Raw genomic sequence first — 94,530 nt, forward strand, 5'->3', positions numbered from 1 at the left:
ATCATAAAGCTTTTGCAAATCCCCATATTGCGGGGTAAGTCCACATTTACTGGCGGTATTCGCAATAACCAGCACCTTACCGGTGTAAGTATCCAGAGAAACCTCCTGATTCGCTGGTGTTACGGCATTATGTGAATAAACAGACATACAGCATCCTCCTTCGTGTCGCTTGGTTTAGGTTACATAACCTATTTTAACCAAAACGTGACGGACATGCCAACATCCGCAGATCCTTTACCGTGATGCCATCACTTCGAGTCTGCGTTCTTCACGTTCGGAAGCGGACATTTTTGGGCAAGCATAACAATACCGCTGGCCTCCACCTGTCTTGTAATATTGGCAACAGGACGGTTTCATGTAGGTATTTTCACCGGGGCGGTAAGGATTGTCCAATTCAATGAGACGAACCGTAAACGGATTTCTTTTACGTCCGAATACCTCTCCCTTCAGCTCACGTGTCACATAAATATAATCTTGTTCAAAGCGCTCCACATCCTGAGGATCAGTCAACGATGGCTGTACTCTATCCTTAAAATACAGCAATGTCAACGGAAACTGTCCCCACATTTGCCCAATAGATGCGCTTCCCACTGCAGCTATTGCCTCCATTATGGGCCGCATCTGCAAACTGTAAAAGTCACGTAACACTTGCTGAGCCTGTTCGGAAGAATGGTCATCCCCATTGTTCCGCGTATTGTCCAGCTCTGTGAGATCGATGACCTGGATGCTAATAGAGGGATATTGACCTTCATAACAAATATGAAATCTGAGATTAGATACGGACAGATCCAAACGGCGTTCACACAGTGACACCATAAAATGCTGTGCAAACACGAGACCACGCAACTGGTTCACAAAATAAACGGCTGCGGTTAAATCGTCTTCAGCACGCAGAAGATCGCCATAATACTCCATCACAGAACGGATCTTCTCTGGTTCAAGCCATTCGGCCACTGGCCCGGAATATACTGCATCCTCCGGCGTGACTCTCACTATTTTCGCTAGTTGCTCAAGCTGATCGTAATCCAGTGGTTTCATGGTATGTCCTCTTTAACCTCTTGCCGCTACTTGTGCTCTAGCATCACGTCGCTCAGCAACAGAACCCACGAGTTTCTTATCTTCCACATTCATTTCTTTTACTGCTTGGCTCACCGCAGGCTGTCCAGCCAAAGCATACGGAAGACAGAGCGGTACACCCGTACGAGGATCTGTTACAATATCCGCCTCGATCCCGAACACCTCACGCAGCACATCAGGGGACATAACCTCTGTTGGAGTTCCTACCGCCTCGGCCTTCCCCTTTTTGATTGCAATCATATGCTGAGCATACCGGGCGGCATGGTTTAAATCATGCACGACCATAACAATGGTGCGCTTCTCCGAAGTATTTAGATACTCTAGCAAATGCAGCACTTCCAGTTGATGTGCCATATCTAAAAATGTCGTCGGCTCATCTAGAAACAAAATATCCGTATCCTGCGCAAGCGCCATAGCAATCCAGGCACGCTGACGCTGACCGCCAGAAAGCTGATCAATCGGACGATCGTGGAACTCGCTCATTCCCGTTACTTGAATGGCCCACTCCACCATTTTGCGATCTTCCGCTTTCATGGAACCAAAACCTTTTTGATAGGGAAAACGTCCGTAAGATACCAGTTCCGTCACGGTTAATCCTTCCGGTGCAGTCGGATTTTGTGGCAAAATAGCCAACTGCTTAGCTACTTCCCGGGTGGATTGCTTATGAATGGATTTACCGTCAAGCAGAACACTGCCGCCCTTAGGATTCATGATGCGAGCCATCGTCTTCAGAATGGTGGACTTACCAGAACCATTTGCGCCCACCAAGGCTGTGATTTTCCCTTGCGGTATTTCTACGTTTAGATCTTCTACAATCAATCGATCTTCATAAGCAATATCCAGATTTGCCGTTTTCAGACGAAACATTTGGAATCATCCCTTTCCCTTATCCAATATATATAGTCACGGGCTTAACGCACGACTTTCATCAAAACTTCATTCTATCTTTATATAATAAAGATATTGATAATCATTATCAAGTGTTAACTGGTTTATTTCCTATATCATACAGTGCATATCATCCAATATTCCCTCAAAAAATTCAAAAAAAGATCACCGCTCCTCGAAGCTGTGATCTTTTTTAAATCCGGCGAATCGCATTATGACTGTATAGAAGACAGTCCAAATGCTTCAGCCATGAGACGTATAGATTTTATTTTGGCATCAAAGTCGTGAATAATGCTCGCAACCATGATCTCCTGTGCATTATAGTCCTTACTTAACTGCTCAATCTGACGCTTCACCTGTTCGGGCGAACCGACCACCATACGTTTGCGATTCTCACGAATCCGCATCCGGTCAAACGGCGTATACGGATACGCCAGTGCCTTTTCGACGGAAGGTGTTCCAGCGGAGCGCATTCCCTGCTCTAATAGAACAAGAGACAAGTCCATACTGGAAGCCAACCGATTCGCCTCCTCTTCGGTATCCGCACAGATCGCAAATACGGCAACAAGCGAACGTGGTTGGTCACTATGCTGGGAAGGCTGGAAGCTTTCCTGGTATTCCTTCATAGCCCCTGTGCCGCCTTCACCATTAATGAACTGCGCAAACGCAAAGCCCACGCCACGCTCGGCTGCCAAACCTGCGCTATCACCACTGGAGCCGAGCAACCACATTTCCGGTACAGTTTCTATAAGCGGCATCGCCTGTAGCGAACCGAAACGGTGATTATTGCCCGTGCTGTCATGTAAATAAGCTAACAGGTCATCCAACTGCTCAGGGTATAGATCTACACCACCTCGCATTTTGCCTTCTTGCAGGGCTCTGGTAGCAATGGGCATGCCTCCGGGCGCTCGTCCCAGGCCTAAATCAATGCGTCCCGGATACAATCCCTCCAGCACACGGAAGTTTTCCGCTACTTTATAAGCGCTGTAATGGGGCAGCATCACACCACCCGACCCCACTCGAATGGTTGAGGTACGTGCGGCCAGATGTGAAATCAGTACCTCCGGACTGGAGCCTGCGAGATTTGCGGCAGAATGATGCTCTGATACCCAAAAGCGATGATAACCCAAGCGTTCCGCCTCTATAGCAAGCTCAGCGGTCTTTTGTAATGCTTGTGCATGCGTCATGCCTTCCGATACCGGAGATTGGTCAAGAATGCTGAGTTTTATCATAAAAGTCTGACCTTTCTATTTGGGAATAAGGATAGGCATTAATTATAGCACGCGTAGCCACAGTTACCCAAGAGGGGCCCATATCAATTTTATAGTGGGAAATTTTATTTTTCGTAAAGACTTGCGTTCCCTTTATCCGCCTCATAGAGATGCGAACGTTTTTTAAAGAAACTATACAAATGTGTAACGATTACTTTCAAGACAGCATACCCCGGAACCGCCAGTACAATTCCCACCACACCAAACAAATTGCCTGCGGTCAGAATAACGAAGATAATCGTGATCGGATGTACCCGAAGAGATTTGCCCATAATTTGTGGAGAAATTAATTTACCCTCAATGAGCTGTACGACCGTCCACACGATAACCATCTTGAGCAGCATAATCGGTGAGGTGACCAAGGCTACAATTAACGCAGGTGTAATGGCAATGACGGGACCTAAGTAGGGGACAACGCTCGTAAAGGATGCAATGACTGCAAGCGTCAGAGAGTAGTCTAATCCAATGATTAGGTAACCAATATACAACAGCGCCCCAATACAGAAGCTGACAATAATCTGCCCACGAATATAGGAACTGACCTGATGATTCATCTCGGTCATAATGCGATCTGTTTCTTTACGAAACATAGGCGGGAGCATTTTCAGGATAAACTGTGGCAGCTTGTGTCCATCTTTTAGCAAGTAGAACAGAATAAATGGAACCGTGGCAATCGCAAGTACCGTTTCTGTAACCACGCCCAAAAAGCTGCCCACACCCGTCCATGCATTATTAATAAAGCTAGATAACTTTTCAGAAGCTTTGGAGGCCAGCTCAGATGGATTAATTTGAATGGTGTTCTGGAACTGGTTTACAAAATCGCTGCCGATCAGTTTCTCGAATTGTCGTTGTACTTGCTCGCTATAGTCGGGAAAATTCTGGATAAGTCCCTGTATTTGATCGCGGATTACAGGTACCACCGATGTAACCACAATCGCAATAACCCCTATAATAAGCAAAAACAGTACAACAATGGAGTATACTCGTTTCACCTTATTACGCTCCAGTACATCAACCAACGGGTTGAACAGATAGTACAACACGCCGGATAAAATGACAGGGAGAATTATCGTTTTTAACAGCACCATGACAGGTGTGAATATGTATGAAATTTTGGTAAGCACCAAGATATTCAAGCCGATCAGCAGCAGTACCAGCAGGAATAACACAAACTTGTTGTTCAGAAAAAACTTCTTGAATCGGTCTTTCCATGCCGGAGTTATTTCCACACCACATTCCCCTTCTCTTTACACAAATGAGTAGACGTTCTTCATAGATACGATATATTTTTGGAACAAAATATACAAGGTTATACCCAAATAAACACAAAAGCAAACAAAGTTGTACGTCATCGTACGAACTTCGCTTGCTTTCGAGGGTTATGGAGTATCATTTATCGTGGTTGCAGCATCCACCGTCGTGGTCACAGGTTTGTTCTCCTGTTCAAAAAGATTCTGTATGAAGCGCTTGAGCTTTCTTTCGTCTACACCCAACACCTGCGCACCCTTAATGGTTTCCCCGCGCACCAATTCATTCGGCGGGATTTGCTGCTTCGCTACTGTTGTTGCATCGATATTAAAGCCCAATGAAGCCAATTGCAGCATTTCCGTAGTGCTGAGATTCGTTTCAATATAAGGAGAAATGCTATTTAGAATACTCGGCAGTTTAATTAGAGATGAGGTTGACTGAATTTTACCGCCAAGCTCGGTAATAAATTTGCGTTGCCGCTCCGTACGCGTAAAATCGGAAGTTGCATCATGACGGAAGCGTACATATTGCAAGGCTGTTTTACCGTCCATGTGCTGCATTCCCTTTTTCAAATCAATATCAAACTGGTGTTTATCTGCCTTGGAGGTATAGTGCATATCTTTTTCGACATCCAGGTCCATACCACCCACAGAATCAACCAGCGCAATAAAGCCATTAAAATCAGTATATACATAATATTGAATCGGTATGCCCAGCAGGTCGCTCACGGTCTGTCTGGTCAAATCCGGTCCCCCGTAGGAAAAAGCAGCATTCAATCGACTTTGCCCATGACCTGGGATATTGACGTACGTATCACGAAGAATCGACATAAGTGTAGCCTTTTTCGTAACCGGATCAATAGAAGCAACCATAACGGAGTCAGAACGCCCTGAATCCTCTCCACGGGAGTCGCCGCCTAGCAGCAGAATATTCACTCTTTCTGTCCCATCCCATTCCGGTGGGAGCGATACCTCTACAGGTTGTACATTGGTTTGAGTTTGTGCCTGCGGTTTGAATTTCGAATCCTGTCCGGAAGCAACCGAAATTTGATTCGTAAAATGATATATAGAATACGTATAATAACCGCCCACTAAAAGAACCGCCGCAGTCACAGAAATGCCTAACCATTTTAAAAATTTTCGCATATTTTCGGGTAACCTCGCTTTTATTCATCATCGTTCGGCTTTTAAAAGCATACCCTTCCTGCAAGTTATCTGTCAATTCGTGTCGTCTGTTCTAGTGGTCGTCCGCATACCATGGATTCAAATGGACAAGCACCTCATAAACCCGCGGTTCCCGCTTCATAACAGCCCCCTTAATCAGTCGGATAATATCGTGTCCCTGCTGAATCGTCAAAGAGGCATCCACTGAAGCGCGGATGTCCACAATAATATAATGGCCGTGCTCACGGGCACGGATACGGTCAATACGTTGAACCTCGTCTACACTCAGTGCGGCTGCGGCGTAGCTTTCAATTTCCTCCGTTGCAATCGCTTTTTCCATAAGTACATCTATGGATTCACGGCCCATTTCCCACGCCAATTTCAGAACTAGCAATGCCACTACGAATCCCGCAATAGGGTCGCCGTAAGATAAGATTGAAATGCTCCAGTGCTCCCCAATTAGCCCTAAGCCGATACCCAGTACAGCAGCCCCAGAGGCGTACACATCAGCGAGATGATCTTTTGCCGTTGCAATAAGACCCTGACTATTGGCCGCTCTCCCGATACGAATCGTGTAAATATACAGCCACTGTTTCCAGAGCAAGGAAATAATAGCGGCTACCAATGCCAGTATATGCTCCTGTGGCATCGGTTCGAACAGTGCTGCAATGGAATGATAGCCGATAAATATGCCCGCTCCAAACAATATGACCGCCACCACGCTTGCCCCAATCACTTCTGCTTTGCCGTGACCATAAGGATGATCCTCATCCGGCGGCTGGCTGGATATGCGCATCGCTCCCAGTGCCGTTGCAGAGGCAATCACGTCTCCGGCATTATGCACACCATCGGCCACCAGCACCTTACTGTTGAACATAAGTCCTGTAATAATCTTAATGCCGGTTAATAGGATGTTGCTAATCAGGCTGATCCATGCTGAGACCATGGCGCGCTTGCCCATATCCTGTTCCTGCATGATGTATAACCCCTCCAAATTTATCTTTTGAAAAATGTAACCTAAACGCTAATCGTATATTTCAAGGTAGCTCCGCTACTCATGTCATCTTATGGTGCCGCTCCTTCAGCGGTATGGATGAAGATTACAATAGCCCCGGAAGATGAGCCTCCCCGGGGCTATTATGATAACCATAGTGGAGCATTCTATGAGAATACTCCTGTTTTAACTATCTGGACCGTCCGCGACGGCCTCCTTGTCCTTGACCACCACGCGGGCCGCCTTTGGCTTGTCCACCGCGGCCACCTTGGCCTCCGCGTGCAGAACCGCCGCTACTGCGGTCATACCCACCACGCTCGCTGCTTTGTCCTGTCGAGCGGGCTTGGCCTCCGCGTGCAGAACCGCCGCTGCTGCGGTCATATCCACCGCGCTCACTGCTTTGTCCTGCCGAGCGGCCCTGACCTCCGCGTGCGGAACCGCCGCTACTGCGGTCATATCCGCCACGCTCGCTACTGCCGCGGCTAGAGCGGCGTTCGCCGCCTGTGGCATCACGACGGCCCGCCTGTTCGCGGCCGCTGCCTCGGCGCCCACCGCCGGAGTCGTTGCCGCCGTAGGAACGGCGGTCGTTTCTGCCCGAACGGCGTTCTCGCCCCTGCCGATCAGCCGTATCGGAAGCAGGTCTACGCTGTCCGCCGCCCTCACTGCTGGTGAATGTGACACCAGCAACTCTTTGGATGTTCCGAAGCTCTGGAACATCCCTTGGCGTAGCGAGCGTCACCGCCACGCCTTTGCCTCCGGCACGGCCGGTACGCCCGATGCGGTGGATGTAGCTTTCGGCATCCTGCGGCATGTCATAGTTAAAGACATGCGTGACGCCTTCTACATCCAAGCCGCGTGCAGCTACATCAGTCGCTACGAGCAATTGGAGTTTCGCTTCCCGGAACGCCTTCATCACTTGCTCCCGCTTGTTCTGGGACAAATCTCCGTGAAGCTCACCGCTCTCGAAGCCCATCTCTTGCAGCTCTTCGTTCAGTTTGGCAGCCCGGCGCTTCGTACGGCAGAAAATAACAGCCAAGTACGGACGATCTGTATTCAGCATATCCACTAATGCCTGTTGCTTACCACGGTCTGTTGTTTGCACAACGACCTGACGGATTTGGCTCACCGGAACGGAAGAAGCGGATTTCACTTTGACATCTACGGGTTCGTTCATATATACACGAGCCAGCTTGCGAATACCGGCTGGCATCGTAGCGGAAAACAGCATCGTCTGTCTCCGATAAGGAACCTCCTGAAGAATCGTCTCCACATCGTTCAAAAAGCCCATGTGTAACATTTGGTCGGCTTCGTCCAGGACCAGCATTTTAATGCCACCCAGATCCAGCGTGCCACGTCTCAGGTGATCCAGCAGTCGCCCAGGTGTACCAATAATCAGTTGTGCGCCGCCTTTCAGTTTACGAAGCTGACGCTCTACGTCCTGTCCTCCATATACAGCCAGTAATGACAGGTTCGGCTCCGTAGCAGCCAAGCATTTTGCTTCCTCCGTAATCTGGAGCGCCAGTTCACGCGTAGGTGCAATCACGAGCGCCTGTGGGTGTCGCTTATCCAAATTCAGCTTTTGTAGAATCGGCAGTAAAAACGCAAGCGTCTTCCCGGTTCCCGTATGTGCCTCGGCGATAACATCCTGACCTTCCATCAACAGTGGAATCGACTCCTGCTGTACAGGAGTTGGGGATGAAATTCCCTGTTCTTTCAAGGCTTCTACCCAATGCTGCTCTACGCCTAATGCTGCAAAATTCTTCAAGTGGTATTCACTTCCCTTATCTGTATTCAATATGTGTCACGTAAAATAGGTTCATGTGCCATATGACATCTATCGTTCCATAGTTCAGAATTCCCATTTTTGTATCGGTTCTCATTCTACCCTTTTCAGGAAGGGAGCTTATCCGTTATCGTTGAATCTGTTCATGTAACCAACATACGGCCGCCATGCGGCTCAGGCCCGTTCCATGTATGACTTTCCTAGTATACGCGAAGTTGAACTGGTTTCCAAACGATTTTAATGAACAGTACCACAGTCGATGTAAAAGGTGAATTCGATCTTCATGTCATATATTATGGTATAAGAATTGGTAATTCATGAATAAAGGATGGATGCTTGTGGTTAACAACCTGCAAGAGCTGCTCCGCATTGTAACCGACGATGAATTGATTCCGCTGATGCTAGCTATCGAGGCTCCCAGTATCAAATCATCCTATAACAAAGGGACAACGCCGGAAGTGTACACATTCTTTTGTCCAATGACCCCCTGTGCCAATCTTCTAATCATTGCGGCATGCTCGTTTCAATCCGTCAGGACGTTTATGAAAATATCGACCAAGCAATCGTCGAAGACGTTATGATGAAGCTGAGCCAGTGGTTAAAGGCACACAAGCTGCTACACAGTCCGCGTAACTTTTATGCTGGCAGTAAAGCACGCGCTATTATGGATATTGTTCCATTTATGCTCGAACAGGATACACCGGATATGAAGTATGTTTTTCAATCGCGGGCTCCGTTCCCTTTACCACACACTTAAACAATCCGCCATACCATTAACCCTAGGAGGCTGCAATTTATGCAAATTCAAGTTCAAAAGGTTGAAAAAAAAGAGAACGAATATCTCATTCATTATCAAGCCGGGGGAGCGTTGCCGTTCGTTCCGCATGATATTGTTCTGATCCATGGCAAACAGTATTTTATAGGCACGATTTTGAAAGTAGAGCCGGAACAAGCCCTTGTACGTATCAATCCAGAATATGAAGACCAACTGGCAGGGTCCATCGGACTGGAACTGGCTTTCTCTCCAACCGTTTCTATTCAAGGTGCAGACAGCATTGTTGAAAAGCTCGGCTATTTTCCTCCCTTTCATTATGACCGAATTACGGCTGCTAATATGACGAAAGACCAGATTACACTGACGATTGAGCTATCCTACGCTAGCGTGCTTGTCCCTAGATCACCGGATCTGGAGCCTTCGGCTGAGGCACCTGTAATCCCTGAGGCTCCAGCAAAAGACGTCCCACGCTATGCAGTGACTTTTACATTTCTGGAAACCAAAGAACATGTATTAACTCCTGTAGAAACAGAAAACATCATCTTGCAGCTTGATTTCCGCTATGAAGAAGCAGACATGGTCGTTGATATCGATGCCTTGTCGGGACTGTCAGGTAGCTTTCTGTGCAGAGGTATCCGCGCAGAGATTAAGGAACTGAATGAATAAACAGGAGGCTCGCGAGCTGTTACGTTGTCATTCTTTTATTCAGGATGATCTGGATCATCCCAAAATGCAAAACGGATTTCTAGGGATGCTCCGCCCCTTCCAGGGAGAACTGATTGAGGATAATTTCCATGAGCTGATGACCATCATTGAAGTTCTGGCAGATGAGTTGGAGAAACCATCCGTAGAACGGGAGCTGTCCACATCATCGACATCCAAAGGAGAATCACTCTACTTATGCGTGTAAGAATATTTATATTCATATTGATTATCGGAATTATATGTGTGCCTGCCTATTTCATTATGAGCAGCTTTGGATTATTTCAAAATGAAAAGGTGCTTGTACATTACAAGCTTGCCATTGAGATAAAGGAAAAAAAGTATGATGCCTGGCCTTTAATCAGCAGCTATACTGCTATAGATAAAAAAGGGGACAATCGTCAGCTTTACTATCAGGCGGAGGGCTCAGGCATAGAGTATCTGTTTCAACTAGCCTACGGACAATATGAACTCCGACCCTCCAAGGAAAATCCTTTCCTCGACGGGGGAGTCCACTACACCATGGACCATCCTGAGTATGTGCGTGAGGAAAAGCAGTATGAGAATGCTAACGACTACACGGAATTAACCCATTATTACAATCAGCAGGAACAGATCATTTATACCTATAATCCCGAAGCCAAGCTCGATGAAACATACGTCCGTTCCATCATCACCGCTGGAATGACTCGCACAACCGGTAGATCAAGCCGTGCGGTAAAGGATGACTATATCAATATCAGCAAGCTGTTTAAGGATAAGCTGGGAGTGAATGTGAAGGTAGATGTGGATGAGAACAACAAAATCGTCACCTTATCTATGACATGATCTCACAAATGATGCACCGCTAGCGATTAATAATGAATTTCTGGATGAAATCAATCATGTCGAGAACGCTTTGTTGATTGGTGCAGATGCGGGCGACAATTTTTACGTTCTGATATGTAATGAATACACCCCGTATGTGTACTACTGGGACCGCACACATCTTCATGCTTATGATGACAAACTGAACTATGATATTGCAGAGCAGGACCAATGTGGACATTTGTATCTGGTGGCAACAGACTTTACAACGTTTTTTAACCAGGTAATTGAACGACTCAACGAGCAGAGAGGGAGGCCTACTGATGACAGAAATACATAATCCTAAATGTGGACCGGCTTATTTGGAAGGTTGGGTTGTACCCGAAAACCCGGAGGCATGGGTCGAGCAGGAGTGGACAGGTAAGCTCTGTTCACAGGCCGGACATACGAAATTCCACATTTTTTATTATGGAGAGCTTATGGACGAGCTAATCGCTGTAACTGAATTTGCACCCCAGCTCATTATTGCAGAAGATGCAGTCACAGGTGAACAGATCGTGATTTTTGGCGGAACCCGCCATGGTTACGATGCTCTGCTATGCGAAGTGTATACCAAGGAACAGCAGAACAATCGCACTCCCCTGCTGCCCTATCTGGACGAAGATGGTGAAGATACTTTCGAGGTAAGCTTGACCGCTTTTTATAATGTGGATTGGGATGACGAGTTTGCAGACGATGTGGATGAGAATGGACAGTTAGAGCTGATCAACGGCGAACGATGCGATTTTGAAGATGTGAAGCGGAACGGCTATGATGCGATCAGCATTACGATTACCAGCGCTAAAGGTCTAAAAACAGAGATCATTCAGGAAGAGCTGGCCTGACGATGGTGTTCAAAAGAATCAAACATCGGGAAGGCGATATTTTTGTTATTCCCACGCATGACGGCCGATTTGCGGTATGTCAGGTGATCTGCGCACTGTATGGTAGATTCAAAAAAGCGTTGTTAAAAAGGCTCGAATGTATAAGGGAATGGTGTACGATCTGTGCCCAATACCGACTTTACGCGCTCTTCATCCACCAACGCTTCGACGAGGCTATACAAATCCGAGGCTGCATACCGAAAATTGCCCCATGTGCGTAGATTCAAAGCATAGATTGGGAATTCTCCCCGTTCATCAGGCGATTGAATATCCCAAATCAGCAGGTCATTCCCTTCACTGGAAGCGAAGGGAACCGCATGCTCCAAAAGTTCTGGAAAGCCATCTGGCTCCAGCGCCGCTTCTTGTAAAACCTCTTCCGATTCGAGTAAATCATCAAACCAGGCCCGCCAGTCATGATAACGATGAAGCCATGAATCCGGGTGATCGCCAAGAGGAATATGAATGTTCCATAAGCCGCATAGTCGCCCGTAACCAAGAGTTTTGACATAATCTATATAAGAAGGCGGAAAACCCATACCATTTTCAAAACGATGTTCTATTAGAAAAGCCTCATCATAATAAGCCTGAAACTGCGGACGTTGCAGCCCTGTAAAAATGCTCATGTTCGCCCTCTCCTTTTGCACGTCCTATTCACCTTTTCACCCTTCGGTGCATTGAAAAGGCCATTTTCAAGTGTTAAAATGGGAATAAGATGTATATTCTAAAAAAAGAGTGAAGATGCGCCAACATCCTCACTCTTTGGCAACAGCCGCTTTTAAGGGCGGTAGCCGTGTCAAAGGATGATCATTGAAATAGACCGCTTGCCTTTGTCGAGGGCGGTCTATTTCTTTTTATGGAAGGAAAGAATCAGGACCGTCACCTCCTTTACAGGAGACTAGCCGACCGCCCATCTAAGCCATTCTGTTGTTGAGGAATATTATAACATATGAATCATAAAATGTACGTTTTTACGCTCTTTCCGAAAAGGAGGAACGAATATGGAGCAAAAGCGCTTCAAAGATGAACATGGATATAAATATGACTTTGCCGCCGTGATCCGGAGAGGAGAACAAGTAGCTGTTCACTGTCCCCGTTGTCAGGGCCAAGCTTTTATTTCCAGATCCAAAAAAGAATGTTATTACGTTGTTCGATGCTCTCATTGTTACTACACGTATCAGCAGCCAGAATCTTATACATTCTATGCACGCGGCGTATGCAACCATTGCGAACGGTATTTTAATATCGAAATCCATGATGACCGAACGAAACTCCATAAAAATACGAATATAAACTGTCCGCACTGTGAGACACGCAATCAGGTTCCGGTGCATCGTGTTCAATCACGCGAATGGCATACGGACGTGATCCAAAACGGAAAAGACCCTATTTTCCAGCTCCAGCTGTACTTCCTTGATTACTATCGGGGTAAACCTGTCTGGGCTCTTAACCGGATACACCTGAATTACCTGCTCTCCTATATCTCTGCCGAGTTGCGGGAAAAGCCTACATCCGGTATGATGCGTACGGCTTCCCATTCCATTCCCAAGTACATTAAGGATGCGAAGAATCGCCAGGCCATCTTAAAGATATTACAAAAGCTACAGCATAAGCCAGCAGCTAAGAGAGGAGCCTCCATACATGAGCATACTAACTTTTGACAGCCTTGAAGCACTAGTTCATGCCGTTGACCAAACAGAAATCAATGAATGGGTATTTGCCAATCTGAAACATGTCCAAAGTAATCCGCTCAATTCTACCTACTACATCATTCCCGAGGAAGAATTGTGGGAGCTGGAGGATGCCGGTCTCACCGTCACCAATCATCGTGATGAAAGTATCCCTGCATCTCTGCCAGACCATCACGTGCAATCTTGGCTGGAGGTGGCGACTGTACAGGATGTCATTGAAGTGTTACGCCACAGCGGAAGCGAGCCGGATATTGAACGCATTGCGCAGGGACTGCGATATTATCATGAATATGATGCTTTTATGGAATAAGCGTCTCCAGCAACTCTTTCACCTCAGGGACAGCCTGCTTCAGGCTGTTTTTTAGTTTCTTCGCGCCACCCCATATACGATAAACAAGCACCTCTTGTTCATAGTCCTCCAGCTTCTCAAGCTCCTCCACCAGTACCTGTGCCTGCTCTACAGTTTCGATTCCGGATGACTTCAGTGGTTTGGCAGACTCGTTGCTTGCCAGTAGAATCCTCGTCCAAACGGGGATCGTGTCAGGTGTTAGCCCATGCGCTTCGGCAAAAGCAGCCGCGTAACCGTTCTGTACGGACTGATGTTCACTGTCCACCAGCTTCATATAACGATTCACTAATGGGAAATAGTTCGTTCCTTTCAGTCCTAATCCCATTACCGCATAGGTTCCCGGCATCGCCGACTTTTCACCGGGCTCTACATCGTTATACCATTTGAATTCTTCCATCACGGTTTCGGCATATTCAGCCAGCAACGGATGCAGCGACGGATACTCAAGTGCATTGGCGAAGAAACGATGTACCGTAGATTTAGCCAACTTGGGTACAGGCAGGTAGTTTTTCACCTTGCTTTTGAACTTCATCCGATATTCCTTGGTAAAGCCCTTCTTTAAAATATCGCATAAATATACAAGTGCTTCTCTATAGCTTTCTTCTTCCTCTGAACGAATCTGAACCTCCAGCGTTTGCAAAATATCATTGGCTTGGCAGATGACTCGCTCGCTTGTATGTAGCGTTGGGATGCTTCCTGATCCGCTCTCAAGCCACACGGAAGCCTGCTCCGAGCCTAGCTGTGCAGCAATCTCCAAATATTTCTGCCGTGCATCGGCATCGGTCGAACCCACCCGCATCGCGGTAAGCAGGAACATCTCCATGGCTGGCGTGGGAATTTTCGAAGGGAGAATATCGGGCTTCACTTTATAATCCAGCCCATAGCTTTTTTCCCGATCCGCATACTTCAGCAAAAATTCATCTTCAGCCCAATGCTTTAAGCCACTGTTGAGCTGATACCTCCATGCTTCCTCACGCTTGCGGCTGACCTTCACTTTGGCATCCATTATATGGAGCAACTCATCCACCCGCTGGGCATCTATAGCGTACAAATGAGGATCAAGCAAGTGTCTCACTAAGAAGAAATCGTCCTCTTCCTTCGGGATAGCTTTACTGGAGGGGTTGAGCTTCTGCTCCACAAACTGCTGGATAGTGGCTAACAGTTGCTGCCGTTTATCTTCATTTAGGAGTGAGAATGTAAAATGATTGGCCTTATTCTCCAAGACCACTTCCAGATGAAAATCCAGCCGATAACGAAAGAACATGGAACTGAATTCTTCCGAATTAAATAGCGCCTCTATCCGTTCCCTAAACACAGGCATCCATTCGTCCTGAACCTGCTGCAGTGTTACCCCCTCCGTAAAACCAGAAATCTCCATGTCCGGTCTACGATGATCCCAATCAAACGGTTCGTAGGTATCCACCCACAGCCCATCCTTCTTACAGGTAACTTTTAAGTATTCATGAATCCCTTCGTGAAGGACACTTTTGATTTGGAATTCGGCGATGCGCTTTTGCTCAGAAGCGTACGCCTCATCAATCGCCTCAAAAATTGGATCTATGTAGGCTTGTACCCCTGATGTTGTCATAAGATGTGTTCCTCCTTCGTCCCCTCACAAATTGTAGTTCCTATGGAATTAAGATAGACTAATCTATAACTACTTTATTTCCTAATTATAGCATATCTCTCATTTACTTTTGATCTCTATCCCTATAGATAGAGTGCCGGAAAGCAGGTGTATCCTACATGTATTGGGTTTCCACACAACATACGACGGTGGCTGCCACGACACTCGGAGATCATTACTACGAAGACTTTAGATGTTCAAGTCCCATTCACAGAAACACTGGAACATATTTTACGGGATGAATTCGGAATGATGGAACCATTTCCCCGTTATTTCGAACCTGTCAGCCCAGACAAAGCCTCAACATTCCTACTGTTTAATCCCCCGGATACGACCGAGGCCTACAATCCAGCCCATCCGAACGAGCAAGCCCTGGATTTCGCTCCGGCATCCATACAAGCATTGGCTCAGCGGTTTAAACAGCATTTTTCCTCAAACCTATGGATTGAAAATGAGCATATCTGCATGGCTTTTCTTCAGACTCTAGGCGGATACGTGCGTTTTAACTATGCATATGGACGCGAAGTGGCGATCATTTATGAACCGAAAGCGATAGCACTTCGTGATGAAATTCTAGCATTCTTGCAAAAAGAGCATTATCGGGTTGTAGAGTAAGAGGAGGACGAATACGAATGACAGTACATTTTGCACAAACCTTAGAAAAACTGGAACAAGTCGTTGATCGTCTGAGACAAAGTGGGATGCCTGATGTGGTATACCAATGGACGGAGGGGATTTCTACAGGTGAACTAACTGAGCTGGAGGAACGGCTACGGATGCCTTTGCCTGCCTCCCTGTCTGAATTAATACAGCGGTGTGGCAGCTTAAATTTACTATGGTGCCTCCCCCCACACTGTATTGTAGCTGATGGACCGGAGTGTTCATATAAAAACAGCAATGATCTTGAACAAGAGCAGAGTATCCTAGACGATATCACAGGAGAGTTTGGCTGGAATCATGAGTATATTGGCTATTTTACATCCTATGGGGAAGATACCGACTCGGTAGCGGACGAGCAACGATATCTGATCCTTAATTATAATGGTGCGGGTGATCCGATACTGCTTGATATGGCGACATCCACTACAGAGCCAGCGGTGTTCTGCTATTATCACGAGTTGGACCAGTTCACGCTGCTTGCGAAAAATCTACCTGCCTATATAGACACCATGCTCACCTTGCATGGGCTATGGCTATGGGATTGGTTTAAAGTGGCCGATGAGCATGGCATTCAGCTAAACAGCCCACCACTGCAACTCTGGCTACGCTGGTTGAACATGTTTTGCACGATGAAACTGGAGGATGCGCAGTCGTTGGAGACGCTGATCCATTACACCACCATGCATGGCGTAGATCATCCTGCTGTGTTGCAGGCTTTTCAAGCCTATGATCCAAAGGATATTTTTCTTGCTTGGGAGCAGCACTGGCAGAACATTCAGCATAGCCAGGTTCCATTCTCTACTTGGGCCGTTTTAATAGGGGAGACCGCGGGGATGGGGGCTGCTGATTGGGTCCGCTCCTTGTGGGAACCAGAAACCGCGCAAGCATGGACATCTTTAGCTCAAAACAATACCCTACATGCTAAGGGTGCATTTGCGTCCACACGTGCCTATCTGAGCGCCCGTTGCCTACCCGAGCAGGAAGGCTTGGTATGTGTTTGCAATCACCTGCTACAGGATTCGGCCGCAGAAGACAAATTAGAAGGATACACCGCTAATGGGCAGCTACAGCATTTTCGTTCACCACAGATCATTAACTGGATGCGGGATAAAGTCAATCATCCGGTGGATGGCTGGGCAATACTTTTCGCTCACTCCCGTCCTACAGCTGAGCAGTTGATTGAATGGCTATCCGATAGCGAGCTTCATCAGAAAATTGCAACGGAGGCGCTGGATATCATGATTCATCGGGATCTTTTCCCGCTCTGGAAGCAGACGCTTGGGCCAATATCTCAGGTCTGCTTCTTGCTTCTTTGCAGCTCGTTATGCTCAAAAAAGATAAACGTCGCATTGAAGCCGTGCTTAAGCAGCTTTCAGACGCGGATTTGCATGTACAGTGATGCGAGGTAAAGAAAGTTAGCCGCTGCGTCAGCGGCTTAACCCTCTGAGGAAAGTATCTATAGTGAATGCGATCAATTCATCATTGGATTTTGCCATAGGAAGTTCAAAATTCAGGAGCAAAGAAGTCAATCCGTGCAGCATGCTCCATACGGATCTGGCGATCAGGCGCTCATCTCCTTGAATGATGCAGCCTTCCTCCATAGCGGCTTTGAGCCCAGCTTCAAGCAGCTCAAAGCCTTTAAAACGCCCACTGTCTATAAGGCTGACCAAGCTTACAGATTCCAGGTTGCTGATAAACAGGATGTTGTAATATTCCGGGTTAGCCGTTCCAAAACGAACATACGCATCAGATACCGTTTTCAGTGTGTCTAGCGCATTTAATCCCGCTGCCTGTGCTTCATCTACACGCTGCTGAAGAGCCTGCAGGAACAAGGTATTTCCTTCTACCAGCAGTTCACAGACCACGGCTTCCTTATTGGCAAAATAATGATAAATAGTGGTTGGTGAATATTCGATCTGATCCGCAATTTTGCGCATAGAGACTTCGGCATACCCTTGATTCAGGAACAGCGACCGGGCGGCCTCAATGATTTTCCGGCGGATCTCACTGCTTTCACGTTCTCGGCGTTTGATATGTTTCATGAGTAGATGTACTTGCCCTTTCTGCCTACCCCAATTTGGCGGCGATACGATCAGCTTCCATTATACCCGAGTTCATAGCCCCTTGAAACCCGCCCCCAGGCTGTGTCCAGGCCCCTACCAATGACAGACGATTCACAGCTGATTTGTGCTTCAGTCTTTTTATACCGGACTGCCGAACCGTTTGTGCGTAGCCATAAACGGCCCCGTCGGGATTAGCAGTATAACGTTGCATTGTGCGTGGTGTGCCCAATTCGGCCACCACTACCTTGCTGCCAAAACCCGGATACAGCTGTTCTAGGCATCCCAATATCTGCTGTGTCACGGCTTCCTTTTTGGCTTTATATTCGGGACGTGCGGCAGGCCAGTTCTCCAATCTGTCCAAAAATGTAATTGCAATGACACCCTTTCCCGGTTCATTGAGCTTAGGGTCCATGGCGTTATAATTCGTGAGCATCCAGTTGCCTTTGGTATACTGGCCGCTCATCATAGCTTCATAATCTGTTTCCGAATCCGGCTCATTGCACAGGATTAGGTCTTCTTCGGTGATGCCAAGCTCATGAGGCTCACATGATAATCCCAGATATAGCTGGGTGAGAGACGTGCCGGTCTCCAGACTGCTGACAGCTTCCAGCTCACGACGGGCAGCATCATGGTTTTCCAGTAGGCGGCCATACGTATGATGGGGACTGATACCAGACACAATCCAGTTAGCTTTATATGCATCGCCTTTTTTCAGACGAACACCAGCTGCTTTACCGCGTTCGAGCATAATCTCAGATACCTGACTGCGCAGATGAACTTCTCCTCCCGCTGACTTAATAGCGTCCACCAGTGCATTGGATAAAGCCTGTGCGCCTCCCTCAATGTAATATGTCCCCTCCAAATGATAGCCGATCCAGGGAATAAAAAAATACAAGGCCGCAAGCCGCTTTGGAGGCAATCCATAATAGGCCCACAGCGCAGTGAAAAATTCCGTGAATCGGTCAGACAACCCGAATTGTCTTATAGCTTCCCAGGTCGTCATTTGCGTCCAACGGAAGAAGGTTCCTGCTTTGAGCAGGCCAGCCGCCTTGCGCCAGGAAGTGAGGGAAGAAAAAGCAGAGAAGCCTGTTTCAAAACGACGAATGCCCGCGAATAGACTATCAATGGCTTTCACCTCAGCAGGAAACATGTTTTTGAGGAGCTGCACATACTCCTGAACATCGGACGGAATATCAATGGTCTGCCCTTCCCAACGAATGGAGTAAGGGTGCTTTTTGCGGAGAGGAACAATTCGCTGGTCCGCATTGCAGTCCTTTAACAGCCGACCGAAGCTGCCCTCCTCGAGTCCGCCGACACCGTGCAAGGAGACATCAAAGGTATATCCCTTTCTTGTAAATTCAGTTGCGAAACCGCCAGCTAAAGTATGGCTTTCAAAAACAGCTGTTCGGTAACCGAGCGCGGAAAGTCTTGCTGCACAGGACAAGCCACCCAGTCCTGCACCGATGACAATAACGTCGTATTGGTTCATGATTTCATCCCCCTTTGTTAACATCGTTATATAAGTTAACACTGTTAAGTTAAGGAGATTATATACCACAATATTACCGTTGAAAAGCCCGGTATCTTGGTTGCCCGCTATAGATGAATACCATGAGTTCGATCTATCTACTTCTAATTGCAAGCGGCTTTAAGGATTTTTGTAGAATCATCCATAACGAAAGTAAAACTTTTTTATAAAAAACACCCAAAAATGTAGCGCTTTCACTTGTCAGATTCCAATGAAGGTGCTATCCTTCAAGTGGGATTGTTACTGAAAAGGCAAAACCCGAGTGCACACGTGTACCCGGAGTTTGCCTTTTTTTGATTTGTATGAATTCCACAGCATACAGTCAACCATCCCGAACATGTAGTAAGCGCTTTAAAAAATGACACCAAAGGAGATTAATCTCATGCAAAGAAGACGTTTTGCCCTTGTTTTATTATCTTTCGTGTTCCTGCTTACGATCTTTTTCCCATCCTCCAGCTCTGCCGCAGCAGCCGATGTCCCAGCGCCACAGGCTACCCTGCTTACTCAGGTACAGCCTTTGGGTGAAGTCGTTTCTGCTGTCGTACTGAAATACAGCACCAATATTGACGGGGCATCCTTATCCACGTCCAGCTTTCAGGTTCAATCTGTACTCAATGATGTATATACAGACAGAACCGTAACCGGTGTATATACCAATGATACTGGAGCCATCACCAACCGCAGTACTTATGGTAAATATGTCGTGATTGAGCTGGATACACAAGATAAAAATGCAAGTACCCTTACTTACGATGCAACAAGCGCAGTTAACCGCATCAACACGCTGAATTATACGATTAGTCAAAAGAAAGATATTGCAACTTCAAAGAAAACAGTCATCCCAGCCTCTACACAGACTGTAAAAGCAACGGATAAAATTACACCAATCGTGGACGATTTCCAAAAAAACACCTTTGAAAATAAAGAAGGCTTCAAGCTGAACTACTTTACGTTTGAGCCTAAGGTAGAGCCTGACAAAACCTACCCGTTGGTTGTATTCCTGCACGGAAACGGCGAACGCGGTGATGGAAACGGAGTCAACCTGTTAGCGAATGCTGGTGCTGTCACTTGGGCTTCTCCTGAGCAGCAAGCCAAACACCCATCCTTCGTAATCGCTCCACAAAGCCCGATTGACCTGGAGCATAAATTCATTTGGGCGGATGAGCCACGCAACAGCGCTGTAGCCGATTTGGTACGTGATACGGCGTTAAAATACCCGATCGATACCAACCGAATCTATATTGTTGGTATTTCTCAAGGAGCCATGGGAACGTGGAGATTGTTGGAAAAAAATCTGGACTTGTTCGCCGCAGGTGTGCCGATTGCCGGTTTGACCAACTATGAAAAAGCCGTTAACATGTATGCGCCTGTTGAACCTACACACGTCGAGGCATTGAAAAACGTTCCTATTTGGGCCTTCCATGCTGCAGACGATACCACAGTAAGTCCTAAAAACTCGCAAGAAATGGTCGCTGCCATTAAAGCACAAAACGGAAACCTCATTCACTTCACTGAATACGAAGCAGGGATTATCAAACCTACGGGACACTTCTCCTGGGTTCCGGCTCTGCAAAATCAGGATATGATTGAATGGCTGTTTGCACAAAAGAAATAAGTGTAGTTTTTGTATTAAAACCGAACTTAAAAGTTTCATATTGTGCCACTACGCAGTCGGATAGTGCTTCCCATCGCCACCGCCCCCGGATTTCTTGAACAAAGCCTTTTATAGAGTAGTAATCCGGGGAGGTGATGCTTCCGAAGCGCGCTTTCCTACGGAAAGCTTTTAAAGCGATCGCTTCGCTTGTACAGCACTATTCCGTCTACTCCGTTTTTATGTTCATTTTGAGTTTGGTTTTTTTATATCTCCAAATAATGCGCCAGAACGGTTCGATACCCGCCTGGCGCTTTTTTATTATTCAAAAAAAGACACCTACTTTCCTGTGTACCACGATCAGGAAGGCAGGTGCAATATCAAAACGAGGAGACTGAAAAATTTGACACTGGTATTGCCATTTGCAGTTAACTTGGAACCTGCTACTTCGCGCGTTTCGCAGCTTTGATCGTTCTCAAAGCTCGTCTGCGAGTTACCTTGTTCGGACTCCGAAGCTGTCTTCTGGCAGTTGCCACATCTGCTTTAGCCATGTGTACATCACCATCCTATTCACTTAGGCTCATATTGGGAGCATGCACCTAAAGACTGTTATTAATGATTATGATTCTCATTATCATTTAAGATTATATAATGAAATCTACTAGCATGCAAGAGCTTTGGGGGAAGTATGTATCTTTATTACGGCAGTGTCCATTTCACCCTTTTAGGCTTCTGTGTTACATTATATAAGTAAAACGAGAACAAAAATTCGAATCAGAATTTACGTTCGCCATTTTTCATAGTCCTTTGTTCCGAACTAAGTCAAAGTCTATATCTTCCCGACATGTGTTCCATAACAGTTCATCTGTAAGAAAACTTAATGCATCCATGTTGCGCAATCGTTCGACCAACTCAGTAATCACATCTATGTCTTCACGTTGTACATGTCTTGCAAGAGTGATTCCTCCCGTGTCACCATCAACATATAGATGCGAATAATGCCTTTCCTTTTTTACATGTCGAAGAGTAAGCACGCTATTGTCGATCATCATGACGTAACGGTCCTTGATCAGATAGCCTTCAAAAAGCTCATACATATGCGGAAGATCACAGGGACCAAGAATGACACTTACTTTTTCAAAATTGCCTTTGTTCATTTAGATTTAGCTCCCTCTTATGATTTTAATTATTCAAAGCAAGAAAACTAACAACTATTCACTCGAAAAAGCGGAATTCAAACCACAAGTTTTACTCCTGTAGTTCTATTTTATTACTTCTATAGTAAAACTTCAATAGATTTTATGATTTTCTTGTACTATGAAACAAAAGGAGAATCTAAATTATGGAGATTCAAAATAGATATCATTTTAAACTTGGCGATATTTTAGAAGAACTTGATATTTCCCGAAATAAACTGGCCGTAGAAGCAAAAATACGTCCGGCAACTGTAATAGATATGGTAAATGGCAAAACCAAAAGACTTGAATTAGAAACACTTGTCCATATCCTTGATGCTTTGAATAGATTCGCCCGCCAGCGTAGATTTACAAGGACTATTACTCTTGCTGATATTGTAGAGTACATTCCCGAAGATGGAATTGAGGGACATTGAGACTACCAAGGCATGACCTCAATTATTTTTGTAATTCGTTAGAACATGGGGGTTCTGTTCAACATGAAAATGTCAAACGCACAGGGAATTGCTTTCAAACTTGAAGAATTGCTTCGAGAAATCGGGATTACTAAAAATGCCCTCGCTCGTGAGGCTAAAATCAGACCCAATACTATCTACGAAATGTGTAACAATACATCCAAGCGGATCGAGTTTAAAACGTTTAATACAGTGATGGAAACGTTAATTCGCCTTTCTGGTCGCCCGTTAACCCTGCACGATGTTCTCGAGTACATACCTGAAGATGAGGTCCATGAATATTAATTCTGCCTAGAGTGTGGCGTTATTTTCAATAATCCTATACAAAGCAAAAAGACCCATTTTTTTAGAAATTCGGGTCTTTTTGCTTTAAAGGAATCCATTATGCAAATATATAGATTTACAGCACTCAGAACTTAATTACATTCCAAAATGATCATATAAACGTGTCAAACACTCTTTACTCACCCCAGATTAATCCACTTTGCCGCCCTCTACGACCAGTTGATCTGTAAAGCCTTCTCCGTAAACAGAGGTCAATGTGTCCTTGTAGGCTTGATGCACAAAGTTTTCCTTGCCTAATGTAGCCAGCTCATTGTTGATCCAGTCTAATAGCTCCTTATTTCCCTTTGCTACTGCGGGTGCAATCGTATCTTGACCACCAAAGGCTGGGATGGTTACGGTAAAGCCAGGGTTGGCCTTTGCCCAGGCGATCAGCTCTGTATTATCGTTGGCAATGGCAGCCCCGCGTTTGTCTTTGAGGGCTGAGAAGATTTCTGTATATTGATCGAATTTAAGCAGCTTGATATCAGGGTAATTTTTCGTGAAATAGGTTTCAGCCGTTGTTCCCTTTGCGACAATCAGCTTCTGATCCGAATTCTTCAATTGGTCAATCGTGGTGATTGGAGCGCTATCAGGCGACACAATGCCAAAGGATAATTTCATATACGGGTTGGCAAAATCGACTTTTTCCTTACGCTCATCCGTCACCGTAAAGTTAGCCATGATGATATCTACCTTGTTGGATTCCAAATAGGCGACCCGGCTGGCAGCATCCACCAGAACAAATTCCACCTTGGACTCGTCACCCAAGAGATCTTTGGCAAACCGCTTCGCAATATAGACGTCAAAGCCTTGATTCTTCCCTTCCGAATCCACGTAGCCAAAAGGCGGCTTATCTGCAAATACACCTATACGAATCTTGCCATTCTTTTTAATGTCCTCAATCGAAGCAAATTTAGCCGGGCCTGAACTACCGTTGGTATTTCCGCCTCCTGCACATCCCGCCAAACCAACAATCAGCAAGCTCAAAGCCAGTAATAACGTCGTGAACTTCATTCCTTTTCTCATCTGTATTCATCCCCCTGTTTATATCGTTTCGTACTGAAATATATCCAGAAAGTGCTGAGCACGCTCTGTTTCCGGTTGGGTAAAAAATTGCTGTGGCGTAGTCATTTCGCATATCTGTCCTTGATCCATAAAAACGATACGATCTCCTACCGACTTGGCAAATCCCATTTCATGCGTCACGATAATCATGGTCATGCCCTGCTGTGCCAGCTCTCGCATGACATCCAGTACCTCTCTGACCATTTCCGGGTCCAAGGATGCGGTGACTTCATCAAAGAGCATAATTTCTGGGTTCATACACAGGGCTCGCACAATTGCAATCCGTTGCTTTTGCCCACCTGATAATTGTCTCGGATACGCATCTTTGCGATCCAGCAGACCCACTCGCTCCAATAGCTGCTCCGCTTGCTCAAGTGCCTCTTGCTTGTTTCTCCGCTGAACTTTAAGCGGGCCGAGTAATATATTTTCTAAGACCGTCATATGCGGAAACAGCTCGTAGTTCTGGAACACCATTCCGATATGCTGCCGCACCTCACGCCAGTTCACTTTCTTATCCGTCAGGTCCTGCCCTCTATAACGGATAGCTCCACTCTGGACCGGCTCCAGACCATTGAGACATCGGAGGAGCGTGCTTTTTCCACATCCCGAAGGACCGAGAACGACCACGACTTCCCCTTTCGTTACGTCCAGATTAATCTGTTGCAGTACTTTTCGGTCTTCGAAGCTTTTGTGCAGCCCTCGAATTTCGAGTAAAACCTCCACAGCCTCTCCCATGACATCCACCCCATCCTGCTAATTTTGCCATCTGCGTTCAAATCTTTTGGAAAGTCTGGATAACGGATAGCATACGAGAAAATACAATATGAAAATAAAGCCGTACACCCAGAAGGATGCCGTGGGCGCCTTGATTACACCAAGCTCAATAATCTGCTGCCCGACCTTGACCACTTCCACTACACCGATCAGCACCACTAATGAAGTGGTCTTGATCATCCGTGTCGCCAGATTAATAGAACCGGGAAGCATTCGGCGCACCGCCTGGGGAATGAGCACATAGCGGTATAACTGTCCATATGTCAATCCCAATGCCTGCCCGGATTCCACCTGATGCTTGGGCAGTGATTCCAATGCACCACGAACGATGTCACCAATCTCGGCCGCTCCCCACAGGCTGAATACGATAATTGCTGTCAATTCCCCGCTGATATTCACATTCAACAAAGGAGTAAATCCAAAATATACGACATACAACCATACCAGAATTGGAATAATGCGGAATGTCTCCAAATATAATTTCAGCACAAACCGAATCGGTCTTGATTTTAAGGTGCGCAGCAACCCCATCAAAATGCCTAGTAGAGTACCGATAATAATGGAAAGTAACGCAATCTCCAGCGTAACGAGCAATCCCCCTAATAGACGCTCGAAATTGGAACCTTCAAAGAGCACATTAATCCCCGAATTCAGCATATCGCACCTTCCTTTCCACCCACGTCAGCAGTATCGACAAAGGTAAAAGCAGAACGAGATATGCCAATACCAGCAGAATTAGCGATTCTGTCGTTTTGTAGTACATGCCAATCAGGTCTTTTGCCACATTCATCAGATCTAATAAAGCAATAGCGCCAACAATGGAAGTCTCCTTGAGCAAAAAAATCGCATTCGCTCCCAGAGACGGAACACTGATGGCAAAAGCCTGTGGCAAAATAACATATCTCGCCAGTTGTATCTTGGACAGCCCGAGACTCAGCCCGGATTCCGTCTGGGTTTTGCTCACTGCTTCCATTCCCCCACGGAACGCCTCAGCCATATAACCCCCGCCCAAAAAGGTCATGCCCACAATGGCACACGTCATTTCGCTCATATGCAGACCTATTTTCGTAAACCCGTAATACAGAAAATATAACTGTACAAGCAGCGGCGTATTTCGGGAAAGCTCAATATAGGCAACAACGATGCCGCTAATTCCCCTTACCTTGTAATACAGTACTGTGCTGCACAGCAAACCGACGACTAATGAAAATAGAATAGCAAAAAAGGCGATCTTCAACGTCAACCACATAGCTTCTCCATATAACGGCAAGCTCTCTACAATAAACTCCCAGTCTAAGTTCATATGTGTATACCTTTCGATTTTCAATTATTCCTATGTACTTGCTCTGCTTAATAACAATGATTGTATTCCTGCCCAATTATTACGTCAATACTTTGATGAAAATTTGTCATATTTATCTATGATTCAGGAAGAAAAGTGTTGTTTTATTTCAGAAATAAATAAAAAAAGCTTGAAATGAATAAATTTCATTTCAAGCTTTGATTTATGCTATACGATTCATCATACGAGCGGCTCGGTAACAAGAGGGCCGCCGAGCTTCTCTACAATTAAACGGCTCTCCTCATTTAATCCCCGCAGGGTGATGGATTTGCCGGATTTCGTATACTTTTGCAACACCTTGCCGATGGCAGTAACTGCGGAGTGATCCCAAATATGAGAATGACTGAAGTCCACCACGACACGTTCTGGATCATCCGAAGGTTCGAAATGATCGACAAAATGAGTCGTTGAAGCAAAAAACATCGGACCCCTGACATGGTACACCTTTTCGTCGTTGTTCTCCGTTGCGCTGATGCGAATTTTAGCCATTTTCCAGCCAAAATGCAGAGCACTCAGCAGTACGCCTACGATCACGCCCTTGGACAAATCATGCGTGGCCACCACAATGATCACCGTGACCACCATAATAAACGTGTCCGCCTTGGGTACCTTAGCAATGTTTCGGAGCGATTTCCAGTCTACGGTTCCGATACACACCATGAACATGACTCCTACCAATGCGCCCATTGGCACTTCCTTTACAATCCCGCCAAGCACGAGCAGCAGAAAGGCCAAGAATACCCCAGCCGTAAAAGTGGACAAACGCCCTCTTCCACCTGAGCTGACATTAATGACGGATTGTCCGATCATGGCACAACCACCCATACCACCAAAAAAGCCATTTACAAAGTTGGCAATCCCTTGCCCGCGGGCTTCCCGGTTTTTATTGCTTTTCGTTTCGGTCATTTCATCCAAAATACTGGCTGTCAGCAGCGATTCCAGCAGTCCAACCAGTGCCATCGTAAAGGAATACGGCAACAAAATCCGCAAAGTATGCCACGACCACTCAATTTGCGGCAAATGGAATGAAGGCAGCGAGCTGGTTAGCGTACCGATATCTCCTACCGTTTTCACATTCAATCCAAATACATACGTAATGATCGTCATGATGATGATTGCCGTCAATGGAGCAGGAATGCTCTTCACAAATCTCGGTAAAATATACACAATGAGCAGCGTCCCCGCTACCATCGCGTACATGATCCAATTAGCTCCATGAAAGTGGGTGAGTTGCGCCATAAAGACGAGGATCGCCAGCGCATTCACAAATCCGGTCATGACCGGCTGCGAAATAAAGCTGATAAAGCGACCTATTTTCAAAACACCCAGCAGCACTTGAATGATTCCTGCCAAAATGGTAGCTGCAAACAGATATTCCACGCCATGATCCTTCACCAGGCCAACGACCAGTACCGCTACCGCTCCAGTAGCTGCCGAGATCATCGCCGGACGTCCACCTGCAAAAGAGATGACAATTGCCATCGAGATGGAGGCATACAGCCCGACCATGGGATTGACCCCCGCAATGATCGAGAAGGCAATCGCCTCGGGAATTAGTGCTAGCGCCACGGTCATGCCCGCAAGTATATCGGCCCGGATATTACCGAACCATTGTTGTCTAAGATTCATACTGTCTCGTTCCAGCCTCCTATATTTACAGAGAGTAGCGTGTTGACTCGTAACCCGTGTGTTTCGGGTCTCCGTCCAGCGGCCAATCGCCAAGGCTCTCCTATCATTCAGCTCGTCTCTCTCAAACGAACCCGGTCCGTTACATTCAGTCCATCATTATAACGTAAGGGATTCGCAGAGACGAATGAGTTAAAAGGCTGTTTACAGAAAGAAATCATCTATTTCCTTGAAATATCGATCATTATCTTCATCTTATTTCGTTTTCTTATAATTAAAATTTTTGCAATTTCTAAGATTCTAACCTGCTAAAGTTTATCACCTTAACTTCATACTCAGCGAACTGTAGATCTTGATCCGCCGTAACCAGTACCAATTGGTTTATAATAGCTGTCGCAAGAATCAATGCATCTGGAGTCTTGAGCTTTCTTGCAAACTTATCTTTTTGTTCTCTTCTGATACGCCCCGCTTTAATTGCGATGTCTGAATTAACTGCGATAAATTCCCCGCCAAGAAAAGGTATTGAATCTAAGTCAGTATCAGTGGGCAACCCGGCTATAAACTCGGACTGAGTTATAACAGAAAAGAAAATATTCTCTTTGTCTTTCTCAGCTTGTCGTATTACTCTATCCAAAGATGAGTCAAGTCTATGAAGGGCAATAGCTGCATTCGTATCAAATAAATACCCCATCTAATCCCAATCCTCTCTGGATTGTTTAACACTCTCTTCGATCTCAAGTAATTGCTCCTTACTTAGGCTGCCTCGGGAATTTAAAACAGCTTGCAACCCTTTCGGTAACGGGGACTCTAAATCAATAACCTCAGTTTCCCCCTGTTTATTTTCTATAGTAACTTTTGATGGTTCAAACCCAATATCACGAAGGAGATTTAAGAGACGTATTCGATGTAGATCAGTTAATTTTTTTGCCACTAAAATCACTCCTTAGCAAAAGATTAGTTTCCTGTCATAGCTCATTTGATTCGTTTTCTTATGTTTAAAATTTTCGCAATTTCTGTACAAGCTCCGATAGGGATTCAGTAATCTCAGAGTCCGCATGCTGCTGGAGTAAGCCTTCAAAGTCAGGCAGTGCTTGCTTCAATAATCGATAACTATAGTCATAATAACTCCAAAAAGCTACCGGATCATAACCGCGTGCTTCTTCCTCTTCCCACTCCAGTTCATCTTCTTCTGGATCGCTGTCTGCCGGCCATAGATATTTTTCGTCCAGCAGCATGGTTAGGGATTCTACAGACTTCTGTGAATCCTCTTGTGCGTTTTCCATGTCCAATGTTCCAACAACCGCATGGTACAGTTCCAACTCACTCCGCGTGATATCATCCGAATTTCTCATATGCATAATACGCAATAAGAAAAGTAACACCCATGGCGTAACCTGCCACAGTGTGCCTTGATGCTCTATCAGATCAGCAATTGCTGCGTACTCCCCGTTGGATATCAATTGTGGCAACTCCGTGCCCCTGCCATAAGGAGTAGTCAGGCGGTGCCATGGCACATCTGCAATTTGGAGATTATTCATCTTATGTGTATCCATAAGTTTTCCTTTCTGGTCAGTATCTAGAATCTTCCCGATTTAAAAATGGAATATAGTAAAAAGGCAACCATTAAGAGAGCGACAACAAAGCCGATTTCAATGGCAGGTACATTCCACAGCATGGTCACCTGATGATTCAGCGATGAACCGATAATAAGTCCGACCATAATAATGCTGAACGCTAACAGCACGATACTGAATGACAGACGGTTGCTGATCTGATCCAGCCTGCGCAGAAGCATTTCCAGCTCCGGCACAGTAACCTCCAGCTTAAGCTTGCCCTTGCTGATAATCGAGGCCAAATGCCTCGCATGTCCTGGTAGTTCCATCAGCGTCTCCACCAGCTCAGTCGCACCACCCAGCAGCTTGCCTCGGATACGACGACCGCTGAAGCGTTCCTTCAACAGCTTGTTACCAAAGGGCTCAGCCAAAGCGATAATACTGAGATCGGGGTCCAGGTGCTCCACGACCCCCTCCAGTGTCAGCAACGCCTTGCCTAGCAACAGGACGTCCGACGGCAAACCAATCCGATGGCGCTGCGCTGCGCCAAATAGGTCGTTCAAAGCATCACCAATACTAATCTGTGAGAAAGGAACGTCTGAGTAATCTTCGCGTATCTTGTCCAGATCAGCACGCAGCGCATTCAGGTCGGTGTCCGGTTCGACCAGACCCAAACGTTCGATAGACCGAACCATGGCATCGGTATTTTTGCGCATCAGGGCAATAATGAGGGAAGCGAGATGATTCTTCATCTCTTCGCTCAACCTTCCCGTCATGCCAAAGTCCAAATAAGCGAGACTGCCATTTTTCAAAACAAGTAAATTCCCCGGATGGGGATCGGCATGAAAAAATCCCTCTATAAAAATTTGATGCAGCATGCTGTTCACCAGCCGCTGCGCCAGTTCTTTCAAGTTATATCCACGGCGTAATAGCTCTTCACGACTACCCAAGTGAGTTCCGTCTAGAAACTCCATAGTCAGTATACGGGAAGAGGTATGATCCCAGTATATTTTCGGAATATAGATATGTGGGTCCTGCTCAAATTGGAGCGCAATCTTCTCTGTATTACGGGCTTCATGGTTGTAATCCAGCTCCTGAATGAGCGATCTCCCCAGCTCCTCCACCATCTGGCGAAGCTGATATCGCCCTACCCACTCCCAGCGCTTGGCTGCCATAGCGGTCAGTTCCCGCAAAATGTCCAAATCTCGCCGAATAATGCGATTAACGCCAGGACGCTGGATTTTAATGGCGACCATTTCGCCGCTGTGCAGCTTGCCCAGATGCACTTGCCCGATCGAAGCAGCGGCCAGCGGAACATCGTCAAAACGAACCAGTATGTCCTCTAATGACGTGTCCAGCTCTTGCTCCAGAATGCCACGCGCCGTTTCAGATGAAAACGGTGGTACCTGATCCTGAAGCTTAACCAGCTCACGGATAATAGGCTCCGGCAGCAGGTCAGCACGTGTGCTTGCCAACTGTCCAAGCTTGATGAATGCAGGCCCCAGATCCTCCAGCACAAGTCGAATCCGTTCACCTAGCGTTTTGGACTCGGGAGTTTCTCTCGTCAGCCACTTGCGAGGCAATGACAGCAGCTGGAACAGTCCCATTTCTTCCACCATATAGCCAAAGCCATGACGCGCCAGCGCCATGGCAATTTCCCGGTAACGACCGGCGTGCTTCATACGAACCGCCATTTTAATCCAGCCGGTTCGCTTCTTCAGCGTCGCTCGAACCCGTAAGCGCCGCCTTTTCTTTTTCCAGCTCCGCTACCTGTTTTTCCAACAATGCCACACGCTGCTCCAAACTTGTAACATCGTTTTCGGTAGGGACTTCCAGCTCCTGCAAAATGCGGCTAACCTGTTCGCGGATCACTGTTTTGAATTGTCCCTGTTCCTCTGCCCCTCGTTCGATCAGACGATCGACCAGTGCTTTGGATTCCGAGGGCGCAAGTTCTCCCCGGTTTACAAGATCCTCGACGGCTTTCTCCACCTTTTCTTTGCTGACAACGGTGAGGCCCCATCCCAATGAGATGGCTTTTTTGAACAAATCGCTCATAATATATCCTCCCCTACCTGTGATTACCTATAGTATAACCTGAAAAGGGGAGCCGCATAAAGTTCGCAGCTCCCCTTCCTCAATGAATGGAATGATCTATGTTTAACCCGGAAAGCGTCCAGCCCACTTGGCAGCCTGAAGCAGCAGCTTGCGGTATCCCTCGTGCTGGAAGCTTGGCTGATTATGTCCAGGCATCAAATAGACGACCCGACCCAAGCCATAGGACAGTGACCATGCCGCCGGCCACCACTGGCCTTCGTGTTCATATTCCATCAGTAGTGTTTTTTCAGTGAATGGATCAAAATCAAAACGATACGGCTCCTCTTGCATCTCGAACGGCTCGATTCCTTCCATAATCGGATGATCCGGCTCCGTTACTTTGAAGGAAAGTGGACCTGCAGCCGGGTGTCGCAAGAAACGTGCCCCCATTAACTGTGCAATTTCATACCGTCCTTGCAATGTGATTCCGTTATGCAGCACAAGCAATCCACCCCCGCCACTAACATAAGACAGCAATCCTGCTGTTTGTTGAGGTGACAGAACCTCCTTGCGGCTATCGCAGTACGAGATACATAGATCAAATGAGGTTAGATTTTCCTTGAGCAGCATTTTACGATTCTCACTGCACTGTACGGTCATCCAATCCTGTAAAATATGGCTAATCTCTTCGTCCACCCCTTGCAGCGGGTGAAACTCCGGATAAGAATAATCTCCTAACAACAATGCTTTTCTTTTTTCCATGATAAATCCTCCTTGCCTGACTTGTATATAAGGACTTTAAAGGCGGGGCCCGTGTCATTTATTCTTGTTTGTGGGGTCAAAACGCTCAGAAAATTCCGTTTGGCCCTTATCCATTTCCCATAACACCGCCATCATTGTCCGAGCTACGGCATATATAAATAATTCTACAGACGGCCTATTAAATCCTTTAGCAGACGATTATAGCATATATGTTCGCTCGCAATAAACTTATTAAAACTTATTCAAACTTTATAAATCTGAACGATGGCGATTCGGCCTGTTTATGGTATACTCGTAAGAAAAAAAGTGCGTCCATGCTTGATTAACAATGAAGGGCCGCTTTTTGTAAGAATTTATGCTTGCGGTTATAGAATTGATAAGAATTGCCTCAAACCTTATACATTCTATAAATCTTAAAAAACCGGGGAGGTTGCATGAATGAAAAGGACTGGAATGACCCGGCCCTTGGACAGCTTGGGGCGAATTGTGCTTCCTAAAGAGTTGCGCATGACGATGGAGATTGACATCGGCGATCCATTAGAGTTTTTTATTGAAGACCAGACACTCATGCTCCGTAAGTACAAATCAACCAACTGTATATTCTGCGGTGCGGTTGATACCAACACCTACTTTAAAGATCAGTTTATCTGCGATGAATGTGCAGCCTCGATGAAAACGGAAGATTTAATTCCGGTCACAGCGACTGAAACCCATTCACCTCCACTTAAGCAAAATATGCATATGAAAAAAATTTATCAGCGCACAGACGTTATTTTGGAAAAAATGAGAGAGCTTATGGAAGAACATCCAGCATCTTCACAAAAACAACTCGCCTCCATGCTTGGCGTGAGTCAGGGAAGGATTTCCCAGCTGAAAAAGCTCATGTAAGCGAGTCACCAAAAAAGTAATGTATACGCTTCCATACTATGTAAGGTTTAAATCTATTGAATTTAGAAAAGCCGGACCCTTTAGGGACTCGGCTTTTTTTCGCTTATATGAAGTGGTGCACTCGTTTGCAAAACTATTGACCGTAAACCCGGCATTGTTCCACCCAGCGTGCTGCCGCCTTGGGAAGAGATGCAAGATGGACATGCGTGTAGGCTGCCAAAAGGTTCCCTTTCGCATAACCCTCGCTCTGGAGACCACGCATCCCCTTGGTTTGATAGGCGTAGGAGTAGGGGGCGGATGATTCATCATAGTGCATGACAGAATAATGAAATTCATGTCCCCGAATGGTCTCTCCAGCCTCCAGCAGCAAGCAATCCTGCAAAGCGGTTGCTTCCCGGTATCCCAGTGCAGCCCGTTTCTCCTGCATGCGGACGTCCGACGGAATAACCCCGGCCATGTGATAGGCATTCCCCATACGATCCGTAAGTGTCCGTGCCAGTACCATATAACCGCCGCATTCGGCGAATACTGGCATATCCCAGCTTACCGCGTTGCGGATATCTTCCAAAAAGCCCGTATTTGCAGCGATATCTGCGGCAAACTCTTCGGGGAAACCGCCGCCCAGGTATAGGCCGCTTGCCTGCTCAGGTACGCGTTCTCCCGCCAGCGGACTGAAATAGATAATCTCTGCTCCCGCCTGACGTAGTAAATCCATATTTTCCGGGTAGTAAAAATTGAACGCCGCATCTCTGGCGACGGCGATGACGGGACGTTCCCCGGTATCAGCTTCATGCCCTGCTGATGGAAGCCAATCCGGGGGAAACAACGGTTGTGCCGGCAGAGACAACGGCGGAGCCGAATCCGCCAATGCCCGCAGTGCATCCAGATCCGTACCCGCGCGGATCAGCTCTGCCGCCCGTTGGAAAAGCGGCTCCAGCTCGCCGCGTTCCACAGCGGGTACTAAACCCAGATGACGCTCAGGAATATCCAGCCCGTCATCACGCTTTAACCAGCCGAGCACAGGGATGCCGCACTCCTGCTCAATCGCCTTTTTGACGATGCCATAGTGCCCTTGGCTACCGCAGCGATTCACCATTACGCCCACAATGCGCAGCTTGGGCTCCAAGCGCTGAAAGCCGAGCACAATAGCGGCGGTGCTTCGTGCCATACTGCGCACGTCGACCACCAGCAATACAGGGCTGTCCGTCAGCATGGCGATCTCAGCAGTCGAGCCGGTGTTGCTGAGCGGGTCCTTGCCGTCATACAGCCCCATGACGCCTTCAATCACGGAAATATCCGCGCCTTCGGAAGCACGGATAAAGGTTTCACGCACCGTATCCGGTGAGGTCATCCATGAATCCAGATTACGGGAAGAAGTCCCAGTCGCGGCAGTATGATAGGTCGGATCGATATAATCCGGCCCGCATTTAAAACCCTGCACTCGCAGGCCGCTATCGGCGAACGCCTTCATCAGCCCGAGGGTAACCGTCGTTTTGCCTGCGCCGCTGCCTGTTCCGGCAACAACAATACGGCTTCTGCGCGTAGCGGCAGACGGATCAGACTGTACAGCCTGCTTCATGATGTCAGTCATAGGAAACCCGCGCTACAGACAGCGTCATATTGCCGCTTTTTTTCTTCTCCAGCAGCCAATGGTCTGCACCAGAAGACAACAAGGCTGAAGGTTCACTGACCCCATATGCACCAGTGTATTTGAAGACGGTTTCCGATGGATTAGGAAGCTGCACCGTATTCAGCTCTGACGGAGTATACGTCACCAGTTCCCAACCGTATTTGGCGCAAAGGGCAAGTAAGCCCTCTTCGTCCCTTTTCAGATCAATGGTGGCAATATTCCGTACGCTTTTCACGGACAAACGCAGCTCTTGCAAGGTGTCCAGCACACCCGCCTCCAGCTCCTCCAATGCAGTCCCACGGTTGCAGCCGATGCCGAGCACCAAGCTTTTCGGACGGTACAGCACGCCATTAGAAAGAAGCTGCTCCTCTTCCTCCAGCTCCAATAAACGGTCACTCACGACCAATGCGGCGTTAAACGGTTCTTGCAATGCTTCCGCCGTCGAAGCATATACCTTGATATGTCCAGGTACAGGCTTGTCATAACGCCACCAGTTCCGTTCGCCTGTCTCTTGTATGAGCGCAACAGGCTCCTCGTTCACAACAGCAGCGCTCACAGGAGTGGCCTTGTCGAAGCTATCGACCACCCAACCCAATTCCCGACCAAACATGTCCACCGGGATCGTGCCCTGCACGTCCGATGCAGTCGTGATTACAGCACGTGCGCCCAGCAAAGCCGCTACATGGCGGGTCAATTCATTGGCGCCACCCAAATGGCCAGACAATACGCTAATGACATGCTCGCCACGATCATCAATGACAACTACCGCTGGGTCTACCTTTTTATCCACCAAAATTGGTGCAATCATACGAACCACTGCACCGAGAGATATAAATAAAATAATACCGTTATATTGTTTAAATAAATCCGGCAAAATCAGCTTGACCGAGCCTTCGAACAATTGAATGCCACGCTCCTGCTCGTCGCCACGCTCAAATTTGGACATGTAATACACATCCGTGCCCGGAAAGCTGGCTCCCAAATTGCGCACCATTTCCACTCCATGCTTCGTGATTGCCACAGCGGCAAATGGATTACTCACCGGGCTTCACTCCCTTCCGGTAGCCATGGGTGAATGACTTGTCGTACAGCTTGGAACGATGCGCGTCCTTGTCCACCAGCTCCGGGTCGAGCGCCCAGCCTGCCAAAATCATGGCATGCATCGTTATGCCTGCTGCACGCAAATCGGCGGGTAATTGAGCAAGCGTCGTGCGTACGATCTTTTGATCCGGCCAGGTCGCGCGCTGCACAACCGCTACAGGCGTGTCCTCACTCCAGCCTGCTGCCAAAAACTCAACGACCACTTTCTTTGCCAACGTTGCGCTGAGGAACAGTGCCACTGTACAGTGATGGGATGCCAAGTCACGCAGCTTTTCCCGATCCGGTACAGGTGTACGGCCTTCGGCACGCGTCAGAATGACCGTCTGCGTCAGGTCAGGCACAGTTAGCTCTGCACCCAGCACGGCCGCAGAAGCAAAGACCGAGCTGACGCCTGGTACGATTTCGTATGTTACTCCGCGCTGCTTCAGCAACACCATTTGCTCCAAAATGGCTCCGTACACTGCCGGATCACCTGTATGTACGCGAGCTACACTGCGTCCAGCCTGCACAGCCTCGCTCATAATCTCAACCTGCCGCTCCAGATCCATGCCTGAGCTTTGCAGTACCTGCGCCTCTGGCTTGGCCGTGGCAATCAGCTCGTCGTTCACGAGCGAATCCGTGTACAATACCACATCGGCCGTGCGTAGAATCCGAGAGCCTTTGACCGTAATCAGCTCTGGGTCGCCGGGACCTGCTCCTACGATATACACTTTGGGCTCCAACGTCATTTGCTCACCACCATTAAACTCAAATATTCAAGCTCCTGTCCGCGCAGCTCACGTGCGTCGCGCCATACCATTTCATAAGGGGAAGTGACCTTGGTAATGACTGATGCACGGTCCCCAAGATGGAGTTCATCCAGCACATCCAAAATCAAATCCAGCACCTTGGCAACCTTGATAAACACGACCGTATCGTGATTCTCAATCGCCCGCTTCATCGCTTCCCGATCATCCGTAGCCGGAATAATACCGACCTGCTGATCTCCGTCTGCCAAAGGCAATTCCAGCGCTGCCGCCGCTCCCAACACAGACGAAATGCCCGGAATAGATACAATCGGCACTTCAGGATGGAGATCCTTCATGAGCCGTGCCAAATGAATAAAGGTACTGTACAAATTAGGGTCTCCCTCTGTAACAAAGGCTACATCCTTGCCTTGGCTCAGTGCCTCCCAGCAAGCAACCACCGTTTTGTTCCACTCACGCTCCAGTACAACCGGGTCCTTGGTCATTGGAAAAATGAGTCCCAGCATCTCCTTTTCCTCCGGGTTGACGTACAACTCCACGATTTCGTGAGCATACGACTTACCTCCCCGGCGTTTCTTCGGATAAGCCACAACTGCACATTCCTGAATCATGCGATACGCCTTGACCGTAATCAGCTCGGGATCACCCGGCCCCACGCCTACGCCGTAAAGTGTTCCTGTTGCTGCCGTATTCATGCTGTCTCTCTCCCCCTCTTGAATTACCAGCTTACTCCCCTGCTACTTCGTCAGCCACGTCCACCGACGGCTGTCCTGTAATAACATATATCGGATTGAGTCCGTCAAAACGAGTCATATTCAAAATCGGCTTGCTGCGCGCTGTTTGCAATAACGTCACCGAAGTATCGAGACCTGCTGCTTGCATCGCCTTCATCCCATCATGCAGCGTCTCAATCGTTGCAGCATTCACTACAATTCGTCCATCCTTCCGCAGACGGGAAGCACACAGACGAATCAGTTCGGCCAATTCTCCCCCGCTCCCACCGATAAACACCGCATCCGGGTCTGGCAGATCTTCCAGTCCGGCAGGCGCTTTGGCATGAATAACCGGGAAATCGGTGCGGAATTTGATTTTGTTCGCTTCCACATTAGCCAAATCGCCTTCGTTCTTCTCAATGGCAAATACTTGCCCATACTTGGCCAGCCGCGCACATTCCACCGCTACAGAGCCGGAACCTGCACCGATGTCCCATACGATGCTTCGCTCGGTCAGACGCAGCTCGGACAAGCTGAATACGCGTACTTCACGCTTCGTGATCAGTCCTTTTTCCGGCTTACGCTGGTGAAATTCCGCATCCTCGAAGCCAAATCCCCGACGAATTGCAGGCACGTCTTCTCCCTTACGGCGGCGCAAAATAACCACATTCAGTGGTTGGAACGTTCTCTGCGCCATCTCATCCAACGTATAATGCTGATACGCCTCATCCGGTCCGCCCACATGCTCGCCGACAAAGGCATCATATTCCGTCATGCCATAGTGCAGCAGATAGGCAGCGACTGCGGCGGGATGATTCCGGTCGTCCGTCAACAGTGCGACCTTGTTCTGTCCGTCAATCCGCTGCGCCAATCCGGTCATCGGACGGCCGTGTACGCTTTCCAGCACCGCATCCTGCCAGCTTTCACCGAGACGCGCAAACGCCAGCTGAACCGAGCTGATATGCGGCAAAATATCCAAATGTTCAGCCCCCAGCTTGGCGGACAAATAACCTGCAATTCCAAAAAAAAGCGGATCGCCTGACGCAAGCACGACAATATCCTTGTGCTTGCGCAACCGTCCCAATTCTTCTACCACGGCAGATAAGCCGCTCTTTAATGTTCGTTTTTCCCCTGCGAATGCCTTGAAAAAGGCTAGCTGGCGTTCTCCACCAACCAGCAGGTCGGCACGCTCAATGTGCTCCAGCGTCTCCTGCGACAGACCTGCCGCTCCATTTTCACCGATACCAATGACACGAATCACTCTACTCACCGACTCTCGCCCTCCCTAGCACGTTCCCTTTCATCGTTACCAGTACCATTTCCACGACAATTCCACCACCTGCATGGTCCAGACAATGCTGACATCCATAGGTACACAGCTTTTCAAAAAAGCTAAGCGCATTCGCTTCGGTCATCATATCCGCCACCTGCGTAGCTGTATTGGCCTCTGCCACTGCCGCTGCAAGCGACTCGTCCACCCCCGCTTCACGCGCGACCTCAGCCAAAAAGCCAAAATCCACCGGAGCGCTCTTGGAGTGTACCATCATGACACCTTGAGCTACCTTTGACAGCTTGCCAGGCATACCGACGAGAATAATCTTTTTCATTCCCAGCCGTTTCCCATGCTTAATGGCAAAGCCGACAAAATCCCCCATCTGAATAAAGGCCTCTTCCGTCAGCTGATCGTACATTTGCATGGCATATTTTTCACTGCTGCCGCCTGTGGTCAGGACTATTTCTTGGCAGTTCATCGCTTGTGCAACCGATATGGCCTGCACGACGCTGGCTTTATAAGCTGACGTGGAAAACGGAACGACCACACCGCGTGTACCTAGTATGGAAATACCGCCAAGAATGCCAAGCCGTCCGTTCAGCGTTTTCTTGGCAATTTCTTCACCATCTGGCACACTGATGACAACACGGACACCTTTGGCCGATCCGTGCTCTTCAAGCACGCCTGTCACAGCCTCCGTAATCATCCGGCGCGGCACTGGATTGATCGCTGCTTCCCCGACAGGCACAGGCAGACCGGGTTTCGTTACCCGCCCTACTCCGACGCCGCCGTCCAGCTCAATACCCGGCTCCTCGTGCCAGCTAACAGAGGCGATAATTTTCGCCTGATGCGTGGCATCTGGGTCATCGCCACCGTCCTTGATCGTCGTGCAGGAAGCTTCGTCCGCGTCCAACACAGGCTCGATCAGCTCAAACGCATGATCGAAGCCCGCGGGCAGCGATATCACTGCTTCCTTCGGTGGAATGCCCGTGATGAGCAGTTGTACCGCTCCTTTGGCCACTGCAGCCGCACAAGCTCCAGTCGTAAAGCCTGACCGCATTGGCTTGTCCGGCGCGGGAGCTTCACCGCTTTTCATCCGTTTGGGCCTGTTGGCGGACGCCGCTTCCTTTTCCATGCCAATTCCTCCTTAACCTCTTCTGCTGATCATGTTCTAATTCATTTCATGATACAGCAAACGGACAACCGCATCTAGCGGACAGCCATTAAGGAGATCGCATTCAATGCTGCTACGACAATTGTACTGCCGCCCTTGCGTCCAATATTCGTAATGAACGGAATATCCAGCTTGCGCAGCTCGTCCTTGGATTCTGCTGCCGATACGAAACCGACGGGCATGCCAATCACCAGTCCGGGTCTAGCCGCTCCTTCTTTTACCAGACGGATCAACTCCAGCAACGCTGTCGGCGCATTACCAATGGCATAAATGCCACCTTCGCCCGCTTGGATCGCTTTGCGCATGGAAATAATGGCGCGTGTCGTATTCAGTCTTTTCGCTTCTTCCATGACATCAGGGTCAGATATGTACACATGCACATCCCCGCCAAATTGACGGATACGATCCTTGCTCAGCCCCGCTTGAATCATCTGCACATCCGCCACTACCTGCTGTCCTGCACGAATAGCTGCAATCCCGGCTTCAATCGCCTTTGGATGAAACACCATGCTGCGGCCCAGCTCAAAATCAGCAGATGCATGAATGACACGCTGTACAACGGGATATTGCTCTGCTGTAAAAGGATGCTCTCCCAATTCTTCTGTGATCATCTCGAAGCTTTTGCCCTCAATTTCCTGCGGCTGCACCGTTAGCGGTTTGAATTCTGTTTTAAAATCCATCGTATCGACCACTCCCTTATGGAAAATTAGAAAATAGTTTAGGAAAATGACAATTCATTGCTACAAAATCATAGATACCTCTAAAAAACACCTGTTTTAAGATGACTATATTTTAAATACATGCCAGAAGTCGTTCCTGATTAACTGGACTCGCAAGGGCAAGACTCAACTCAAATTGAAGTTTTCTCTTTTGCTGTGCGCAGTGCGTTAATGACTCCGTCGAAATGATCAAATACTGTGCCAAATTCCACTTCCGGCCTGGAAATCAAAAGTACGTGAATCCCCAGCTCCAATGCAGATTGAACCTTTTCATCCACTGCTCCCGTGTGTCCGCTTTCCTTGGTGACCATCACGGTCGTGCCATAGTGCTTGTACAATGCTTCGTTCATCTCGCGGGAAAAGGGTCCCTGCATGGCAATAATATTCTTTTGCTCCATGCCCAGTTCGCCGCATTTCTCCATATTGTCTAGGCGCGGCAGCATGCGTGCAACCAGACGAATCTCCGGGTCTCCGAGTAAATGCTTGGTGAACGTGCCGAGCGTCTTACTACCTGTCGTAAGCATGACAGAGCCTTTGAGTTGCTTCGCTTCTAATGCGGCCTCTTCATAGGAAGACACGATGTGGAGCAATGGATGATTGTCATACATCAGTCCCGCCCGCTCGTAGCGAATATAAGGAACTCCGGACTCGCGAGCGGCTGTCATTGCATTCGCATGTGCTTCTTCTGCAAAAGGATGACTGGCATCAACAACCGCCTGTATTCCCTGCTCCCGAATCATTGCAGTCATTTCATCGGCTGTCATTCGCCCTGTACGTACGTCCAGCCCTGCTTCGGACAAGCTGGCTGCCGCGCTTTCGGTTACGACCGAGGTCAATACGTTGAAGCCATTGTCACGGATTTGCAGCGCCAATTCCCGAGCATCGCTCGTTCCACATAGCATGAATATCATGAGCCCTTCACCTGCCCGCTTCCATTCACTACAGATGGCGTATGTGAATGCTCGTGATGGTGAGCATGGTCATGCTCATGAGTGTGATCGTGGCTGTGTGTATGGTGATCATGATGATCGTGCTCATGTGCATGATGATGGTGATGATGCTCATGATCGTGATGGTGGTCATGGTCGTGGTGATGATGGTGGTGCTCCTGCGCCTCCAGACGGAACTGGCAGTTATCACAATTGGCCGTAACCTTGCCGAACAAGCCTTCCTTAGCTCGCTCTAGCACCAGTTCAATCAGTTGAGGATGGAAACCAAAATATCCTCCCATTTCCACTTGTAATGTAGGGTGAGCCTCGGCAAATTCCTGGGTCATTTCTCCGATGCGCTTAATCAGCACACCCGTGAACAGAAAATAGGGAAGCACGATAATCTTTTTGGCCCCCAGTCGTACACAACGCTCCAATCCATCGGGAAAAGAAGGCTGCGTCACACCGATAAAGCTGCTCTCTACCCACGTATAAGAAAGCTGCTCCCACAGCATACGGGTGATTTTGAAAAAGTCACTGTTCGCATCTGGATCGCTACTTCCGCGTCCTAACACAAGTACCGCCGTTTCTTCGTCGGATACCTCGGCAAATGCCTCTACAGCGCTATTCATTCCCGCTGGAACTGCAACCGGACGGGCCTCTTTCAAGCGGCTTTGCAGAATGCTGACGATTTTCTCGTGAACGCCAATCGGGCGTCCATATACAAATTCCACCTGCGGATATTTTGCTTTTGCCCGATCAATAGCCATCGGAATATCAATTTTGGCATGTACCGCTGCGAACAAGATAATCGGAATGAGAACGACACGCGTCGCACCTTTCTCCACACATGTTTGCATCCCATCAGCAATGCTGGGACGTGCCAACTCCAAGAAACAGGTTTCCACGCACATATCCGGTACCCGGTCTGCCACTGCCTGTGCAAATTCCAGCAGTTCCTGGTTCCCCTCCGGGTCCCGACTTCCATGTCCAACTAACAATATTGCATCCACTGCTGTTTTTTCCTCCTCTTTAATAGGGATAGCCTGCATGACGCCCTATTTTATATATATGCTTGTATCCAGTTCATCAGGCCTTCAGTCCATTAATCACCACAAACCGCATTCACTTCTACCGTTGCTGGTGCATCTTCATGCCGGAAACCCGCAACGACACCTACACGTTTAAAAAATTTATGAAAACGCTCATTCGGATGCCCTTTTTCCTTATATTCAGCGATGACGTTCTCCACAATGTCAGTAATTTGATCACCCGGAATCCCTTCCGCTACGGGCTGAGCGGCATGAGCATTGCGACCGAATTTTTTGCCACCAAGGAAGAGGTCGTATCCTCCCTTGCGATAGACGATGCCGATATCCTCCAGCACCGCTCCATAGCAGGCCATACCGCATCCGTTCAAAGCAATGCTCGTTTCCTTGGGTGCCTGTAATCCGCCAAGTACAACCTGTAGATGCTCAGCCACAGGCACAGCGTCATCCTTCTCCATATTGCAGAAGTCGCACGCCTTTACCTTAAACACATCGCCAATCGGCATGACAATGAATCGTTCATCCCGCAGCCGTCCAACCAGTTCCTCGGGGTCTGCACACGGCACGCGCAGCACAATCTGATGATCTGGCGTGTATTCCAGTTCGCCATCATCACCCGCTACCTCGGCGAGCAGCGCCATCTGGCGAGCGGTGAACTTCTTGTTTCCCACCCCCGGGGAAACGCCCACCTCAAATAGCGCAGGCTTGCCAAAGCCGCCTGTCGCCATCCCGGCCGGGGCCCCCGCTCCGGCCACCGCTGCCGTTCCGGCGGTGCTCTCGGCGGTAGGCGCTTGCCCGCTCCAGCGAGCGTTGGCTGCGCCAGGCAGCTTGCCGCCAACAGCGAGGCGGCTTAGTGCCTCTGCCGCCAGCGATGCCGGGGTTGCTGCGCCGGTTTGCACAGCGGTCGTTGCCTGCACGGCAGCCATCGCTTGCGGGCGTGCCTGCGTCGCAACCGCAGCGCCGCTCGCGGAGGGTCCAGCGGGCGTAGTCGGGGCTGCGCCTGCCTGCGGTGCAGCCTCTTGTGCGCCCAGCGACCACGGCTCCGCTTCCGTGCGGAGACGCTGATGCGGCTTGAGCGCTTGCTCGGTCGCATCCAGCGTGTATTTGCGCTGATATCCGCGCGGAGTCACGATCAAGCCGTCATACACCGTTGTCGAGGAATTGCCGATGATTACAGTCGTCAGCATCCCGATGTCATGATTCAGCATATCTTCCAGCGTCGTTACAATAACTTGCTGACGTTCACGATAAGCACTTTTCACCAACCCAACTGGAGTTTGCGGATCGCGGTAACGCAGCAAAATGGACTGCGTCTCCACAATCTGGCGTGTACGCCGACCACTGCGCGGGTTGTATAATGCAATCACAAAATCGGCCGAAGCCGCTGCTTCTACACGCTTCACAATCGTTTCCCATGGGGTCAGATGATCACTCAGACTGATCGTGCAAGCATCATGCATAACTGGCGCCCCCAACAGTGAAGCACAGGACTGAATAGCCGAGATCCCCGGTACGACTTCTACCTCAACCCCGTCCTCGCGTCGCCAGCCTTTTTGCATCAGCACTTCGTACACCAGCCCTGCCATACCATAGACTCCTGCATCTCCACTGGAAATGACAGCTACCTTCTTGCCCATCTCTGCTTGGCGAACCGCCTCCTGCGCACGGCTCACTTCCTCTGTCATCCCTGTGCGTACAATCTCCTGTCCGTTCAACAACGGACGGATCAAATCAACGTAGGTATTGTAGCCGATAATGACCTCACTTTCGGCCAGCGCATCCAGCGCCCGTTTTGTGATATGTTCCATATCTCCTGGTCCAAATCCAATCACCAGCAATTTTCCTAATGGGCTCATCGTGCTCCTCCTATTCATCCTTTTCAGGGTAGCTATCCTATCTATTTCAATGATTTATGCACATCCTGTAACTCAAAAAACCCCATCCTGCCCGGATGGGGTTTCTATGTACGTATCTCTCATCAGACGAAAAAACAGCGTAAGAAGACACTATTTGTCTTCCTCCAGCCTGCCGTTGTTTTCCACCTGTCTGTTTACGCTTCAAACGCTGCTGCACGTTCATATCCACGCAAACCTCTAACCAACATGGAAAAAGCAACGTGTGCCTGATTTCCTGATTTCGTACACCCATCCTCTCCGCGAAGGTTAACGGTGCATACAGATCAAGGTAGGTCTCCTGGCTTGGCATCAACAGATTCTTTCGTCTTCCCCGTTTTTCACGAGTGACCAGTTAAAAAAATCCTCTTCCTTACAGTGGCGGGACCGCTCGGGATTTGCACCCGATTCCCTGTTACCCTTTGCTCAACCGCAAAGGCACCTTGTCTGTCCGCTATTTGATTATGGGTCTTATCATAACCTTGCCTCAATCAGTTGTGCAAGCACGAAAAACGCTTTATTTCAAGTTCTCTGCTTTATTTTTTAACATATGTAGCAATTCGTCCGGGTCCGCAGAGATACTTAATAACGCTGGATGCTCAGCCCCGGTAAACCCTTCTTGCACGCTATGACGCACCATTTCTACTAACGGCTCAAAATATCCATTCACATTCAGCAGCCCAATCGGCTTGCGATGAATGCCGATTTGCGCCCAGCACAATACCTCGAATAGCTCCTCAAAGGTTCCCAAGCCACCTGGAAGGGCAATAAACGCATCGGCCATCTCGCTCATTGCCGCTTTACGCTCATGCATGCTTGCTACCTCAATAAATTCGGTAACTCCCCGATGAATGATCTCTGCATCAAATAACAGGGTGGGCATAATGCCAGTGACCTGACCGTTACCCGCCAGCATGCCATCCGCCACTTTTCCCATCAGCCCCCTACTGGAGCCACCGTAGATCAGACGGATATGATGGCGAGCCATGGCTTCTCCCAGCTTGCCTGCCGCTTCAACATATACCGATGAATGTCCAGGTCTGGACCCGGCAAATACACAAATAGAATTCATTAACGTCTCAGCTCCTGTCCTAAGTCAGCATTTAGCATAATTCGATTCCCAACGCTCATAAGTACAATATATAGACGAACTAAAGCGTTTCGATCTATATATTGCTTATTTGAAAACGCTCTTGGGATTTATGCAAAATGCTCAAGTATCATGCATCGAAACTTATTCATTATATTAGCTAAATATTTTCGCTATAACAAAAATCTTTGTCGATGCATGTCCAATAAAAAAAGATAAAGACCTCGCAGGCCCTTATCTTTATTTTACGCTTTATCCAAAAATATAAGTTCATTTTTAGCATACTATATTTATAATTTCTATCTCATTTCTATCTCATTTTCATCTCATTTCAATGACCATTCACGATCTTCAGACCACAGCCATGCACCGAATCGTTATGCTCAAAATATTTGCCCAGCTCCACCATCATCGCGCCCATGCGCTCTTCGGTTGGAAACACGACTCGATCAATCCCTTCTTCCACAATGGACTGTGCAGTCACCTTCCCTACTGATACAGCAATCACATCCTCACGGAAAGCTTCCAGTAAATCCTCGATTCGATTTTGCTCTCTCGCATATTGGGCTAAAAATCGAATTTGCGGACCACTCGTGAACGTAACAGCATCAACATTACGATGGATAACATCCTCCAGTAACGCCTGCAATTTTGCTTCCTCAGGTGGAATATGCTTATAAGGAAGTACCTGGCGGGTCACTGCCCCCTGCTCGTCCAGCCACTTTACCAACCGTGGGGCTGGATCGCCATGCAGTTGCAACAATACTTCTTTCCCCTTCAGATCGTATGGGGCGAAAGCTCCTGTCAATCCGATCAAACTTCCGTCCTCGTCTCGTACTGCTGGCGTAAAGCCACGCTTTTTGAGTCCATTGACCGTCTTGTAGCCCCGCGCTGCAATGTTGGAAGATTGTAGCAGCTCCATAATCTGCTCAGCCACGCCCATATCCTCTGCCATATCGAACAGGGCATCCAGCCCCATACCTGTCGTGAAGATGTACCAGTCCGGAGGGTGCTTCACCCACGATACAACAGCGTTGCGCAGCTCGATATCATCCAGAAAAACGGTACCTTGGGCCGGGCGCTGTACTGGCTCACCCCCCATCTTCACAACTAGCAGCGCCATTTCTTCTGCTTTACGGGGACCCGCAAGAGCGACTCTCTTACCTGCCATGCGTTGTGCCATTCTGTTGCCTCCCTTGTAGAAGTCGTATTTCTTTCTACCAAGTATACAATCAGAGGGGTAAAAGACAAATAAGAATTACTTTTCCGATGAATACAGTAATCTTATAAGTGACCGTGTTCTGGTCTGCCTTCATGCTGGCTTTCTTTCTGACTACTGCTATCCCGCTCTCCGTTAGATGCCCTATCATCTCCGCCATTCCCTTTAGGTTTGGGTCGGAGCAACATCCATAGCAACAAAGGCATGATAACAAAAAAAATGATCATCACCGCGGTCCACTCCCGGCTGAACTCATAAATTTGCACAATGTTGGAGAACAGCATAAACGAACAGACATAGCCTAACAAACCTACGGGCCAAACCATCAGGCTCCCCCAGGCTTGGGCAAACATCCGCTTTACCGCCAAACTGGTAACGTACAGATCAACCCCAATCTTCGTAAGAAAGGTCGGTACGGTCAGTACTGCCACGAACAAATCGAACCGATCCAGAAAGTCCGTTAGCTGCAATTGACGCACCAGTTCATACGATGGATAAAATAGCCGTGACAAGATAGGAACACCAATAACCAACTCGGACAGCAGCACCAGCATGGTCAGAAAAGCGGTTCCGAGCAAATGCCCAAACCACGCACTACGCCCATTATAGCTCTTCCCAGAAATCACAAAGGGGACTATCATAATATCGGCCATATAACCCAGCATGCGCCAACTCCCCTTGATTACTCCCTCTACTTCTGGATGTAAGTAGGGTCTCAGCATCGAAAAATCCATATTACGCCCAAAAAAAAGCGGCATGGTCAACAGCGTCACAATCAACAGTGGTATAAAATTCTCGGTCATATTCACGATGGTGCTTATTCCGCCTTTAGCCATAAATACTAGAGTCAACAGCACAATAAGAGAAGTGACCACAATCGGAGTCTGCGGCAAAAGCACCACCTCCACCAGATCCGTAATAATCCTCAAATCCCGTGCAAAGATGATCAGGAATAAAATAAGGTAGATTGCAAGCAGCACACGGCCCAGCACAGGGTGAGAGCTCACCATCGCCTGCATCAGATCCTGCTCAGGAAACCGGCGTTTGAGTTTCAACATCGCCCAGATCGGCAAGCATAGCACGATAGCCGCAATTATACAGGTCCAGTAAGCATGCTGATTCGCGTGATCCGCTGCCTGCGTCGGAGCATGTATAAGGGTAATACCGACCTCCATCAATACACCAAGCAGCGCAATTTGTCTGGTTGTGAACTGTTTCATGCAGGTACATCCTCCTTTTGCCCGCAGGCATCCATTACACGATTTACAACGTAGGGGGGAGCCACATGGCAATAAAGTGGGTTAGCCATGTAGCCACATAAACGGTGCTCTTCGTTGATGTTCCGTAAATCCAGATACCAATGCTAATAACATACATTACGCGGGAGACCCAGCGATTGATGGCTGGTGCATTGTGAATATTTTTACGGTCCATCAGATACATGAAGAGCATAACCAGCACCAAAGGTAACAGAAATACTTTATTCATTGGATTTGCTCCTTTTTGACCCCGAATGGTTTGGTGACCGCACCGATATTCTCGATATGCACGACCGGATTTATGGTGACCTTCACCTTGGGATACAGTTGTTCCCATTGGGGTTTGATCCGTTTCCATTCATCCGGGTGACTTGTAATAATAGCTCGGCCCAAACCAAGTACGTCTGAATGATACTTTTGCTGAATCACCTGAACAGCCGCTCCCAGCTCCCTCTTGATCTCCTCAGCTGTCTGCTGCTCCAGCCACTTCAAATTTTCCTCGTTGGAAATATCGAAGCTCGTCTCATTTTCCTTCACATTCCCATTGCAGTTCAGTTGAATGGTCATTCGAATCTCATCCCCTTGAATATGGGGCTTAATTTGGACTTTATTTTCGATGAGGTGTACAGATATGTAACCTCTACCTTTGGGAGGGGGAATAAATATTTCTGTCTCCTTGGCTTGCTCCATACCCAAAAGCAGAAACCGACTGAGGTGGTTATCAATAATTCCTGTTAACCTGTCTTTGCGAAACACAGCCAGTCCATCGACCTGAATATTCGTTTTCTTGTCTTTAAGGTTAGGGGGCCCATTCTTCACCAGAGACATTACTGGTACCACCGGGTCAACGCCTTCCAGCAGGACGGAATTCATCAACAGCTTAACGGAACGAGGTTTTTTCATATAGGAAATATTGAGCTCACGCACCATTTCTGCTGGATATTGCTCTATCGGAGCATCTGCCTGAAGCAATTCCATCGTTGAACCCTTCGTAATAACAACCAGGGACGACAGACGGTTCTGCGGAACACGTGCCAGTACATCCATCATTTTGCTAATCCCTTCTCGTGCCAGCGCCTCGCCGAACAGCAGCACCCGCCGATGGGAGTAATTGAGTGTTCGCGAAACTCCGCGCTGTTCCTCGGTACTTGCTCCTCGAAAGCTTGGGCCTATTTTGGACTCCAGATAGTAGGATTTCGTACCACTGGTACCTCCCCCTCCTCCTGTACTGCCCGAAGATCCGAGTTGTCCGGGTAGAGCAATTTGCATCGTTACCCGGTATTGATCGCCTTCCTTGTCCAGCCCGGTACCCATCACGAAAGCCACATCATTCACTTCACGGCGATCCCAGCATCCTCCCAAGAGAACAGAGCATAGCAGCAGACAACAGAGCACAGCGACTTTACGTATTTGTTGTGTATTCGATTTGGGCGTCATCACCATCCCTCCTCGCTTTTAGGCGTTCCATTCATCTTTTCCTTCGCTCGTTTGTTGTTGTCTTTACCAATCCAGGAAGGACGTTTGGTCATTTTCCACCAAGGCGCGCGGACGACGATATCCTTTTGATCCATATGGTTGTACGGGCTATATCCACTCATATAAGGGACACCAAACGAGGTTAGCTTGGTTAGATGCGTAGCAATCAGCGTTGTCGCAATAATGATCCCAAACAATCCGAATAAACCTGCCATCAGCATGATGGGAAATCGCAACAGACGAACCGTGATGGCAAAGTTAAAACGCGGTATGGTAAACGACGCAATACCTGTGAGCGACACAACAATGACTATGGGCGCCGATACGATTCCTGCTTGTACTGCGGCCTGCCCAATGACGAGCGCACCAAGAATACTGACGGCCTGACCGACCGTTTTGGGGAGACGAATCCCTGCTTCCCGTAATGCCTCAAAGGAAATCTCCATCATCAATGCTTCCACCAGTGCTGGAAAAGGGATGGATTCGCGAGCCGCCGCAATACTCAGGATGAGCGTCGTCGGCAGCATATCATGATGAAAGGTCGTCACCGCTACATATAATGCAGGCAGAAAGAGAGCCATTATGAGAAAAAGAAAACGAATCCAGCGCACCATATTACTGATGAAAAAGCGCTCGTAATAATCCTCGCTCGCTTGCATCATCTGCCACATCGTGACTGGCCCAATCAGGGCAAAAGGCGTTCCGTCCACAAAAATGGCAAAACGTCCTTCCAGTAACTGCGCAGTGACGGTATCCGGACGTTCAGTGTATTCCATTTGCGGAAACGGTGAAAACGGATGATCCTCAATCAGTTCCTCAATATACCCCGTCTCCAGAACACCATCAATTTTAATATCGCTGAGCCGTTTTTTTACATCCTCCACCAGCTTCGAATCTATGATCCCTTCAATATAAGTAAGGACGACGCTCGTTTGAGTTTCTGTTCCGATGGTCATGCTGTACATCTTGAGCTTGGAGGTCTTCAGCTTGAAGCGTAACAGTGCTGTATTAACGCGAAGAGTCTCAGTGAAGCCCTCACGCGGTCCGCGAATAACCGCTTCTGTCTGTGGTTCCTCTACGCCACGACGGACACCGCCCTTGGCGCTAAAAATATACGCACGAGGCGTGCCATCTACGAACAAGGCGGCATTGCCGTCCAGTATCGCTGCCGATACCATCTTCCATTCGTCCATCGTTTTGGTCTGGGACATGGAGATACGAGTTTCATCCAGCGGCTCCAATTTGCCGTTCACTTCAGGGTCCTTGAGCATCATGCCCAGAATGACAGGCCGCAGGATATGATCCTGCAAATCCTCCGATTTTACCGTACCTTCAAAATAAGCCAACAACCCTTTGCGTTCAGGGGAAATCATGAGCTCTCGATAGACGATATCAGAGCAATCCTTAAAAATATCACGCAAAGCAATCAAATTGTCTTCCACACTGCTACGTAGCGGCTGTTCCAGCCACGAAGACTCAGGCAGTCCTTTAGGCACATTGGAATTTCGTGTCTTGCGGTCTGCGGCTGGAATCGCTCTCCGGCTCCACGGTGGCTTCGGCAACTTGGGAAAGCGCCCTTTCTTCATCGTTATTCCCCCTTTACGAATGAGCCGAACAGATAATATGACATATAGGATGTACCAGCCTGCAAAGGATTATGTATCCAATGAACTCAACATATTGAACGGATAACAAAAAGACCCTGCAATGATGCAGAGCCTTCGAAAATCCATCATATATCTGAAAATTTATGATAAAGGAATGATTAATCGCCCCAATACTCCTCGGGATGGTATTCAATCTCAGAACTAGCTTCGAACGTAAGCTTATCTGTCTGATCATGATATTCCACACTTTCCGGGGTGACGTAATACCAATGCTTCACCAGGGGGCCATCATCTACCGGGGTTACAAAACGAAATACGTTCAACTCCCCGCTATAACGCACAATCGCCTCCGCCATCTCACGCGGCAACTCTTGAAGCGTAAAGCGAAACACACCGTCCACCGATTCAAAATGACAATCGAAACTCTGCTTGCGGCTGTCAGCAAAGCTACGTCCCGTGACGGCATGCTTGATCAGCCATGTTTCCTGCTGCGCCATTGTGCGCACCTCCTTTTAGGGCAAATCAATCAACATATAAAAAACAGAATCTTCTGCTTTCAGTGAGAGCTTCGGCTCCTGCTCAATACGAGCGGAATCGCGTCCTTGCAGAATATGTTCACCGTTCACACGCAGCGAGCCTTCGATGATGAACAGGAACACGCGCCGACCCTCGGCCTGTGTGAATTCTACTTGTTCTCCAGGCTGAAGCTTGCTTAAATAAATCGTTAAATCCTGGTTGATTGCAGCTATTTCACCCTCTGTGCCTGGTACGCGCTTTCCGGCAACGACAGGCAGAAGCTGACCGTGAAGACGCTCAGGATTGAATGCTGTAGCCTCATATGACGGTTTCAGTCCTCTCGTATGCGGGCTAAACCACAATTGCAGCAGACTGACATCCTCCGTTTGTGAAGCGTTGTGCTCCGTATGAATGATGCCGTGGCCCGCTGACATTCGCTGAATGCCTCCAAAACGGGTTACCGCTACATGTCCACGGTTGTCTTCATGACGCAGTTCCCCATACAGCACAATCGAAACAATCTCCATATCACTGTGCGGATGCGCCCCAAATCCCCGTCCCGGTGCGATGACATCGTCATTACAGACACGCATAGGACCAAACGCTGTATTGTTCTCATCCTGATACTCCGCGAATGAAAAGCTGTGACTTCCCCGCAACCAGCCCTTATCGAAGCTGAATCGGGAAGCCGCCGGATATATTGTAAACATAATAGCCCTCCTTCAGGAAGAAAATGAGATCAAATCCCTCTCATTGTAACCGAGCCCAAGCGATAAAGCTACGCCTCTGTCTGAGTGATAATCTCATCTATAAAAGACTGCAAAGTACTGGTAACAAAGGCTTCCTTACGCCGGATAAACACCGTTGTTACTTCATTGTACGGCTCAGGCATCGCATGACCGCATACAAGGCCTTGAGCCACCAGCCCGCTGATCGACGATTCGGGAAAAACAGTCATTCCAATACCAGCCGCCACACTGCCGATAATCGTCTCAAATGTCCCAAACTCCATAATCTGCTTGGGAATAATCCCCTCCATCTTGAGCCAAGTTTCCAGCCGTCCCCGGTAGCCGCAACCTTTTTTATACAGCAGGAGTGGACGGGTTGTAAGATCCTCGACAGAAAAGTCATCTCCTTGGGATACGAGGACCAGTTTTTCCTGAAACACATCAAACTGTTCAATCAGCGGATGCTTGACCGGCCCGGTCACAAAAGCTCCATCCAGCCGCATCTCTGCAACCTCCTGCACCAGAGACTCTGTAACCCCAGCCTTGAGGGACAACTCGACATCCGGGTACTTGCTATAGTAAGCATGTAAAATGGCTGGGAGGGCAATGACAGTCTCCACAATGCCAATCTCCAGTACCCCCGAAGGTGTAGAGGTATTCTGAAACGCATGTTTCATTTCCTCAAATTGCGATAAAATGCTTTTCGTATATTGCAGCAGACGCTTGCCCTCTGCATTGAGGATCATTCCCCGCTTATGTCTATTAAATAAAGGCGTTTGCAGTTCCTTTTCGAGCAGCTTGATTCTGGCCGTTACATTGGACTGGACATAGCTAAGCTCGGCTGCAGCCTTGCTGACACTGCCATGCGCAGCCACCGTCTGGAAAATGTTTAAATCGTTCAGATCCACTACTGCTCCCCCTTATTGTGAAGGACAAGGGGCCATCAAAATTGACGCGCCTTGTCACTTATTATCATTTTAAATGATCATAATGTTTATTTTCAATCATTTTACCAACAGCTTCCTATCCTTTATGATGTGTCCATAAGATATGTCCGCTGAGACCGGCAAGGAGGAGCTTTTGTACACCATGAACAGACAAATCATGACCGGATCTTTATTATGCCTAATCGCCAGTATGTCCTGGGGGGCGATGTTTCCGGTTTCGCACATTGCATTACAACATATCAATCCACTGTACTTTTCATTTTTGCGCTATTTATCGGTTACACTCATTTTAGTCGTGCTATTGTGGCTCAAAGAGGGACGGACGGCATTTCGCTTTGAGGGCAAGGGCAAGACGTTGTTATTCTTTGGGACCATGGGATTCACCATTTATAATATGGCCGTTTTCCAGGGACAGCACGCGATGGGGGCAGCAGGTACTCTGGTAGCTTCTATAATGGAAGTGCTAATGCCGATGATTTCCATTGCGATGGTGTGGGTCATGACCCGTAAAATGCCTCCGAAATATACACTAATCAGCATGGTGATTGCGCTGGCTGGGGCTTTACTTGTGATCACGAACGGAAAATGGACCTTTTTCACACTTGCCGGACAACATTTACTGCCGCTGTTGCTTATTTTCGTAGGCGTCGTCGGATGGGTCGTATATTCCATGGGAGGCAGCCACTTTGCAGGATGGTCTACTCTTCGGTATTCAACCCTAACCTGCCTGCTTGGAACTCTCGTCTCCTTCGTAGTCGTCACATTTGCCTCTGCTTTCAACTGGATTGTGGTGCCGGACTGGCAGGCTGTGTGGTCAGTTAAATACGAAATGAGCTTTATGATCCTGCTTCCAGGGCTAGCTGCCCTGCTTAGCTGGAATGCCGGAATCCGAAAGCTGTCTCCACTGAACGGAATTCTATTTATTAACTTTGTACCGATTACCACGCTGGTACTCATGTACTTCCAAGGTTATGTCATTAGCCGTTTTGAACTATATGGGACAGTGCTAGTCATTTTCGCACTGATTCTGAACAATATGTTTCAGAGAAGTTCGCTGCGTCCTTCCGACAGCTCACGGGATGTCCGTTTCCGTCTGGATCGCCGCAAGTCCTTCCAACGTTAACTTCTAACCCTGCAAACCAGAAATTATGCTAAAAACATTAAAAAGCGCCTGGATACAGAGTACAATCTCCTGTATCCGGGCGCTTTTTATCATTTTAGGATTTTCCTTCAACCTGAAAACGTCCAACCAGTTCACGCAATTCCTCTGCCATTTGGCTCAGGTCCGCTGTAGATGAAGCAATTTCCTCAATAGAAGCAAGCTGTTGCTCAGCCGCTGCTGAGATCGACTCGGTGTTGCTCGCTGCCTCGTCCGAAATGTGGGCAATATCGCTCATAATATCTACGACGCCTACAGTCCCCCGTGCCATTTCCTGAGTCACTCCGGTAATGTCATTGATATGTACCATAGCTCGTTCCACGGCCTGGCTGATCTCCGCAAAGGATTGCTCAGACGTGGTTACCGAATCAATGCCTTCCGTCACCCGTGTCCGCGCTTGATGCATAGCGCCCAGAGCATGATTCATATCCACCTGCATCGCTTCAATGCGCTCCGAGATCAAAGTAGCCGATTTCGCTGATTCCTCAGCTAGCTTACGTACCTCCGTAGCGACCACGGCAAATCCCTTACCATGATCCCCAGCACGTGCGGCCTCAATGGACGCATTCAGAGCTAAAAGATTCGTCTGTTTGGCAATACCGGATATAACGCTGATAATATTCACGATTTCACCGGAGCGCTCATTGAGAGAGTCCATGGCCTGTCCGAGATCGTTAACGGTCTCATCGATGTCATGCATCTTCTGGACAGCCTGCGTAGCAGCCTTGCTGCCCTCCTGAGCCGACTCGGCGTTCATCTTCACATGTTCAGATACGCCCACCATACGCTCGGATACGTTCGCTGCTTGCTGAGCAAGCTCCTCCATATTTACGGAGCCGTGCTTGACGCTCTCCACCTGACGTTCGCTGCCCACAGCTACTTCCTGGATAGCAATGGTGACATGCTCAATCGCTTGGGTTGTCTGATCTGCACCCGCAGCCAGCTCCTCCGCTGAAGAACTCACCCGATCTGTCGTTTCGTGTACGCTTCGAATCATCGTGCGCAAACTATCCACCATGGTTTGAAAGTGAGCAGACAATTCGCCCACCTCATCCGTTTTTCCAGTTTCCAAATCGCCCGTCAAATCTCCTTCACTGATTCGTTCTGCTGATTTTTGCAGCTTACGAATCGGTACCAAAACAGAACGGGTAATCAGGAAAATCGCGATAAGCGCAATCACCAGTGAGGCAGCCAGCACGAAAATGGTTACATAACGCATGGCAGCGGTGGCATCGCTAATCTCGGATTGATAGAAGGTACCTGCAATTTTCCAGCCGGTATCCGTATTCGTTACATAGGTCAAATATTTCTCGCGACCTTCATGCATATAGTTGAAGTTCCCGCTCGGCGCAGTATACAACCTATCAAGCGAATTCTCCTGAGGAGATGAGCCCGCTTTAGCCGTAGGATGGACTACGAATTTCTTCGTATGATCCAAAATGATGATATACCCCTCCTGGCCCACTTTGATAGAGGCCAGTTTACGTACACTCTCCAGATTTAGAGAAATCCCGATAACCCCGGACTTGTCGGAAAGCGTCTGAGATACTACGACAACAGGAATACCCGATGAATTGATGATCACAGGCGTAATTGCAACCTTACCGGGCTGCTTCATCGCTTCGATGTACCATGGACGTGTGCGAGGGTCAAATGTCCCTTCATCCTCCTTGGGCACCCCCCGGATCATCAGCCCCTCCGGTGTACCAACAAAAATATCCGTTGCATCTTCGTGCAAACCCTTGTATTGGATCAGCTTGGGCTGAATCAAAGGGCTGTTTCGACCATCTATCATCGAACCGTCCAGACGCTCCGCCAAATAACTCGCATCTTTAATTTTACTGGCGATTGCGTACTCAATAATGGAGTTAGCTGTCGCTACCCCCTGATTCGCACTGCCGTGGAGCTGTTTCTCCATAGCATTATATGATGATTTATAGGTCGCAGTGGAAATACTTAAGCTCGGAATCAGCAAAACAAGTAAAAAGCCTAAACTTAGCTTGTTCCTGAGTGTCCATATCGTTTTTCTCTTTCGCGTTGTTCCCATGTTTTTTCCCCTTTGCTCATAAAACAATATATTTGAATTACATTCCGTGTTAGTTATATCGGTTGAAAGTAGCAAATGATTTACAATAAAATTTCACAAAGGAGAAAAACAAAAACCGCGCCCTATAAGACTAAGGACGCGGTTATATGAACATTTAGACCTGTACGTTACTGTTTTCAGTCTTTTTGCGGCCAAACAACTGATCCACTGCCAGAAAACGTCCACCGACAAGCGCTTGCTGAAGGCTGGTGAACAGAATCAGCAGATCAAATTCAATCGAGCCAAAAGGCTGTCCTTTTTTAGCGGTTAGCAATACACCAATCATAACAATGGTCAATGCCGCTCCAGCCAGTCGTGTTCCGATACCCAGAACCAGTGCAATTCCTCCAACCAGCTCAACCGTAGCGACCACAGGGGCCATCCAACCAGGGAGTCCGATACTTTGGAAGAAGCCGGAGGTTCCGTCTAATCCCTGAAACTTTTGTGCACCGTGAACGATAAAAATAACCCCTGTAAAGATTCGTACCAACAATAATCCAATATTCATAAGCGTTTGATTCATTTGCTCATCTCCTTTTAAATTGTATAAAAATCCTGCAACAAACTACATACTGTAGTGTATTGCACATTGAGAATCGGGAGCGCGAAAAGCGCCACCCGTAAGAAACATCTTGTCCAACTAGATTAGCGCCAGTGCGAACATAAGTGTCAGCATCACTAGCACATAGCTGGAAAACATAATCGAACGCCAAGGCATTTGAATGACAGGTTCTTGCTGAGGGTCTAAAATACGTGAGATACGATAATTAATGGACGTTTCTGCAAACGAGGAACAAGCGGCGGAGTTTACCAGGCGAGTATTGGCAGGCGTCATACTCAAAAGCTTGAGCAATGCGCTCCCAATCCCAACGGGTGAACCGGCTCGATGAATCGCTTCGTTATCAGCCAAAATTTCACGGGCCGTCTTATAATGATTGGTAATGTGACGCAGCACTGGCAAGTAAAACAGCTGTTTAGCACACACTTGCAGCAACCAGGTCTTCAACGGATCATAATGTTTCATATGATAGGCTTCGTGGTATATGACAGCCTCTTCCTCGTGCTTGTCCAGTACGGACAATAGTGCAGAGGACAATACAATGCGTGGCTTCCATAATCCCATGGTAAAGGCGGCTGGCTTGGCATAATCAATGACCCATATCCGATCGGTCCCGAGTTCACGATATCGCTCACCCAGTGCTTCGGTCAGAGAGAGGTCACGCATTCGGTGCAGTCTGCGAAAAGCTGCCCTGGTAGCCATACACTGTCTGACTGCTTCTCCTCCAGCGATAGCAAAGGTAACGAAAACCAGCCCGCTGAGCGCATCCACCATGTAGCCAATTCCGTAGTGCTGCAACAAACTTCTGCAAATTTGAAACACGTTATAATTCAATTTCCAGCCGAAAACATGCTGCCCGGCGTACATACCCATCTGTATAAGGGCGAAACCCGAAATCAAGGCGCCTGCTGTAAACAGTAATTTAGAACGTGTTTTCCACATCGCTACATATCCTTTTTCCATTGTTTAATTTTTTGTTCCAGACGTTCGATCAACTTCGGATCGGCCACCTCCAGAGCATCAATCATATGATTGACAGCAAGCGGACCAAATTCATCCACCAATTCGTGACTCAGTCCCTTGGATTGCTCATCCATGAACTCTTCCCTACTTAAAACTGGACGATATAAAGACGTTCTCCCACGTATACTCTTACTTAGTATTCCCTTGTCCACTAAACGGTTCATCACGGTCATTACCGTATTGAAGTTAAAGTCCCGATCCCCCTCCAACGCGGTCTGCACTTCTTTGATACTCCGATCCGAAGTGGACCATAAAATATCCATAATCTTGGCTTCCAGAGGCCCGAAAAATCGGTTAAGCCCGGTTTCGCCAGCTTTAAAATTCAGTCGTTTCATAAGAAGCACCTCACACTACCGATTGTAGTGTATATATCCGGCTAAAGTCAACCGTCACACCTAATGTCAGTTTCTTCATGGAATCATATACAAACCGCCGAATGTCTCCATCCGGCGGAAATTCATCGGTATTCATAACTTTCAGGTCAATCTGCCAATCTGTATCCTACACCTCTTACGGTTGCAATATATTCAGGTTCCGCAGGTCGATCATCTAGCTTCTTACGCAAACTTTTGACATGCACATCTACAACGTTACTGCCGCCTACAAAATCCGTCTCCCAGATATCGTGCATCATTTGCTCGCGAGAGATCACTTTGCCTTGAGCATCAATCAGCTTCAGCAGCAAATCGTATTCTGTTTTAGTCAGATTCAGTTGACTCTCTTCTTTATATACCAGCATTTTATCTCGGTCAATCCAGATGTCCTTGAACACCGTACGACGGCTGGCTTGCGTCGCCTGACGGGAAACGGCAGGATGGCGTACAATCATCCGTTCAATGTCATGCACCATATGATTGGAAGCCAGCGGCCACACCAGCACCTCTTCTGAAGGAAGCAGCTCATTCGCATGTACAGACACCCGATCCTGAACCACGTACATAACCGGTGTGTCTTTCATGTGTTCTACCTCCAGACGATTGCGGATATCCAGTAATTCACTCTGTGGTTCGGTGGCGGTCAAATCGTAAATCAACAGATCGCTTCCCAGATGACGCTGCACTTCAGGCTCCCAGCGATGAAAAACCATCACATCAAAACACGCATCTGACAACGTACTCACCAACCCGTGAACTACACCCGGTACCGAACTGATTAGAATGATACGACGTGTGGTCGGACAATACAAAGGCTCATTGGAGGGAACGGTCTGCACCGTAGGTGTAGAGGGAGCTGCTAACATCGATGTCCAACTCCCCTTCACCCTTCTAGGCATGTCAGCCACTTTGAAACGATTCGTTATCTGATTCGCTTGCTTTGACATTCCTTACACACTCCTCCGAATACGACATGGGCATGGGCAATAGTATACCCCGTTTCATGCGCAACCGTGTCAATCCAATCATGTGGGACTTCACTCATCACTTCATCTACCCGGCCGCATACCTGACAAATAATATGCTGATGATCGTCCATCCGTCCGTCATAACGACTAGCAGCTTCCCCCAGCTTCAATTCACGGATTAATTCCTTATCCGTCAAATAACGCAGTGAATTATATACCGTTCCATAGGCCAGATTATATCCGCGCTCCATCAACCGATTCATAACATCGGCCGCAGTAGGATGATCGTGGGCTTCACGAACCACATCATATACCGCTTGGCGCTGCGAAGTTAAATTTAAAGTTCTCATGCCGCATCTCCCTTAACCAACGCAGATTATATTAATTACAAACTTACAATCATAATAAAGATCAATTTAGAATAAGTATAAATCTTAATTTATTTCAAGTCAATGGGATCGGATAAATTGAACGGCTTTGCAACACAATGTATACATGGTACATCTCAGCTCATACACATCGGAGGAATATTTTATGAAAATACTGTGGATATTCACACTCTTCATGATGCTTATGCTTGGCACCAATCTGCTAGTGAACTGGCTATTCAGTACTCATACCCCGTGGGAGCCGATGGCATTGGCTTTTAGCACTATGCGTCCATCCGAATATATCGTCTTGGCAGGAATGCTGCTCGTATTCTTTGTGACCGTGGCAAAAAAACAAATTAAATACGGATTTCACTTCCTCTTTTCACGATGGTCCCGTTTTCTGAAAGTTTCCGCTTCTTCCTCGGGTTCTAACTCTGCTTCGATGCAAAAGAGCGGCCAAAAAGAGCAGCAAGGGAAAGATGTAAACAAATAACGGATGAATATAAATAAACGATAATCGTCCAAGAGAAAGGTGCTCAATCATGCTGGGTGTTTGTACCTGTGACCACAGTAAGACAATGATCCCGACAAAAAGTAGTGTTTTCCGGTAGGGGAGGTTAAAAATATCGGAGATCCCGAGCACCGCAGCATAGAAGAACAGGGCAATTTTAAAAAAATCGCCCACAATCATCGTCATCAGAACAATCACATCCAGACGCTGTAAATATTCTGAAAATTGTACATTCCCAAATGTGCTGAGTAAAGGAAAGATGGAGCGCTGTGCAATGTCAGTGCCCATAACAGCCACATTTAGTATTGCGGCTTCAGCTAAAACGAAACCACCTACGATAATGCCCGCATAGCCTGTTCTGGCCATCTGCGACGTTTTTTCCAAATGGGGCACGAACATCATAAAACAAATCATTTCTGCGTATGGAAATGCCAAATGTTCCCGAATGGCTGAATGAAGCACAGATTTAAAACCATGCTCCATCACCGGCGTCAGCTCATGCAAATGAATGCTGTCCGATAAAATCAACAGTACATTTCCCACAAAAATGACGGTCACCACTGCAATAAGCATGATTTGTCCTGTTCGAGCTAATACTTCAAATCCTAACCAAAGGACATACATTACGCACAAAACCATAAGGAAGGCAACGACGAGGTTGGGCGTTTGCTCCAGTACGGAAATACGAATTAGCTCTGTCTCATCGCGCAAATTCCCGCCTGTTAGAAATAAAAAAAACAAAATATATAATACTCCCATGACTGTTCCACATGCATGACCGACCAATTCGCTAGCATAGGTTGTGAGAGGCTTACCAGGGAACGTTTCAGCTGTGTAGCAGTACATTCGGAACAATACCATACCCAGAATCATAGCAACGAGTTGGATAATCCAGGTGTCCCGCTGCATATAACTATCCATATTAATGGTAATTGCGTTGCCTGTAAGAAAATGAAACATAAGAATGAGCAATTGCCCCGTGCTGATGTATGTTTTGTTTTCAAGACGATGACTCACGAGGCATACTCCTTTCTTTTTTTGTTGCGAAACTTTTTCAGCCATGACACCATAAGCAACAAGAAAGGAAAGAACACAGCAAATATCGGAAACACCCATTTCAGTACAAACTTGCCTGTTGTAAGATGTTCTTGATAGCCCTGAGCCATCAACACGCAAGAAACAAGCATGATAAGCCCAAACGGCAGAATCAGTTTATGGTATGAAACACGTAATACATCTTCAGCAGCCTTAACCGCCGCATAATAGAAAATAAAAATTTTGAAAAAATCAAAAATAATGACAGTCATGACCCCAATTACATCCACTCTATCGACGAAATCTGATATTTCCACCTTGCTGATCATAGAAAGCAGCGGGTAAGTGGCCCGTTTGAATACGTCCTCCCCAAGCACAACCACATTTGACAGTGTAACAAAAGACAGGATTGCGCCTCCCAACAATACAGCGGTGACCCCAACCCCGTTGGCACGGTAGCCTTTCTTTAATGTGGGAAGGATCATCGCAAACGTGACCATCTCACCGTATGGCAACATCAAGGCTTGTGAATAGACAACCTCCCATACCGGCTGCCAGCCATGCTGAGCAATAGGCAATATATTGCTCATATGAACAATGCCTGACAATAAAATCATGATATTCGTAGCGAAGCCCAGCAGCAGCAGCAAAAATAACAGCATAAGTCCCGTGCGGCCTGCGACCTCAATTCCCAAATGCATCACATACATAACAAGACCAATCATCAGGACACAGACGATAGTTAACGGCGTATGCTGTAATGTCCGGTCGGCAATCAGTATTCCAGTATCTCGAAGATCGCGTGCTCCACCGTAAAGAAAAAACACAATATATAAAAAGGCAAGCACGCTCCCAGCAGTTTTGCCCAGGAGCACCTTGCAGTACTGTGTCATGAGTAGGTCGGGAAAGTGGCGGTGAAGGCTGCCGTAGCATAGAAAAAGTAGGGCTCCCAAACCTGCGGCGATAAGAATAGCAATCCACGCATCCTTGCCCGCATCTCTTCCGGGAATAGACATCATGGACGTCCCCAACTCAAACAGCATCATCAGGGAAATCATCTCTTTTGCGTCGATTTGTATCTTTTTCAATGCCTTCCCTCCTTTCCCGATTTCACTAATTGGACTCTCCCTTTGAATAAGGGCTAGTCCGTGACTGTGTATGCTTCAGTACCGAAGTCACCTGAACACGAACGGTGCTTTCTGCAAAATAGCGGCTCCATTCAGGTGAGAGTTTTTTCCACTGTTCAGGATGGCTTTTCTCCAGTGCATGGCCTAGGCCGAGTACATCACTACGGCTACGCTGAACCTCCTTAACCGTTGAAGTAATCACTTTTTTTGTTTCTTCTCCCCACTGTTTCTGCAAGCTATACATAACCTCTGGACTTTTTAAGTCAATCGAGCACTCGGCTTCCTGAATCGTCCCGGTCTGCTCCAAATTAATAACAAATACCGGCTTCCCTTGCTCGATCAGACTGTGTACATGTGTTTTAGAATACAAGGTTTCGATTCCAATGGTTTCACCTTTTTTGCCGCAGCTCAACGCGGTTTCAGCACTTTTCACTTTATTGTTTACTATAGATAATCCAATAGCTCGGTTATCGTCCAGCCAATGGACGAGACGATCCTTACGGAACACACCCATACCGTTAATGCGAACAACCGCTTCGGGCAAAATAGTATCCACGTTAGCCTTAAGGGGAGCCTGCTCCAAATTACCTTCTACTTCTACACCAGTAAGGACAGGGCCACTACCTTTATTGGACATACTCCGGATAACATCGTCTAGACTCACTGCGTAATCCCCGGCGTACATACGCTGGGACGCTTCCAGCTTACCCGAGATATCATTAGCAGGAATACGACCGATTGCAGTCATGGATGCCAGTACGTTCTTGGCCGTTTCACCGCGTGCTACCAGCATTTTCATCGTTAGTCGGGGCTCCGCGGCCCTTTCCAAATAATCCAACGTATCCCCGATACCACGTCGAGCCAGCTTTTCTCCAAAAACGACAATCCTCGCATGGGCCAGAGAAACTACCCGCGGAATCTTCTGTGAAGCTTTGCGAATCACTTGAAAAAGGTTGCTTCCCTTTTGCTGAAACAGCACGACTGGGGTATTTCCTCGGGCCTTAGCCCCGGCAATTTCATCCGCTACGATAATCTGTAGGGAAACCACATAATCCGATTCCCCATCCGCATCAATGCCTATAGCCGCGACTACTGCCCGCTGGTTCAACTCCACTGAATCCCAGCAGCCAGAGAGAAGCGGCATGACTAGTAGCCCCACCAAACTCAGCATCCATATTCTCCATTTAAAGGTTACTGTGCTTCGTTTACTCCCCTTCTCCAGATGCACCCTGAGCGCCCCCCTCCCGCATTGGTGAAGTTTTATCGGAAGGGGAAATCCCGCTTCCATCCTTCATTCGTGTCTGATTCGTTGATGTAATACTTTTAGGACGTTTCCGCATCATCCAAAATGGCATTCGCAATACCGCATCCTTTTGACTCTCCAGCACAAAAGGACTGAAAGGGGCCATGTAGGGTACCCCAAAAGAGCGAAGGCTGTTCATATGGGCGATCAGCGCAATGAGCCCCAATGTAATGCCATACAGCCCCATAAATGCAGCCAGCACCATAAAAACAAACCGGAACAGTCTCCCGGCTACCGCCATGTTATATGCCGGAATCGCGTAGCTGGCAATCCCCGTTAGCGCTACTACAATCGTGAGCAGCGGGGTGACAATTCCAGCCTCCACAGCCGCTTGTCCCAATACAAGCGCACCGATAACGGATACCGTTTGTCCGCCCACACGGGGCATTCGAATACCTGCTTCTCGCAAGATTTCAAAGGTGATTTCCAGAATAAACGCCTCCAGAAATGCCGGAAAAGGAACGGATTCCCGCTGCGCTAGTATGCTGATCAGCAGTGGGGTTGGTATCATTTCATAATGATAAGTGGTTAAGGCGATGTAGAGAGAAGGCCCCAAAATCAGAATAATAAAGCTGATATAACGTATGACTCGGATGACAGTTGCCATGTCATAACGTTCCGAATAATCGGAAGAACTTTGAAAAAATTGAGCAAATACAGTAGGCATCACCAGTACAAATGGATTTCCATCCACAATGAGTGCCACCCGACCCTCCATAATGTTGCTGCTAATCGTATCCGGTCTTTCCGAGTTATAGATCGTTGGAAATGGTGTGAGATTTTGGTCCTGTATCATCTCTTCTACCATGCCGGATTCAAATATGGCGTCAATATTGATGGCTTTTACTCGTTTGCGAACTTCATCTACGACACTTGAATCTGCAATATTTTTCATATACAGTATGGCCACATTCGTGAGGGACGTACTTCCCACTTTGAACATCTCCATCGTAAGATCGGAGCTTTTAATCCGCCGACGTACAAGAGAGACGTTCGTGAACAGGGATTCCACAAATCCATCCTTCGGCCCCTGGACGACAGACTGTGTGGAGGGCTCGTTAACCCCCCGCGTCTCTCCTCCGCGTGTGCCGCATGCGATGGTTTTTTTACAGCCTTCCAGCAGAATGATCGTATCTCCCATCAAGAGTTGTTCCATCATGGAATTCCAATCATCGCAATCCTTCACTTCACCCAGTTCCAGCGCATGAGCCTGTATCCGATTGTAAAGCTCTTCTGCACTTTCTACCTCAGCAGCCACCTCGGCAGATGGGCGGCTAAGCAATGATTTCATGACGAGCTCATTCACCGTATCCGTCTTGACCATACTATCTAGAAATACAATGGCGGCAGGAACATCCGCCTTTAGTCCGACATTAAAACGGCGAATCAAGAAGTCTGGGCTGTTTGACGTCGATTCCTTAATTTGCTGCAAGTTGGTATCCAAATGAGCCTCGATCTTTAAAGAACGTGAAGAATTTCCTTTATTCTTGTCCGCACCCGACTTTTTATTATGTTTGCGATAGGGATAGCGAATCATGAGCAAACCTCATCTCCAGTAAGGCAGCAATAGCTACCGCCCATTTTTCCTTATTCTTGTATCTTTGGAGTATGCTCAATCTATTCCCAGTTATGCACCAAACATGTGAACGAAACGTTATAAGCGCACCCGCGTAATAAATTTCAATAAATTCTTCATTTGCAAGCTTAATGTCAGTTTTTTTGATAAAATGAAGGAATATGCCTCTCGGGAGGGTTAGCATCTTGTTTAGTACGTTTTTTGTAAATACCTGTATCCTTGTCACCTTTTTGTACATAACAGGCCTTATATCACAAAGATATAAAATCCGACTGCACACCTTGAAGCGTAAGGTACATTGGATTGGAGGCGCCCTTTTTGGGTGCTACGGCATAGTTATGATGTACTATTCAATTCCAGTAGGATTTAATACGATTGCCGATCTTCGTCATTTGGCCATCGTAGCTACCGCAACGTATATCGGCGCCCCAGCAGCACTCATGGCTACCCTGTTTATATGTGTAGGTAGATTATTACTGTTTGGTATTAACACTCAAGCCATCGTAGGCGCTATTTTTATGCTGTTTGCCGGTCTGGGGTGCGCTATACTGTCACATTTGTCGTGGTCACGTTTGCCCAAGCTGATTATGATGAACATTTTTGCTTTGGGCTTTATATTTTGTTCCCTGATGGTTAATTTAAAAGATCTTGATGATGTTCTGCACGTGTATCCGCTCCAATTCTTCATTTCCATGGTCGGCGGATGTCTTCTGTACCTCATTGCTGAATCTATCAACACATCCAATGAGCTGTTACTTCGACTGGAGCATACCTCCTACACAGACCATCTCACTAATTTAAGCAACAGAAGACAGCTTGAGTTTTCATTGGAAGAGAAGCTCCCTCAAGCTCGCCAACGTCATGAGCACTTATCTGTACTGGTGTTGGATATTGATCACTTCAAGGAAGTCAACGATACCTACGGACATGCGGCAGGAGATGCAGTGCTGCGCCAGCTTGGGCAGATTTTAATGGAAAAATGTCGTCCTAATGATGTAGTCACCCGCAGCGGGGGGGAAGAATTCACTGTGCTTTTGCCGAATTGTGCTTTTCGACAAGCGCTGCGCATAGCTAATCAGATTCTAAGTGGAGTAAATCAGCACGAGTTTATTTTAGCGGACGATCTTGTTCTTAAAATCACGGTGTCCATCGGCGTGACGACCTTTCCTGGTACCGGGGAAGATATGTCCGGGGCAGCCCTGCTGGAGCAGGCAGATAAAGCACTATACGAAGCTAAAAATGCAGGACGTAACCGGGTTTGCTCATATGAAATATAATTTGAGGCATGACCATTTCATAGAAATAGCCGATACAACCCTCTCTTGAGAGTCGTATCGGCTATTATCATTTTGAATCTTCATTATGATTGCATTTCCCCACCACGAGTGATGTACGATTGGCAAGCGAAGCCAGCGTATGGGACCCCCATACTTCTAGCATACGTCGTTCGCTCTCGGCTAAAATTTCGGATACGGCTATCGCCAACTCCTCACAAAAAGGATTGGTTTCCGGTTCATGCATCATACCCGGGAAAATTGGATCACATATTTCAATGGCGTGGTATATATCGGCAAGTGTAATATGGTCGGCCGAACGGGTAAGCACATAGCCTCCCTCACGACCTTCGCGTGCTGCAATCAAATCTGCCTGTACAAGTCGTGTCAGCACCCTGCGCACCAAAGTGACTTCACAGTCAATGGAACGGGCAATAGAACCGCTGGCACAGAGTTCTCCGTACTTTTCCAAATAGACAAGCGCCTTTACCGCCACCCCAAGCCATTTGGGCGTTGCGGTGCGTAGTCGTTTTTCACTATTCAAATGAGATGACACCCCTAAGCTGTAGAAACTTCGTTGAATGCATTGTACGTGATGTCAGAAGTAAGTTCAAGCCTGAAAGCCGGAATCCTCTGTAGCATTAGCGCCCAAAGTAAAATGAGCTAGCCGCACTTCCCCGCTCAACAACAGGTATACATCACGTGTGCCAGAGACTGAATGTACCGCTTCCGCGAGCGTAGCCCATGCTTGCGCCCCTCCTGTATTGCCCACATTCACACGTGCCACAGCTTCGCTGTCCGGCGCGTCCAAACGCAGCTCAATTGTGGCATCGCTACTGTTGCCTGACACGCGGCACTGAAGCTCGACCACACTCACCGTATCCATGTCTACGCCATGAAAGGCAATCCAACCGGAACGTTGAGGTGTGCGCGGACGTACACAAGCCTCCCTTTGCTCCTTGCTTTCATCCAGTACGATGTCGGAGCAATCATCAAAGTTTTCAGCGCGGATACTTCGTCCGGCTTGGCGTGGTGGAATAACTTCGCCACGAACGTACACAGGGTGCTCCAACCGGATATCTGCTGAGGAAGCGCCTGCCAGCAGTGTATATACACCCGATTCAACGCAATAGCAATCCCGTGTAACATCCCAAATCGCCCAATCCTTCATCCGAATCGTAAAGGAAACCGTTCGCGTCTCACCTGCGTCTAGGCGAATACGTTGAAAACCGCACAATGTCTTCAGTGGTCGCTTTACTCGTGAGGCACCGGGACGTACATAGAGTTGTACAACCTCTTCACCAGCAGCCACGCCCCGATTCGTCACCTCTACCCACACCTGGAGCGTATCCATGGCATTCAGTGCAGCAATAGACTTTACGCTATCCTTTGGGGCATCCGTACGCAGGTCATTATATTCAAAAGGCGAATACGTCAATCCATGGCCAAACGGATATAAAGGTTCACCTTCAAAATATTGATAGGTACGACCGCCGCGAATAATATCGTAATCTTTAATGTCGCCCAATTGATCCTCGCTCTGAACCCAAGTCATGTTCAAACGCCCCGCTGGCGCGTAGTCTCCAAATAACACATCCGCTATTGCTGTACCATGCTCTTGTCCCGCATGAGACGTGTATACGATCGCTGGAATATGCTCCTGAACCCAAGGGATGGCAAATGGATAGCTGCCCGTCAGAACCACAATCGTATTCGGATTGACGCGATACACTTCCTCGATAAGCCGTTGCTGGGAAGCTGCCAGTTCCAAGCCTGGACGGTCATTCTCTTCCTTTCCATTGATGAGCGGGTGATTTCCAACAAATACAATTGCTGTATCTGCCGCTTGCGCAGCGGCTATCGCTTCCGCTAAACCATCTGACACCGTCTCTACCTGGAATGTTGTATGGCTCTGTCCTGAAACTGTCGAGGCTGTCGAGGCGTTACTCTCTACAGCGTGAAGTACAGATTTTTCAGCCTCCACTACTTTTAATGAGCCCTCCATTCCGGCAATCACTGAATTGCCATTCCATGTTGTCCACAGATGCTCTCCTTGTTCAACAGGAGTCAGCCCAAAGACCTCTTTGACATACCAGCCATACGCTTCATCAGCTGTCACACGGAGCGTCTCCTCATCACTCGTCACGTAAGTACCTAGATGCTCATCATGTAACGTCACACTGCCATAGCCCCAATCCGTCATGGTCAATATCGTGGGCTTTCCATCCTGGGACAGGCGCATCTCACCAGAAGAATCGACTGTGAGCTTCGCTCCGTCATTCGCCGCCGTCAAGGTCACGCGATTCTTGGCATCACGGTACACGACGCGTTCCTTTGCGTCCTCACCTTCCAGTTTGGCACGAATCGCCTCCAGCGGTGTAACCCGGTAGGGCAGCGTACCGGAATACCAGTCGCGGTACACCTCATTGCCATGCGTACCAATGACCGCTACTTTGCCGCACCGGGCAGGGTTCAAAGGCAAGAGTTCATGCTCATTTTTAAGCAATACGATCTGCTCCCTCGCCGCACGCAACGACAATTCACGGGCTTGCTCTGTCAGGAGAGCTTCCTCTCCGATTAAGGCATAAGGATTGTCTGCCGCCGGATCAAATTCCCCCAAACGAAAACGGACACGGAACGTATGGAACAATGCCCGATCCAAGTCTTCTTCTTGTAGCGTTCCTTGCGCCAAGGCTTCACGAATCGCCTGTTTGGAGAGCTCTGCATCATCTGTAATGCTGTCAATTCCCGCCCGAATAGATTCGGCCACACCTGGCGTGTGTGAATCGTAATACTGATGATCGTTGACAATCCCCATGACATCACCCGCATCACTTACGACAAAACCGTCCATCCCCCATTCGTCCCTGACAATATCGTTAACCCCATAATATACCGTAGCAGGCGTTCCATTAATCAGGTTGTAAGAAGTCATCATCGACTGGGCGCCGCCTTCCGTAAAAGGCTTCTCAAAGGCTCTTAGGTAATATTCTCGCAGGTTTCGTGGATCTATACTGGAGGAGCCACTTCCCCGATCCACTTCATTATTGTTACCCAGAAAATGTTTTAAAGTGGCGACCGCTTTCAAATATACCGGATGATCCCCCTGTATCCCCTTGACTAACTCCTTTGACAGCTCTCCCGTCAAATATGGATCTTCGCCGTAAGCTTCCTCATTGCGTCCCCACCTCGGGTCACGCTCCATATCCACTGTAGGTGCCCACAGGGTCAGACCGTTTAATTTGGGATCACGCCGATAGTACACACGCGCCTCATCGGCGATAACAGAGCCGATGAGGCGCATTAATTCCGTATCCCAAGTACATGCCAATCCTACAGGCTGAGGAAATGAAGTCGCCTCACCCAACCACGCTATCCCGTGTGCCGCTTCCGTACCGTGCTTATAAGCTGCGACTCCCAATCGGTCAATGGACGGCTGGTATTGCAACATGGATTCAACCTTTTCCTCCAAGGTTAGTCGCGACACAAGATCCCGTACACGCTCATTCAGATGAATCTTCGGATCTTGAAATAAATATTCGATACCCGTTGTTTCATGACTCATATCCGTCATCTCCTTAGCTTAATTAAGATGATAAAAAGTTCATTTCTGAAAGCGTTTTAATATATCATAGCTAAAAAGGGATACCCCGGCAACAATACCGAAAACATCCTATACTGGTTGAAAGAAAGACCGCAGCATAAAGACAAAAAAAGTTGTATTTTACCTTCAATATACAAAGCTAAAAATAATATTTTTTGGTATAATCAGGATATATCATGGAAGGAGGAAGCGCTAATGAAAAATACCGGAATGACAAGGCCTCTGGATCAATTGGGGCGGATTGTACTCCCTAAGGAAATGCGGACCACAATGGATATCAATATCGGTGATTCACTTGAATTTTTCGTAGATGAAGAAGGGTTTGTACTAAGAAAATACACCGGTGTCTCCTGCAAATTTTGCGGCGCGGTGGATCATTTAACTTATTTTCGCGACAGCTTTATTTGCGCAGAGTGCATCCAGGTATTAAAGACCGATGAAAACGTGCATGCCACAAGCACCGATGCTATCCAGGCTCAAGAAGATTCTAAGCCGACCCGAACCAACACAACCTGGCAACCCAAGCAATCTAGAGTGCAGCAAGGTGAAATGGTAAAAAAGCTACGCAAGCTGATTCAGGAACACCCGAACCTGCCACAAAAAGTATATGCCGAAATGCTAGATATTTCCCAAGGCCGGGTGTCCCAGTTGAAAAAGCTACTCTAAACCTTCTCAAAACAATATCCCAAGATCATATACTATGTACTCGCAAGCCTATCATTTTCATCGCAACTACGATGGCCAGATATAGAGTAAGGTGCATATCCGTGGATGTGTCCCTTACTCTATATCTGGCTTTTTTATGCTGCCCGCTTCTACCAATGTGACAATAGTCACATACTCTCAATGTATACGTATATACAATATATAGATCGAAACAATTCGTTAACACAAGATATCATCAATATGTTGTTTTTGTGAAAAATATATATATTTTACTATATGGAGGGTTTTATGATGAAGGTGCTGGAGGAACATCAATTATACGACATCGGCGAGCGGGTCATTGGGGCACAAGATCTGGACATGCTACGGGAGAATGCAAATTTGAATGGAGAATCGTTCAGCGGCAAAATGAGCAAGCTTGGGTCCGAGTATGCCAAATGGTATGCGCGCCTGCGGGTACTTCCGCCTGAGCTGACGAACGCGATTGACCACGGGTATGTATATGTTCACGATTTGGACCAATATGCACTCGGAACTACAAATTGTATCTTTATTCCTTTTGGTCGTTTACTGCGAGACGGCTTCAATACAGGCAACGGCTCTGTGCGCACACCGCAAACGATTATGTCTGCTATGGCACTAGTCGCCATCATATTCCAGTCTCAGCAAAACAGCCAATTCGGAGGTGTCTCTGCCAATAAAATCGATTGGGACCTTGCCCCATACGTTGCCCGGTCCTTCCGCAAGCATCTGCGCAAGGGACTCCGGTTGTTCGAGGAAGAGATAGAATCCAGTCTGTCTGACGACGAACTACATATGGCCAATCCCCATTTGCAAGAAGTCTGCCCTCGTTCCTACGCATTCGCACGCGAAGAAACGGAGACGGAAACCCGGCAGGCTGCTGAATCGCTCATTCATAACCTGAACACCATGAGCAGTCGGGCGGGGGGACAGATTCCATTCACTTCACTGAATTACGGAATGTGCACGTCTGCTGAGGGACGGCTTGTTACTCAATCGCTGCTGGAGGCCACTATTCGCGGCTTGGGCAGCGGGGAAACTCCTATTTTTCCACAACATATTTTCCAATGTAAAGAGGGAATCAACCAGGCAGAAGGCGACATCAATTATGATTTGTTCTTACGGGCGGTAGAATGCTCTAGCAGACGGATGTATCCCAATTTTGTGAATGTGGATGCCACCTTCAACCTGCCTTTTTACCGTGCTGATGATCCAGATACCATTATAGCGACAATGGGTTGCCGTACCCGCACCATTTCTGACCGTTTCGGTAGAAACCGGCAAAGTGGCAAGGGGAATCTCTCCTTCAATACCATTAATCTGGTGCGGCTTGGCATTGAATATGGTATTTGCACAGGCAAACGCCTGACACCTGACCGTGATCGCTTTGATGCGAGACTAGAAGAAGTTATGCGCATTGCGGTAGATGGCCTAATTCATCGCTATCAAATCCAGACCAGCCAACCGGCCAAAGCCTCGGACTTTATGATGCGCGAAGGGGTATGGGAAGGTGGAGAACAACTGGCACCAGATGATAAGGTGGGAGGCGTACTAAAACACGGTACGCTTTCGATTGGGTTCATCGGGCTGGCTGAGTGCATGAAGGCACTATACGGGAAACACCACGGGGAGGATGATTTTGTATACCGCGAGGCACAGCGAATCATCACTTCCATGCGCGTGTATTGCGATCGAATGAGTGAATATCACAATTTAAATATAACATTGTTCGCTACGCCTGCCGAAGGTCTGTCGGGCAAGTTCACATTGCTGGATCAACGTGATTTCGGGATTATTCCTGAGGTAAATGATCGAGAATATTACACGAATTCTTTTCATATTCCCGTGTATTACACGCTCCCGGCTGCTCGTAAAATCAGCTTGGAAGCTCCGTTCCATAACCTATGCAACGCTGGTGCGATTTCATACATTGAGCTGGACGGTAATGCGCGGAATAACCCGGATGCGTTTCTTAAAATTGTTCAGTACGCGCTGCATCAGAACATCGGCTATTTCTCCATCAACCATCCGGTGGATCGTTGTACGGAATGTGGTTATGAAGGGATTATCGGGACAAGCTGCCCCCAATGTGGCACAGATGAGGAGCACACACACTTTCAGCGCTTACGTCGGGTAACCGGATATCTGACAGGAGATTATACCGTTCGCTTTAATGCCGCAAAACAGGCAGAAGTTCGAGACCGGGTGAAACATAAGTGAATTTGTGTGGCTACATTCCGGAATCTCTGAACGAAGGATACGGCCTGCGCACCGTTGTGTTCATTAGCGGTTGCCGTCATGCCTGTCCTGGATGCTTTAATCCAGAGTCATGGAGCTTCCGTGCAGGCGAGCCATTCACCCCCCAACGACAACAGGAGGTCATTCGTGACATCATGGAAAATCCGTTGTTGGATGGACTGACTCTCTGCGGGGGAGACCCGTTTTTCTCAGCAGCAGAATGCTCGCAATTTGTGCGTGACTTCCGCGAAGCCTGTCCCGACCGAACCGTGTGGGCTTACACTGGCTTTGTCTATGAAGATCTACTCACAGATCAGGAGCGACAGGAACTGGCGCTTTTGTGCGATGTGATTGTGGACGGTCGTTTTGTAGAACAGCAAAAGGACCTGACCCTTCCCTTCCGGGGCAGTCGCAACCAGCGTCTGGTAGATGTGAAAGCCAGTATTCAGGCAGGTTATACCGTTTCATTGACATAAGGCGATGCTTACCCAGCAAGCAAGATGCTATATCTAATCTAAGACAAGCCCCCATCATGGGTAAGGCTTGTCTTTTTTTCATATGGCTAACAGATTCCATTGGAGTTTCTATTGCGCATCCTGTAAGTTTCACTTATGATGGTGAACAAGTATACGAGTGCATAATTATTCGTCATACCTTAACCGCATAGCTTGGAGATAGGTGTCTGTTCTATTCAGATCAGGCTTAAAAGGGAAGCCGGTGCAAATCCGGCACGGTCCCGCCACTGTAAACGGGGAACTTTCAGCTGTTCATATATCCACTGGTCCACAGACCGGGAAGGAATGCTGAGCGTCATGATCCGTAAGTCAGGAGACCTGCCTATTTTAACAACATCGCAAGTACCTACGGAAGATAGGGAGGTGTTAAGAGCAGTCGCCGTATTTTTGATTTTTTAATCACGGAGGCATTCTTTCCCCTACTTATTTTTAACCTTGGGGGGAAGAATGCCTTTTTTGGTACGTAAAAATAAAACAGCTACCCACTAGGAGGAAAAGTACATGTCCATTATTGAATGGCCTGAATTGTCCGGCTTAATTAGCAGTAATCTGGGATATCCGCGTATCGGCGAAAATCGGGAATGGAAGAAAGCACTGGAACGCTTCTGGAACGGCAGCATTAACGAAAGCGAACTGCAGACGGAGATGAAAAAATTACGGTTGGAGCATCTGAGCAAGCAGCGTGACAAGGGGATTGATCGCATTCCTGTCGGAGACTTCTCCTATTACGATCACATGCTGGATACATCTGTGATGTTCGGTCTAGTACCTGAACGGTTCAACTTTCGTCCCGCAGGTCCGATTCCTCTGTCCGTGTACTTCGGGATCGCTCGTGGACAGAAGGGAGCAACCGCCAGTGAAATGACCAAATGGATGAATACCAATTATCACTACATCGTTCCTGAATTGGCGAACGCAGTTCCGGTGTTCACTGAAAATAAACCTTTACAGGCTTATCGTGAAGCAAAACAGGAACTAGGCATTGAGGGTAAACCGGTCCTCATCGGCCCCTATTCATTCGTTACCCTTTCCAAAGGCTATGATCGTAAGGAGCTTGCCTCTATTATAAGAACCTTCCTGCCTTTATACACCCGTGTCCTGTCTGAACTAGCAGCAGAAGGTGTTCAGTGGATCCAAATCGATGAACCTGTCCTGACCACCTCATTCCCAGTAGGGGATCTGGACATTATTCAAGAAGTCTATGAAGCTTTGACCCAAGCTGCGCCCTCCTTAAATATAATGCTGCAAACCTACTTTGGCAGCCTAGATCATTATGAGCGTCTGTCCGCACTTCCGGTACAGGGGCTGGGTCTTGATTTTGTGTATGATGATGGCGAAAATCTTCAGCATATATTGCAGCATGGCTTCCCTAAAGGAAAAACGCTGGGCGCTGGTGTCATTGACGGACGCAATATATGGCGCAGCGACCTGAACGCTGTAGCTGCTCTGCTGGGTCAGTTAGCAGAACAGACCACTGCCGAGCAGCTTATCGTACAGCCATCATGCAGTCTGCTGCATGTGCCAGTCAGCCTGGAGGCAGAGCACAAGCTGGACAAGGAGCTGGTGCAAGCGCTGGCCTTTGCTGATGAAAAGCTAGAGGAAATCGCCATCCTGACGGCTGCACTTGGCAAACACGATCCATCCGCACTCACCAAGCTTGGACAAAGTACAGATGCGGTAGCCCGTTTCAACAGTTCAGCGGCACGCGTACAGACAGCTGCCGATCTGGCCGACCTGTTGGCCAAAGAGCCTCTGTCACGCAGCGTTCCTTTCGCCGAGCGTCGTGAGATTCAGCAAAATAAGCTGAAGTTGCCTCCACTGCCTACGACGACCATTGGTAGCTTCCCGCAAACCGCCGAGATCCGCAAGGCCCGCCTGCACTATCGCAAAGGAGAATGGTCTGCCGAGCAATATCGAACGTTCATCCAACAGCAAATTAAGGAATGGATTGATATCCAAGAGGACATTGGCATTGATGTGCTTGTACATGGGGAATTTGAGCGGACCGACATGGTTGAATTTTTTGGCGAAAAGCTGAACGGCTTTGCTTTTACGCAAAACGGATGGGTGCAGTCCTACGGCTCCCGTTGTGTCAAACCGCCGATTATATACGGAGACGTTTCCTTCGATCAGCCCATGACCGTGGAAGAAACGGCATTCGCCCAATCGTTAACCTCCAAGCCTGTTAAGGGAATGCTTACGGGTCCTGTGACCATTTTGAACTGGTCTTTCGAACGTAATGACATTCCACGTAGTCAAGTTGCTTTACAGTTGGCTCTGGCATTACGGGCAGAGGTAGAGGCACTGGAACAAGCGGGCATCGGCATGATTCAGGTCGATGAGCCTGCAATTCGTGAAGGGCTTCCGCTGAAAAAAGAACAGCAGCAAGCCTATCTGGATTGGGCGGTTCAAGCCTTCCTTGTGACCACGGCCACCGTTGAGCCAGCGACCCAAATCCATACGCATATGTGCTATTCCGAATTTCAGCATATGATTCAGTCCATCTCCGATATGGATGCCGACGTTATATCTATTGAAACCTCGCGAAGCCACGGAGAACTGATTGTCAGCTTTGAAGATCAGGTATACGACAAAGGCATCGGTCTGGGCGTGTACGATATCCACAGCCCGCGCATCCCCGATGTATCTGAAATGCTAAGCATGATCCAGCGTGCCCTGCGCGTACTGCCATCAGATTTGTTCTGGGTTAATCCGGATTGTGGTCTGAAAACCCGCACCAAAGAGGAAGCTGTCGCCGCCTTGCGGCAAATGGTACAAGCAGCTCAAGCAGCCCGGGCTGCATTGGCTGTATCCAACTAATTTTTTTATCGTATCCAATCGCGCCATCATTTTCGCCTTATCCTATTCCCCTTTCCGACCTTTTTGCTAAAAGCCAGGAAGGGGGATTTATTCTAGATCATATAATGTGTATACACCTTGAATATGCTCCATTTTCATCTGCTTCATATGTACGCCTAAGCCATGTTCTCGATCCCAGGAGCAACTAAAATTCAAATACAGTTCGTCCTTTGCCGATGAGTCGGAAATCAGTATAGACATAAGCTGTATTCGATCCAACAATTGTTCCGGCCGCTCCACATAAGGCGCATATTCATCTGGGTCCTCTCCCCATGTACTGTAAGCATTCCGGTACTTTTCCACTATGCCAGCATAATGATGGTGTATGGACTCCAACACTTGAGGATGAATAGTTGACGAATATTCCATATACTGCTCCCATGTCTTTTTTTGCAACTGTGTAGGTTCTTCTATAGTCTGTGCCTGTTCTTCGGAGTCGGCTCCCACGATAAATTCGACTTCTACTTCCGAGGGCTGCCCGCAAAAATTAACATGTACTACACCACGCAGAACAATCTCCTCAGATACATCCCAAGACTCATCATCCTGTTCCAGTTCCATATACCAGTGTTTCCAATCCACCCTTTACCACCTCTTCATAAAAAGTAATCTTTAACCCTATTGAATACTTTACAATCTATCATTTTAATGAATGAAATTAAAGCGGCATCCTATATGAGCTTCCAGCCAAATTTCGAGAAATTTCCAAATAAAACTACTTTTTTCTACAACATTCGCTATTCGATAAAGCCTTCAAGAAAGAAAATCTGCCCATTTCGGCACAAATATTTTATTATTAAAAATTTAGTACCTTGCATTAATCAGTACATGATGTTAAATTATACCTGACTACTGTTCTATAATTAGTACCCGTGACAAATTATGCACAAACACACGTTTCTTCCCCTTATTCCGAACGACACCTATGAATCATTGTTAACATCCAGGAAGGGAGCACCGCTCGTGAATGTGAACATCCAATTCAAAAAAGGGGTACTGGAACTGTGCGTTCTAGTTCTAATTGGACGCAGAGACCGTTATGGCTACGAGTTGGCTCAAGCCGTCTCCCGTCATATTGAAGTAGCTGAGGGAGCCCTATATCCCCTACTTCGCCGTCTGGTATCAGAAGGATACTGCACAACGTATTTACAGGAATCGACCGAGGGACCTCCCCGCAAATATTATCGGCTGACTGATACTGGAAGCCATTATACAAAAATACTTACGCGGGAATGGAATGATTTTGTCCATCATGTCGCAAGCCTACTGGAGGAAGGAAATTCCGATGAATAGAAAACAGTTTCTTACAGAGGTGGAGCAGCGTCTTTCTCCTCTCCCTGCAGAGGTACGCAATGAGCTGCTTAGTGATTTGAGCCAGCATTTTGACTACGGGTTGGTCAATGGAAAAAGCGAAAGTGAGATTGCCAATGAGCTGGGTAACCCAGAGGATATTGCCCGAGAAGCGTTGGATGATCCTAATGCAGCCTGGAACGCTTCTCCTCCGCTTCGCCAGGGAAGCTTCGCACGCAATCTTTTTACTTTCTTAGGACTGCTGTTTCTCAACTTGCTGATCTCCATCCCGATTATGGCTACCCTATGGGTAGTATGGGTTTCATTGACCGTGGTAGCGGTCAGCTTCATTGCAGCCCCCCTTCTCGCCGTTACTGATTATGCGCTGAACAGCACCTTTTACCCGGCCAAATTCTTTTTCTCTATCACGTTGACGGGTATAGGTCTATTGCTGCTGCCTGGAGTACGTTATCTCTTACTCCTTATGGTCAAAGGCACAGTACGATACTGGAAATGGAATCAGACTACCCTGAGGGGAGCTTACTAACAACATGAATAAAAAGTGGTTTATTGCAGCAGGTCTGTGCATTGTGATCGGTGTAGCCGGAATGGTGGCTTACGGTGCCCCATGGAGTCAACAAGTCATGAAGGAAACAACTGCGATTAACAAAAAATGGACGTTCACACGTGGTCAGCTACAGAAGCTGAAAGTGGACAGTTCTGATGATGTCTCTATTTTGTTTACTCCCGGCTCTGGCGACCAAGGTGCGATACGCATTAGTGGAGAAGTTCAGACAAAGGTAGCCGACCAAATTCATAATGCCCGAATTGAGAACGGTAAGCTTACGATTCAATCGGAGCCGGCCGCTTCCTTGTCATTTCTTTCGATCACCCCTGATTTGGATCAAACGATTACCGTAGAGATGCCCTCCGGCGAAACACTAACTGACCTACAGGTAGATGCACATTCAGGGAATGTAAAACTTCAAGATGCCTCCGTGCAGAATACTTCCATCACCGCTACTTCAGGCACTGCCGAGATTACAAACCTCCAAAGTACCCACCTGATCGCAAATTTAACATCCGGCAATTTTACAGCCAGTCAGCTTGCAGCAGATATGGAGTTGAAGCTTACTTCAGGCGATGTTACCATCCGCGATTATAGCGGTAATGGCCTTATTTCCCTAACCTCAGGGGAGACAAATATTACGCAACGTGCCGTAGCCAACTTGGAAGTGAATGCTGATTCTGGTGACGTGAAGATTAAACAAGCTCCCGATTTTAAAGGTGTTTATAATGTCCACTCTGACTCTGGGAGTATAGATACTCCCGAATCTGTTCCCGGTAGTGTGAACGTGATAAAGGTAGAAACCACCTCAGGGGATATTAATATTTCCAAATAGGAGACCTCTAGATGAATACCTCATCAGAGGCGAAGTTTGGTTCAATGAGTTTAACCTTGTATAATGTAACCATGTGCTCACATGCACAACCACGTTATGGAGTGAAAAGGAGGAGACTGGATGGAACTTAAGAATAAAACAGCCATTATTACAGGAGCCAGCAAAGGAATCGGTAAAGCAATTGCCGAAACTTTAGCCAAGGAAGGCGTTAACCTGGGATTAATCTCACGAACATTGACTGACCTGCAAAAGCTGCAGGATTCGCTGGGGAGTACATACGGCGTGAAAGTGGTGAGTGCTGTTGCAGATATATCGGATCGCGCACAGGCCGCTGCCGCTGTAGCTTCACTGGAACACGAATTGGGCGCTGTCGATATTTTGATCAACAATGCAGGCATTGCTACCTTTGGCACAGTCGCAGATATGGACCCCGAAGAGTGGGAACGTATTATTCGCGTAAACCTGATGGGAACCTATTATGTTACACATGCTGCTCTTCCAAGCATGCTGGCACAAAAGAGCGGAAACATTATTAATATCTCCTCGACGGCAGGAGAACGAGGCTTTGCAACAGGCTCGGCATATTGCGCATCCAAATTTGCTTTGATGGGCTTCACGGAAGCACTGATGCAGGAAGTTCGCAAATCCAATATTCGCGTCACCGCGCTGACTCCAAGTACTGTCAATACAGAACTGGCGGCAAACGCAGGATTGTCTATTGGTGATGAGGATCGCATGCTTCAACCGCAGGATTTGGCCGATCTGACATTAGCCGCATTGAAACTGCCTCCACGGGTTCAATTAAAAGTAGCCGGTATTTGGACAACCAACCCACAGTAATTCGACATGACATCTTAGATTCATTGGCTGTACAATGCTCCGGCAGACGTAATTGTTCGTCATGCCGGAGCTTTTTTTTCAGCATAGCTATACCAAAACAAACTGTAATATAAGCGCTTTGTACTTCCAGCATATATACATACAATTCCTACAACTATAAGCGCATTTCAGGAAAGGGGAAAAATGATGAAGAACACAGGAATGACACGGCCATTAGACCATTTGGGCCGCATTGTGCTGCCCAAGGAGCTGCGCAATTCTATGAATATTAATATTGGAGATGCCCTCGATTTTTTTATTACCCCAGAGGGACTGATGATTCGCAAGTATACGGGGGTTTCTTGCTATTTTTGTGGTGCCGTAGATCATTTGAGCTATTTTAGGGATCATCTGATATGTAAAAGTTGTATTGAAAATCTGAAGAGCGATAATCCTTCCAGTCATTTGAATGAATCCCGTCCTGTCCAGCCCAAGAAAAGAAGGAGTTACAGAAATCAGAATGATCTCCTGAATAAACTAAAACAGCTCATGCAGGAGCATCCTAATGTATCTCAAAAAGAATTAGCCGAAATGCTCGAACTATCCCAGGGACGCGTGTCACAGCTTAAAAAGCTACTTCTTTAAATCATCCGACCCGATCTCGTCTGTTCTAACAACAAAAAAAGAGCCTGACGGCTCTTGGATCATCATCGTTACGCAATGTCGGACTGCTCTATAACCGGGACCCGATAGGCCAGCAAGGACTCGTCTATTACGGCAGAAATAAACGTTGCTTCTATTTCAGGCACCAGTCTAAGCGCATAATTCCATGCGTTTTCTTCAATTTGCAGCGCAAGTCGTTCCCTGGTCCCTATCCCGTTCTCTTGCTCCAACGCATCGGAGAGGTCCACTAATTCCGTATCGGCGGCGTGCCCGATCTCATGTGCAAGCACAACCGTAAAATACTCCTCAACTCGATTAACGCTGCCGAACATCTGTACACACTGTGTTTCAATAACATCCGTATACATGGTAATGGCGTGAGCATTCATAGCATATTTGCCCCCAATCAGCCTTCCACCAGGAAAACGTTTCTCCAGCTTGACTGTCACACCTATAGCAGCCCGTTCCAACAGCTCAGCGACAATGCGCTCTGCCTGATTTCTTTCCAACTTAGCTTCGCTCCTCAAACCAGGATATATAAAGTTATATTTACTTTAAACTTATGAAATCATGGATGTGTTCATACCATATACAGTACGATATTATACCTTTTTACAAAGGAGAATACCATGTCAGAAGATTATTATATAGGTTGGGGAACGCTTGCCCTGATTAATGCCGGCTTGGCACAGTCCAAAAATCGGAGCGGGCTAAACTGGTTTCTGCTCTCCCTATTAATAGGGCCACTGGCTACACTATTTATCGTTGCATGGGATAAGCTGGAGTCCTAATCCAGCCATTAGGTCATTCCCATCGTTATCGTTATCCGGAATGAAAAGGGCAGCCTTGGCGCTTCTGCTGAAGCACTGTGTCTGTTGCTGTACTAGTAGCCTGTCTCGACGTATACGGCTTCTCTTGAACTCCGAAATTTGGCTTCACAAGCCGATTATCATAGGAGCTATGAAAAATATGCGTTGTCGCCGGGGATAGCGGGGGGATCAGCCATGTCCAATTGCCTGTCAGCGCGCGCCCAGCCTTGGCTTCTCGTTCCTCAAACAGCTGAAATTGTGCCGCTGCGGTATGGTGGTCGACAATGCTGACTCCCGCTTTTTTAAAAGAATGCAGCACAGCAATATTCAATTCCACCAGCGCCCGATCACGCCAAAGCGTTGTTTCACTCGTCGTATCGAGTCCCATCAGCTTAGCCACCTGTGGCAACCTATTATAGCGGAAGGTATCCGCAAAATTACGGGCGCCGATTTCTGTTCCCATATACCAACCGTTAAAGGGAGCCGCTGTATAGATGATACCGCCAATCTCCAGCGTCATGTCCGCAATCATAGGCACGGCATACCAACGTAATCCCAAGGAAGCGAAACCCGAAAGTTCTGGATGCTCAATGGGCACCTCCATCACCAAATGTTCAGGAATATCAAATAGCTCTGGAGACCGTCCGCCTGCTTCCACAACCAGTGGCAATATATCAAAAGGAGTCATCGCCCCTTGCCAGCCCATGTCTTTACAAGCATTGGTAAAATCCACCGAGATCGGGTCCCCGATGATCCCTTGATCGGTTTCATATCCAGCGTAACGAATGAGTTGATGGTTCCAGATGCGAATATTCGGCTGCCCCGGCTTGGAGGCGCGAAATACAGTAAGCGTTGGCTTAATTTTTCCGCCATTCGTTCCTATGCGTATATGTTCCAGTAGCTCGCTGACCACCTCCGTCGCATCTGATGCGCCCCGCGCATCCCTGACTAAAAGCTTGTCCCAAAATAAGCGCCCGATGCAACGATTGCTATTGCGCCAAGCCATGAGCGCTCCGTGTTCCAGCTCTTCGTAAGTATGATCATACGTTCCCGTAGCCTCTATGTCGTAACGAATATTAAGAAGCCGGGCTTCCGCTTCATCGCGGCTTCGGCCCAGCTCCTCATAACATGTATATATAAACTGCTCCGCTTCATGCAAAAGCTGTTGTTTTACTTCCATAACATACACCCCATCCCGGCAGCTCCATGACTCAAGAGCCCGTGGTCTTCCACGCCTTCTCGTCATTATACTCCAGTGGCAGACTGGAACCAACGGGATGTGTATCTTGTTCACCTGATCTCCATATACATGGAAATATACACCAACTAATTATCCCAAATACGCACTCAGCATCCAGATATGTTTATCCATTGCTTCTCTCAAGCCGTTAAGAAGATCCTCTGTCGCTTTATCCTGTGCTGCTTCCGCTGCTTCCATCCCATTAGCCAGTTCAACAGTGATGGTTTTAAAATCAGCAACAACGGACTTCACCATATCGTCAGTTGTCTGCTCACCTGCGGACTCCTGAATAGCTGAAAGTTGCAAATGCTCCTTCAAGGTCGCAGCCGGACGGCCACCAATAGCCAACAAACGTTCAGCAATCGTATCTAGATTAGCTGTTGCTTCATTGTAAAGCTCTTCAAATTTAGCATGCAGTGTGAAGAATTTAGGTCCTTTCACATACCAGTGGAAATAATGCAGTTTCGTATACAATACAGACCAGGTAGCTACCTGACGATTCAATGCCTTATGCAATTCTTGAATAGCCTCTTGTGTAGGTGCGTTCGTATGATTTAATGTACTCATGTTAAAATCCCCTCTCGTTTTCATTCAAAATATAGTTGGTGTAAAGCTTGGATACTCGTTAACAGTAGTGTCTGATTTTCTTCAAAATCCCATGCGTGAATCCAATAAATATTTACTAATTAATTTAGACTTAATCTAAATCCTGTTTTAATTATAACACTATGTCGATGTTTTTCAAGTCTTTATTCGGTTTTAATCATGAAGATTACGTGAATTGATTGTAAATCAAACAACTCTATAGGCAATAGGATATCCAGACCAAGACTTATTTATCTTTTATACATAGGTTACATCAATAGGAGTAAAGAAGATGTTAATTTTGTCTGTTAAAGCTTCTATTTTGTCTGTTAAAGCTTCTATATTGAAGAAAAAATCCATAACCTACTTCATACCTAACCACGACAAAAAAGAGCCGACCCGTATGAGGGTCGGCTCTTTTATTATTCTTACATCTCTGAAGGTTCCACGATTAAGGATACAACCTTACCAGCATTTACATCAATCAGGCCGTGATCGGTAATCTTCAAGGCCGGGCTGACCGGCAAAGAATGCGTACTCAGCGACATGATTGGATTGTAATGGCGGTAGCCCAGCGACAGCAAGGCTGAACGAAGCTCCTTCACATGGGCCGCAACCATTTCCAGCGGTCCTTCTGTTAAAATCCCGCCTACGGTTAACGGCAAATGGGACAGCACCTTGCCATTTTCAACTACGCAAAAGCCACCTTGGCTGGATAGAACCGTATTCGCAGCCAGTATCATATCTTGCTTGTTATGCCCTACGACCAGCAAGTTATGGTTATCGTGCGAATAGGTGGTTGCCACTGCCCCACGTTTAATCGTATCTCCCCCGATCAAACCGTAAGCACGGTTGCCATTCTTTCCATACCGTTCAAACGTAGCGATGAGTCCATGTTCACCATGTTCCCATACCAGTTCACCCTGCTCCACATGTGCAGGTGCAATCCGTTCGCTCGTAAAAGTTGAGCCATCCTTGACCATCATAATACGACATTGATGTGTGCCATCAGCTACATCCATCTTTACCGTAAAATCCTGCTCCGTGAGCGGATTGAGCTTCACACTTTGATAAAAATGGGCGGGGAAGCAGCTTTTTATCGGTGCTTGATGGTATTCCTCGAACTTATCGAATACCTTGAGTCCGTCCTTATAGACTTGCTCCACATCAAATTGACCAAGATCGGACAGCAGTACAAAGTCAGCTATTTTTCCCGGTGCAATTGTTCCGCGGTCATGCATTCGCATCCGTGCAGCAGGAGTAAACGTAGCTGCATAAATGGCATCCTCAGGCTTCATGCCCATTCCGATTGCTTTACTTACAATATGGTTCAGATGCCCTCGCTCTACGAAAGAGTCTGGCATCACATCATCCGTTACGAAGCAAAAATGTTGTGCCACATCTTCCTGAATAAGATAGTCCATCACTTCAGGGGTCATGGATTTTTCCTGGATTTCAATAAACATTCCGGCAGCCATCCGCGCCTTCATACCTTCAATACTTTGGTGAGTATGGTCCGAGCCTATTCCCGCATAGATCAACTGATGCAGATCCAGATCAAGCAGCTGCGGCGTATGGCCTTCAATGATCAGCTCCGGGTAGTGCTCACGAACATGGCGTAAGATGCGATTCGTCTTGCTCTCCGGATCACGAATGACATCCACATAGTTCATAATTTCACCCAGGCAGATCATTTCGCCGGTTTGCAGTAGCGCATCAATCTCGGGAATACCAATCTCGCCCCCTGAGGTTTCGAGCGGCGTTGCCGGGACAGAGCTTGGAATGCCGTAGAACATATCAGCCACGCAATCTTTGCTGGCTTCCATCATTTCCTGAATGCCTTCCAATCCGAAAACATTCGCCATTTCGTGCGGTTCCGGTACAATCGTCGTTACCCCATTGCGAATCAGCCCATAGGAAAAGGTTGCCGGTGTCACCATGGTACTTTCGATATGCAAATGAATGTCGATCAGGCCGGGAATCATATATTTCCCGTGCCCTTCGACAATTTCAGCCACCTCGAAAGACTCCAGACCACGCTGACCGATATACATAAACTTACCGCCAAGTATAGCTACATTACCTTCTTCGAACGTCTTGTAGTAACTGTTATACACCTTAACTTGTAAAATCATTTTGTCTGCACGCATGATGTATCTCCTTCATCGAACCCGCTGATTATTGGACCAGCACCATTTTATCTGCCGGAAAATGCAGGGTAACCCGTTGACCACTCAGGTAAGGCGTATCCATTTCCTGATTAGCCGTAAAGTTGCCTTTCGCCGTTTCTACCACGTACTGATAGCTACGCCCCAGGTAAGTACTTACTTTAATAATACCGGGAAGCTCATTTTCCCCTGTCTCGTTGCCTTCTGTTCGAATGACCAAATCATCCGGGCGAATAGCGCCCTGACGAGCACCCGGTTGGGCAGTACCCTGATTACGCGCTACGCCGAACGAAAGATCGCCTGTATTCAGTCGAATACGATCCCCTTCTTCAGTACGCTCGTCAAAACTCAGAAAATTATTAAACCCAATAAAACGGGCGACAAATTCGGTCGTCGGATATTTAAAAATGGTCGATGGAGCATCTAATTGTTCGATGTTCCCCTTATTCATAATCGCAACCTGGTCAGAAATCGAAAAACATTCCTCCTGATCATGCGATACATACACAGTAGTGATGCCCAGTTCCTGTTGAATACGGCGGATTTCCACACGCATATTTACACGCAGGTTAGCATCCAAGTTACTCAGAGGTTCATCAAACAACAGCAGATCGGGTTCAATCACAAGCGCTCGCGCAATCGCAACACGTTGACGCTGTCCGCCTGACAACTCACCGGGGAAACGTTTCTCAAATCCCCCCAGGCTAACCGTATCCAGCATGGCCATAACGCGGCGTTTCACATCATCTTCCTTTACCTTACGTAACCGCAGACCAAAGGCAACATTATCAAAAACGGACAAATGCGGGAAGAGTGCATAACTTTGGAAAACAAAGCCGAAGTTCCGTTTATTCACCGGAACCCGAGTATAATCCTTATCGCCAAACAAAAATGTTCCTTGTTTAGCTTCGAGAAATCCTGCAATGAGACGAAGTGTGGTCGTTTTGCCACAACCACTCGGTCCCAGCAACGAGAGCAATTGGCCCCGTTCGAGCTGCAAATCGAAATCCTGCAAGATCAGTTGGTTGTCATAAGCGACCGATACGCGATCCAGAGTAAGCAGTGCCATAAGGTTGAAGCCTCCATTACCTTTTAGTGAAGTAAGACAATCCCATCAGTCGTTCAATCAAGAACATCAGGATACCGGTTAAAATCATCAGCATAACCGAAATCGCTGCAATCGTCGGGTCAAAATAATTTTCGACGTAAGTCAGCATTTGAATGGGCAGGGTGCTGAAGCCCGGTCCTGTCATGAAGACGGAGATGTCGACATTGTTGAATGATTCCAGAAAGGCAATCAGGATAGCCGCAATAATACCTGAGCGGATGTTGGGCAGAACCACCTTGAAAAAGGTTTCCAGCCGTCCAGCCCCCAAACTAAGCGCTGCTTCCTCAATCGCAAAATCAAAGTTAGACAAACTGGATGCAATGACTCTAATAATGAACGGCAACATAATCACCGTATGTCCGATCAATAGTCCAGCATATACTGGTAAATGGTAAACAATGATCAAATAGCGCAGCAGTGTAAAACCAAGAACGATACCCGGTATAAGCAACGGGGAAAGGAACAAAGCATTCAGCGCATCCTTCCCGCGAAACGAAAAGCGACTAAGTGCATAGGCGGCAGGCATACCGATCAGCAGTGCCAAGATGTTGCCTAGCAGAGAGACGACAATGGACGTTTTGAACGTGGACATAAACAAATCCACTTCAAAAATATTTTCATACCAGCGCAAAGAAAAGCCCTGCGGAGGAAATTTTAATACCGTGCCCGGCTCGAAAGAAGTGACCGATATGATCAACAGCGGACCGAGCAGAAAGATGAAGACCAGCAGGCTAAAGAAGCCTAGTCCGTAATGTTTCTCCCGCATATCCACCTACCCCTTCGGATTGAGTTTATGGGCCGCCTTATTTAAGAGACCGACCACGATAAATGTAATAACAATCATAATTGTTGCAATAACAGAAGCTAAAAACCAGTCGTTTAGCGTCATCGCGTTCTGATACAAAAATGTAGCGATAACCCGCTGTTTTCCTCCAAGTAGTGCTGGTGTCGTATATGCAGTCAGGCTGCCTACGAAAACGAGAATGCTTCCAATGATCAGGCCCGGCACAGACAGCGGAAATACGATTTTACGAAATGCGCTGAATCTGGAAGCCCCGAGGCTCTGAGCAGCATGAACAAGATCACCGTCGATATTTTCGAGCACACCAATCAGTGAAATAATCATCAGTGGTAAAAACAAATGAACCAGACCAATAATCATCGCTGCCGGGGTGTACAAAATATTCAGCGGTTCATCTACAAGTCCTAAACCGATGAGCACGTTATTTAACAGCCCCTTGCGACCCAGAATGACCATCCAGCTGAATGACCGCACCACTGGACTCGTCAATAAGGGAAAGATAGCCAGCGCAAGCAAAATACCTTTACGACGCGGGGCCTTTTGCGAAATATAATAAGCCGTCGGGAAGCCGAGTAATACGCACACGAGTGTCGTTACGACACTGACTTCCAGCGTAGTCAGCAATATTTTCAGAAAATAAGGGTCCTTGAAGAAATGGAGATAGCCTTCTAGGGTGAATGAGCTGTTCTGTACGAAGGTCGAACCGATCGTCAACACAATCGGAATGACCATGAACACCGCCAGAAAGAGCAGACCTGGCAGCAGCAGCCAATACAAGTATGTTTTCTTCATGGGTAGCTCCTTGCGGTTATCAAAATGTTATTCCTTATTCAGCACCTGGATGAACAGCTCCAGAAAAGCTTCGCTGTCCACCTGTTCGCACACATTCATATTAGGGCTATGATTGAGGCGGTTCTGCACATCACCCACCGTTTGTCCGTCACATATACGACTGGAGGTTTCCACGTCAACATACAACGACGAGGTATCTACTAACCTCGAATTCAATGCGACACCCACGGCAAGCGGGTCATGAAGCGCACACGCTTTTACCCCGTTGCGTTCTTCATAACGCTTGGTATAAACAGCCGTACTTTCAGCTACATAATTACGAATTGCAGGATGGGACAGACGAGCAATATGATCGGCAGTCAGCAGAGCCTTCCGTGTTACATCCAGTCCCACCTGTATCAACCGACCAAATCCTGCATGAAATACGATCCGTGCGGCTTCAGGGTCAGCATACATGTTGTACTCCGCTACAGGTGTAATATTGCCGCACCCGTGAATAACACCGCCCATAAAAATGACCTCATCGACGTGATCCGTCAGTTCGGGACACTTCAGCAGCGCCAGTGCCAAATTGGTGAGCGGCCCGGTGCAAATGAGCGTCACTTCCCCCCGGTGAGCCATCACGGTATCAATGATGATATCCGGCGCAAAACCTTCGGATGCAGACATCGCTGGGACTACTCCACTCAATGCACCTCCAATGCCGTCTTCTCCATGGACACGGTGCTCGTGCAGACCTTTACGTATTAAGGGAGCCTCCGCCCCCCGATAAACCGGAATATCCGGTCTATCCAAAAGGTCGAGGATTTTGCATGTGTTCAATGTTGCTTGTTTAAGTGAGACATTACCGCATACTGTAGTAATCGCTTGGATATCCAACTGACCACTTTTGGCGGCCAGTAAAATACCCAACGCATCATCAATGCCCGTATCTACATCTAATATAACCTTTTTCATTACTGTGCTACTTCCCGGTTCCAGCGATCTGTCCATGCCTTGATATGATCGTTAACGAACTTCATATCCAGCTTGGTCAACTTATTCACTACATCTGTACCGTACGTAATTCCTTCTGTATCCGCACCGGACAGTACCACCTGCGTGTTCACCGGAGAATCAACCTTCGCCTTGGCGGATTTTTCTTGAACTTCCTTGCTCAGCTGCCAGTTGATAAATTCCTCAGCCAGCTCCTTCTGGTCGGAGCCTTTCACTACATTAATCGTGTTCATTACTGCGTAAGCACCTTCACTAGGAGCTACAAATTTCGCTCCTGGCACAGCCGCCTGCAAATCTTTGAAGTACATTTCCATGATCGGACCGCCCGCAATTTCTTGTTGACTAAACATGTTCACGAACTCGGACGTTTTGCTATAAAACTTAACGATATTCGGACTCAGCTCTTTCAGTTTTCCGAAGGCTTGGTCTTCATTAAACTCCTTACTACCCGCTACCTTGGAGGCTGCATCTACCATCATCGGTCCGGCAGTCGCCGTAATATTCGGCAAAGTCACGTTTCCTTTGAACTCAGGGCCCCACAGGTCGGCCCAGGAGGTCACATCTTTTTTCACCAGTTCCGGATTATAGGCAATACCGAGGCGTCCAACTGTATAAGCAGGACCATATTCCTCACCCAGCGGTGCTTTGGCAATATCATAAATTTGGTTCAAATTCGGCACTTTACTGCGATCCAACTTCTCGAATAGCCCTTGTTGAATTCCCTGTTGGGCATAATAATCAGACAGATAAATCAGATCGACATCAGTGCTGCCTTGACTGATTTTGTTCAACCGTTCCGCGTTATTTCCAATTTCGACCACGATATCAACGTTATGTTCTTTTTCAAAAGGCTCGTACACTTCTTTGTTAAAAAAGTCCTCGGAAAAGCCCCATGTGGAAATAACTAGTTTCTTTTTCCCATCAGCTGAACCATCTTTTCCATCTGCCTGACCGCCAGTAGCATTACTGCCGCAACCTGCCAGTACCACGGATGCCAAGGTCACAGCCATAAACCCTTTAAACCATTTTTTCATATGAAACTCCCCCTATTTTTTTATTATGCACACCTTATGACACAAAAAAGAAAAGTACTCTTGTAAAACAAGAATACTTTTCTTCGTAAACAAAGAATAAGTTGATCCCGCTGCGCGTTATAACAGGTTCTCCCCTCAGATAGATCCGAAGCGAAAAGCCGAATATCCAATTTTATTAGGATTCTTTCAGTATGATGTTCGTAATTGCCCACTGCGTTGCTGAATCATAATCACGCAGTAAAGCTTCTATATCGAGCTCCATATCCTCAATCAGCTTCTCGCGAAGTCTCTTCTTGTACAGCATGGACATTCGGAAATCCACTTCCAGCTTCAAGCCGGGGGCTTCCACTTCCAATGCCGCCGAGCGTGGAGAACGCCGGTGCTTCGCCACAAAGGTAACAATGTTGTTCTCAACGGTGGCCCGCAGTAGCGTGGTCCCGAAGCCGAACAGTTCCTTTGAAACTTCATTGTAAATCTGGCACATCCGCTTCTTGCTTTCGTTACTGTCGAGCAGCGTCATGAACCCACCCTCATCAGCATATTACGTACAATCAATCTTTCAACACGATAGATTATACATAAATATGCGATAAATAGCAAACAAAAATCCCTAATCTAATAACATATGATGCGAAAAAGCGAACAATATGTCGAACTTTGTAGCTTTTCAACATTTTTACACTTTTTCGTCTAACCCTTAAGTTTTCGAACACTGCTATATTCCCCGCAGGAAAATTAAAGTAGACTACAAAATCATTATCGTCACCACTCTGGGAGAATATTTTTTTCTACTACTATATATGTAGTTTTTATTTAAACGCATTTAACCGTACCCCGCGGGAGTCCCCTAGCGATTGTACGGTTCTTTTATGTTATGTAGCTGACTGGCCAGATGGGAACCCCTTCAAGAAAAAGCCGATTGAATCCACGAGGACACTACAAGAGTAGCTGGCCACAGCAGCATAAAGTTAGCTATGATATACGCCTTCTTAAAAGCATAACGATGATAAAAATACCAACAGCTCCATGAAATAAATACTCCTATCGGGTAGCTCATTATGACATAGGCAAAAATATAACTGATGAGATAATCTCCAGCTGTTGGTGCATCGAAAGAAAATACGACCACCATCAGCATGGCCGGATAGGCAAATAGCGTTAAGCCATAAACGATATTCAATATAAGTAAAATGACAAATGCATTTTGATCTTTCATGATGTTCTCCTAACTATTGCAGTCTGCCTGTATCACCATTGTGCAGCCCGTTTGCGTCTCTCCTCACGCCGATCAGCTTCTTCCATTTTCCGAATATAACGTTTCAACTGCTCTTTATGATCGTCCAATTCCTGTATTCGTACAGTTGTACCTTGGAGAAACGTCTCCATTTTACGTGTTAATTCAGCAGCCGATTCGCCCCTCCAGTCTTGCAGACGACCATATATATTTCTCATCTGCTGCTCCTGATGCTGAAGTCTTTGCTTTAGCTGCTCGCATTGCTGTACAGCCCTACGCAGATCCCCCAGGCTCAAAGATATTCTACTCATCTCTTTTGCCTCCCGTTGTGTTCTTCCGGCTGCTCTTTTTATTGATCCACCATCGTAAATTCCTGGCCCTTGCGATCTATATACTCTGCTATCTCTGTAATCGATCCCTGATACCAGCGATTGATCCGATCCAGTGTTGCCGTTGCACTATGCGCAATTGGGGTCAAAGACTGACTTTCACTTGTCCCGATATGAGCCTGAAATAACTGGATAGATGCTCGGGTATCGCTAGAAAATCCATGCAGGCTGGAACGCATCTGGTTAGCCGCATGCTTTAGCTCCTCAGGTGTTAATTGAATTGTGCCCCCATTTTTGTTGCCTACAAAATATGCACCGCCATTGGAGCGACCATTCTGTTGTCCTACTCCAAGGATATTCACTCCCAGTGCATTAGCAGCAAACTGCCCGAAGGCCCCCATTTGTCCACCATAGCGTTCAACCAGATCGCCCATGACTTCCTTGAGCTCTGCTCGCGCGGCCAGCATCTGCTCGTATGCCTGCACCCGTGGGTTACCTTCCACCAATTGACCGTCCATGGTGTACAGTGGATTGCTGATATTGCCGTTTTCATCAAATGTGAAATGATCCATGCTATGCGTCGCTTCTCCAAATACCGAATTATAGAACTTTGTAATCGGATCTTGCTGCATCATAGGCAACGTAATCGGGACATACACAATGGGAGACCATTTGGGTCCCAAAAAAAAGTTAGCCCACTTATTTTCTCTTTCGACTGGTAATGAAACAGGAATAGTGATTTTGGCTTTATTAGCCGTCTTATAATCATTGTCTATAAAGTAGGTTGTACCCACATGTGGCTGTGCATCATTAGCTCCCGAACCGATAGTATCCTTCGGGTTGACATAAGCGACATTCGTCTTTCGAAAATCGCCATTTTCCACCTTCTTTTGAAGATCATCCGGTAATAGATGTACAATGCTTGGTGGATTATAAGCGACTGACGACAGTCCGTTCCGCACCGCCACATATTCTGCCTCCGCTCCTCCCAGAGAATGGCCTGTGGTCGTTATTTCAGCAGAGGGATACTCTTTTTTTACAACATCATATAGATTCTCAGCTTGTGTAAATTGATTATTCTGGTACTTATCCTCATATTGAAGAAATGCACTTTGCACTTGTGGTGGGAGTTTAGCCACCTCTGCCTTATTATTTTCATAATATTGATGGACTTCTTCCAACGTTTTCGCGCGTCCTCCGACGACATCGCTGAAATCCGTTCCCCAGTCCATCGCCACGCTCCACTTGGGTCGATTCGGAGGTTCTGTCCCCCTATAACCGATGATCACCTGATTGGTCTTCTCGTTAAGGAATACAGTCGCATCGAATCCAGAACCGTTCGTATCATGCAGCATAGCTCCTTCAGGTTCAACAATCTTCCATTCAGGAAGAATTCTGCTTTTAGAATCTTTAGCAGTCAACTCCCGGTCATAAACTTTATCCGCAATGGTCCAGTATGTTTTATCGTTAGTGTAGGTCAAGTTATTCCCACCTTGTCTATTGTGTAAATATATTATAGAGTTATGAAAAAAGGTGATTACCAGAAAAGGAGAATTGTAACTTGAACAGAAAAATCCCACTGATTCTGGCACTTATTTTAATTATTATGTATTTAGGAGGTTGTTCCAGCTTGTCCGACAAAGAGAAACAAGAATTAGTAGACGTCGCCACTCCCATCGGTGTGGAGTTTATTAAAGAACACTATAATGCCGATTTCATATTAAAGGATTATGCTGTGGATGATCCTGCTGTCCACTCCAGGCTCTATCTATATGGGTACATTAAAGGCCACGAAGACAACAAAATTACCATCTACTATAATTATAAAACCAAAGAAGTGATTGACGTCTCCGGGCCAGATTGGTTTATCGACAGTGAAGTCCCCAAATACAAGACCCCTTCTTCCTGAGAAGGGATACTCATCGAGCATTTCACTTTCAACATATTTGTTATCTATGTTAAAGTCTAATTTTTCCCAAATTAAGAAGTAGTATAATTATAGTGCATCCTTTTTGCGAGCGATATAGCCGAGAGGAAAAATAAGTATAAAGTCATTGGATACAGTATATCTGGTCACAGTACATAGTTTATGTAGAATAGGTCTTTGTAACTGTATGTTAGGTGAAAATTGCATAGATGAACACCATTTTTAATTTGTACTATTAAAGAGTATGCAATGACAAATGTAGTTAATAAAATTCACCTTTACGGCTACATAACAGTGCTAAAAGGGTATAGATCATCAAACTCAAATAAGGCTCCTTAGGAGCCTTCAGATTGTCGAGAAACCCCGTCTTTTGAGACGTGGGTTTCTTTTTCTTTACATCATAAGGCTCTGGTCTCTGGAGAAACAGGGGGTTACCCCTGTTTCTTCAGGCGATCCAGGTGGATCGCCATCTTCTTCATGTTCTGCACGGCTGCCGTCATAAGGGCTTGTTCCCTGACGTTTGGCAGACCGCGCAAACGGCAATAGCGAAACCCATGGAGCTCTTTGGCATCCGCGAAGCTTCGCTCAATCGTCTCTTTTCGTTTGCGGTACAGCCGTTTCCCGGATGGGCTTAGCCGGTTGCTCCGTACCCACTCTTTGCTGTCTTCCCAGACATGCCGAGTCACCACTTTGCGGTGGTTTCGAGACTGGGTACACTGGTCTAGCAGTGGGCAATGCTGGCACTGAGCTGGGTCAGAGGTATACTGCCGGTATCCCTTACGGTCCGTCGTTCGGTAGGGCAGTTCCTGTTGGGCTGGGCATCTATACACATTGCGTT

Annotated in this window: 98 protein-coding genes, 1 pseudogene and 2 riboswitches (1 of these 101 only partly in view); of the genes and pseudogenes, 28 read left to right on the plus strand and 71 right to left on the minus strand. The window is 47.4% G+C overall.

All coding sequences use genetic code 11. From position 1 onward, the window contains the following. The 8 genes from ACUYLD_RS15135 to ACUYLD_RS15170 form a co-directional block, all read right to left on the minus strand. On the minus strand, positions 1 to 147 hold the 5' end (the start) of the coding sequence (locus ACUYLD_RS15135) for a glutathione peroxidase (protein WP_039271605.1). 330 nt of this gene lie to the left of the window's left edge; only the first 147 of its 477 coding nucleotides appear in the window; its start codon is at positions 145 to 147; its stop codon lies beyond the left edge, outside the window. An 87-nt stretch (positions 148 to 234) separates the two neighbouring features. Beyond that, a complete protein-coding gene (locus ACUYLD_RS15140; RefSeq protein WP_250266839.1) occupies positions 235 to 1,038 on the minus strand; it encodes a hypothetical protein in 804 nt (267 codons plus the stop codon). Positions 1,039 to 1,050: 12 nt separating this feature from the next. Further along, complete coding sequence (locus ACUYLD_RS15145) at positions 1,051 to 1,944, minus strand: ABC transporter ATP-binding protein (RefSeq protein WP_039271609.1); 894 nt, start codon at positions 1,942 to 1,944, stop codon at positions 1,051 to 1,053. 233 nt (positions 1,945 to 2,177) lie between these two features. After that, positions 2,178 to 3,197, minus strand: a complete 1,020-nt coding sequence (locus tag ACUYLD_RS15150; protein WP_250266840.1) for an LLM class flavin-dependent oxidoreductase — start codon at positions 3,195 to 3,197, stop codon at positions 2,178 to 2,180. A gap of 104 nt (positions 3,198 to 3,301) precedes the next feature. After that, entirely contained in the window at positions 3,302 to 4,465 is a 1,164-nt protein-coding gene (locus ACUYLD_RS15155; RefSeq protein WP_250266841.1) for an AI-2E family transporter, read from the minus strand. A 150-nt stretch (positions 4,466 to 4,615) separates the two neighbouring features. After that, positions 4,616 to 5,629 carry an LCP family protein gene (locus ACUYLD_RS15160; RefSeq protein WP_165177805.1) on the minus strand — a complete coding sequence of 338 codons (1,014 nt, stop codon included), beginning with the start codon at positions 5,627 to 5,629 and terminating at the stop codon, positions 4,616 to 4,618. Between the two features lie 91 nt (positions 5,630 to 5,720). Continuing rightward, positions 5,721 to 6,623 (minus strand): cation diffusion facilitator family transporter, encoded by a 903-nt coding sequence (locus tag ACUYLD_RS15165; RefSeq protein ID WP_322172903.1) that lies wholly within the window; start codon positions 6,621 to 6,623, stop codon positions 5,721 to 5,723. 208 nt (positions 6,624 to 6,831) lie between these two features. Further along, positions 6,832 to 8,406 carry a DEAD/DEAH box helicase gene (locus ACUYLD_RS15170; protein ID WP_446675420.1) on the minus strand — a complete coding sequence of 525 codons (1,575 nt, stop codon included), beginning with the start codon at positions 8,404 to 8,406 and terminating at the stop codon, positions 6,832 to 6,834. 490 nt (positions 8,407 to 8,896) lie between these two features. Between ACUYLD_RS15170 and ACUYLD_RS15175 the strand changes: the two genes are divergently transcribed. From ACUYLD_RS15175 to ACUYLD_RS15205, 7 genes and pseudogenes are all read left to right on the plus strand, one after another. Continuing rightward, entirely contained in the window at positions 8,897 to 9,181 is a 285-nt protein-coding gene (locus ACUYLD_RS15175) for a hypothetical protein (protein ID WP_446675421.1), read from the plus strand. 174 nt (positions 9,182 to 9,355) lie between these two features. Continuing rightward, positions 9,356 to 9,865, plus strand: coding sequence for an immunity 50 family protein (locus ACUYLD_RS15180; protein WP_446675422.1), 510 nt, complete (start codon positions 9,356 to 9,358; stop codon positions 9,863 to 9,865). Next, positions 9,858 to 10,109: a hypothetical protein gene (locus ACUYLD_RS15185; protein ID WP_446675423.1), complete on the plus strand. Its 252-nt coding sequence runs from the start codon at positions 9,858 to 9,860 to the stop codon at positions 10,107 to 10,109. Before ACUYLD_RS15180 ends, ACUYLD_RS15185 begins: the two co-directional genes overlap by 8 nt. Further along, positions 10,100 to 10,729 (plus strand): hypothetical protein, encoded by a 630-nt coding sequence (locus tag ACUYLD_RS15190; protein WP_446675424.1) that lies wholly within the window; start codon positions 10,100 to 10,102, stop codon positions 10,727 to 10,729. Before ACUYLD_RS15185 ends, ACUYLD_RS15190 begins: the two co-directional genes overlap by 10 nt. 73 nt (positions 10,730 to 10,802) lie before the next feature. After that, positions 10,803 to 11,048 (plus strand): hypothetical protein, encoded by a 246-nt coding sequence (locus ACUYLD_RS15195; protein WP_069290571.1) that lies wholly within the window; start codon positions 10,803 to 10,805, stop codon positions 11,046 to 11,048. Next, positions 11,032 to 11,592 (plus strand): hypothetical protein, encoded by a 561-nt coding sequence (locus ACUYLD_RS15200; protein ID WP_446675425.1) that lies wholly within the window; start codon positions 11,032 to 11,034, stop codon positions 11,590 to 11,592. Before ACUYLD_RS15195 ends, ACUYLD_RS15200 begins: the two co-directional genes overlap by 17 nt. A 2-nt stretch (positions 11,593 to 11,594) precedes the next feature. Then, positions 11,595 to 11,711: pseudogene (locus ACUYLD_RS15205) on the plus strand (Imm26 family immunity protein); the annotation flags it as partial. Positions 11,712 to 11,714: 3 nt separating this feature from the next. Here ACUYLD_RS15205 and ACUYLD_RS15210 read toward each other — a convergent pair. Further along, positions 11,715 to 12,254, minus strand: coding sequence for a hypothetical protein (locus tag ACUYLD_RS15210; RefSeq protein WP_250266847.1), 540 nt, complete (start codon positions 12,252 to 12,254; stop codon positions 11,715 to 11,717). A 375-nt stretch (positions 12,255 to 12,629) separates the two neighbouring features. Here ACUYLD_RS15210 and ACUYLD_RS15215 point away from each other — a divergent pair, with 375 nt between their 5' ends. Then, entirely contained in the window at positions 12,630 to 13,289 is a 660-nt protein-coding gene (locus ACUYLD_RS15215) for a hypothetical protein (protein WP_250240659.1), read from the plus strand. Beyond that, positions 13,270 to 13,629, plus strand: coding sequence for a DUF7716 domain-containing protein (locus ACUYLD_RS15220; protein WP_250266848.1), 360 nt, complete (start codon positions 13,270 to 13,272; stop codon positions 13,627 to 13,629). Before ACUYLD_RS15215 ends, ACUYLD_RS15220 begins: the two co-directional genes overlap by 20 nt. Here the strand turns inward: ACUYLD_RS15220 and ACUYLD_RS15225 are convergent. Further along, positions 13,619 to 15,256, minus strand: a complete 1,638-nt coding sequence (locus tag ACUYLD_RS15225; RefSeq protein ID WP_250266849.1) for a DUF6138 family protein — start codon at positions 15,254 to 15,256, stop codon at positions 13,619 to 13,621. The two genes, ACUYLD_RS15220 and ACUYLD_RS15225, sit on opposite strands and share 11 nt — an antisense overlap. 288 nt (positions 15,257 to 15,544) lie before the next feature. Between ACUYLD_RS15225 and ACUYLD_RS15230 the strand changes: the two genes are divergently transcribed. Next, positions 15,545 to 15,910, plus strand: coding sequence for a hypothetical protein (locus ACUYLD_RS15230; protein ID WP_250266850.1), 366 nt, complete (start codon positions 15,545 to 15,547; stop codon positions 15,908 to 15,910). A gap of 17 nt (positions 15,911 to 15,927) precedes the next feature. Continuing rightward, positions 15,928 to 17,364, plus strand: coding sequence for an SMI1/KNR4 family protein (locus ACUYLD_RS15235; protein WP_446675426.1), 1,437 nt, complete (start codon positions 15,928 to 15,930; stop codon positions 17,362 to 17,364). An 18-nt stretch (positions 17,365 to 17,382) separates the two neighbouring features. Here ACUYLD_RS15235 and ACUYLD_RS15240 read toward each other — a convergent pair whose 3' ends face one another. Beyond that, positions 17,383 to 17,997, minus strand: a complete 615-nt coding sequence (locus tag ACUYLD_RS15240) for a TetR/AcrR family transcriptional regulator (protein ID WP_274483014.1) — start codon at positions 17,995 to 17,997, stop codon at positions 17,383 to 17,385. 25 nt (positions 17,998 to 18,022) lie between these two features. Further along, the gene (locus tag ACUYLD_RS15245; protein ID WP_446675427.1) at positions 18,023 to 19,507 is read right to left on the minus strand and encodes a phytoene desaturase family protein; all 1,485 of its coding nucleotides are present in this window, start codon (positions 19,505 to 19,507) and stop codon (positions 18,023 to 18,025) included. Positions 19,508 to 19,928: 421 nt separating this feature from the next. Here ACUYLD_RS15245 and ACUYLD_RS15250 point away from each other — a divergent pair, with 421 nt between their 5' ends. Next, the gene (locus tag ACUYLD_RS15250) at positions 19,929 to 21,161 is read left to right on the plus strand and encodes a peptidase (RefSeq protein WP_446675428.1); all 1,233 of its coding nucleotides are present in this window, start codon (positions 19,929 to 19,931) and stop codon (positions 21,159 to 21,161) included. 419 nt (positions 21,162 to 21,580) lie between these two features. Here the strand turns inward: ACUYLD_RS15250 and ACUYLD_RS15255 are convergent, their stop codons facing one another. Further along, positions 21,581 to 21,688 carry a putative metal homeostasis protein gene (locus ACUYLD_RS15255; RefSeq protein WP_158451783.1) on the minus strand — a complete coding sequence of 36 codons (108 nt, stop codon included), beginning with the start codon at positions 21,686 to 21,688 and terminating at the stop codon, positions 21,581 to 21,583. Positions 21,689 to 21,934: 246 nt separating this feature from the next. Beyond that, positions 21,935 to 22,294, minus strand: a complete 360-nt coding sequence (locus ACUYLD_RS15260) for a hypothetical protein (protein WP_254350552.1) — start codon at positions 22,292 to 22,294, stop codon at positions 21,935 to 21,937. Positions 22,295 to 22,479: 185 nt separating this feature from the next. Between ACUYLD_RS15260 and ACUYLD_RS15265 the strand changes: the two genes are divergently transcribed. After that, positions 22,480 to 22,749, plus strand: a complete 270-nt coding sequence (locus ACUYLD_RS15265; protein ID WP_010347197.1) for a helix-turn-helix domain-containing protein — start codon at positions 22,480 to 22,482, stop codon at positions 22,747 to 22,749. A gap of 63 nt (positions 22,750 to 22,812) precedes the next feature. After that, positions 22,813 to 23,073, plus strand: coding sequence for a helix-turn-helix domain-containing protein (locus tag ACUYLD_RS15270; RefSeq protein WP_053326298.1), 261 nt, complete (start codon positions 22,813 to 22,815; stop codon positions 23,071 to 23,073). 189 nt (positions 23,074 to 23,262) lie between these two features. On the opposite strand, the gene ACUYLD_RS15275 is transcribed toward ACUYLD_RS15270, so the two are convergent. The 11 genes from ACUYLD_RS15275 to ACUYLD_RS15325 form a co-directional block, all read right to left on the minus strand. Next, positions 23,263 to 24,138, minus strand: coding sequence for a cysteine ABC transporter substrate-binding protein (locus tag ACUYLD_RS15275; RefSeq protein ID WP_446675429.1), 876 nt, complete (start codon positions 24,136 to 24,138; stop codon positions 23,263 to 23,265). A gap of 18 nt (positions 24,139 to 24,156) precedes the next feature. Then, the gene (locus tag ACUYLD_RS15280; RefSeq protein WP_025721631.1) at positions 24,157 to 24,912 is read right to left on the minus strand and encodes an amino acid ABC transporter ATP-binding protein; all 756 of its coding nucleotides are present in this window, start codon (positions 24,910 to 24,912) and stop codon (positions 24,157 to 24,159) included. An 18-nt stretch (positions 24,913 to 24,930) separates the two neighbouring features. After that, a complete protein-coding gene (locus ACUYLD_RS15285; protein ID WP_446675430.1) occupies positions 24,931 to 25,608 on the minus strand; it encodes an amino acid ABC transporter permease in 678 nt (225 codons plus the stop codon). Next, positions 25,589 to 26,254, minus strand: coding sequence for an amino acid ABC transporter permease (locus ACUYLD_RS15290; RefSeq protein ID WP_039271644.1), 666 nt, complete (start codon positions 26,252 to 26,254; stop codon positions 25,589 to 25,591). The genes ACUYLD_RS15285 and ACUYLD_RS15290 overlap by 20 nt, the downstream gene beginning before the upstream one ends. 219 nt (positions 26,255 to 26,473) lie before the next feature. Then, complete coding sequence (locus ACUYLD_RS15295) at positions 26,474 to 27,922, minus strand: SulP family inorganic anion transporter (RefSeq protein WP_446675431.1); 1,449 nt, start codon at positions 27,920 to 27,922, stop codon at positions 26,474 to 26,476. 289 nt (positions 27,923 to 28,211) lie between these two features. After that, positions 28,212 to 28,610 carry a PIN domain-containing protein gene (locus ACUYLD_RS15300; RefSeq protein WP_446675432.1) on the minus strand — a complete coding sequence of 133 codons (399 nt, stop codon included), beginning with the start codon at positions 28,608 to 28,610 and terminating at the stop codon, positions 28,212 to 28,214. Then, complete coding sequence (locus ACUYLD_RS15305; protein WP_069290586.1) at positions 28,611 to 28,850, minus strand: hypothetical protein; 240 nt, start codon at positions 28,848 to 28,850, stop codon at positions 28,611 to 28,613. Between the two features lie 64 nt (positions 28,851 to 28,914). Next, on the minus strand, positions 28,915 to 29,472 hold the full coding sequence (locus ACUYLD_RS15310) for a hypothetical protein (RefSeq protein WP_446675433.1): 558 nt from the start codon (positions 29,470 to 29,472) through the stop codon (positions 28,915 to 28,917). Positions 29,473 to 29,495: 23 nt separating this feature from the next. Continuing rightward, a complete protein-coding gene (locus ACUYLD_RS15315) occupies positions 29,496 to 31,166 on the minus strand; it encodes an ABC1 kinase family protein (RefSeq protein ID WP_446675434.1) in 1,671 nt (556 codons plus the stop codon). A 1-nt stretch (position 31,167) separates the two neighbouring features. Beyond that, on the minus strand, positions 31,168 to 31,527 hold the full coding sequence (locus ACUYLD_RS15320; protein ID WP_013312404.1) for a phasin family protein: 360 nt from the start codon (positions 31,525 to 31,527) through the stop codon (positions 31,168 to 31,170). A 102-nt stretch (positions 31,528 to 31,629) separates the two neighbouring features. Next, positions 31,630 to 32,268: a ThuA domain-containing protein gene (locus tag ACUYLD_RS15325; protein WP_039271649.1), complete on the minus strand. Its 639-nt coding sequence runs from the start codon at positions 32,266 to 32,268 to the stop codon at positions 31,630 to 31,632. Between the two features lie 438 nt (positions 32,269 to 32,706). On the opposite strand from ACUYLD_RS15325, the gene ACUYLD_RS15330 reads away from it, so the two are divergent. Next, a complete protein-coding gene (locus ACUYLD_RS15330; protein WP_039271650.1) occupies positions 32,707 to 33,156 on the plus strand; it encodes an AbrB/MazE/SpoVT family DNA-binding domain-containing protein in 450 nt (149 codons plus the stop codon). A 133-nt stretch (positions 33,157 to 33,289) separates the two neighbouring features. Here ACUYLD_RS15330 and ACUYLD_RS15335 read toward each other — a convergent pair whose 3' ends face one another. The 19 genes from ACUYLD_RS15335 to ACUYLD_RS15425 all read right to left on the minus strand — a co-directional run bounded on the left by ACUYLD_RS15335 (position 33,290) and on the right by ACUYLD_RS15425 (position 53,185). Beyond that, entirely contained in the window at positions 33,290 to 34,747 is a 1,458-nt protein-coding gene (locus ACUYLD_RS15335) for a cobyrinate a,c-diamide synthase (RefSeq protein ID WP_446675435.1), read from the minus strand. Then, positions 34,740 to 35,828, minus strand: a complete 1,089-nt coding sequence (locus tag ACUYLD_RS15340) for a cobalt-precorrin 5A hydrolase (RefSeq protein WP_446675436.1) — start codon at positions 35,826 to 35,828, stop codon at positions 34,740 to 34,742. The genes ACUYLD_RS15335 and ACUYLD_RS15340 overlap by 8 nt, the downstream gene beginning before the upstream one ends. Next, entirely contained in the window at positions 35,821 to 36,615 is a 795-nt protein-coding gene (gene cobM, locus ACUYLD_RS15345; protein ID WP_446675437.1) for a precorrin-4 C(11)-methyltransferase, read from the minus strand. Before cobM ends, ACUYLD_RS15340 begins: the two co-directional genes overlap by 8 nt. Then, complete coding sequence (gene cobI / locus ACUYLD_RS15350; protein ID WP_039271654.1) at positions 36,612 to 37,328, minus strand: precorrin-2 C(20)-methyltransferase; 717 nt, start codon at positions 37,326 to 37,328, stop codon at positions 36,612 to 36,614. The genes cobM and cobI overlap by 4 nt, the downstream gene beginning before the upstream one ends. Positions 37,329 to 37,359: 31 nt before the next feature. Next, the gene (gene cbiE, locus ACUYLD_RS15355) at positions 37,360 to 38,616 is read right to left on the minus strand and encodes a precorrin-6y C5,15-methyltransferase (decarboxylating) subunit CbiE (protein ID WP_446675438.1); all 1,257 of its coding nucleotides are present in this window, start codon (positions 38,614 to 38,616) and stop codon (positions 37,360 to 37,362) included. After that, positions 38,609 to 39,754, minus strand: coding sequence for a cobalt-precorrin-5B (C(1))-methyltransferase (locus ACUYLD_RS15360; RefSeq protein ID WP_446675439.1), 1,146 nt, complete (start codon positions 39,752 to 39,754; stop codon positions 38,609 to 38,611). Before ACUYLD_RS15360 ends, cbiE begins: the two co-directional genes overlap by 8 nt. Before the next feature lie 74 nt (positions 39,755 to 39,828). Further along, entirely contained in the window at positions 39,829 to 40,473 is a 645-nt protein-coding gene (locus tag ACUYLD_RS15365; protein WP_446675440.1) for a precorrin-8X methylmutase, read from the minus strand. Positions 40,474 to 40,643: 170 nt separating this feature from the next. Beyond that, positions 40,644 to 41,423, minus strand: a complete 780-nt coding sequence (gene cobK, locus ACUYLD_RS15370) for a precorrin-6A reductase (protein ID WP_446675441.1) — start codon at positions 41,421 to 41,423, stop codon at positions 40,644 to 40,646. Then, positions 41,420 to 42,454, minus strand: a complete 1,035-nt coding sequence (locus ACUYLD_RS15375) for a sirohydrochlorin chelatase (RefSeq protein WP_446675442.1) — start codon at positions 42,452 to 42,454, stop codon at positions 41,420 to 41,422. The genes cobK and ACUYLD_RS15375 overlap by 4 nt, the downstream gene beginning before the upstream one ends. A gap of 92 nt (positions 42,455 to 42,546) precedes the next feature. After that, positions 42,547 to 44,346, minus strand: a complete 1,800-nt coding sequence (gene cobJ, locus ACUYLD_RS15380) for a precorrin-3B C(17)-methyltransferase (RefSeq protein ID WP_254350561.1) — start codon at positions 44,344 to 44,346, stop codon at positions 42,547 to 42,549. A gap of 310 nt (positions 44,347 to 44,656) precedes the next feature. Beyond that, a riboswitch (cobalamin riboswitch) is annotated at positions 44,657 to 44,842 on the minus strand. Positions 44,843 to 44,899: 57 nt separating this feature from the next. Then, positions 44,900 to 45,454, minus strand: coding sequence for an LOG family protein (locus ACUYLD_RS15385; RefSeq protein ID WP_446675443.1), 555 nt, complete (start codon positions 45,452 to 45,454; stop codon positions 44,900 to 44,902). Positions 45,455 to 45,803: 349 nt separating this feature from the next. Continuing rightward, a complete protein-coding gene (locus ACUYLD_RS15390) occupies positions 45,804 to 46,655 on the minus strand; it encodes a uroporphyrinogen-III synthase (RefSeq protein ID WP_069080101.1) in 852 nt (283 codons plus the stop codon). 101 nt (positions 46,656 to 46,756) lie between these two features. Beyond that, complete coding sequence (locus ACUYLD_RS15395) at positions 46,757 to 47,911, minus strand: GerAB/ArcD/ProY family transporter (protein WP_446675444.1); 1,155 nt, start codon at positions 47,909 to 47,911, stop codon at positions 46,757 to 46,759. Between the two features lie 43 nt (positions 47,912 to 47,954). Then, entirely contained in the window at positions 47,955 to 48,179 is a 225-nt protein-coding gene (locus ACUYLD_RS15400) for a hypothetical protein (protein WP_039271669.1), read from the minus strand. Beyond that, on the minus strand, positions 48,176 to 49,387 hold the full coding sequence (locus ACUYLD_RS15405; protein ID WP_322158881.1) for a Ger(x)C family spore germination protein: 1,212 nt from the start codon (positions 49,385 to 49,387) through the stop codon (positions 48,176 to 48,178). The genes ACUYLD_RS15400 and ACUYLD_RS15405 overlap by 4 nt, the downstream gene beginning before the upstream one ends. Then, the gene (locus ACUYLD_RS15410) at positions 49,387 to 51,012 is read right to left on the minus strand and encodes a spore germination protein (RefSeq protein WP_069290598.1); all 1,626 of its coding nucleotides are present in this window, start codon (positions 51,010 to 51,012) and stop codon (positions 49,387 to 49,389) included. Before ACUYLD_RS15410 ends, ACUYLD_RS15405 begins: the two co-directional genes overlap by 1 nt. A 179-nt stretch (positions 51,013 to 51,191) precedes the next feature. Then, positions 51,192 to 51,530, minus strand: a complete 339-nt coding sequence (locus ACUYLD_RS15415; RefSeq protein WP_039271675.1) for a hypothetical protein — start codon at positions 51,528 to 51,530, stop codon at positions 51,192 to 51,194. Between the two features lie 15 nt (positions 51,531 to 51,545). Then, complete coding sequence (locus ACUYLD_RS15420; protein ID WP_440723268.1) at positions 51,546 to 52,259, minus strand: pirin family protein; 714 nt, start codon at positions 52,257 to 52,259, stop codon at positions 51,546 to 51,548. 68 nt (positions 52,260 to 52,327) lie between these two features. After that, the gene (locus tag ACUYLD_RS15425) at positions 52,328 to 53,185 is read right to left on the minus strand and encodes a LysR family transcriptional regulator (RefSeq protein WP_254326197.1); all 858 of its coding nucleotides are present in this window, start codon (positions 53,183 to 53,185) and stop codon (positions 52,328 to 52,330) included. A gap of 181 nt (positions 53,186 to 53,366) precedes the next feature. Here ACUYLD_RS15425 and ACUYLD_RS15430 point away from each other — a divergent pair, with 181 nt between their 5' ends. Continuing rightward, on the plus strand, positions 53,367 to 54,347 hold the full coding sequence (locus ACUYLD_RS15430; RefSeq protein ID WP_250266866.1) for a DMT family transporter: 981 nt from the start codon (positions 53,367 to 53,369) through the stop codon (positions 54,345 to 54,347). Positions 54,348 to 54,441: 94 nt separating this feature from the next. Here the strand turns inward: ACUYLD_RS15430 and ACUYLD_RS15435 are convergent, their stop codons facing one another. The 10 genes from ACUYLD_RS15435 to ACUYLD_RS15480 all read right to left on the minus strand — a co-directional run bounded on the left by ACUYLD_RS15435 (position 54,442) and on the right by ACUYLD_RS15480 (position 65,277). Then, positions 54,442 to 56,430, minus strand: a complete 1,989-nt coding sequence (locus tag ACUYLD_RS15435) for a methyl-accepting chemotaxis protein (protein WP_250266867.1) — start codon at positions 56,428 to 56,430, stop codon at positions 54,442 to 54,444. Between the two features lie 154 nt (positions 56,431 to 56,584). Next, a complete protein-coding gene (locus ACUYLD_RS15440) occupies positions 56,585 to 56,992 on the minus strand; it encodes a DoxX family protein (protein WP_341162852.1) in 408 nt (135 codons plus the stop codon). A gap of 117 nt (positions 56,993 to 57,109) precedes the next feature. Beyond that, positions 57,110 to 57,970, minus strand: coding sequence for a M56 family metallopeptidase (locus ACUYLD_RS15445; RefSeq protein WP_069290603.1), 861 nt, complete (start codon positions 57,968 to 57,970; stop codon positions 57,110 to 57,112). 2 nt (positions 57,971 to 57,972) lie between these two features. Continuing rightward, positions 57,973 to 58,386, minus strand: a complete 414-nt coding sequence (locus ACUYLD_RS15450) for a BlaI/MecI/CopY family transcriptional regulator (RefSeq protein ID WP_039271686.1) — start codon at positions 58,384 to 58,386, stop codon at positions 57,973 to 57,975. A 146-nt stretch (positions 58,387 to 58,532) separates the two neighbouring features. Then, positions 58,533 to 59,372 (minus strand): response regulator transcription factor, encoded by an 840-nt coding sequence (locus ACUYLD_RS15455; protein WP_069290604.1) that lies wholly within the window; start codon positions 59,370 to 59,372, stop codon positions 58,533 to 58,535. Further along, positions 59,348 to 59,743 carry a Fur family transcriptional regulator gene (locus tag ACUYLD_RS15460; protein ID WP_069290605.1) on the minus strand — a complete coding sequence of 132 codons (396 nt, stop codon included), beginning with the start codon at positions 59,741 to 59,743 and terminating at the stop codon, positions 59,348 to 59,350. Before ACUYLD_RS15460 ends, ACUYLD_RS15455 begins: the two co-directional genes overlap by 25 nt. A 403-nt stretch (positions 59,744 to 60,146) precedes the next feature. After that, positions 60,147 to 61,292 carry a GerAB/ArcD/ProY family transporter gene (locus tag ACUYLD_RS15465; protein WP_446675445.1) on the minus strand — a complete coding sequence of 382 codons (1,146 nt, stop codon included), beginning with the start codon at positions 61,290 to 61,292 and terminating at the stop codon, positions 60,147 to 60,149. Further along, positions 61,289 to 62,398, minus strand: coding sequence for a GerAB/ArcD/ProY family transporter (locus ACUYLD_RS15470; RefSeq protein ID WP_250260198.1), 1,110 nt, complete (start codon positions 62,396 to 62,398; stop codon positions 61,289 to 61,291). The genes ACUYLD_RS15465 and ACUYLD_RS15470 overlap by 4 nt, the downstream gene beginning before the upstream one ends. A 25-nt stretch (positions 62,399 to 62,423) precedes the next feature. After that, on the minus strand, positions 62,424 to 63,665 hold the full coding sequence (locus ACUYLD_RS15475) for a Ger(x)C family spore germination protein (protein ID WP_446675446.1): 1,242 nt from the start codon (positions 63,663 to 63,665) through the stop codon (positions 62,424 to 62,426). Next, on the minus strand, positions 63,643 to 65,277 hold the full coding sequence (locus ACUYLD_RS15480; RefSeq protein ID WP_446675447.1) for a spore germination protein: 1,635 nt from the start codon (positions 65,275 to 65,277) through the stop codon (positions 63,643 to 63,645). Before ACUYLD_RS15480 ends, ACUYLD_RS15475 begins: the two co-directional genes overlap by 23 nt. Positions 65,278 to 65,501: 224 nt before the next feature. Between ACUYLD_RS15480 and ACUYLD_RS15485 the strand changes: the two genes are divergently transcribed. Next, positions 65,502 to 66,593, plus strand: coding sequence for a diguanylate cyclase (locus ACUYLD_RS15485; protein WP_322158886.1), 1,092 nt, complete (start codon positions 65,502 to 65,504; stop codon positions 66,591 to 66,593). Positions 66,594 to 66,660: 67 nt separating this feature from the next. Here the strand turns inward: ACUYLD_RS15485 and ACUYLD_RS15490 are convergent, their stop codons facing one another. Continuing rightward, entirely contained in the window at positions 66,661 to 67,134 is a 474-nt protein-coding gene (locus tag ACUYLD_RS15490) for an Rrf2 family transcriptional regulator (RefSeq protein WP_322158887.1), read from the minus strand. 66 nt (positions 67,135 to 67,200) lie between these two features. Continuing rightward, positions 67,201 to 70,155: a glycoside hydrolase family 3 C-terminal domain-containing protein gene (locus ACUYLD_RS15495; RefSeq protein WP_446675448.1), complete on the minus strand. Its 2,955-nt coding sequence runs from the start codon at positions 70,153 to 70,155 to the stop codon at positions 67,201 to 67,203. A gap of 234 nt (positions 70,156 to 70,389) precedes the next feature. On the opposite strand from ACUYLD_RS15495, the gene ACUYLD_RS15500 reads away from it, so the two are divergent. From ACUYLD_RS15500 to metE, 4 genes are all read left to right on the plus strand, one after another. Continuing rightward, a complete protein-coding gene (locus ACUYLD_RS15500; RefSeq protein ID WP_023990816.1) occupies positions 70,390 to 70,860 on the plus strand; it encodes an AbrB/MazE/SpoVT family DNA-binding domain-containing protein in 471 nt (156 codons plus the stop codon). 291 nt (positions 70,861 to 71,151) lie between these two features. Continuing rightward, on the plus strand, positions 71,152 to 73,101 hold the full coding sequence (locus ACUYLD_RS15505) for an anaerobic ribonucleoside triphosphate reductase (RefSeq protein ID WP_061830470.1): 1,950 nt from the start codon (positions 71,152 to 71,154) through the stop codon (positions 73,099 to 73,101). Then, positions 73,098 to 73,595 carry an anaerobic ribonucleoside-triphosphate reductase activating protein gene (gene nrdG / locus ACUYLD_RS15510; protein ID WP_061830472.1) on the plus strand — a complete coding sequence of 166 codons (498 nt, stop codon included), beginning with the start codon at positions 73,098 to 73,100 and terminating at the stop codon, positions 73,593 to 73,595. The genes ACUYLD_RS15505 and nrdG overlap by 4 nt, the downstream gene beginning before the upstream one ends. A 183-nt stretch (positions 73,596 to 73,778) precedes the next feature. After that, positions 73,779 to 73,974: riboswitch (cobalamin riboswitch) on the plus strand. Positions 73,975 to 74,135: 161 nt separating this feature from the next. Then, on the plus strand, positions 74,136 to 76,454 hold the full coding sequence (gene metE / locus ACUYLD_RS15515; protein WP_446675449.1) for a 5-methyltetrahydropteroyltriglutamate--homocysteine S-methyltransferase: 2,319 nt from the start codon (positions 74,136 to 74,138) through the stop codon (positions 76,452 to 76,454). A gap of 87 nt (positions 76,455 to 76,541) precedes the next feature. On the opposite strand, the gene ACUYLD_RS15520 is transcribed toward metE, so the two are convergent. Beyond that, positions 76,542 to 77,075 carry a DUF6985 domain-containing protein gene (locus ACUYLD_RS15520; protein WP_348620873.1) on the minus strand — a complete coding sequence of 178 codons (534 nt, stop codon included), beginning with the start codon at positions 77,073 to 77,075 and terminating at the stop codon, positions 76,542 to 76,544. A gap of 381 nt (positions 77,076 to 77,456) precedes the next feature. On the opposite strand from ACUYLD_RS15520, the gene ACUYLD_RS15525 reads away from it, so the two are divergent. The 5 genes from ACUYLD_RS15525 (at position 77,457) to ACUYLD_RS15545 (ending at position 80,650) form a co-directional block, all read left to right on the plus strand. Further along, entirely contained in the window at positions 77,457 to 77,786 is a 330-nt protein-coding gene (locus tag ACUYLD_RS15525) for a PadR family transcriptional regulator (protein WP_061830478.1), read from the plus strand. Continuing rightward, positions 77,779 to 78,330: a DUF1700 domain-containing protein gene (locus tag ACUYLD_RS15530; protein ID WP_069290616.1), complete on the plus strand. Its 552-nt coding sequence runs from the start codon at positions 77,779 to 77,781 to the stop codon at positions 78,328 to 78,330. Before ACUYLD_RS15525 ends, ACUYLD_RS15530 begins: the two co-directional genes overlap by 8 nt. A gap of 4 nt (positions 78,331 to 78,334) precedes the next feature. Next, positions 78,335 to 79,186 carry a DUF4097 family beta strand repeat-containing protein gene (locus ACUYLD_RS15535; RefSeq protein WP_069290617.1) on the plus strand — a complete coding sequence of 284 codons (852 nt, stop codon included), beginning with the start codon at positions 78,335 to 78,337 and terminating at the stop codon, positions 79,184 to 79,186. A 120-nt stretch (positions 79,187 to 79,306) separates the two neighbouring features. Then, positions 79,307 to 80,026 (plus strand): 3-ketoacyl-ACP reductase, encoded by a 720-nt coding sequence (locus ACUYLD_RS15540; protein WP_061830484.1) that lies wholly within the window; start codon positions 79,307 to 79,309, stop codon positions 80,024 to 80,026. A gap of 186 nt (positions 80,027 to 80,212) precedes the next feature. Next, entirely contained in the window at positions 80,213 to 80,650 is a 438-nt protein-coding gene (locus ACUYLD_RS15545; RefSeq protein WP_061830486.1) for an AbrB/MazE/SpoVT family DNA-binding domain-containing protein, read from the plus strand. A gap of 68 nt (positions 80,651 to 80,718) precedes the next feature. Here the strand turns inward: ACUYLD_RS15545 and ACUYLD_RS15550 are convergent, their stop codons facing one another. Further along, positions 80,719 to 81,177, minus strand: coding sequence for a hypothetical protein (locus tag ACUYLD_RS15550; RefSeq protein WP_446675450.1), 459 nt, complete (start codon positions 81,175 to 81,177; stop codon positions 80,719 to 80,721). Positions 81,178 to 81,297: 120 nt separating this feature from the next. Here ACUYLD_RS15550 and ACUYLD_RS15555 point away from each other — a divergent pair, with 120 nt between their 5' ends. After that, positions 81,298 to 81,459 carry a hypothetical protein gene (locus tag ACUYLD_RS15555; protein WP_013312451.1) on the plus strand — a complete coding sequence of 54 codons (162 nt, stop codon included), beginning with the start codon at positions 81,298 to 81,300 and terminating at the stop codon, positions 81,457 to 81,459. A 31-nt stretch (positions 81,460 to 81,490) separates the two neighbouring features. Here ACUYLD_RS15555 and ACUYLD_RS15560 read toward each other — a convergent pair whose 3' ends face one another. The 12 genes from ACUYLD_RS15560 to ACUYLD_RS15615 all read right to left on the minus strand — a co-directional run bounded on the left by ACUYLD_RS15560 (position 81,491) and on the right by ACUYLD_RS15615 (position 93,246). Next, positions 81,491 to 82,657 carry a nitric oxide synthase oxygenase gene (locus tag ACUYLD_RS15560; protein ID WP_446675451.1) on the minus strand — a complete coding sequence of 389 codons (1,167 nt, stop codon included), beginning with the start codon at positions 82,655 to 82,657 and terminating at the stop codon, positions 81,491 to 81,493. A gap of 150 nt (positions 82,658 to 82,807) precedes the next feature. Continuing rightward, positions 82,808 to 83,284, minus strand: coding sequence for a Dps family protein (locus tag ACUYLD_RS15565; RefSeq protein ID WP_446675452.1), 477 nt, complete (start codon positions 83,282 to 83,284; stop codon positions 82,808 to 82,810). A 446-nt stretch (positions 83,285 to 83,730) separates the two neighbouring features. Next, a complete protein-coding gene (locus tag ACUYLD_RS15570; RefSeq protein WP_446675453.1) occupies positions 83,731 to 85,452 on the minus strand; it encodes an adenine deaminase C-terminal domain-containing protein in 1,722 nt (573 codons plus the stop codon). A 28-nt stretch (positions 85,453 to 85,480) separates the two neighbouring features. Then, positions 85,481 to 86,539, minus strand: coding sequence for an ABC transporter ATP-binding protein (locus ACUYLD_RS15575; RefSeq protein ID WP_061830494.1), 1,059 nt, complete (start codon positions 86,537 to 86,539; stop codon positions 85,481 to 85,483). A 16-nt stretch (positions 86,540 to 86,555) separates the two neighbouring features. Then, a complete protein-coding gene (locus tag ACUYLD_RS15580; RefSeq protein WP_013312456.1) occupies positions 86,556 to 87,344 on the minus strand; it encodes an ABC transporter permease in 789 nt (262 codons plus the stop codon). A gap of 6 nt (positions 87,345 to 87,350) precedes the next feature. Beyond that, positions 87,351 to 88,172, minus strand: a complete 822-nt coding sequence (locus tag ACUYLD_RS15585; RefSeq protein ID WP_013312457.1) for an ABC transporter permease — start codon at positions 88,170 to 88,172, stop codon at positions 87,351 to 87,353. 27 nt (positions 88,173 to 88,199) lie between these two features. Continuing rightward, positions 88,200 to 89,129, minus strand: coding sequence for a nucleoside hydrolase (locus tag ACUYLD_RS15590; RefSeq protein ID WP_165177918.1), 930 nt, complete (start codon positions 89,127 to 89,129; stop codon positions 88,200 to 88,202). Beyond that, the gene (locus ACUYLD_RS15595) at positions 89,129 to 90,202 is read right to left on the minus strand and encodes an ABC transporter substrate-binding protein (RefSeq protein ID WP_446675454.1); all 1,074 of its coding nucleotides are present in this window, start codon (positions 90,200 to 90,202) and stop codon (positions 89,129 to 89,131) included. Before ACUYLD_RS15595 ends, ACUYLD_RS15590 begins: the two co-directional genes overlap by 1 nt. A 175-nt stretch (positions 90,203 to 90,377) precedes the next feature. Continuing rightward, entirely contained in the window at positions 90,378 to 90,722 is a 345-nt protein-coding gene (locus ACUYLD_RS15600) for a hypothetical protein (RefSeq protein WP_013373571.1), read from the minus strand. Between the two features lie 384 nt (positions 90,723 to 91,106). Next, positions 91,107 to 91,418, minus strand: a complete 312-nt coding sequence (locus ACUYLD_RS15605) for a hypothetical protein (RefSeq protein WP_013312461.1) — start codon at positions 91,416 to 91,418, stop codon at positions 91,107 to 91,109. A gap of 32 nt (positions 91,419 to 91,450) precedes the next feature. Continuing rightward, on the minus strand, positions 91,451 to 91,747 hold the full coding sequence (locus tag ACUYLD_RS15610; RefSeq protein ID WP_014278615.1) for a WXG100 family type VII secretion target: 297 nt from the start codon (positions 91,745 to 91,747) through the stop codon (positions 91,451 to 91,453). Between the two features lie 38 nt (positions 91,748 to 91,785). Further along, positions 91,786 to 93,246: a lipase family protein gene (locus tag ACUYLD_RS15615; protein ID WP_446675455.1), complete on the minus strand. Its 1,461-nt coding sequence runs from the start codon at positions 93,244 to 93,246 to the stop codon at positions 91,786 to 91,788. An 80-nt stretch (positions 93,247 to 93,326) separates the two neighbouring features. On the opposite strand from ACUYLD_RS15615, the gene ACUYLD_RS15620 reads away from it, so the two are divergent. Next, positions 93,327 to 93,674, plus strand: coding sequence for a hypothetical protein (locus ACUYLD_RS15620; RefSeq protein WP_446675456.1), 348 nt, complete (start codon positions 93,327 to 93,329; stop codon positions 93,672 to 93,674). A 449-nt stretch (positions 93,675 to 94,123) separates the two neighbouring features. On the opposite strand, the gene ACUYLD_RS15625 is transcribed toward ACUYLD_RS15620, so the two are convergent. Next, positions 94,124 to 94,530 (minus strand): transposase (locus ACUYLD_RS15625; protein WP_446675457.1); only part of this gene is annotated, 407 nt, incomplete at its 5' end.

The organism is Paenibacillus sp. SER-28, assembly GCF_052906305.1.

What these genes read in the sequence shown, in the direction of transcription:
- ACUYLD_RS15140 (WP_250266839.1), bottom strand. Translation starts at nt 1,038, where the DNA reads ATGAAACCACTGGATTACGATCAGCTTGAGCAACTAGCGAAAATAGTG.
- ACUYLD_RS15145 (WP_039271609.1), bottom strand. Translation starts at nt 1,944, where the DNA reads ATGTTTCGTCTGAAAACGGCAAATCTGGATATTGCTTATGAAGATCGA.
- ACUYLD_RS15150 (WP_250266840.1), bottom strand. Translation starts at nt 3,197, where the DNA reads ATGATAAAACTCAGCATTCTTGACCAATCTCCGGTATCGGAAGGCATG.
- ACUYLD_RS15160 (WP_165177805.1), bottom strand. Translation starts at nt 5,629, where the DNA reads ATGCGAAAATTTTTAAAATGGTTAGGCATTTCTGTGACTGCGGCGGTT.
- ACUYLD_RS15165 (WP_322172903.1), bottom strand. Translation starts at nt 6,623, where the DNA reads ATGCAGGAACAGGATATGGGCAAGCGCGCCATGGTCTCAGCATGGATC.
- ACUYLD_RS15185 (WP_446675423.1), top strand. Translation starts at nt 9,858, where the DNA reads ATGAATAAACAGGAGGCTCGCGAGCTGTTACGTTGTCATTCTTTTATT.
- ACUYLD_RS15190 (WP_446675424.1), top strand. Translation starts at nt 10,100, where the DNA reads ATGCGTGTAAGAATATTTATATTCATATTGATTATCGGAATTATATGT.
- ACUYLD_RS15200 (WP_446675425.1), top strand. Translation starts at nt 11,032, where the DNA reads ATGACAGAAATACATAATCCTAAATGTGGACCGGCTTATTTGGAAGGT.
- ACUYLD_RS15210 (WP_250266847.1), bottom strand. Translation starts at nt 12,254, where the DNA reads ATGAGCATTTTTACAGGGCTGCAACGTCCGCAGTTTCAGGCTTATTAT.
- ACUYLD_RS15215 (WP_250240659.1), top strand. Translation starts at nt 12,630, where the DNA reads ATGGAGCAAAAGCGCTTCAAAGATGAACATGGATATAAATATGACTTT.
- ACUYLD_RS15220 (WP_250266848.1), top strand. Translation starts at nt 13,270, where the DNA reads ATGAGCATACTAACTTTTGACAGCCTTGAAGCACTAGTTCATGCCGTT.
- ACUYLD_RS15225 (WP_250266849.1), bottom strand. Translation starts at nt 15,256, where the DNA reads ATGACAACATCAGGGGTACAAGCCTACATAGATCCAATTTTTGAGGCG.
- ACUYLD_RS15230 (WP_250266850.1), top strand. Translation starts at nt 15,545, where the DNA reads ATGATGGAACCATTTCCCCGTTATTTCGAACCTGTCAGCCCAGACAAA.
- ACUYLD_RS15235 (WP_446675426.1), top strand. Translation starts at nt 15,928, where the DNA reads ATGACAGTACATTTTGCACAAACCTTAGAAAAACTGGAACAAGTCGTT.
- ACUYLD_RS15240 (WP_274483014.1), bottom strand. Translation starts at nt 17,997, where the DNA reads ATGAAACATATCAAACGCCGAGAACGTGAAAGCAGTGAGATCCGCCGG.
- ACUYLD_RS15245 (WP_446675427.1), bottom strand. Translation starts at nt 19,507, where the DNA reads ATGAACCAATACGACGTTATTGTCATCGGTGCAGGACTGGGTGGCTTG.
- ACUYLD_RS15250 (WP_446675428.1), top strand. Translation starts at nt 19,929, where the DNA reads ATGCAAAGAAGACGTTTTGCCCTTGTTTTATTATCTTTCGTGTTCCTG.
- ACUYLD_RS15255 (WP_158451783.1), bottom strand. Translation starts at nt 21,688, where the DNA reads ATGGCTAAAGCAGATGTGGCAACTGCCAGAAGACAGCTTCGGAGTCCG.
- ACUYLD_RS15260 (WP_254350552.1), bottom strand. Translation starts at nt 22,294, where the DNA reads ATGAACAAAGGCAATTTTGAAAAAGTAAGTGTCATTCTTGGTCCCTGT.
- ACUYLD_RS15265 (WP_010347197.1), top strand. Translation starts at nt 22,480, where the DNA reads ATGGAGATTCAAAATAGATATCATTTTAAACTTGGCGATATTTTAGAA.
- ACUYLD_RS15270 (WP_053326298.1), top strand. Translation starts at nt 22,813, where the DNA reads ATGAAAATGTCAAACGCACAGGGAATTGCTTTCAAACTTGAAGAATTG.
- ACUYLD_RS15275 (WP_446675429.1), bottom strand. Translation starts at nt 24,138, where the DNA reads ATGAGAAAAGGAATGAAGTTCACGACGTTATTACTGGCTTTGAGCTTG.
- ACUYLD_RS15280 (WP_025721631.1), bottom strand. Translation starts at nt 24,912, where the DNA reads ATGGGAGAGGCTGTGGAGGTTTTACTCGAAATTCGAGGGCTGCACAAA.
- ACUYLD_RS15285 (WP_446675430.1), bottom strand. Translation starts at nt 25,608, where the DNA reads ATGCTGAATTCGGGGATTAATGTGCTCTTTGAAGGTTCCAATTTCGAG.
- ACUYLD_RS15290 (WP_039271644.1), bottom strand. Translation starts at nt 26,254, where the DNA reads ATGAACTTAGACTGGGAGTTTATTGTAGAGAGCTTGCCGTTATATGGA.
- ACUYLD_RS15295 (WP_446675431.1), bottom strand. Translation starts at nt 27,922, where the DNA reads ATGAATCTTAGACAACAATGGTTCGGTAATATCCGGGCCGATATACTT.
- ACUYLD_RS15300 (WP_446675432.1), bottom strand. Translation starts at nt 28,610, where the DNA reads ATGGGGTATTTATTTGATACGAATGCAGCTATTGCCCTTCATAGACTT.
- ACUYLD_RS15310 (WP_446675433.1), bottom strand. Translation starts at nt 29,472, where the DNA reads ATGGATACACATAAGATGAATAATCTCCAAATTGCAGATGTGCCATGG.
- ACUYLD_RS15315 (WP_446675434.1), bottom strand. Translation starts at nt 31,166, where the DNA reads ATGGCGGTTCGTATGAAGCACGCCGGTCGTTACCGGGAAATTGCCATG.
- ACUYLD_RS15320 (WP_013312404.1), bottom strand. Translation starts at nt 31,527, where the DNA reads ATGAGCGATTTGTTCAAAAAAGCCATCTCATTGGGATGGGGCCTCACC.
- ACUYLD_RS15325 (WP_039271649.1), bottom strand. Translation starts at nt 32,268, where the DNA reads ATGGAAAAAAGAAAAGCATTGTTGTTAGGAGATTATTCTTATCCGGAG.
- ACUYLD_RS15330 (WP_039271650.1), top strand. Translation starts at nt 32,707, where the DNA reads ATGAAAAGGACTGGAATGACCCGGCCCTTGGACAGCTTGGGGCGAATT.
- ACUYLD_RS15335 (WP_446675435.1), bottom strand. Translation starts at nt 34,747, where the DNA reads ATGACTGACATCATGAAGCAGGCTGTACAGTCTGATCCGTCTGCCGCT.
- cobM (WP_446675437.1), bottom strand. Translation starts at nt 36,615, where the DNA reads ATGACGTTGGAGCCCAAAGTGTATATCGTAGGAGCAGGTCCCGGCGAC.
- cobI (WP_039271654.1), bottom strand. Translation starts at nt 37,328, where the DNA reads ATGAATACGGCAGCAACAGGAACACTTTACGGCGTAGGCGTGGGGCCG.
- ACUYLD_RS15360 (WP_446675439.1), bottom strand. Translation starts at nt 39,754, where the DNA reads ATGGAAAAGGAAGCGGCGTCCGCCAACAGGCCCAAACGGATGAAAAGC.
- ACUYLD_RS15365 (WP_446675440.1), bottom strand. Translation starts at nt 40,473, where the DNA reads ATGGATTTTAAAACAGAATTCAAACCGCTAACGGTGCAGCCGCAGGAA.
- cobK (WP_446675441.1), bottom strand. Translation starts at nt 41,423, where the DNA reads ATGATATTCATGCTATGTGGAACGAGCGATGCTCGGGAATTGGCGCTG.
- cobJ (WP_254350561.1), bottom strand. Translation starts at nt 44,346, where the DNA reads ATGAGCCCATTAGGAAAATTGCTGGTGATTGGATTTGGACCAGGAGAT.
- ACUYLD_RS15385 (WP_446675443.1), bottom strand. Translation starts at nt 45,454, where the DNA reads ATGAATTCTATTTGTGTATTTGCCGGGTCCAGACCTGGACATTCATCG.
- ACUYLD_RS15390 (WP_069080101.1), bottom strand. Translation starts at nt 46,655, where the DNA reads ATGGCACAACGCATGGCAGGTAAGAGAGTCGCTCTTGCGGGTCCCCGT.
- ACUYLD_RS15395 (WP_446675444.1), bottom strand. Translation starts at nt 47,911, where the DNA reads ATGAAACAGTTCACAACCAGACAAATTGCGCTGCTTGGTGTATTGATG.
- ACUYLD_RS15400 (WP_039271669.1), bottom strand. Translation starts at nt 48,179, where the DNA reads ATGAATAAAGTATTTCTGTTACCTTTGGTGCTGGTTATGCTCTTCATG.
- ACUYLD_RS15405 (WP_322158881.1), bottom strand. Translation starts at nt 49,387, where the DNA reads ATGACGCCCAAATCGAATACACAACAAATACGTAAAGTCGCTGTGCTC.
- ACUYLD_RS15410 (WP_069290598.1), bottom strand. Translation starts at nt 51,012, where the DNA reads ATGAAGAAAGGGCGCTTTCCCAAGTTGCCGAAGCCACCGTGGAGCCGG.
- ACUYLD_RS15415 (WP_039271675.1), bottom strand. Translation starts at nt 51,530, where the DNA reads ATGGCGCAGCAGGAAACATGGCTGATCAAGCATGCCGTCACGGGACGT.
- ACUYLD_RS15420 (WP_440723268.1), bottom strand. Translation starts at nt 52,259, where the DNA reads ATGTTTACAATATATCCGGCGGCTTCCCGATTCAGCTTCGATAAGGGC.
- ACUYLD_RS15430 (WP_250266866.1), top strand. Translation starts at nt 53,367, where the DNA reads ATGAACAGACAAATCATGACCGGATCTTTATTATGCCTAATCGCCAGT.
- ACUYLD_RS15435 (WP_250266867.1), bottom strand. Translation starts at nt 56,430, where the DNA reads ATGGGAACAACGCGAAAGAGAAAAACGATATGGACACTCAGGAACAAG.
- ACUYLD_RS15440 (WP_341162852.1), bottom strand. Translation starts at nt 56,992, where the DNA reads ATGAATCAAACGCTTATGAATATTGGATTATTGTTGGTACGAATCTTT.
- ACUYLD_RS15445 (WP_069290603.1), bottom strand. Translation starts at nt 57,970, where the DNA reads ATGTGGAAAACACGTTCTAAATTACTGTTTACAGCAGGCGCCTTGATT.
- ACUYLD_RS15450 (WP_039271686.1), bottom strand. Translation starts at nt 58,386, where the DNA reads ATGAAACGACTGAATTTTAAAGCTGGCGAAACCGGGCTTAACCGATTT.
- ACUYLD_RS15455 (WP_069290604.1), bottom strand. Translation starts at nt 59,372, where the DNA reads ATGTCAAAGCAAGCGAATCAGATAACGAATCGTTTCAAAGTGGCTGAC.
- ACUYLD_RS15460 (WP_069290605.1), bottom strand. Translation starts at nt 59,743, where the DNA reads ATGAGAACTTTAAATTTAACTTCGCAGCGCCAAGCGGTATATGATGTG.
- ACUYLD_RS15480 (WP_446675447.1), bottom strand. Translation starts at nt 65,277, where the DNA reads ATGATTCGCTATCCCTATCGCAAACATAATAAAAAGTCGGGTGCGGAC.
- ACUYLD_RS15495 (WP_446675448.1), bottom strand. Translation starts at nt 70,155, where the DNA reads ATGAGTCATGAAACAACGGGTATCGAATATTTATTTCAAGATCCGAAG.
- ACUYLD_RS15500 (WP_023990816.1), top strand. Translation starts at nt 70,390, where the DNA reads ATGAAAAATACCGGAATGACAAGGCCTCTGGATCAATTGGGGCGGATT.
- ACUYLD_RS15505 (WP_061830470.1), top strand. Translation starts at nt 71,152, where the DNA reads ATGAAGGTGCTGGAGGAACATCAATTATACGACATCGGCGAGCGGGTC.
- metE (WP_446675449.1), top strand. Translation starts at nt 74,136, where the DNA reads ATGTCCATTATTGAATGGCCTGAATTGTCCGGCTTAATTAGCAGTAAT.
- ACUYLD_RS15530 (WP_069290616.1), top strand. Translation starts at nt 77,779, where the DNA reads ATGAATAGAAAACAGTTTCTTACAGAGGTGGAGCAGCGTCTTTCTCCT.
- ACUYLD_RS15535 (WP_069290617.1), top strand. Translation starts at nt 78,335, where the DNA reads ATGAATAAAAAGTGGTTTATTGCAGCAGGTCTGTGCATTGTGATCGGT.
- ACUYLD_RS15540 (WP_061830484.1), top strand. Translation starts at nt 79,307, where the DNA reads ATGGAACTTAAGAATAAAACAGCCATTATTACAGGAGCCAGCAAAGGA.
- ACUYLD_RS15545 (WP_061830486.1), top strand. Translation starts at nt 80,213, where the DNA reads ATGAAGAACACAGGAATGACACGGCCATTAGACCATTTGGGCCGCATT.
- ACUYLD_RS15555 (WP_013312451.1), top strand. Translation starts at nt 81,298, where the DNA reads ATGTCAGAAGATTATTATATAGGTTGGGGAACGCTTGCCCTGATTAAT.
- ACUYLD_RS15560 (WP_446675451.1), bottom strand. Translation starts at nt 82,657, where the DNA reads ATGGAAGTAAAACAACAGCTTTTGCATGAAGCGGAGCAGTTTATATAT.
- ACUYLD_RS15565 (WP_446675452.1), bottom strand. Translation starts at nt 83,284, where the DNA reads ATGAGTACATTAAATCATACGAACGCACCTACACAAGAGGCTATTCAA.
- ACUYLD_RS15570 (WP_446675453.1), bottom strand. Translation starts at nt 85,452, where the DNA reads ATGCGTGCAGACAAAATGATTTTACAAGTTAAGGTGTATAACAGTTAC.
- ACUYLD_RS15575 (WP_061830494.1), bottom strand. Translation starts at nt 86,539, where the DNA reads ATGGCACTGCTTACTCTGGATCGCGTATCGGTCGCTTATGACAACCAA.
- ACUYLD_RS15580 (WP_013312456.1), bottom strand. Translation starts at nt 87,344, where the DNA reads ATGCGGGAGAAACATTACGGACTAGGCTTCTTTAGCCTGCTGGTCTTC.
- ACUYLD_RS15585 (WP_013312457.1), bottom strand. Translation starts at nt 88,172, where the DNA reads ATGAAGAAAACATACTTGTATTGGCTGCTGCTGCCAGGTCTGCTCTTT.
- ACUYLD_RS15590 (WP_165177918.1), bottom strand. Translation starts at nt 89,129, where the DNA reads ATGAAAAAGGTTATATTAGATGTAGATACGGGCATTGATGATGCGTTG.
- ACUYLD_RS15595 (WP_446675454.1), bottom strand. Translation starts at nt 90,202, where the DNA reads ATGAAAAAATGGTTTAAAGGGTTTATGGCTGTGACCTTGGCATCCGTG.
- ACUYLD_RS15600 (WP_013373571.1), bottom strand. Translation starts at nt 90,722, where the DNA reads ATGACGCTGCTCGACAGTAACGAAAGCAAGAAGCGGATGTGCCAGATT.
- ACUYLD_RS15605 (WP_013312461.1), bottom strand. Translation starts at nt 91,418, where the DNA reads ATGAAAGATCAAAATGCATTTGTCATTTTACTTATATTGAATATCGTT.
- ACUYLD_RS15610 (WP_014278615.1), bottom strand. Translation starts at nt 91,747, where the DNA reads ATGAGTAGAATATCTTTGAGCCTGGGGGATCTGCGTAGGGCTGTACAG.